At 73.2% G+C, this 115343-nt stretch carries 96 protein-coding genes and 1 pseudogene (2 of these 97 running past the window's edge); 64 read left to right on the forward strand and 33 right to left on the reverse strand.

Going from position 1 to position 115343, the window contains the following annotated elements; translation table 11 throughout:
* Positions 1-628, forward strand: the 3' end of a protein-coding gene (locus ACWPXV_RS07120; RefSeq protein WP_454084689.1) for a PhoH family protein. It extends 749 nt beyond the left edge of the window; 628 of the gene's 1377 nt are visible here — the last part of the coding sequence; its start codon lies beyond the left edge, outside the window; it ends in the stop codon at positions 626-628.
* Positions 629-778: 150 nt separating this feature from the next.
* Here the strand turns inward: ACWPXV_RS07120 and ACWPXV_RS07125 are convergent, their stop codons facing one another.
* Entirely contained in the window at positions 779-1690 is a 912-nt protein-coding gene (locus ACWPXV_RS07125) for a carbohydrate kinase family protein (RefSeq protein WP_454084585.1), read from the reverse strand.
* Complete coding sequence (locus ACWPXV_RS07130; protein ID WP_152191391.1) at positions 1687-1902, reverse strand: exodeoxyribonuclease VII small subunit; 216 nt, start codon at positions 1900-1902, stop codon at positions 1687-1689. The genes ACWPXV_RS07125 and ACWPXV_RS07130 overlap by 4 nt, the downstream gene beginning before the upstream one ends.
* Before the next feature lie 146 nt (positions 1903-2048).
* Between ACWPXV_RS07130 and adhE the strand changes: the two genes are divergently transcribed.
* Complete coding sequence (gene adhE / locus ACWPXV_RS07135; protein ID WP_454084586.1) at positions 2049-4739, forward strand: bifunctional acetaldehyde-CoA/alcohol dehydrogenase; 2691 nt, start codon at positions 2049-2051, stop codon at positions 4737-4739.
* Positions 4740-4760: 21 nt separating this feature from the next.
* On the opposite strand, the gene xseA is transcribed toward adhE, so the two are convergent.
* The gene (gene xseA, locus ACWPXV_RS07140) at positions 4761-5996 is read right to left on the reverse strand and encodes an exodeoxyribonuclease VII large subunit (RefSeq protein WP_454084587.1); all 1236 of its coding nucleotides are present in this window, start codon (positions 5994-5996) and stop codon (positions 4761-4763) included.
* Positions 5993-6628, reverse strand: a complete 636-nt coding sequence (locus ACWPXV_RS07145) for a GNAT family N-acetyltransferase (protein WP_454084588.1) — start codon at positions 6626-6628, stop codon at positions 5993-5995. Before ACWPXV_RS07145 ends, xseA begins: the two co-directional genes overlap by 4 nt.
* A gap of 154 nt (positions 6629-6782) precedes the next feature.
* Between ACWPXV_RS07145 and ACWPXV_RS07150 the strand changes: the two genes are divergently transcribed.
* From ACWPXV_RS07150 to ACWPXV_RS07175, 6 genes are all read left to right on the forward strand, one after another.
* Positions 6783-7820 (forward strand): 4-hydroxy-3-methylbut-2-enyl diphosphate reductase, encoded by a 1038-nt coding sequence (locus tag ACWPXV_RS07150; RefSeq protein WP_454084690.1) that lies wholly within the window; start codon positions 6783-6785, stop codon positions 7818-7820.
* An 86-nt stretch (positions 7821-7906) separates the two neighbouring features.
* Positions 7907-9562, forward strand: a complete 1656-nt coding sequence (locus ACWPXV_RS07155) for an AMP-binding protein (RefSeq protein ID WP_454084589.1) — start codon at positions 7907-7909, stop codon at positions 9560-9562.
* A 95-nt stretch (positions 9563-9657) separates the two neighbouring features.
* The gene (locus ACWPXV_RS07160) at positions 9658-11292 is read left to right on the forward strand and encodes a peptide ABC transporter substrate-binding protein (RefSeq protein ID WP_454084590.1); all 1635 of its coding nucleotides are present in this window, start codon (positions 9658-9660) and stop codon (positions 11290-11292) included.
* A 20-nt stretch (positions 11293-11312) separates the two neighbouring features.
* On the forward strand, positions 11313-12239 hold the full coding sequence (locus tag ACWPXV_RS07165) for an ABC transporter permease (RefSeq protein WP_454084591.1): 927 nt from the start codon (positions 11313-11315) through the stop codon (positions 12237-12239).
* Positions 12232-13206 (forward strand): ABC transporter permease, encoded by a 975-nt coding sequence (locus ACWPXV_RS07170; RefSeq protein WP_454084592.1) that lies wholly within the window; start codon positions 12232-12234, stop codon positions 13204-13206. The genes ACWPXV_RS07165 and ACWPXV_RS07170 overlap by 8 nt, the downstream gene beginning before the upstream one ends.
* Complete coding sequence (locus tag ACWPXV_RS07175; protein ID WP_454084593.1) at positions 13203-14906, forward strand: dipeptide ABC transporter ATP-binding protein; 1704 nt, start codon at positions 13203-13205, stop codon at positions 14904-14906. Before ACWPXV_RS07170 ends, ACWPXV_RS07175 begins: the two co-directional genes overlap by 4 nt.
* A gap of 372 nt (positions 14907-15278) precedes the next feature.
* On the opposite strand, the gene ACWPXV_RS07180 is transcribed toward ACWPXV_RS07175, so the two are convergent.
* The 3 genes from ACWPXV_RS07180 to ACWPXV_RS07190 are packed head-to-tail and all read right to left on the reverse strand — an operon-like array spanning position 15279 to position 17467.
* Positions 15279-16490: a DNA recombination protein RmuC gene (locus ACWPXV_RS07180; RefSeq protein ID WP_454084594.1), complete on the reverse strand. Its 1212-nt coding sequence runs from the start codon at positions 16488-16490 to the stop codon at positions 15279-15281.
* Positions 16491-16530: 40 nt separating this feature from the next.
* On the reverse strand, positions 16531-17091 hold the full coding sequence (locus tag ACWPXV_RS07185) for a PH domain-containing protein (protein WP_454084595.1): 561 nt from the start codon (positions 17089-17091) through the stop codon (positions 16531-16533).
* A 34-nt stretch (positions 17092-17125) separates the two neighbouring features.
* Positions 17126-17467 carry a cupin gene (locus ACWPXV_RS07190; protein WP_454084596.1) on the reverse strand — a complete coding sequence of 114 codons (342 nt, stop codon included), beginning with the start codon at positions 17465-17467 and terminating at the stop codon, positions 17126-17128.
* Positions 17468-17607: 140 nt separating this feature from the next.
* Between ACWPXV_RS07190 and ACWPXV_RS07195 the strand changes: the two genes are divergently transcribed.
* The 8 genes from ACWPXV_RS07195 to ACWPXV_RS07230 all read left to right on the forward strand — a co-directional run bounded on the left by ACWPXV_RS07195 (position 17608) and on the right by ACWPXV_RS07230 (position 24060).
* Positions 17608-18165 (forward strand): hypothetical protein, encoded by a 558-nt coding sequence (locus tag ACWPXV_RS07195; RefSeq protein WP_454084597.1) that lies wholly within the window; start codon positions 17608-17610, stop codon positions 18163-18165.
* A gap of 123 nt (positions 18166-18288) precedes the next feature.
* A complete protein-coding gene (ychF, locus tag ACWPXV_RS07200; protein ID WP_454084598.1) occupies positions 18289-19374 on the forward strand; it encodes a redox-regulated ATPase YchF in 1086 nt (361 codons plus the stop codon).
* Positions 19375-19543: 169 nt separating this feature from the next.
* Positions 19544-20275 carry a hypothetical protein gene (locus ACWPXV_RS07205; protein ID WP_454084599.1) on the forward strand — a complete coding sequence of 244 codons (732 nt, stop codon included), beginning with the start codon at positions 19544-19546 and terminating at the stop codon, positions 20273-20275.
* 50 nt (positions 20276-20325) lie between these two features.
* Complete coding sequence (locus tag ACWPXV_RS07210) at positions 20326-20796, forward strand: PH domain-containing protein (protein ID WP_251839689.1); 471 nt, start codon at positions 20326-20328, stop codon at positions 20794-20796.
* A gap of 34 nt (positions 20797-20830) precedes the next feature.
* Positions 20831-22498, forward strand: a complete 1668-nt coding sequence (locus ACWPXV_RS07215; RefSeq protein WP_454084600.1) for an ABC-F family ATP-binding cassette domain-containing protein — start codon at positions 20831-20833, stop codon at positions 22496-22498.
* 69 nt (positions 22499-22567) lie between these two features.
* Positions 22568-23005: a VOC family protein gene (locus ACWPXV_RS07220; RefSeq protein WP_454084601.1), complete on the forward strand. Its 438-nt coding sequence runs from the start codon at positions 22568-22570 to the stop codon at positions 23003-23005.
* 64 nt (positions 23006-23069) lie between these two features.
* On the forward strand, positions 23070-23618 hold the full coding sequence (locus tag ACWPXV_RS07225) for an SRPBCC family protein (RefSeq protein WP_454084602.1): 549 nt from the start codon (positions 23070-23072) through the stop codon (positions 23616-23618).
* 70 nt (positions 23619-23688) lie between these two features.
* Positions 23689-24060, forward strand: coding sequence for a YciI family protein (locus ACWPXV_RS07230; protein ID WP_454084603.1), 372 nt, complete (start codon positions 23689-23691; stop codon positions 24058-24060).
* An 18-nt stretch (positions 24061-24078) separates the two neighbouring features.
* On the opposite strand, the gene ACWPXV_RS07235 is transcribed toward ACWPXV_RS07230, so the two are convergent.
* Genes ACWPXV_RS07235 through ACWPXV_RS07245 form a run of 3 tightly spaced genes read right to left on the reverse strand, consistent with a single transcriptional unit; the run spans position 24079 to position 25727 of the window.
* Positions 24079-24582: an SRPBCC family protein gene (locus tag ACWPXV_RS07235; protein ID WP_454084604.1), complete on the reverse strand. Its 504-nt coding sequence runs from the start codon at positions 24580-24582 to the stop codon at positions 24079-24081.
* Complete coding sequence (locus ACWPXV_RS07240) at positions 24579-24959, reverse strand: ArsR/SmtB family transcription factor (RefSeq protein ID WP_454084605.1); 381 nt, start codon at positions 24957-24959, stop codon at positions 24579-24581. Before ACWPXV_RS07240 ends, ACWPXV_RS07235 begins: the two co-directional genes overlap by 4 nt.
* A gap of 60 nt (positions 24960-25019) precedes the next feature.
* A complete protein-coding gene (locus tag ACWPXV_RS07245) occupies positions 25020-25727 on the reverse strand; it encodes an MBL fold metallo-hydrolase (RefSeq protein ID WP_454084606.1) in 708 nt (235 codons plus the stop codon).
* A 75-nt stretch (positions 25728-25802) separates the two neighbouring features.
* Between ACWPXV_RS07245 and ACWPXV_RS07250 the strand changes: the two genes are divergently transcribed.
* The gene (locus tag ACWPXV_RS07250) at positions 25803-26336 is read left to right on the forward strand and encodes a TetR/AcrR family transcriptional regulator (RefSeq protein ID WP_454084607.1); all 534 of its coding nucleotides are present in this window, start codon (positions 25803-25805) and stop codon (positions 26334-26336) included.
* A gap of 18 nt (positions 26337-26354) precedes the next feature.
* On the opposite strand, the gene yidD is transcribed toward ACWPXV_RS07250, so the two are convergent.
* Entirely contained in the window at positions 26355-26639 is a 285-nt protein-coding gene (gene yidD, locus ACWPXV_RS07255) for a membrane protein insertion efficiency factor YidD (RefSeq protein WP_454084608.1), read from the reverse strand.
* 101 nt (positions 26640-26740) lie between these two features.
* Between yidD and ACWPXV_RS07260 the strand changes: the two genes are divergently transcribed.
* From ACWPXV_RS07260 to ACWPXV_RS07275, 4 genes are all read left to right on the forward strand, one after another.
* Positions 26741-27244 (forward strand): hypothetical protein, encoded by a 504-nt coding sequence (locus ACWPXV_RS07260; RefSeq protein ID WP_454084609.1) that lies wholly within the window; start codon positions 26741-26743, stop codon positions 27242-27244.
* Between the two features lies 1 nt (position 27245).
* A complete protein-coding gene (locus ACWPXV_RS07265; protein WP_454084610.1) occupies positions 27246-28094 on the forward strand; it encodes a hypothetical protein in 849 nt (282 codons plus the stop codon).
* A gap of 82 nt (positions 28095-28176) precedes the next feature.
* Positions 28177-29040, forward strand: coding sequence for an AraC family transcriptional regulator (locus ACWPXV_RS07270; protein ID WP_454084611.1), 864 nt, complete (start codon positions 28177-28179; stop codon positions 29038-29040).
* A 101-nt stretch (positions 29041-29141) separates the two neighbouring features.
* Positions 29142-29801 carry a hypothetical protein gene (locus ACWPXV_RS07275; RefSeq protein ID WP_454084612.1) on the forward strand — a complete coding sequence of 220 codons (660 nt, stop codon included), beginning with the start codon at positions 29142-29144 and terminating at the stop codon, positions 29799-29801.
* A 14-nt stretch (positions 29802-29815) separates the two neighbouring features.
* Here the strand turns inward: ACWPXV_RS07275 and ACWPXV_RS07280 are convergent, their stop codons facing one another.
* Positions 29816-31627: an alpha/beta fold hydrolase gene (locus ACWPXV_RS07280; protein WP_454084613.1), complete on the reverse strand. Its 1812-nt coding sequence runs from the start codon at positions 31625-31627 to the stop codon at positions 29816-29818.
* A 37-nt stretch (positions 31628-31664) separates the two neighbouring features.
* On the opposite strand from ACWPXV_RS07280, the gene ACWPXV_RS07285 reads away from it, so the two are divergent.
* From ACWPXV_RS07285 to ACWPXV_RS07360, 16 genes are all read left to right on the forward strand, one after another.
* Positions 31665-32234 carry a thymidine kinase gene (locus tag ACWPXV_RS07285; RefSeq protein WP_454084614.1) on the forward strand — a complete coding sequence of 190 codons (570 nt, stop codon included), beginning with the start codon at positions 31665-31667 and terminating at the stop codon, positions 32232-32234.
* A gap of 85 nt (positions 32235-32319) precedes the next feature.
* Positions 32320-33066 carry a DUF1345 domain-containing protein gene (locus ACWPXV_RS07290; protein ID WP_454084615.1) on the forward strand — a complete coding sequence of 249 codons (747 nt, stop codon included), beginning with the start codon at positions 32320-32322 and terminating at the stop codon, positions 33064-33066.
* Positions 33067-33319: 253 nt separating this feature from the next.
* A complete protein-coding gene (locus ACWPXV_RS07295; RefSeq protein WP_454084616.1) occupies positions 33320-36676 on the forward strand; it encodes a bifunctional proline dehydrogenase/L-glutamate gamma-semialdehyde dehydrogenase in 3357 nt (1118 codons plus the stop codon).
* A gap of 406 nt (positions 36677-37082) precedes the next feature.
* Positions 37083-38918, forward strand: a complete 1836-nt coding sequence (locus ACWPXV_RS07300; protein WP_454084617.1) for an ABC transporter family substrate-binding protein — start codon at positions 37083-37085, stop codon at positions 38916-38918.
* 194 nt (positions 38919-39112) lie between these two features.
* The gene (locus ACWPXV_RS07305) at positions 39113-40636 is read left to right on the forward strand and encodes an ABC transporter permease (protein ID WP_454084618.1); all 1524 of its coding nucleotides are present in this window, start codon (positions 39113-39115) and stop codon (positions 40634-40636) included.
* Between the two features lie 52 nt (positions 40637-40688).
* Positions 40689-41717: an ABC transporter permease gene (locus ACWPXV_RS07310; protein WP_454084619.1), complete on the forward strand. Its 1029-nt coding sequence runs from the start codon at positions 40689-40691 to the stop codon at positions 41715-41717.
* Positions 41717-43480: an ABC transporter ATP-binding protein gene (locus ACWPXV_RS07315; RefSeq protein ID WP_454084620.1), complete on the forward strand. Its 1764-nt coding sequence runs from the start codon at positions 41717-41719 to the stop codon at positions 43478-43480. Before ACWPXV_RS07310 ends, ACWPXV_RS07315 begins: the two co-directional genes overlap by 1 nt.
* A 3-nt stretch (positions 43481-43483) precedes the next feature.
* Entirely contained in the window at positions 43484-46630 is a 3147-nt protein-coding gene (locus ACWPXV_RS07320; protein ID WP_454084621.1) for an FtsX-like permease family protein, read from the forward strand.
* Positions 46627-49419 carry an FtsX-like permease family protein gene (locus ACWPXV_RS07325; protein ID WP_454084622.1) on the forward strand — a complete coding sequence of 931 codons (2793 nt, stop codon included), beginning with the start codon at positions 46627-46629 and terminating at the stop codon, positions 49417-49419. The genes ACWPXV_RS07320 and ACWPXV_RS07325 overlap by 4 nt, the downstream gene beginning before the upstream one ends.
* Before the next feature lie 75 nt (positions 49420-49494).
* Positions 49495-51000, forward strand: a complete 1506-nt coding sequence (gene putP / locus ACWPXV_RS07330) for a sodium/proline symporter PutP (protein WP_454084623.1) — start codon at positions 49495-49497, stop codon at positions 50998-51000.
* 84 nt (positions 51001-51084) lie between these two features.
* Positions 51085-52083 (forward strand): ABC transporter ATP-binding protein, encoded by a 999-nt coding sequence (locus ACWPXV_RS07335; protein WP_454084691.1) that lies wholly within the window; start codon positions 51085-51087, stop codon positions 52081-52083.
* Positions 52076-52753 (forward strand): ABC transporter ATP-binding protein, encoded by a 678-nt coding sequence (locus tag ACWPXV_RS07340; RefSeq protein WP_454084624.1) that lies wholly within the window; start codon positions 52076-52078, stop codon positions 52751-52753. Before ACWPXV_RS07335 ends, ACWPXV_RS07340 begins: the two co-directional genes overlap by 8 nt.
* Before the next feature lie 1510 nt (positions 52754-54263).
* The gene (gene typA / locus ACWPXV_RS07345; RefSeq protein ID WP_454084625.1) at positions 54264-56171 is read left to right on the forward strand and encodes a translational GTPase TypA; all 1908 of its coding nucleotides are present in this window, start codon (positions 54264-54266) and stop codon (positions 56169-56171) included.
* Between the two features lie 37 nt (positions 56172-56208).
* Positions 56209-57732, forward strand: a complete 1524-nt coding sequence (locus ACWPXV_RS07350; RefSeq protein ID WP_454084626.1) for a PIG-L family deacetylase — start codon at positions 56209-56211, stop codon at positions 57730-57732.
* Entirely contained in the window at positions 57729-58226 is a 498-nt protein-coding gene (locus ACWPXV_RS07355) for a flavin reductase family protein (RefSeq protein ID WP_454084627.1), read from the forward strand. The genes ACWPXV_RS07350 and ACWPXV_RS07355 overlap by 4 nt, the downstream gene beginning before the upstream one ends.
* Before the next feature lie 42 nt (positions 58227-58268).
* Positions 58269-60002 (forward strand): VanW family protein, encoded by a 1734-nt coding sequence (locus ACWPXV_RS07360; RefSeq protein WP_454084628.1) that lies wholly within the window; start codon positions 58269-58271, stop codon positions 60000-60002.
* Here the strand turns inward: ACWPXV_RS07360 and ACWPXV_RS07365 are convergent.
* Positions 59999-60223: a putative acetyltransferase gene (locus tag ACWPXV_RS07365; protein ID WP_454084629.1), complete on the reverse strand. Its 225-nt coding sequence runs from the start codon at positions 60221-60223 to the stop codon at positions 59999-60001. The genes ACWPXV_RS07360 and ACWPXV_RS07365 overlap by 4 nt on opposite strands.
* 250 nt (positions 60224-60473) lie before the next feature.
* On the opposite strand from ACWPXV_RS07365, the gene fdxA reads away from it, so the two are divergent.
* The 3 genes from fdxA to ACWPXV_RS07380 all read left to right on the forward strand — a co-directional run bounded on the left by fdxA (position 60474) and on the right by ACWPXV_RS07380 (position 63420).
* The gene (gene fdxA, locus ACWPXV_RS07370) at positions 60474-60791 is read left to right on the forward strand and encodes a ferredoxin (protein WP_251839721.1); all 318 of its coding nucleotides are present in this window, start codon (positions 60474-60476) and stop codon (positions 60789-60791) included.
* A 2-nt stretch (positions 60792-60793) separates the two neighbouring features.
* On the forward strand, positions 60794-61930 hold the full coding sequence (gene dapC / locus ACWPXV_RS07375; protein ID WP_454084630.1) for a succinyldiaminopimelate transaminase: 1137 nt from the start codon (positions 60794-60796) through the stop codon (positions 61928-61930).
* A gap of 197 nt (positions 61931-62127) precedes the next feature.
* Positions 62128-63420, forward strand: a complete 1293-nt coding sequence (locus ACWPXV_RS07380; RefSeq protein ID WP_454084631.1) for a citrate synthase — start codon at positions 62128-62130, stop codon at positions 63418-63420.
* A gap of 64 nt (positions 63421-63484) precedes the next feature.
* Here ACWPXV_RS07380 and ACWPXV_RS07385 read toward each other — a convergent pair whose 3' ends face one another.
* The gene (locus ACWPXV_RS07385; RefSeq protein WP_454084632.1) at positions 63485-64150 is read right to left on the reverse strand and encodes a response regulator; all 666 of its coding nucleotides are present in this window, start codon (positions 64148-64150) and stop codon (positions 63485-63487) included.
* A 138-nt stretch (positions 64151-64288) separates the two neighbouring features.
* Between ACWPXV_RS07385 and ACWPXV_RS07390 the strand changes: the two genes are divergently transcribed.
* The 10 genes from ACWPXV_RS07390 (at position 64289) to ACWPXV_RS07435 (ending at position 71512) form a co-directional block, all read left to right on the forward strand.
* Complete coding sequence (locus ACWPXV_RS07390; protein WP_454084633.1) at positions 64289-64465, forward strand: hypothetical protein; 177 nt, start codon at positions 64289-64291, stop codon at positions 64463-64465.
* Between the two features lie 39 nt (positions 64466-64504).
* Positions 64505-65662 (forward strand): sensor histidine kinase, encoded by a 1158-nt coding sequence (locus ACWPXV_RS07395; RefSeq protein WP_454084634.1) that lies wholly within the window; start codon positions 64505-64507, stop codon positions 65660-65662.
* Between the two features lie 119 nt (positions 65663-65781).
* On the forward strand, positions 65782-66126 hold the full coding sequence (locus tag ACWPXV_RS07400; RefSeq protein ID WP_454084635.1) for a hypothetical protein: 345 nt from the start codon (positions 65782-65784) through the stop codon (positions 66124-66126).
* 9 nt (positions 66127-66135) lie between these two features.
* Complete coding sequence (locus ACWPXV_RS07405; protein ID WP_454084636.1) at positions 66136-67797, forward strand: hypothetical protein; 1662 nt, start codon at positions 66136-66138, stop codon at positions 67795-67797.
* Positions 67757-68452 carry an ABC transporter ATP-binding protein gene (locus ACWPXV_RS07410; protein ID WP_454084637.1) on the forward strand — a complete coding sequence of 232 codons (696 nt, stop codon included), beginning with the start codon at positions 67757-67759 and terminating at the stop codon, positions 68450-68452. Before ACWPXV_RS07405 ends, ACWPXV_RS07410 begins: the two co-directional genes overlap by 41 nt.
* Positions 68453-68454: 2 nt before the next feature.
* Positions 68455-68997, forward strand: a complete 543-nt coding sequence (locus ACWPXV_RS07415) for a hypothetical protein (RefSeq protein ID WP_454084638.1) — start codon at positions 68455-68457, stop codon at positions 68995-68997.
* Positions 68998-69010: 13 nt separating this feature from the next.
* On the forward strand, positions 69011-69295 hold the full coding sequence (locus ACWPXV_RS07420) for a hypothetical protein (protein WP_454084639.1): 285 nt from the start codon (positions 69011-69013) through the stop codon (positions 69293-69295).
* A complete protein-coding gene (locus tag ACWPXV_RS07425) occupies positions 69292-69930 on the forward strand; it encodes a YIP1 family protein (RefSeq protein ID WP_454084640.1) in 639 nt (212 codons plus the stop codon). The genes ACWPXV_RS07420 and ACWPXV_RS07425 overlap by 4 nt, the downstream gene beginning before the upstream one ends.
* On the forward strand, positions 69927-70676 hold the full coding sequence (locus tag ACWPXV_RS07430) for an ABC transporter ATP-binding protein (RefSeq protein WP_454084641.1): 750 nt from the start codon (positions 69927-69929) through the stop codon (positions 70674-70676). Before ACWPXV_RS07425 ends, ACWPXV_RS07430 begins: the two co-directional genes overlap by 4 nt.
* A complete protein-coding gene (locus ACWPXV_RS07435; RefSeq protein WP_454084642.1) occupies positions 70673-71512 on the forward strand; it encodes a hypothetical protein in 840 nt (279 codons plus the stop codon). The genes ACWPXV_RS07430 and ACWPXV_RS07435 overlap by 4 nt, the downstream gene beginning before the upstream one ends.
* On the opposite strand, the gene ACWPXV_RS07440 is transcribed toward ACWPXV_RS07435, so the two are convergent.
* Both ACWPXV_RS07440 and dapD read right to left on the reverse strand, forming a co-directional pair.
* The gene (locus tag ACWPXV_RS07440) at positions 71509-72360 is read right to left on the reverse strand and encodes a hypothetical protein (protein ID WP_454084643.1); all 852 of its coding nucleotides are present in this window, start codon (positions 72358-72360) and stop codon (positions 71509-71511) included. The genes ACWPXV_RS07435 and ACWPXV_RS07440 overlap by 4 nt on opposite strands.
* On the reverse strand, positions 72353-73306 hold the full coding sequence (gene dapD / locus ACWPXV_RS07445) for a 2,3,4,5-tetrahydropyridine-2,6-dicarboxylate N-succinyltransferase (protein WP_454084644.1): 954 nt from the start codon (positions 73304-73306) through the stop codon (positions 72353-72355). Before dapD ends, ACWPXV_RS07440 begins: the two co-directional genes overlap by 8 nt.
* Before the next feature lie 159 nt (positions 73307-73465).
* On the opposite strand from dapD, the gene ACWPXV_RS07450 reads away from it, so the two are divergent.
* Entirely contained in the window at positions 73466-74386 is a 921-nt protein-coding gene (locus ACWPXV_RS07450; RefSeq protein ID WP_454084645.1) for an NUDIX domain-containing protein, read from the forward strand.
* Between the two features lie 3 nt (positions 74387-74389).
* On the opposite strand, the gene ACWPXV_RS07455 is transcribed toward ACWPXV_RS07450, so the two are convergent.
* The 4 genes and pseudogenes from ACWPXV_RS07455 to ACWPXV_RS07470 form a co-directional block, all read right to left on the reverse strand.
* Positions 74390-76204 (reverse strand): acetyl/propionyl/methylcrotonyl-CoA carboxylase subunit alpha, encoded by a 1815-nt coding sequence (locus ACWPXV_RS07455; protein ID WP_454084646.1) that lies wholly within the window; start codon positions 76202-76204, stop codon positions 74390-74392.
* 318 nt (positions 76205-76522) lie between these two features.
* Positions 76523-76894 carry a hypothetical protein gene (locus ACWPXV_RS07460; protein WP_454084647.1) on the reverse strand — a complete coding sequence of 124 codons (372 nt, stop codon included), beginning with the start codon at positions 76892-76894 and terminating at the stop codon, positions 76523-76525.
* Positions 76895-77019: 125 nt separating this feature from the next.
* A pseudogene (locus tag ACWPXV_RS07465) lies at positions 77020-77544 on the reverse strand (Maf family protein); the annotation flags it as partial.
* Between the two features lie 122 nt (positions 77545-77666).
* Positions 77667-79382 (reverse strand): DUF885 domain-containing protein, encoded by a 1716-nt coding sequence (locus ACWPXV_RS07470; RefSeq protein ID WP_454084648.1) that lies wholly within the window; start codon positions 79380-79382, stop codon positions 77667-77669.
* Positions 79383-79710: 328 nt separating this feature from the next.
* On the opposite strand from ACWPXV_RS07470, the gene ACWPXV_RS07475 reads away from it, so the two are divergent.
* The 4 genes from ACWPXV_RS07475 (at position 79711) to focA (ending at position 88479) form a co-directional block, all read left to right on the forward strand.
* The gene (locus ACWPXV_RS07475; protein WP_454084649.1) at positions 79711-85056 is read left to right on the forward strand and encodes a hypothetical protein; all 5346 of its coding nucleotides are present in this window, start codon (positions 79711-79713) and stop codon (positions 85054-85056) included.
* Positions 85049-86488: a SpaH/EbpB family LPXTG-anchored major pilin gene (locus ACWPXV_RS07480; RefSeq protein ID WP_454084650.1), complete on the forward strand. Its 1440-nt coding sequence runs from the start codon at positions 85049-85051 to the stop codon at positions 86486-86488. Before ACWPXV_RS07475 ends, ACWPXV_RS07480 begins: the two co-directional genes overlap by 8 nt.
* Before the next feature lie 22 nt (positions 86489-86510).
* Positions 86511-87386, forward strand: a complete 876-nt coding sequence (locus tag ACWPXV_RS07485; RefSeq protein ID WP_454084651.1) for a class C sortase — start codon at positions 86511-86513, stop codon at positions 87384-87386.
* A 253-nt stretch (positions 87387-87639) separates the two neighbouring features.
* Positions 87640-88479, forward strand: a complete 840-nt coding sequence (gene focA, locus ACWPXV_RS07490) for a formate transporter FocA (protein ID WP_454084652.1) — start codon at positions 87640-87642, stop codon at positions 88477-88479.
* Between the two features lie 10 nt (positions 88480-88489).
* On the opposite strand, the gene ACWPXV_RS07495 is transcribed toward focA, so the two are convergent.
* From ACWPXV_RS07495 to ACWPXV_RS07525, 7 genes are all read right to left on the reverse strand, one after another.
* Positions 88490-89092 (reverse strand): hypothetical protein, encoded by a 603-nt coding sequence (locus tag ACWPXV_RS07495; RefSeq protein ID WP_454084653.1) that lies wholly within the window; start codon positions 89090-89092, stop codon positions 88490-88492.
* Complete coding sequence (locus ACWPXV_RS07500; protein WP_454084654.1) at positions 89082-89999, reverse strand: hypothetical protein; 918 nt, start codon at positions 89997-89999, stop codon at positions 89082-89084. The genes ACWPXV_RS07495 and ACWPXV_RS07500 overlap by 11 nt, the downstream gene beginning before the upstream one ends.
* Positions 89999-90502 carry a hypothetical protein gene (locus ACWPXV_RS07505; protein ID WP_454084655.1) on the reverse strand — a complete coding sequence of 168 codons (504 nt, stop codon included), beginning with the start codon at positions 90500-90502 and terminating at the stop codon, positions 89999-90001. Before ACWPXV_RS07505 ends, ACWPXV_RS07500 begins: the two co-directional genes overlap by 1 nt.
* Positions 90503-90506: 4 nt before the next feature.
* A complete protein-coding gene (locus ACWPXV_RS07510; protein WP_454084656.1) occupies positions 90507-91070 on the reverse strand; it encodes a hypothetical protein in 564 nt (187 codons plus the stop codon).
* 174 nt (positions 91071-91244) lie between these two features.
* The gene (locus tag ACWPXV_RS07515) at positions 91245-91487 is read right to left on the reverse strand and encodes an acyl-CoA carboxylase subunit epsilon (protein WP_110853629.1); all 243 of its coding nucleotides are present in this window, start codon (positions 91485-91487) and stop codon (positions 91245-91247) included.
* A complete protein-coding gene (locus tag ACWPXV_RS07520) occupies positions 91484-93076 on the reverse strand; it encodes an acyl-CoA carboxylase subunit beta (RefSeq protein WP_454084657.1) in 1593 nt (530 codons plus the stop codon). Before ACWPXV_RS07520 ends, ACWPXV_RS07515 begins: the two co-directional genes overlap by 4 nt.
* 96 nt (positions 93077-93172) lie before the next feature.
* Complete coding sequence (locus ACWPXV_RS07525) at positions 93173-93898, reverse strand: DsbA family protein (RefSeq protein WP_454084658.1); 726 nt, start codon at positions 93896-93898, stop codon at positions 93173-93175.
* 70 nt (positions 93899-93968) lie between these two features.
* On the opposite strand from ACWPXV_RS07525, the gene ACWPXV_RS07530 reads away from it, so the two are divergent.
* From ACWPXV_RS07530 to ACWPXV_RS07550, 5 genes are all read left to right on the forward strand, one after another.
* Positions 93969-94829, forward strand: a complete 861-nt coding sequence (locus ACWPXV_RS07530) for a biotin--[acetyl-CoA-carboxylase] ligase (protein ID WP_454084659.1) — start codon at positions 93969-93971, stop codon at positions 94827-94829.
* Positions 94826-95893: an adenylate/guanylate cyclase domain-containing protein gene (locus ACWPXV_RS07535; protein WP_454084660.1), complete on the forward strand. Its 1068-nt coding sequence runs from the start codon at positions 94826-94828 to the stop codon at positions 95891-95893. Before ACWPXV_RS07530 ends, ACWPXV_RS07535 begins: the two co-directional genes overlap by 4 nt.
* A gap of 136 nt (positions 95894-96029) precedes the next feature.
* Positions 96030-101603 carry a family 16 glycoside hydrolase gene (locus ACWPXV_RS07540; protein ID WP_454084661.1) on the forward strand — a complete coding sequence of 1858 codons (5574 nt, stop codon included), beginning with the start codon at positions 96030-96032 and terminating at the stop codon, positions 101601-101603.
* Positions 101604-101741: 138 nt separating this feature from the next.
* Positions 101742-102428, forward strand: coding sequence for a response regulator transcription factor (locus tag ACWPXV_RS07545; RefSeq protein WP_454084662.1), 687 nt, complete (start codon positions 101742-101744; stop codon positions 102426-102428).
* Positions 102429-102455: 27 nt separating this feature from the next.
* Complete coding sequence (locus ACWPXV_RS07550) at positions 102456-103757, forward strand: ATP-binding protein (protein WP_454084663.1); 1302 nt, start codon at positions 102456-102458, stop codon at positions 103755-103757.
* Between the two features lie 269 nt (positions 103758-104026).
* On the opposite strand, the gene ACWPXV_RS07555 is transcribed toward ACWPXV_RS07550, so the two are convergent.
* On the reverse strand, positions 104027-104542 hold the full coding sequence (locus ACWPXV_RS07555) for a GtrA family protein (RefSeq protein ID WP_454084664.1): 516 nt from the start codon (positions 104540-104542) through the stop codon (positions 104027-104029).
* Positions 104543-104584: 42 nt separating this feature from the next.
* Between ACWPXV_RS07555 and ACWPXV_RS07560 the strand changes: the two genes are divergently transcribed.
* Genes ACWPXV_RS07560 through galE form a run of 3 tightly spaced genes read left to right on the forward strand, consistent with a single transcriptional unit; the run spans position 104585 to position 107343 of the window.
* Positions 104585-105736 carry a 5-(carboxyamino)imidazole ribonucleotide synthase gene (locus ACWPXV_RS07560; protein WP_454084692.1) on the forward strand — a complete coding sequence of 384 codons (1152 nt, stop codon included), beginning with the start codon at positions 104585-104587 and terminating at the stop codon, positions 105734-105736.
* Positions 105737-105752: 16 nt separating this feature from the next.
* Positions 105753-106274, forward strand: coding sequence for a 5-(carboxyamino)imidazole ribonucleotide mutase (gene purE, locus ACWPXV_RS07565; RefSeq protein ID WP_454084665.1), 522 nt, complete (start codon positions 105753-105755; stop codon positions 106272-106274).
* 55 nt (positions 106275-106329) lie between these two features.
* Positions 106330-107343: a UDP-glucose 4-epimerase GalE gene (galE, locus tag ACWPXV_RS07570; RefSeq protein ID WP_454084666.1), complete on the forward strand. Its 1014-nt coding sequence runs from the start codon at positions 106330-106332 to the stop codon at positions 107341-107343.
* A 67-nt stretch (positions 107344-107410) separates the two neighbouring features.
* Here the strand turns inward: galE and ACWPXV_RS07575 are convergent, their stop codons facing one another.
* Positions 107411-111517 (reverse strand): phosphodiester glycosidase family protein, encoded by a 4107-nt coding sequence (locus ACWPXV_RS07575; protein WP_454084667.1) that lies wholly within the window; start codon positions 111515-111517, stop codon positions 107411-107413.
* A 222-nt stretch (positions 111518-111739) separates the two neighbouring features.
* Between ACWPXV_RS07575 and ACWPXV_RS07580 the strand changes: the two genes are divergently transcribed.
* Positions 111740-112150 carry a CoA-binding protein gene (locus tag ACWPXV_RS07580; RefSeq protein ID WP_454084668.1) on the forward strand — a complete coding sequence of 137 codons (411 nt, stop codon included), beginning with the start codon at positions 111740-111742 and terminating at the stop codon, positions 112148-112150.
* Between the two features lie 9 nt (positions 112151-112159).
* Here the strand turns inward: ACWPXV_RS07580 and ACWPXV_RS07585 are convergent, their stop codons facing one another.
* The 4 genes from ACWPXV_RS07585 to ACWPXV_RS07600 all read right to left on the reverse strand — a co-directional run.
* Positions 112160-113326, reverse strand: a complete 1167-nt coding sequence (locus tag ACWPXV_RS07585) for an LCP family glycopolymer transferase (RefSeq protein ID WP_454084669.1) — start codon at positions 113324-113326, stop codon at positions 112160-112162.
* A 226-nt stretch (positions 113327-113552) separates the two neighbouring features.
* A complete protein-coding gene (locus ACWPXV_RS07590; RefSeq protein ID WP_454084670.1) occupies positions 113553-114752 on the reverse strand; it encodes an LCP family protein in 1200 nt (399 codons plus the stop codon).
* 21 nt (positions 114753-114773) lie between these two features.
* Positions 114774-115214, reverse strand: coding sequence for a DUF2304 family protein (locus ACWPXV_RS07595; protein ID WP_454084671.1), 441 nt, complete (start codon positions 115212-115214; stop codon positions 114774-114776).
* A gap of 10 nt (positions 115215-115224) precedes the next feature.
* On the reverse strand, positions 115225-115343 hold the 3' end of the coding sequence (locus tag ACWPXV_RS07600) for a glycosyltransferase family 2 protein (RefSeq protein WP_454084672.1). 562 nt of this gene lie beyond the right edge of the window; the window shows 119 of its 681 coding nt (coding positions 563-681); the start codon falls outside the window, past its right edge — the gene reads right to left on this strand; it ends in the stop codon at positions 115225-115227.

Below are 115343 nucleotides of genomic sequence, written 5' to 3' on the forward strand. Positions count from 1 at the left end.
CGCCGAGCAGCGCGTTGCGATCGACCTCCTCACCGACCCGGACATCGGGATCGTCTCCCTCGGCGGTCGCGCCGGCACCGGCAAGTCCGCCCTCGCGCTGTGCGCGGGCCTGGAGGCCGTCCTCGAGCGGCGCGAGCACCGCAGGGTCGTCGTCTTCCGCCCGCTCTACGCCGTCGGCGGCCAGGACCTCGGCTATCTGCCCGGCACCGAGGCCGAGAAGATGGGGCCGTGGGCCGAGGCCGTCTTCGACACCCTCGGGGCGCTCGTGGACCGCAACGTCCTGGACGAGGTGCTCGCCCAGGGGATGCTCGAGGTGCTGCCCCTCACCCACATCCGGGGGCGGTCGCTGCACGACGCCTTCGTCGTCGTCGACGAGGCGCAGTCCCTCGAGCGCAACGTCCTCCTCACGGTGCTCTCCCGCATCGGGCAGAACTCCAAGGTGGTCCTCACCCACGACGTCGCCCAGCGCGACAACCTCCGCGTGGGGCGCCACGACGGCGTCGCGGCCGTCGTCGAGATGCTCAAGGGCAACCCGCTCTTCGCGCACGTCACGCTGACCCGCTCCGAGCGCTCGGCCATCGCCGCCCTCGTCACCGAGGTCCTCGAGGACGGCCCGCCCGTCATCTGACCATCACCCCGCACCCCCTTCGCGCCGAGAGCTGAGTTGTTCCGCCGGAACAACTCAGCTCTCGGCGCGAAGGTGGGGCGGGGCTGGGGTTAGTCGAGCCCGGAACAACTCAGCTCTCGGCCCGAAAAAGGGTGGGGCGGGGCGGGGCGGCTAGTCGAGCTCGGCGGCGGTGGGCGGGTTCGCGCCCGCCCGGGAGACGGTGACGGCGGCGACGGCGGCGGCCCGCTCGAGCACGGCCCGCAGCGTCGCCGGGTCGACGGCGTGCAGGCGCTCGCGACGGTCGGCGCCGACGAGGTCCGCGCGGACGAGGGCGTCGATGAGGCCGCCCATGAAGGAGTCGCCGGCCCCCACCGTGTCGACGACGGTCGTGCGCGGCGCGGGGACGCTCACGGCAAGGCCGTCGGCCGCGTAGGCCTCGGAGCCCTCGCCGCCCCTCGTCACGACGACGACGGCGGGCCCCAGGGCCAGCCACGCGCGCGCGACCTCGGCGACGGGCTCACCGGGCGCGAGCCAGGCGACGTCCTCGTCGGAGACCTTGACGACGTCGGAGCGCGCGACGAGCGCCTCGACCCTCGCCCGGGCCTCGGCGGCGGAGCCCATGATCGCGGGGCGCGCGTTGGGGTCGTAGGTGACGGTGGCCGTGCCCGCGACGACGTCGAGCAGGCGGGCGGTGCGCGCGGCGGCCGGCTCGAGGACGGCGCTGATCGAGCCGGTGTGGACCAGGCGCGGGGCGCGTCCGGCGAGGTCCGGCAGGTCGCAGGTGATGTCGAACTCGTAGTCGGCGGCACCGGTCTCGTCGAGGCGCGCCAGCGCGGTGGAGGTGCGCTCGGCGCCGTCGGACCCCGGGGCGAGGGACACGCCGTCGCGCTCCAGGTGGGCGCGCACCCGGTCCCCGCGCTCGTCGCGCCCGAACCACGTGGCCAGCTCGACCTCGTGGCCGAGCCGGGCCAGGCCGACCGCGACGTTGGCCGGACTGCCGCCCACGTGCTCGACCGGCTCCTCACCGGTGCGGTCGACGATGTCGATGAGGCTCTCGCCGAGGACGAGGAGGGGCGCACTCACTTCTCCTCCTCCGTCGCCTGCTGCGCCTTGGCGAGGCGCTCGCGGGCGCCGTCGAGCCACTGCTGGCAGCGGGCGGCGAGCGCCTCCCCGCGCTCCCACAGGCGCATCGACTCCTCGAGCGTGGCCGCGCCGGTCTCGAGGCGCCGGACGACGTCCTGCAGCTCCTCGCGGGCCTGCTCGTAGCTGAGTGACTCGACGTCGGGTGTGCTCATGCGCCCAAGTTTGGCAGAGCCTGCGCCGTGCCCCGGGCGGCCGTCGGGACCTTGGCCTCTGTGACCGACGCGCACCGGTCCCTAGCGTGGGAACTGGGTCGACGGGGACCCGGTCAGCACGCGAGTCCGAGACCACGGAGCCCACGGTGAGCATCGACACGACCCCCGCAGCACAGACCGACGCGGGCAGCAGCCCGCGCCCGCAGATCGACCGGCTCGTCGCCCGCGCGGCGCGGGCCGCGTCCGACTACGAGTCCTTCACCCAGGAGGACGTCGACCGCATCGTCAAGAAGGCGTCGGTGGCGGCCCTCAACCAGCACGGCGTCCTCGCGCGCCTCGCCGTGACCGAGACCGGCCGCGGCGTGTTCGAGGACAAGGCGGTGAAGAACATCTTCGCCTGCGAGCACGTGACGAACTCGATGTCGGGCATGCGGACGGTGGGCGTCGTCGGCCGCGACGAGCTCAACGGCATCGTCGAGATCGCCGAGCCCGTGGGTGTCGTCGCCGGGATCACGCCGGTGACCAACCCGACCTCGACGGCGATCTTCAAGGCGCTCATCACGCTCAAGACCCGCAACCCCATCATCTTCGCCTTCCACCCCTCCGCCCAGGAGTCCTCGGTGGCCGCCGCACGGGTGGTGCGGGACGCCGCGGTGGCCGCCGGGGCGCCGGAGCACTGCATCCAGTGGGTGGGCGCGCCCTCGGTCGAGGCCACCCGCGAGCTCATGCACCACCCGGGTGTGGCGATGATCCTCGCGACCGGGGGCAACGCGATGGTCAAGGCGGCCTACTCCTGCGGGAAGCCCGCTCTCGGCGTGGGCGCGGGCAACGTCCCGGCGTGGATCGAGGCGAGCGCCAAGCTGCCCCGGGCGGTCAACGACATCGTCCTGTCCAAGGCCTTCGACAACGGCATGGTGTGCGCCTCGGAGCAGGCCGTCATCATCGACGACTCCGTCTACGACGCCGCGCTCGCCGAGTTCGCCCGGCTCCACGCCTACCGCACCACCCCGGCCGAGAAGGCGATGCTCGAACGTTTCATCTTCGGCGAGGAGGCGGGGGACGCGGCCTGCTCCGGGGCGCGGCTCAACGCGGCGGTCGTCGGTCGCAGCCCGCAGTGGATCGCGGAGCAGGCGGGCTTCACCGTTCCCGCCGACACCTCGATCATCCTCGCCGAGGCCTCCGGTGTGGGGCCCCGCGAGCCCCTCACCCGCGAGAAGCTGTGCCCCGTGCTCGCCGTGCTCCGCGCGGCGGACCGGGAGCACGGCATGACTCTCGCCGAGCAGATGGTCGAGCTCGACGGGCTCGGCCACAGCGCCGCCGTGCACACCGAGGACCGCGCCACCGTCGAGGAGTTCGGCTCGCGGGTCAAGGCCGTGCGGGTCATCTGGAACTCCCCGGCGTCCCTCGGCGGGATCGGCAACATCTACAACTCCTTCCTGCCCTCACTCACCCTCGGCTGCGGCAGCTACGGCGCGAACTCCGTCTCGGGCAACGTCTCGGCGGCCAACCTCCTCAACATCAAGCGGATCGGCCGGCGCAACAACAACCTCCAGTGGTTCAAGGTGCCGGCCAAGACATACTTCGAGGCCAACGCGATCCGCTACCTCGAGGACATGCCCGACGTCCACCGCGTCACGGTCGTCACCGACGCGACGATGACCCGCCTCGGCTTCGTCGACCGGGTCCTGGACGTCCTCGGCCGCCGGCCGGGGAAGGTCGCCCTCCAGATCATCGACGACGTCGAGCCTGAGCCGTCCATCACGACCGTCGAGCGGGGGGCGAGCGCGATGCGGGAGTTCCGGCCCGACACGATCATCGCGCTCGGCGGCGGCTCACCGATGGACGCGGCCAAGGTCATGTGGCTGCAGTACGAGCACCCGGACGTCGTCTTCACCGACATCCGCGAGAAGTTCTTCGACGTCCGCAAGCGGGCCTTCAAGTTCCCGGCCCTCGGGGAGAAGGCCAAGCTCGTGTGCATCCCGACGACGTCCGGCACGGGTGCGGAGGTGACGCCCTTCGCCGTCATCACCGACCCGGCGACGGGGGTGAAGTACCCGCTGGCCGACTACGCGCTCACCCCGACCGTCGCGATCATCGACCCGGCCCTCACCGGGGAGATGCCCGCCTCGCTCGCCGCGGACTCCGGCTTCGACGCCCTCACCCACGCGACCGAGGCCTACGTGTCCGTCTACGCCAACGACTTCACCGACGGGATGGCGCTGCACGCGATCCGGCTCATCTTCGCCAACCTCGCCGAGTCCGTGAACGGCGGCCCGCGGGCCGCGGAGGCACGGGAGAAGATGCACAACGCCGGCACGATCGCCGGCATGGCCTTCGGCAACGCCTTCCTCGGCATCGTCCACGCCATGGCGCACACCGTCGGCTCGACCTTCGGCCTCGTACACGGGCGGACCAACGCGACCCTGCTCCCGCACGTCGTCCGCTACAACGGGACGGTCCCCACGAAGCTGACGAGCTGGCCCAAGTACGAGTCCTACGTGGCGCCCGAGCGCTTCCGCCAGATCGCCGAAACCCTGGGACTGCCGGCCCGGACCGCCGAGGAGGGGGTGGAGTCCTACGCCCGGGCGGTGGAGGAGCTGCGGGCCGCGGTCGGGATCCCCGCGTCCTTCGCCGCGCAGGGCGTCGACGAACGCGCCTTCCTCGAGGGGCTGGACGACCTCGCGATGCGGTCCTACGAGGACCAGTGCGCCCCTGCGAACCCGCGCATGCCGATGCTCGAGGACATGAAGGACCTCATGGCGGCCGCGTACCACGGCACCTCCTTCACGCAGGTGCGAGAGGCGCGCCTCGCAGCGGAGGCGCAGGCGCTCGCCTGACGGTCCGCGGGCCGCCCGCACTCACGCGTGCGGGTGGCCCGCCCGGACCTCGAGCTCGAGGCGGCCACCGGCCACCCGCGCGTCGAGCAGGTCGCCCTCCGCCACCCCCGCGGGGTCGTGGACCACCGCGCCGTCGGCCGTGCGCAGGACCGCGTAGCCGCGCTCGAGCGTGGCGAGCGGGGACAGTGCCCGCAGGTGGCCCCGCAGCGACTCGACCGCGGCCGCGTCCCGCTCGAGAAGCGCCGTCGTCGCCTGCCGCACGGACGCGGTGAGGCGGGTGACCTCCTCCGCGCGCACGGTGACCATCGTCGTCGGGTCGGCGAGGACCGGGCGGGAGCGCAGCGCGTCCAGCCGCACCTGCTCGCTGTGCAGCCGCCCCGCGACCGAGGCACGCAGGCGCTGGCAGGCGGCGAGCAGCCCGCGCCGCTCCTCGGCGACGTCGGGCACGATCCGCTTGGCGGCAGCCGTGGGCGTGGAGGCGCGGTAGTCGGCGACGAGGTCGAGCAGCGGGGTGTCGGTCTCGTGGCCGATGGCGGACACGAGCGGGGTGCGGCACGCCGCGGCGGCCCGCACGAGCTGCTCGTTGGAGAAGGGCAGGAGGTCCTCGACCGAGCCGCCGCCGCGGGCGACGACGATGACCTCGACGGACGGGTCGGCGTCGAGCTCGGCGATCGCGCGGCTCACCTGCGCGACGGTGCCCGGCCCCTGGACGGCGACCTCCCGGATCTCGAAGCGCACCCCGGGCCAGCGGGCACGGGCGTTGACGACGACGTCGTGCTCGGCCTTGGACTCGCGGCCGCACACGAGGCCCACGACCCCGGGCAGGAAGGGCAGCGGGACCTTGCGCTCAGCGGCGAACAGCCCCTCCGCCGCGAGCACCCCCTTGAGGTGCTCGATCCGCGCGAGCAGCTCACCGAGCCCGACGGCGCGCACCTCCCGGGCGTGCAGCGAGAGCGAGCCGTTCTTCTGGTAGAAGTCCGGCTTGGCGTGGACGACGACCCGCGAGCCCTCGGCCACCTCCGGCAGGTCACGGGCGAAGATCTTCACCGTCATCGACATGTCGACGTCCGCGTCGCGCAGGGTGAGGAAGGCCATCCCGGCGCCCGGCCGGCGGTTGAGCTGGACGATCTGGCCCTCGACCCACACCGGGGACATCCGCGCGACGTACTCGGCGATCTTCGCCGAGAGCAGCCGCAGCGGCCACGGCTGGTCCGGCGTGGTGAGGGCGGCCCGCTCGGGCAGGGGCGCGGCGCTCACGAGGCCACCTCCGTGGCGGGCGCGAGCCGGCGTGCCATGACGAGGCTGTCGGGGCGCTCCTCGACCACGGCGAAGCCGAGCCGCCGGTAGAACGCGACCGCGCCGTCGTTGGCGCTCGCGACCTCCAGGTGGACCCCGGGCACGCCCCGCTCCTCCAGGGCCGCGAACAGCCGGGTGAGCAGGGCGCGGCCGGCGCCGCCGCCGCGGGCCGGCTCGAGGAGGTCGACGTGGAGGTGCGCGGGGTGGTCGGCGAGCCAGGCGCCGTCGGTGCGGACGCCGTCGTCGATCATCCGCACGAGCCGTGCGTCGGCGCTGCCCGGCCGGGGCGAGTGGGCGCGGTAGTGCGCGCGCAGCGGCGGCCACCACCGCTCCTCGCAGGCGGCCTCGAAGGCGGCGGTGTCCGCCGTCGCGACGACGTAGCCGAGCGGCTCGCGGGATCCCGCGTCGCGCACGACGAGGGCGAGCGAGGGCTCGAGCTCGAGGTAGGGCCCCAGGTAGACGTGCCCGAGGAGGTCGCGGTCCTCGTAGTCCGGGCCGGCGTCCGCGCCGAGGTCGCCGGTGCGCAGGCACACCTCGTAGAGCGCGGCACGGTCGGCCGGGCGGTACTCGTCGATGTCCAGATCGGGTCGCATCGCTCACAGCATGACACCGGGGGCAGACGTTCCCGTCCCCGCGACGTAGCCTGTCAATGTGACTACCGTGCCTTCTGACGCTTCCCTGGGCGCCCAGGCGCCGGACCGCCGCGAGGTCCAGTCCCTCGCCGGCGCGTCCGCCTTCCCCGACGCCGTGCCTGCGCGCACGCCTGGAGCCGCCGCCGTCCCCGGCCGGCGCATCCTCCTCGCCGCGCCACGCGGCTACTGCGCGGGCGTGGACCGCGCCGTCGACGCTGTCGAGAAGGCGCTCGAGCACTACGGCGCGCCGATCTACGTGCGCAAGGAGATCGTCCACAACAAGTACGTCGTCGAGACGCTCACCGACCGCGGCGCGATCTTCGTCGACGAGACCGACGAGGTGCCCGAGGGCGCCCGCGTCGTCTTCTCCGCCCACGGCGTCTCCCCGGCTGTCCACGCCGCCGCGGCCGCCCGCAACCTCGCGACCATCGACGCCACGTGCCCGCTCGTGACGAAGGTCCACAAGGAGGCCGTGCGCTTCGCGCGCGACGACATGGACATCCTCCTCATCGGCCACGACGGCCACGAGGAGGTCGAGGGCACCCAGGGCGAGGCGCCGGACCACATCCAGGTCGTCAACTCCCCGGACGAGGTCGACAAGGTCGTCGTGCGCGACCCCGAGAACGTCGTGTGGCTCTCCCAGACCACGCTGTCGGTCGACGAGACGATGGAGACGGTCCGCCGGCTGCGCGAGCGTTTCCCGGCCCTCCAGGACCCGCCGAGCGACGACATCTGCTACGCCACCCAGAACCGCCAGGTCGCCGTGAAGAAGATGGCGCCGGACTGCGACGTCCTCATCGTCGTCGGCTCGGCGAACTCCTCGAACTCGGTGCGGCTCGTCGAGGTGGCCCTCGAGGCCGGCGCCCGCGCCTCCTACCGGGTGGACCGCGCCCAGGAGATCGACGACTCGTGGTTCGAGGGGGCGACGACGGTCGGCCTCACCTCCGGCGCCTCGGTGCCGGAGATCCTCGTGCGCGACGTCATCACCCACCTCGGGCAGCTCGGCTACGGCGAGGTCGAGGAGGTGCGCACGGCGACGGAGGACATCATCTTCTCCCTGCCGAAGAACCTGCGCGCGGACCTCAAGGCCACCGGCGCCCAGCCGGACCGCCCCCGCCGTGGCGGTCGCCGGTCCCTGCCCGTCCAGCTCTGAGGGACCCCGTCGCGCGAGGTTACGCACCCGTAGGTTACGGTGGCGTAGGGGCTGACCCTTAGCACCGCGCGAACGGAGGAGGACTGATGGCCGCTGACGACTTCACCGTCCCCGAGATGACCGTCCCGGACCTCCTCGCCGACGCCGCCCGGAGGGTCCCCGACAACGTCGCCCTGGACTTCCTCGGTGCGACGACGACGTACGGCGAGCTGGCGGCGCAGGTCGACCGCGCCGCCGCGGTGCTCGCGGCGGCAGGCGTGCGCGCCGGGGACCGGGTGGCCCTCGTGCTGCCCAACTGTCCCCAGCACGTCGTCGCCTTCTACGCCGCGCTGCGGCTGGGCGCGGTCGTCGCCGAGCACAACCCGCTCGCGTCCCCGGCCGAGATCCGGGCCCAGCTCGACGCGCACGGCGCCCGCGTCGTCGTCGCGTGGGAGAAGTCCCTGGCCAAGGTGTGCCCCGGCGGCGACCTGCAGGGCCGCACCGTGCTCGCCGTCGACCTCACCGCCGCGCTGCCGCGCCGCTCGCGCCTCCTCCTCCGTCTGCCCGTGCCCGCGGCCCGGGCACAGCGGGCGGAGATGCGCGGACCCGTCCCGGAAGGGGTGCTCGGCTGGGAGCGCGCGCTGCGCCGGGCCAGCCCGCTGCCCGCCGGCGCCCCGGGGCCCGAGCCGCTCGACACCGCCGTCCTCCTCCACACGGGCGGCACGACCGGCACGCCCAAGGCCGTCGTCCTCACCCACCGCAACCTCATCGCCAACGTCACCCAGAACGCGACGTGGGTCTCCGAGCTGCGCTACGGCAGCGAGGTGTTCTCCGCCGTCCTGCCCTTCTTCCACGCCTTCGGGATGACGCTCTCGCTCACCACCGCGGTCCGCCTGGGGGCCACGCAGCTGGTCTTCCCGCGCTTCGACCCGGACATGGTCCTCGCCGCGGTGCGCCGCCGGCCGGTCACCTTCTTCGGCGGGGTGCCGCCGATGTTCGCCCGGCTCGCCGAGGCCGCCGAGGAGAAGGGCGTGGACCTCAGCGCGGTGCGCTTCGCGATCTCCGGTGCGATGTCCCTCGACCCCGAGGTGGCCGCCCACTGGGAGCGCGTCACCGGCGGCCTCATCATCGAGGGCTACGGGATGACCGAGACCTCGCCCGTGGCGCTGGGCAACCCGCTGAGCTCGCAGCGGCGCCCCGGCGCGCTCGGCCTGCCCTTCCCCGGCACGGAGATCCGGGTCGTGGACCCGGAGGAGCCGGCCGTCGAGGTGCCCACCGGTGAGGTCGGGGAGCTCCTCATCCGCGGGCCGCAGGTCTTCGCGGGGTACTGGGACAACCCGGAGGCCACCGCCGAGGTCATGCTCGACGGCGGGTGGCTGCGTACCGGCGACCTCGTCCGGCGGGGCGAGGACGGCTTCGTCACGCTCGCCGACCGCCGCAAGGAGCTCATCATCACCGGTGGCTTCAACGTCTACCCCTCGCAGGTGGAGGACGCGGTCCGCTCGATGCCGGGGGTGCGGGACGTCGCCGTCGTCGGCGTCCCCGACGGTCCGCGCGGTGAGCGCGTCGTCGCCGCTCTCGTGCTCGAGCCGGGGGCGAGCGTCGACCTCGCGGCGGTGCGCCGCTGGGCCGAGGACCGCGTCTCGGCCTACGCGATGCCGCGCGCCGTCACCGTGCTCGAGGACCTGCCGCGCTCGCAGCTCGGCAAGGTGCTGCGCCGGGTGGTCCGCGAGCAGCTGCTCGGCTCCCGCCAGCCCTCCTGAGGCCCAAAGCCTTCACACCGGAAGCCTCCCCGGCATATCGTGCGACGAACGTGACCCGCGTCACGTGTCAGCGACTACGACCCCGGGGGCTCTTCATGACCAGGATCCGCGCCAGCCGTACCGCCGCGGCGGCACTCGCCGCCTCACTGCTCCTCGCCGCCTGCTCAGGTTCGGGCGACGGTGGCGACGGCGACGGCGATGCCACCTCCGCAGACCCGGCCGCCGGCGCCGGGGTCGTGTCGATCAACGGCACCGAGCCGCAGAACCCGCTGGTCCCCACCGCCACCAACGAGGTGGGCGGCGGCGACATCCTCGACCTGCTCTTCGCCGGACTGGTCCGCTACGAGACCGACGGCACCGTCGTCAACGAGGTCGCCGAGTCGATCGAGACCGAGGACAACCAGACCTTCACGATCACCCTCGCCGAGGGCTGGACCTTCTCCGACGGCACCCCCGTCACGTCCAGCAGCTTCGTCGACGCGTGGAACTACGGCGCCCTGCTGAGCAACGCCCAGAACAGCAGCTACTTCTTCGAGAGCATCGAGGGCTACTCCGCGGAGGAGGACTCCGAGCTCACCGGCCTGGAGGTCGTCGACGAGCGCACCTTCACCGTGCGCCTGTCCCAGCCGGAGTTCGACTTCCCGCAGCGCCTGGGCTACTCCGCCTTCTACCCGCTGCCCGAGTCGGCCTTCGAGGACATGGAGGCCTTCGGGGAGAACCCGGTCGGCAACGGTCCCTACCAGCTGGCCGAGGAGGGGGCCTGGGAGCACAACGTCCAGATCGGCCTCGTCCCCAACGAGTCCTACACCGGCGGCACCCCCGCGCAGAACGACGGCGTGCGCGTCGTCTTCTACGACAACCTCGACACCGCCTACAACGACCTCATCGCCGGCAACCTCGACATCATGGACGAGATGCCGTCCTCCGCCCTGGGGAGCTTCGAGGAGGAGCTGGGCGACCGCGCCGTCAACCAGCCCGCCGCGCTCAACCAGACCCTGTCCGTCCCGTCCTACCTGCCCCAGTTCGAGGGCGAGGCCGGCCTCCTGCGCCGGCAGGCCATCTCGCTGGCCATCGACCGGGAGCAGATCGCCGAGACGATCTTCTCCGGCGCGGTGACGCCGGCGGTCGACTTCACCGTCCCCTCGATCGAGGGCTTCACCCCGGACGTGCCGGGCAACGACCTCGCCCAGTACGACCCCGAGCGCGCGGCCGAGCTGTGGGCCGAGGCGGAGGCGATCGAGCCGTGGGAGGGCACCCTCACCATCAGCTCCAACGCCGACGGCGACCACCAGGCCTGGATCGACGCGGTGGCCAACTCCATCCGCAACACCCTGGGCATCGAGGCCGAGTTCGAGGCCTACCCGCAGTTCTCCGAGTTCCTCGACGCCCGCGACAACCAGGAGATCTCCGGGGTGTTCCGCGCGGGCTGGCAGGCCGACTACCCCTCGCTCGTCAACTTCCTCGCCCCGATCTACTCGACCGGCGCGGGCTCGAACGACGCCTTCTACTCCAACCCCGAGTTCGACGACCTCATGCGGCAGATCAACGCGGCCGAGTCCGTCGAGCAGGCCAACGAGCTCGTCACCCAGGCGCAGGCGATCCTCTTCGAGGACCTGCCCGGCATCCCGCTGTGGGTGGAGAACGCGGTCGGTGGCCACTCCGAGGCCGTGGACAACGTCGAGTTCGCCTGGAACCGGCAGGTCGAGCTGCCCCAGGTCACCAAGGGCTGACGCCCGGAAGCGACGACGGGATGGTCAGGTACGTCGGGCGGCGGCTGCTCCAGCTCGTCCCCGTGTTCCTCGGCGCCACGCTGCTCATCTACGCGATGGTCTTCGCGCTGCCGGGGGACCCGGTGGCGGCGCTGGGCGGGGAGCGGGGGCTGCCGGAGGCCGTGCAGCAGCAGATCCGGGAGCAGTACAACCTCGACGAGCCCTTCATCGTCCAGTACCTGCTGTTCCTACGCGGCATCCTCACCCTCGACCTCGGCGTCACCTTCTCCGGGCGGGAGGTGCTCGACGTCATCCGTGACGCCCTGCCGGTGACCTTCCGGCTGGCGCTCATGGCACTGGCCTTCGAGGCGCTGTTCGGCGTGGTGCTCGGCCTGGTGGCGGGCCTGCGCCGCGGCGGGATCTTCGACTCGACGGTGCTCGTCCTCAGCCTGCTCGTCATCGCGGTGCCGACCTTCGTCATCGGCTTCGTGCTGCAGTTCGTCGTGGGGGTCCAGCTCGGGTGGCTGCCGGTGACGGCCGGCAGCGACCCTGGCTTCCGGTCCCTGCTCATGCCCGCCGCCGTGCTCGGTGCCGTGTCCCTCGCCTACGTGCTGCGACTGACACGGACCTCGGTCGCGGAGAACCTCAGCGCCGACTACGTCCGCACCGCCCGGGCCAAGGGCCTGGGCCGCAACCGCGTGATCTCGGTCCACGTCCTGCGCAACTCGCTCATCCCGGTCGTCACCTTCCTCGGTGCCGACCTCGGCTCGCTCATGGGAGGGGCCATCGTCACCGAGGGCATCTTCAACATCAACGGGGTGGGCGGCACCCTGTTCCGGGCGATCATCCAGGGGGAGAACGTCACCGTCGTCTCCCTCACGACCGTCCTCGTCGTCGTCTACATCCTCGCCAACCTGCTCGTCGACCTCCTGTACGCCGCCCTGGACCCGAGGATCCGCTATGGCTGAGCTCCCTCCCACGGGCGGTCCCTCCGCGCGCGCCGGCCGGCGCGGGCAGGAGCACTTCTTCGCCGAGCTCGACGAGGCCGGGCTCGGTGCCGTCGACGCCGTCGCCGACTCCGGTGCGCCGTCGACGATGTGGGGCGAGGCGTGGTCCAAGCTGCGCCGTCGCCCGCTGTTCTGGGTCTCCGCGTCCCTCATCCTCCTCGTGTGCACGGTGGCGCTGTTCCCCTCGCTGTTCACCTCCCAGGACCCGCGGTACTGCGAGCTCGCCCGCTCCCTCGAGGGCCCGTCGGCCGGCCACCCCTTCGGCTTCGACCGCCAGGGCTGCGACCTGTACTCCCGCGTCATCTACGGCGCGCGGTCCTCGGTGACGGTGGGCGTCGTGACGACGGCGATCGTCTTCGTCGTCGGCACCACCATCGGGGCGCTCGCGGGCTTCCTCGGCGGCTGGTTCGACACGCTGCTCTCCCGCCTCACCGACATCTTCTTCGCCATCCCGCTCGTCCTGGCCGCGATCGTCTTCATGCAGGTGACGGCGAGCCGGACGATCTGGACCGTGGCGCTCGTCCTCGCCGTCTTCGGCTGGCCACCGGTCGCCCGCATCGCGCGCGGGGCGGTGATGAACGTCAAGAACAACGACTACGTCACCGCCTCGCGGGCCCTGGGGGCGGGGCGGTTCACCGTCCTGCTGCGCCACATCCTGCCGAACGCGGCGGCGCCGATCATCGTCTACGTGACGGTCGCGCTGGGCACCTTCATCGTCGCGGAGGCGACGCTGAGCTTCCTCGGCGTCGGCCTGCCGCCCTCGGTCGTGTCGTGGGGCGGGGACATCTCCCAGGCGCAGGCGTCCCTGCGCAGCCGGCCGGGGGTGCTGTTCTACCCGTCCGGCGCGCTCGCGCTCACGGTGCTCGGCTTCATCATGATGGGCGACGCCGTGCGCGACGCCCTCGACCCGAGGGTGCGTGGCCGATGAGCGAGAACCAGCGACCCGACGAGCCGCTGCTCGAGGTCCGTGACCTCGAGGTGAGCTTCCGGTCGACCACGGGCACCGTGTCCGCCGTGCGCGGCGCCAACCTCACCGTCTACCCCGGCCAGAGCGTGGCGATCGTCGGGGAGTCCGGCTCGGGCAAGTCGACGCTCGCCAACGCCGTCATCGACCTCCTGCCCGGCACGGGCAAGGTGACCGGCGGGTCCATCCTGTTCGGGGGCCGCGACATCACCCGGGCGAGCCGCAAGGACATGGAGCGGCTGCGCGGCCGGGAGATCGGCCTGGTCCCGCAGGACCCGATGACCAACCTCAACCCGGTGTGGAAGATCGGCTTCCAGGTCCGCGAGGCGCTCGCCGCGAACGGTGTCGCCACGGGGAAGGCGGCCAGGGCCCGCGCCAACGAGGTGCTCGCCGAGGCGGGGCTGGACGACGCCGAGCGGCGCTCGCGGCAGTACCCCCACGAGTTCTCCGGCGGCATGCGTCAGCGCGCCCTCATCGGGGTGGCGCTCGCGGGCAACCCACGGCTCCTCATCGCCGACGAGCTCACCTCCGCCCTCGACGTCACCGTCCAGCGGCGGATCCTCGACCACCTCGGCCGCCTCACCCGGGAGCGGAACGTCGCGGTCCTCTTCATCACCCACGACCTCGGGCTCGCGGCCGAGCGGGCCGAGCACCTCGTCGTCATGCGCCGCGGGCTCGTCGTCGAGTCGGGGCCGGCGGCGCAGATCCTCACCGAGCCGCGCCACCCCTACACGCGCCGGCTCGTGGACTCCGCGCCGTCGCTGACCTCCCGGCGGATCCAGAGCGCCCACGAGCGCGGCGAGGAGAGCGGGGAGGAGCTCACGCACGGGGACGTCAGCCGCCGGCCGGACATCCTCGTCGCGGAGAACCTCGTCCAGGAGTTCTCGCTGCGCGGCTCGCTTCCCGGCGGGGGGAGCACCTTCCGGGCGGTCGACGACGTCTCCTTCACCGTCCCGCGCGGCGCCACGATGGCGCTCGTGGGGGAGTCGGGCTCGGGCAAGTCGACGGTCGCCAACATCATGCTCAACCTCCTCGAGCCCACCTCGGGGCGGGTGACCTTCGAGGGGACCGGCCTCTCGACGCTGTCCAGGCGTGAGCTCTTCGCCTTCCGCCGCAAGGTCCAGCCGATCTTCCAGAACCCCTACGGCTCCCTCGACCCGATGTACTCGATCTTCCGGACGATCGAGGAGCCGCTGCGCCTGCACGGCGTGGGCAGCCGCAAGGAACGCGCTGCCCGGGTCGCGGAGATGCTCGACCTCGTCGCGCTGCCGCGCTCGACGATGCGCCGCTACCCGGGGGAGCTCTCCGGAGGGCAGCGGCAGCGGATCGCGATCGCCCGGGCGCTGGCGCTGGAGCCCTCGCTCGTCGTCTGCGACGAGGCGGTCTCGGCGCTGGACGTGCTCGTCCAGGCGCAGATCCTCGCCCTGCTCGGCGACCTGCAGACCGAGCTCGGCCTCACCTACCTCTTCATCACGCACGACCTCGCGGTGGTCCGGCAGATCGCCGACACGGTCGCGGTCATGGAGAAGGGCAGGATCGTCGAGATGGCGACGACGGACGAGGTCTTCGAGCGGCCGCAGCAGCCCTACACCCGCGAGCTGCTCGGGGCGATCCCCGGCGTCCACCTCGACCTCGGCACAGGCCCAGCCGCACCCCGCGGCTGAAACGGATCCGCGCGCCTGATATATCTGCAGCGCCACGCAGTTTCAGCAGCGCGGTGTGCTGGCCCGGGGCGGGGGCCGGCGGGAAGGGACCGCGGCGCCGCGAGCGCGGGGCGCGGGCGCCGGGCGAGCGGCGGCGCGGCCCCGGGCTGAGCGCTGCCCGCCGCACCCAGCTGCTGAAACCGATCCGCGCTGCTGATATATCCGCAGCGCCACGCAGTTTCAGCAGCTGGGTGCGACCCGGGGCCGGGGCCGGGGGCCGGGCGCGGCGGAGCCGCGGCGCGAGCGCCGGGCGCGGGCGCGGCAGGGGCAGGGCCGCGGGCGCCGGGCGAGCGGCGGCGCGGGCCCGGTGGCGGCGGGCGGGGCCGCCCGCCCTCAGCGGCCGAGCGGGAGCTGCTCGGGGAGCTCGCCGGCGAGCGGGTCGGTGAGCTCGCTCGCGGTGAAGCGCCGCACCTGGGCGCGGTCCGCGTCCACCTCGCGCACCTCCAGGCCGCCCGGGTCCAGGCCCTCGAAGGCGCGGGCGGTGACGAGTAGACGAGACTCCACCGAGCCGACCAGCCTGTTGTAGTGCTGCACGGCGCTCTCCAGCGTCCGGCCCAGCTGCGCGGTGTGCCCCGCCACGGTGCCGAGCCGCTCGTACAGGGTGCGGCCGAGCTCGAGGAGGCGTTTGGCGTCCTCGGTGACCGAGGCGGAGGACCAGATCGTCGCCGTCGTGCGGAGCAACGCCATGAGGGAGGAGGGTGCCGTCGGCGCCACACCCTGGCGCAGGGCGTGCTCGAGCAGCACGGGGTCCGCCTCGAGGGCAGCGGCGAGCAGGCCCTCGGAGGGCACGAACATGACGACGAGCTCGGGGCTGCCCGCGAGTTGCTCGTGGTAGCGGCGCGAGGCGAGGGCGTCGACGTGCCCGCGCAGCGCCCGGGCGTGGGCGGCGAGGAGGCGCTCGCGACGGTCGGAGGCCTCGGGGTCGTCGACCGCGGTGATGGCGCTGGCCTCGAGATAGGCGTCGAAGGGCACCTTCGCGTCGATGACGAGGTACTTCTCCTCGGGCAGCCGCACGACGACGTCCGGACGGCCCGCCCCGGCGCCCGCGCGCGCCCCGGGCAGCGAGACGACGGTGGACTGCTCGAGGAAGTCGACGTGCCGGAGCATGCCGGAGGCCTCGAGGACGCGGCGCAGCTGGACCTCGCCCCACTGGCCGCGGATCGTGCCCGAACGCAGCGCGCCGGCCAGGCTCGCGGTGGTGGCGCGCAGCTCGGCATCGCTGCGCTGGGCGGCGTGGAGACGCTCCGCGAGCACCGTGTACTGCTCGGTGCGCTCCCGCTCGAGCTCGGCCACGTGCTCCCCGACCTGCGCGAGGGTCGCCCGCACCGGGGCGAGGGCGCGCAGGACGTCGTGGTCGCGGCTGGCCCGCTCACGCAGGTCCGCGCACTCCTCGGCCAGCGCTTCCGCCCGTGCCCGTGCGGCGGCAGCCTCCTGCCGGGCGCGGGAGGTGGCGGCCTCGGCGCGCACCCGGCCCAGGAGCAGACCGAGCACGAGGCCGGTGGCAAGGGTGGCTACGGCCAGGAGGATCGCCGTCGTCGTGTCCATGCCCCCAGGGTGGCAGGGGCCACTGACATCGGCGGGGAGGTCAGAGCAGGAGCGAGACGAGCGCCAGCCCGGCGGTGGCGAGCAGGAGACCAGCGGGGACGATCTCGAGGCGCTTCTCGGGACGTGCCGAGCCCGACCGGATGTGCTCCTCGATCACGCGGGCCGCGACGAGCGGGTCGCTGCCGCCGGGCACGTCGACCTCGACGGTGCGCAGCGGCGGCGGCACGGGGGACTCGCGGCGGCCGGTGGTCCAGCGGCTCAGCGCACTCCGTGCGGGAAGCGCCCACGCACTGACCGGGCGCCCGTGGGTAGAGAGCTCCAGGCCCCAGCGGGTGCCGGCGCCGGTGATGGCGGCCCAGGGCAGCCACGTGGTGCTCATGACGTTGACCACCTGCACGCCGTCGCGCTCCACGCGCACGACGGGCCGCCAGAACCCGGCCCAGCCGAGGACGGCGAGCAGGAGCGGCAGGGCGCCGTAGCGGAGCACCTCGGCCGCGCCCCCGTTGGCGGCGAAGGCGGCGAGCACGGCTGCGGCGACCACCCAGGTGGCGACGGCGTAGCCGCGGCTCGCTGCGGCGCGGAAGACGATGGCGGGCTGCACCGGCCCATCATCCCAGGCGCCCGCCGGTACCCGGTCACTGGTCCTGCGGGGGCTCCCCGGGCTGGCTGGTGACGGTGGTGAGGAGGAAGACGGAGTCCTCGAGGGCGACGACGGCGTGCCGCTGGTGGGTGAGGGCGTGCAGCTCACCCGCGCTGAGGACCGGCTCGTCCTCGCCAGTGACCCGGACCCGGCCCACGAGCACCTGGAGGCTGGCGGCGTGCGGGGCGTTGTGCTCCGCCAGCTCGGTGCCCTCGCGCAGCGCGAGGATCGACTGGCGCAGCACGCCGTCGCGCAGGACGAGCTCGGCGCTGCGGCCGTGCTCATCGGCACGGGCGGCCTGCATGTGGGAGCTGACGAGCGGCATGAGGTCAGGCATCGGTCCTCCTCGGAGCGGACAGGTGGCCCCACCGTGGCACAGGCGGCGCCGATGCGGTACCCGGGACCCTTGTCGCCGCCGCCGCGCGCTGCCATGATCCTCGGACCGTCATTGGGGACGGTCGAACAGGGGAGACCACCGTGAGGATCGTCGAGTCAGAGCTGGCGACAGTCGACCGGGCGCGTGCCTACCAGCTCGGGGACGTGCTCGTGCTGCAGGTCGCGGGCACGCGGCCCACGGCGTGCCACCTGGTGAGCCTGGAACGCGCGCTCGCCGACGTCGAGCCGCCGAGCTTCGTCGCACGCATGAGCATCGACCCGCTGGCGAAGTGCGCCGCCGTCGTGGCCGACTTCGAGGTGGCGCAGGCTTTCCGCACCGGCGGGTACCGCGAGGCCGTCGTCGTGCATCACGCGGGCGGTGAGTTCTCCGTGGAGGTGACGGCCCTGGACGCGGGCGAACGACTCGGCGTCGTGCAGGAGGGCCGCCCGCCGATAGAGCTGCCGCAGACCGAGCCGAGCGAGGCGGTGGGCTACTCAAGCAGCTGGGACCTGCAGGAGGCGATGCGCGACGCGATCGCCCAGCTGCCGCGGCGCGATGACATCTCCGACTGGCTCTACCACTACGAGGTCGTCGAGGTCGGGGCGGAGATCGGTGGCATCGCCGGCTTCAACCGGATGCGCGTCACCGTGCGCGGGTAGCACCGTCTCCAGCGGCGGCCGTGCGCCCGGTCGGCTCACGGTGCGCCCCGTCGACGGGGCACACCGTGGCTTGCGAGGTGCGCACGGTGGACCGGCCGCAAGTCCCACGTAGACTCGGTGCCCGTGGCCCTCACCATCGGAATCGCGGGACTGCCCAACGTCGGCAAGTCGACCCTCTTCAACGCCCTGACTCGCGCGACGGTGCTCGCCGCGAACTACCCGTTCGCGACGATCGAGCCGAACGTCGGCGTCGTGCCGTTGCCCGACCCGCGGCTCGACCAGCTCGCCGAGATCTTCGGCTCGCAGAAGATCCTCCCCGCGACGGTCTCCTTCGTCGACATCGCCGGCATCGTCCGCGGCGCCTCCGAGGGTGAGGGGCTGGGCAACCAGTTCCTCGCCAACATCCGCGAGGCGGACGCGATCTGCCTGGTGACGCGGGCCTTCAGCGACCCGGACGTCGTCCACGTCGAGGGCAAGGTCGCCCCCGCAGATGACATCGAGACCATCATCACCGAGCTCGTCCTCGCCGACCTGCAGACCGTGGAGAAGGCCATCCCGCGGCTGGAGAAGGAGGTCCGCGGCAAGAAGACCGACGCCGCCGTCCTCGACACCGCGCGCGCGGTCCTCGCCCTCCTCGAGGAGGGCACGGCGATCTCCACCGGCGCGCCGAAGGCGGGGCTCGACATGGAACACGTCGCCTCCTTCCAGCTGCTCTCCGCCAAGCCCTTCATCTACGTCTTCAACACCGACGACGAGGGCCTGGCCGACAGCGCCATGCAGGCCGAGCTGCGCGCGCTCGCGGCCCCGGCGGAGGCGATCTTCCTCGACGCGAAGTTCGAGTCCGAGCTCGTCGAGCTCGAGCCCGAGGAGGCGGCCGAGATGCTCGCCGACGCCGGGCAGGAGGAGGCGGGCCTGGACAAGCTGGCCCGCGTCGGCTTCGAGACGCTGGGCCTGCAGACCTACCTCACCGCCGGCCCCAAGGAGACCCGCGCCTGGACGATCCCCAAGGGTGCGACCGCCCCTGAGGCCGCCGGCGTCATCCATACCGACTTCCAGCGCGGCTTCATCAAGGCCGAGATCGTCTCCTTCGACGACCTCGTCGCCGCGGGGTCGATGGCCGAGGCCAAGGCCAAGGGGCAGGTGCGCATCGAGGGCAAGGACTACGTCATGCAGGACGGCGACGTCGTGGAGTTCCGCTTCAACGTGTAGCGGGCTGCGTCGTGCGGCAGGGTACGTACCTTGGACGGCAGTGACATGACGACGCACGAGGGCGGGACATGACGACGGACGCACGCGCCCAAATGACCGGGCCGGACGATGACGACGACCGCCGCGCGGTCACCAGGCTGGACGACCGAGGTCACCGGGTGGTGCAGCGGTGAGCGTGCGTTCCGAGGCCCGGCGCCACCGTGACGAGCTCGGCGGTGTCGTCGCCGAGTACTGGGACAAGCCCACGCCGCTGGTGATCGGCATCTTCGTGGCGGTGTGGCTGCTGTTCTCGGGACTCACCTTCATCAATCCCGGGGAGACCCTCCTGCTGGCCGTGGCGCCGACAGTGGCCTTCGCGATCCTGTTCGCGGTGGCGCTGCTGTACGTCGGCAACGAGCGGCTGCTCGTGTGCGAGCGCGGCCTGGTCATCGGGTCCTTCGCCCCCGGCTTGCGACCCTACGTGCTTCGCTACGACCAGATCGTCCCCGGCAGCGTGGTCCCGGTGACCGGCGCTCGCCGCTATGCCAGGGAGACCGGTCCCGGCGGTCCCGCGCAGTCGACTGTGCGGCGGAACGCCTGGACGCGGCAGGGCGTCCACCTCGTCGGCCCCTCGCCGAAGACCGCGCGTCGCCACCGTGCCAGATTCGCGGCGTTGCAGGACCCGCCGGCGCGCTCCGTCGACGGTCGCTGGGTCTGGTTCGCCGGCGCCGGGTCCACGCCGCCGGAGCAGGTCACCGCTCAGATCGCCCGGGCAGCTGCGGCGGCAGGAGCTGTCCAGCTGGCCCAAGCCACCGCCGCCGCGCCGGTGCGCGAGCTGACCGGGAACCCCGCCGATGCCTCACGGCAGCTCCCCGGCTTCCCTGCCGTTCCCGATCTGCGGGGCCGCGAGGTCAGGCAGTGATGGTGCCACGGCGAGAGAGGCTGCGGGCTGCAGCCAAGCTGCAGCGCGAGATGCAGGAGCAGCACGGCGAGAGCGTCGAGGGGGCGATGGCGCAGGCCTGGGCCGCGAGCGGACGCACCCACGCGGAGAGGACCTACCGTGCCGCGATGGCGCGCAACAGCGGCCAGCGCTTCTCGGTGAGCGACGTGATCCTGCCCGAGAGGCTCCTGCATCCGGAGGAGACGGTGCTCGACGTCGCGGTGGGCGGGCTGTCCGCGGACACGTTCCCGCTGCTGCTAGTCACTGATCGACGTGTCATCCTCACCATCGACCAGCCGTGGCGGCGTTGGCCAGCCAAGCGCGAGGCACCCTTGGCCGAGGTCGTCGGCGCGGAGGTCGTGCCCTTCTTCCTCCTCGGTCGGCTGCGGGTGCGCCTGAGGCAGGACAAGGACATCAAGCTGAAGCTCGGGGCGCAGGAGCGGCCCAAGGAGGTCGCCGCGCTGATCAATCGCCTGGTGAGCGGCGGCACCGCGCCGCGGTGAGGGCCGAGTGCCTCCCCGATGACAGGATTGGCCGATGACCGCGACCCTCGTGACCCACGGCCTGGCCGGCGGGCACGGCCATCGCACCCTCTTCGACTCGCTCGACCTCACCGTCGCGCCCGGCGACATCCTCGGGGTGGTCGGTGCAAACGGCGCCGGGAAGTCCACGCTGCTCAGGCTGCTCGCCGGCAGGGACGAACCTCAGGCGGGTGCCGTCACGCTGTCGCCGGCGGACGCCTTCGTCGGCTGGCTGCCCCAGGAGCACGAGCGCGTCGACGGCGAGACCGTCGCCGAGTACATCGCCCGCCGCACGGGGTGCGCGGAGGCGACGCGAGCCATGGACGCTGCGGCGGCGGCACTCGGCGACCCCTCACCCCTCGACGGCAGCGGGGTCGACCCGGCCGACGCGTACTCCGCGGCGCTGGACCGCTGGCTGGCCAGCGGTGCCGCCGACCTCGACGAGCGACTCCCGGTCGTGCTCGCCGATCTTGGGCTGGACCTCGGCGGGGCTCGACCCGAGCAGGCCCTGATGACCTCACTGTCCGGAGGGCAGGCCGCGCGCGTCGGGCTGGCGGCGCTCCTCCTGTCCCGGTTCGACATCGTGCTGCTCGACGAGCCGACGAACGACCTCGACCTCGACGGTCTCGAACGGCTCGAAAGCGTCGTCCGCGGACTCCGTGGCGGCGTCGTCGTCATCAGTCACGACCGCGAGTTCCTCGCGCGCTGCGTGACGCGAGTCTTGGAGCTCGACCTGGCCCAGGGCACGAACCGGGTGTTCGGTGGCGGCTACAACTCGTACCTGGAGGAGCGGGAGACCGTCCGTCGTCACCAGCGGGAGAAGTACGACGAGTTCGCCGACAAGAAGGCCGACCTCGTCTCGCGGGCCAGGACCCAGCGGGAGTGGTCGAGCCAGGGCGTGCGCAACGCGATGAGGAAGGCGCCGGACAACGACAAGATCAGGCGCCGCGCCTCGAGCGAGTCGAGCGAGAAGCAGGCACAGAAGGTCCGTCAGATGGAGAGCCGCATCGCTCGCCTCGAGGAGGTCGAGGAGCCTCGCAAGGAGTGGCAGCTCCAGTTCACCATCGGATCGGCGCCGCGCTCCGGGTCAGTGGTCTCCACGCTCAGCTCGGCGGTGTTCCGGCAGGGCTCCTTCGCGCTCGGTCCGGTGTCCTTGCAGGTGAACGCGGGTGAGCGGATCGGCATCACCGGGCCGAACGGCGCCGGCAAGTCGACACTGCTGCGCGCTCTGCTCGGCCACCAGCGGCCGGACGAGGGGACCGCGAGCCTGGGCGCGAGCGTCCACATCGGCGAGATCGACCAGGCGCGGGGCGTGCTCGCTGGGTCCCACCTCCTCGCGGCAGCCTTCGAGGAGCTCGTCCCGGACCTGGCGTCCGGGGAGGTGCGGACGCTGCTGGCGAAGTTCGGGCTCAAGGCCGATCACGTCAACCGCCCCGTCGACGAGCTGTCACCGGGTGAGCGCACGCGTGCCGGCCTGGCGCTGCTCCAGGCCCGCGGCATCAACCTCCTGGTCCTCGACGAGCCGACGAACCATCTCGACCTGCCAGCCATCGAACAGCTCGAGCAGGCGCTCGAGTCCTACGACGGCACTCTCCTGCTGGTGACCCACGACCGGCGGATGCTCGCCACCGTGCGGACCGACCGGCGGTGGCACGTCGACGCCGGGCAGGTCACGGAGCTGTAGGGGGCGCTGCTTCCCGGATCTCGCCCACGCCCTTGTCCGCCGGACCCGGCCCTCGCTAGCGTGCAGCGCATGGCCATCAGGCTCGACAACGTCGGCATCGCGGTCCAGGACCTCGACGCGGCCATCGCCTTCTTCACCGACCTCGGTCTCACCGTGCTCGGCCGTGACACCGTCAGCGGTGAGTGGGCGGACATCGCCGTCGGGCTGGACGGCAACCACGCGAGGATCGCGATGCTGCAGACGCCCGACGGCGCGGCGCGGCTCGAGCTCTTCGAGTACCTCCACCCCGAGCCGATCGCGACGGAGCCCACCCGGCCCAACGAGATCGGCATGCACCGGGTGGCCTTCGCGGTCGACGACCTCGACGCCGCCCTCGAGGTGGCGGGGCGGCACGGCTGCCACCCGCTCCGCGGCGTGGCGACCTACGAGGACCTCTACCGGCTCACCTACGTGCGCGGCCCGAGCGGCATCATCATCATGCTCGCCGAGGAGCTGAAGCGGACGTGACGGTGGGCTGGGCCGCGCGTGCCGGGAATGCGTATGGCGAGGTCGGTGGAACCGGGAGCGGGCCGTGATCCGCAACGTGCACGAGCGCGAGATCGCCGCGGACGCGGAGTGGGTGGGTGAGCTCATCAACTCCCTGGCGAGCAGCTCGGACCGCCTGTGGCCGCGCGACCAGTGGCCCGCGATGAGACTCGACCGGCCCCTCGGGATCGGTGCCGCGGGTGGGCACGGGCCGGTGCGGTACGTGGTGGAGGCGTTCCGGCCCGGTCGCTCCGTCACCTTCCGGTTCATCAGGCCGGTGGGCTTCCACGGCTCGCACGGGTTCTCGGTGACGGCGGTGGGAGAACGGTCCAGCGTGCTGCGGCACGAGCTGGTGATGAGGGTCAGTGGTGGGGCCGCGGTGACGTGGCCGCTGGTCTTCCGTCCGCTGCACGACGCGCTCATCGAGGAGTGTCTCGACCGGGCGGCGTCCGCGGCAGGTCATCCACCGGCGGTCCCCGCGCGGCGCTCGCGGTGGACCAGGCTGCTGCGCGGCCTGCTGTCGGCTCGTCGGCGCCGATCACGCAGCGGTGCTCGGGACGGGCGGCGTGAGAGTACGCGGCGCGGGCACCGATGACATTCCGCTGACGCGGCGGTCACTACGAACTGTGCACCAAGCACCCGACGGACCAGCGAAGGGACGACCGATGGCCCAGTACCTGCTCTCACTCCCGCACGACTCCGCCGAGGAGCCGACGATGGCGACGATGGACCCGGCCGAGCTCGAGGCCGCCATGGCGGCGGCCGGCGCCTTCATCGACGAGCTCATGGCCTCGGGAGCCTTCGTCTTCGCGGGCGGCCTGATGCCGCCGTCGACCGCGACGACGGTCGACAACACCGGTGAGGAACTGAAGACGGTCAGTGGCCCCTTCGTCGAAGCGCCGGAGTACCTCGGCGGCTTCTGGGTCGTCGAGGTCGCTGACGAGGCCACCGCCGTCGAGTGGGCGGCGAAGGCGTCCAGGGCGCTGTCCTCCCGGGTGGAGGTGCGTGCTCTCCAGGAGGCGCCGAGCGAGGGGTAGCGCCGCTGGGCGGCGGCGTCAGCGCTCGAGGGCCTCGTAGTAGCCGCTCATGGCCGGGTAGTAGTCGTCCCAGTCGACGTCCGCGGCGTCCTCGCCCGCCAGGGTTCGCGCGAGTCGCTCGACGTAGTACTCCCACCCCGGGCCCACGCTGCCGAGCGGGTCGTCACCGAGCGCCTGGGCGAACACGAGGGTCGTGACCTCCCCCTCCTGGCTGAGCTCGAAGCGCAGGTGCCAGATCCCCTCCCCGACGCCGGTGTCCGCGGCGAAGCGGTGGGGCGGGGTGCACTCGGTGATGGTGACGTCCTCGGCGTCGACGTCGTCGCCCTCGGCGGTCATGAAGAAGGTGACCTTCCCGGAGCCAGGGTCCCCCTCCCACCGTCCGATCCACCGCTCGAGGCGGTCGGACTCCGTCATCGCCGCCCACACGTCGTCGATGGGGGCGTGGAACTGACGCTCGATCTGCACCTCGCGCCCGCGGGGGCCGGTGCCGAGCCGTCCACGCGGTTCTGGTGTCGTCGTCATGATGAGCTCCTCTGGGATGGATGGTCTGACTCCGCCGTGCGACGTTCGCGCACGGTTCTGCGAACCTCGAGGTCGAGGGCTGCCAACCGTCCCTCGGCGACCGGGGGCGCGAGGGCCGGCTCGCGGACCGTGTCGAGCCGGTCCAGCAGCTCCCGGACCGGCGAGAGCCCGTCCGGGCGCAGCGCGTAGATGCGGTGGCGTCCGTGCTGGCGCACGTCCAGCAGGCCCGCCTGGCGGAGCACCTTGAGGTGCCGGCTGATCGCAGGCCGGGAGGCAGGCTCGGTCGCGGCCAGCGCACCGGCCGATCGTGCGCCGTCGGCCAGCTCCACGAGCAGGCGGCGTCGCGTCTCGTCCGCCAGCGCCTCGAACACGGTCATCCCCGAAGCGTAACGCTGCGGTTACGCAATGGCTATGGGCAGCGGCGAACTGCTGGGTCGTCAGGCGGCGCGGACCGCCGCGGCGGCGCCGGCCGGTGCTCCGCGCCAGGGTGCCCCGTGCCCCGGCAGTACCCACGAGGCGTCGAGGCCCGCGAGCCGGTCGAGGGAGGCCAGCGCCTGCTCGGGCTTGTCCGTGAAGGGAGCGGGCTGTGCACCCTCACGGCCCGTGAGCACGTGGCGCGTGGTGAGTGCGTCGCCGACGAAGACGGCGTCGGCTGCGGGGACGTGGACGGCGATGCTGCCGGGGGAGTGTCCCGGCATCCCGACGACGAGCGGACTGCCGGGCAGGTCGAGGACGTCGCCGTCGGCCACCTCGACGACCTCACGCACGTACCGGGTGCGAAGCCCGTTCTTCCGCAGCCCGTAGGCGAGGAAGCCGAGCATCGGCCCGAGCCGGGACGGTCCCATCGGCGTCTTCTGCTTCTCGCCGGTGCGCGCCCGGTGCGCGTCGGCGGCGTGGACGTAGACCGGCACTCCGGTCTCGACGCGGAGGCGCTCGGCGAAGCCGATGTGGTCGCTGTCCCCGTGGGTGACGACGAGCCCGCGCACGTCCGAGAGTGGCCGGCCGATCGCCGCAAGCTCCCGGAGCAGGTCCTTCCAGTGGCCGGGCAGGCCGGCGTCGACGAGCGTGATCCCCTCGGGGAGGTCGATGAGGTAGGAGGCGACGACGTCGTTGCCGAGACGGTGCAGGTGCGGCGCGATCTTCATGGCAGATCCTTCCGGGATAGGATGGCTACGGTAGTTAGCCATCATGGCTAACGTCAATAGCCAAGGAGAATTCCGATGCCTTCGCCCAACCGGACGACGAACGAGGAGGTCGTCTCCGCCGCGCAGGGGGTCCTCGAGAGCGCTGGCCCCGTGGGCCTCACGATGCAAGCCGTCGCGGCGCGGGTGGGCGTCCGTGCGCCGTCGCTGTACAAGCGCTTCCACGACCGGGACGCGCTGCTCAGCGCCGTCGTCACGGCCACGATCGACGAGCTGGGCGCGCGGCTCGAGGAGGCGGCGCCTGACCTTCGGGGCCTGGCGCACGCCTACCGGTCCTTCGCCCATGAGCGGCCCGAGGCGTTCCGCCTCGTCTTCACGCCCTACGCCGAGGAGGGCGCGCTGCGGCGCTCGTCGGCCCCGGTGATCCGGGCTGCCGGTGACCTCGTCGGGGAGGAGGACGCGCTCGCGGCCGCCCGGCTCTTCACCGCCTGGGCGACCGGTTTCCTCCAGATGGAGCTCGCCGGCGCGTTCCGGCTCGGCGGGAGCGTGGACGAGGCCTTCGACTACGGCCTCGAACGCCTCCGTGCCGGGCTCACCGCGCCCCGCGGCTGAGGTTCCGGCGTCGGCCCGTCAGCGACGGAAGCGGAACGGGATGGGGATGCCGCCGCAGCAGCACACCCCCTGCACCTGGGTGGCCGCCAGCATGCTTGCCGCCTGGTAGCAGGCGACGAAGCGGAGGACGGTCGGCACGACGCTCCGGGCCACGCCACGGCTCACGACGACGTCACGCACCGCGGCCGAGCACGACTGGCCGCCGTGGGCGACGAGGTGGGCGCAGGTCCACCCCTTCCGCGGGGAGAGGCGCTGCTGGTAGAGACGGATCAGGGCATCTGCGGCGCGCGTGGCTGGTCCCATCGCGTCACCGTAACGGCGGCCCCGCGCCGCGGCACGGTGAGCGCGCGACCCGCCCCGCGGGGTGGGTCTCGGCGCTGCTCGACGCCGTTACGCTGCCCGTCATGGAGCCGCCCCGAGAGCAACGCCGCCCGGAGGGTGAGCAGACCGACGTCCGTCGGCTGTCCGCTGCAGGGGTGGCGGTGCGGATCGTCGGGACGGTCGCGGCCCTCGGGGTGCTCGCCTACGGGCAGGTCGCCGACACCAACGACCTCTTCCCGCTCGGCACGCTCTCCCAGTTCGCGACGCCGCGGGACCTCGACGGCACCGTCCGGTCCACCTACCTCCTCGCGGACACCGCCACGGAGGACGGGCGGCGGATCGCGATGAACGACCGGACGATCGGGGTGGCGCGCGCGGAGGTCGAGGGCCAGCTGCAGCGGATCCTCGACTACCCCGAGCTCATGCAGTCGCTCATCGACGGCTACGCGGCGCTCAAGCCGAACCGCGAGCCCATCGAGACGCTCTACCTCATGCGCTCGATCCAGCAGCTGGAGGACGGCTACGTCGTCGGCGAGCCCGAGGAGGTCGAGCTGCTGCGCTGGGACTCGACCGCGGAGGTGAACTGACGTGCGCGCCGTCGTCGGCTGGCTCACCCGCCCGGTCCCGCTGGCCCGGGTCGCCGCGTTCCGCGCGCTCGTCTACGCCTTCGTCATCTGGGACGTCCTGTTCAACTTCGACGACGTCATCCAGCACTCCCACGTCCCCGAGCTCTACCAGCCCACCCTCCTCGCGCGGCTCGTCCACCTGCCGCCGCTGAGCACCGCGGTGTCCTGGGCGCTGCTCGCCGCGCTCCTGCTCTCCTGTGTGCTCGCCATCGCCGGTCGGGCGCAGCGCCTCGCCGGCTGGGGCGCCGCGCTGACCTTCTGGGTGTGGGCGCTGAACTCGCAGGGCTTCTCCTACGTCCAGCACGACCACATGGCGCTCATGATCGCCACCCTCGTCCTGCCGACGGTCGGGGTGGCCCACTACCGCGACCACCGGCTCTCCCAGGCCGCGGGCTGGGCTATGCGGACCGTCCAGATCGCCACCGTCCTCACGTACTTCGGCTCGGTGTTCGCCAAGTGGTCCCGCGCCGGCAGCCTCGTCACCTGGGCCAACGGCTCGGTGCTCACCTGGGCGATCGTCCGGCGCGGCTCCCACTTCGTGGAGTGGACGCTGGGCTACCCGATGCTCCTGCGCGCGGCGCAGTGGGGCTCGCTCGCGTTGGAGATCCTCTCCCCGGTGGTCCTGTTCCTCCGAGGCCGGTGGCTCTACCTCGCCATCGGCTGCTTCCTCGCCTTCCACCTGGCCACCTTCATCGCCATGGGGATTCACTTCCTGCCCACGGTGGTGTGCTGGTTCGCCTTCCTCCCGCTGGAGAGGGTCACCGAGCGGGTCGTTGCGCGTCGCGCGCGGGTGAGCAGCGTGGCGGCCTGACGGTCGCCGATCGCATCGGGCCAGGATTGTCGGGTCCGGGCGCAGCGCCGGCGCGCACGCTGGTGTGTGAAAGGAGGACCCCATGATCGGCACGCTCAACGCCCTGGTCGACCTCGTCGAGCAGAGCCACGACGAGACGCTCGATGTCACCCGGTTCGCCCGCGAGCACGGGACCACGGAGTACCACCTGCGCCGGATGTTCTCGGCGCTGGCCGGGATGCCGCTGTCGGAGTACGTGCGGCGTCGGCGGATGACGCTCGCGGCCGCGGACCTCGTGCGCGGCGAGCCGAACCTGCTCGAGGTGGCCGTGCGTTACGGCTACGGCTCGGTCGAGGCCTTCGGGCGAGCGTTCCGGGCGGTGCACGGCACGAGCCCGGCCGAGGTGCGCCGCCATGGTGGTCCGCTCAGCACACAACCCATGCTCCGGTTCCGCCTGAGCGTCGAAGGGAGCGTCCCCATGGACGTCACGATCACCGACCGCCCCGCCTTCACCCTCGCCGGCCACGCGGCGCGGGTGCCGCTCATCCACGAGGGGGTGAACCCGCACATCCAGGCGCACATCGCGTCGATCGCCCCCGAGGAGCACGGACGGCTCAAGTCGCTCGGCGACACCGAGCCCGCCGGCATCCTCGCGGTCACGGCGGGTCTCGAGCCCGACGCTCCGGAGGGCGCCGAGCTCACGTACCTGCACGCCGTCGCCCTGCGCGCCGAGGCAGCGGTCCCAACGGACCTCGACTCCCTGCCCGTGGAGGCCGGCACGTGGGCGGTGTTCCACTCGAGCGGGCCGTTCCCGGACGCCCTGCAGCAGACCTACGCGGCGACGGCGACCGACTGGTTCCCCTCCAACCCGTGGCGGCTGCGTCCCGGCCCCTCGATCCTGCGCTACCTCGAGCTCACTGACACCCACGCCACCTGCGAGATCTGGATGCCGATCGAACGGGGCTGACCCGCGGCCTGGAAAATGTGAAGTTCCCTGGGCTCATTGCGCTCCATTGGCGACGGCGTGTCCATAGGCTTCCGTCATTCCGCCTCTGAAGGGGGCTGCACGTGCGATACGTCGTCTCGTTCCTCCTCGTCACCTCTGGCGTGCTCGCGGTCGTCGCCGACTGGCAGCGGTGGCACCCGGCGTGTGCGAGCGGTTTCGACTCCGACAGCTGTGTCGAGCGGCAGAGCGACTGGTACGACTACGCGCCGCCGGGCGAGTCATGGATCCCTATCGGCACCACTGCCCCGCTCATGGCGACGAGCTACGTGCTCATGGCTCTCGTCGCGCTCGCACTGTTCCGCGCGACGCGGCCCGGCTGGTGGACCTGGGTGGTGGGAGCGGTGTTCGCCGTCCCGTTCGGCGTGGTCGCCGCGGACATCTTCGCGTCGGCGTCCGAGGGGTCCGCGGTCGACGTCCCCGGGACGGTCGCCACCTGGCCCGTCCTTGCGGGCCTGTGGCCGTGTGCCCTCCTGGTCCTCGCCGCAACGGGGCTCGACCGCCCGGGTCGGGCCTGGCCGCTCGTCGTCGTCGCGGCCTGCCTGACCCTGGCGTCGCCGCTCGCGCTCTACTTCACCGCGGCGATCGTCGCGAACTACATGTCGCACGACACCTCGCCGTGGTCACAGGCGATCGGCGGGGTGCTCACCATCATCGCCGGGTTTGCCATGCTCCGGGTGCGGCCGGTCGGTTCAGAGGTGCGCGAACCGGCCCTGGTGGCCTGACCGACCGCCGGCCGTCACCGCGCCAGGTGCCGCCGCAGGAACTCGATCGCGGCCGGGTAGGCGTCCTGCCGGTTCTCCCGCTTCGCCAATCCGTGGCCCTCGTCCTCGTAGACCCGCAGCTCGCAGTCGATGCCGCGGCCGGCGAGGGCGTCGCGGATCTGCTGGGCCTCGCTGAGGGGCACCCGCGGGTCGTTGGCGCCGTGGATGACGAACAGCGGCGCGACGATGTCGTCGAGGTACGTGATCGGCGACGCGGACTCGAGGAAGTCGCGGTCCTCGGCGAGGCTGCCGTACTCGCGCTCCCGGTAGGCCACCCGGTAGGGCGAGGTGTTCTCCAGGGAAGTGACGAGCGAGCTCATCCCGACGATGTCGACGCCGGCCGCCCACCGCCCCGGCTGCATCGCCACACCCGCGAGCACCATGTAACCGCCGTAGGACCCGCCCCACAGTGCGCTCCGCGCCGGGTCCAGCCCCTGCGAGGGCAGCCACTCGTGGATCGCGGCGAGGTCGGCCACCGAGTCGAGGCGCAGACGGACGTCGTCGAGGGAGTACCAGCGCTTGCCGTAGGTCGTCGAGCCGCGGACGTTCGGGACGAGCACGGTGAGCCCGGCCGAGACGAGCGCCTGGACCACCGGGCTGAAGCTCTGCATCGACGCGGACTCCGGCCCGCCGTGGATGAGCAGCACCGACGCGCCCTCGAGCGCGGCGTCAGCGCCAGCGGGGGAGTAGCGGAACAGCGGCACCTCCTCGCCGTCGGGCGTCGGCACGCGGTGCACCGTGGGCGCGGCGAGCTGCCCGCGCAGGTCCCCGGGCACCTCGACGGCGGCGAGCGAGGTCGACGCGCCGGTCGCCACGTCGACGAGGTGGAGGCTCGACGGGTCCGTGGGAGTCGACAGCGTGACGACGACGCGCCGCTCGTCCGCGGCCCACACGACGTCGGGCACTCCCTCGCCGGGCAGCTCGACGTCGCAGCGGAAGGCGCCGTCGCCGTCGTGCACGGCGAGCGTGACGACGCCGTCGTGCACGGTTCCGACGACCATCGCGCGTCCGGACGGGGAGGCCCACAGCCGTAGGTCGTGCGACTCGTCGGTGACGAGCCAGCTCCAGTCCCGCCCGTCGAGGGAGACGCGGGCGACGCCGGTGAACTCGCGCTCGTGGTTGGACTCGACGAGCAGCGCCTCATCGCCAGGAGCCCAGGCGACCTGGGAGTGGCGGGCGTGCTCGTCGGGGTCGGTGACGGCACCGTCGCCGACGGCGCGCGGCCCGGACACACGCACGAGCGTCGAGGCGGGCCGCAGGCTGAGGCCGGTCACCGCGACGGAGCCGTGGTCGTGGGAGACGGCGGCCGCGGCGACGTAACCCCCGCCGTCGTGCACCACCCGCTCCTTCGCGGTCGCGAGGTCGCGGACGACGACGTCCATGTCGACGCCGTTGCGGCGGTTGGTGTGGAAGACGAGCGAGTCGGCGGTGACGTCCTGGAGCACGTGCATGTAGCGGCGGTCGTGGACGAGCGGCGTGAGTCCGTCCAGCGCCACCGGCTCGGTGGGCGGAGCGGTGAGGTCGAGGAGCGAGAGCTGCATGAGCTCGTCCCCGTCGGTGTCGTGCTGGACGACGACGGCGCGGCGGCCCGGGACGTACCGGCCCGAGCAGCGGCTCGGCAGCGCGGTGAGCGGCGTCCGGGTGCCGTCCGGCGCGATCTCGACGAGCTGGACCGTGCCGAGCTCGTCGTGCCCGGCGAGGACGCGGCCGGCGTCGTCGACGTCGAAGGCGACCCACGTCCGCAGGTCGAGGAGGGAACGGACGACGGTCTCGGTGTCGGTGCTCACGCCCTCGAACATAACCCCGGCTCACTAGGGTGTGCCCATGCGCGAGGTTCCGGGACGGCTCCAGGTGGTGTGCGGGCCGATGTTCGCCGGGAAGTCCGAGGAGCTGCTGCGGCGAGTGCGCCGCGCGCAGCTCGCCGGTCTCGACGTGGAGGTCGTCAACCACTCGTGGGACGAGCGGCACGGGGTTGGGCGGGTCGCGTCCCACGCCGGGCTCAGCATCCCTTCCCGCGCGTCGAGCGACGTGCCCTCGCTCGAGGCCGTCCTCGCCGACCGCACGCCGGACCTCCTCGCCATCGACGAGGCCCAGTTCTTCGGGGACGGCCTCGTGCCCGTGGTCGAGGCACTCGTCCTGGCGGGGACGACCGTCGTCGTCGCCGGGCTGTGCGTCACCTTCGACGGCCGCCCCTTCGAGCCGCTGCCCTCGCTCATGGCGCTCGCCGACGACGTCACCAAGCTCACCGCCGTCTGCGCCGTGTGCGGGCGCGACGCCCCCTTCCACGTCCGCACGGCCGCCGGGGAGGTCGGTGACGCAACCGTCCCCGCGACCGAGCACGTCGGCGGCACCGAGGCCTACGAGGCGCGGTGCCGCCTCCACCTGCGCGGCTGAGCGGGACGCCCGCTTTGGGCGGGCCTGCGGGGACGTTCTAGATTCGGGCGCGACGCCGCCCGGCGTCGTCACCCGAGAGGACGCCGTGCCCCACCGGACGCTCGACCTGCCCCGCCGCACCCGGCTGCTCGCGGACGACCTCACCCGCGCCTGGCTCGTCGCCCCCGTCCTCGCCGTCGCCGCGCTGCTCGTCACGCTCACACCGGTGCTCGACGTCCCCGACGACGAGCGGGCGCTCGCCGTCGTCCTCGTCCTGTACGGCGTCCTGCTCCTCGCCTACCCCGCGCTCACCCTCCTCGCCTTCGCCGGCCTGTCGGGGGCCGCGCTCACGGCCGCGCTCGGCGAGGCACGCCGTCGCCAGCTGCGCCGGCCACGGTGGCTGCGGTGGTCGCTGGGGTGGCGGGACGACGCCGTGGGCGGGGACGGCCCGTCGTGGCCGGTCCTCCTCGCGCTCGGCTCCCTCGTCGTCGCGGTCTGGCTCATCGTCTCGGAGTCGATGCGTGACTCCGGCTTCCTCGTCGCCGCGAGCATCCTCATGATCGTCCTCGCGTGGGGCGGCAGCCTCGTCGCCTACGCCGTGCACACGGCCCGGCTCGACGCCGTCGGCGGTGGCCTGCGCTTCCCCGAGGACGGGACAGCGGGGGAGCAGGAGCGTCACTTCTCCGACTACCTCTACCTCGCCCTCGGCGTCCAGGCCGCCTTCGGGCCCGCGGACGTGCAGGCGACGACGGCGCGCATGCGCCGCACGCTGGCCGGCCACATGCTCGTCGGCTGGGTGTTCAACACCGTCGTCCTCGCCGCGCTCGTGTCCTTCCTCGTCGGCCTGGGCTGAGCGGGGCCGGAGGAATCCGGCTGTCGGCGGGAGGGGTGTGGGCGCCTGAGCTGAGCGGGGCCGGAGGAATCCGGCTGTCGGCGGGAGGGGGCGGAGAGATCCCGCTGCCGGGGGTGCTTGGGTGCGTCGGGCGGGCGGAATCCGGCTGTCGGCGGAGGGGGCGGCTGGGGGTGGTGTGCCCCGGGTGGGCGGGTCGTGGGAACCTGGGAGGACCGACTTCTGCTCCCGACCGGGCGACCCCCGAGGAGGCGTCATGACGACCGCGACCCCCACCGACGAGCACCCGGCCACCCCGCCGGACGTGGCCGGCCTCGTGGAGGACGCCGTCGCCCTCGCCGAGTCCTGGCTCGCGGCCACCGAGGAGGGGCAGACCCGCCAGGAGCGCGCCGCCTCCAGCCAGCTCGCCGCCCTCGTCAGCGACCCGGAGGGCCTGGACCTCGCGATCAGCTTCGTCGACCGCGTCGCCCGCCCGGAGGACGAGGAGGTCGCCGCCCGGGAGCTGTCGCGTATCTCCGCCGGCGCCGCCGGCTTCCTCGGCCCGATCGACCGCACGCTCCTCGGGGCAGGCGCGCTCGCCGCCCCGCTCGCCCCCCGGCTCGTCGTCCCGCTCGCGCGCCGCCGCCTGCGCCAGATCGTCGGCCACCTCGTCGTCGACGCCCACGACCCCGCGCTCGCCGAGCACCTCGCCCGCGCCCGCCGCGACGGCTTCCGCCTCAACATCAACCTCCTCGGTGAGGCCGTCCTCGGGGAGGACGAGGCCCGCGCCCGCACCGAGCGCACCCGCAAGCTCCTCGAGCGCGACGACGTCGACTACGTCTCCATCAAGGTCTCCTCCCTCGTCTCCCAGATCTCCACGTGGGACACCGCCGGCACCGTCGAGCGCGTCCTGGACCGCCTGCGCCCGCTGTACCGCGCCGCCGCGGCCCGCAGCCCGCACGCCTTCGTCAACCTCGACATGGAGGAGTACCGCGACCTCGACCTCACCCTCGAGGTCTTCACCCGGCTCCTGTCCGAGCCGGAGTTCGCCGACCTCGAGGCCGGCATCGTCCTGCAGGCCTACTTGCCCGACTCCGTCGCCGCCCTCGAGCGGCTCGTCGCCTTCGCCCAGCAGCGCGCCGCCGCCGGGAAGGCCGGGATCAAGGTGCGCCTCGTCAAGGGCGCCAACCTCTCGATGGAGCACGTCGAGGCCGAGGTCCACGGTTGGGAGCAGGCGCCCTACGCCACGAAGGCCGACGTCGACGCCAACTACCTCCGCCTCGTCGAGCGGTCCCTGCGCCCCGAGCTCACGGGTGCGCTGCGCCTGGGCGTGGCCTCCCACAACCTCTACGACGTCGCCCTCGCCCACCTGCTCGCGGAGCGCCGCGGCGTCACCGCGATGCTCGACGTCGAGATGCTCCAGGGCATGGCCCCGGCCCAGGCCCGCGCCGTCAAGGCGGCGGTCGGCACCGTCCTCCTCTACACGCCCGTCGTCGCCCCCGAGGACTTCGACGTCGCCGTCTCCTACCTCGTGCGCCGCCTGGAGGAGAACGCCCAGCCGCAGAACTTCCTCCGGGCCCTCTTCGACGGCGACGACGGCGCGGGCGAGGCGTCCATGGCCGACCAGGAGGCCCGCTTCCGGGCCTCCGTCACGGCGATGGGCACCGTCTCCGCCGAGCGTCGCCGGACCGCGGACCGGCAGCCGGCGGGCACGTCCTTCGACAACACGACCGACGCCGACCCGGCGCTGCCCGAGGTCCGCGCCTGGGCGCGGGAGCGGGTCCGCGCCCGTCCCGCCCCGCTCACCTCCCCGGTGCTGCGCACGACGGCGGAGGTGGACGCCGTCGTCGCCCGCGGCCGGGCCGCCCAGCCGGACTGGCTCGCGCGCCCCGCCACCGAGCGGGCCGCGCTCCTGCGCCGGGCCGCCGACGAGCTCGAGGCGCGCCGCGGCGAGCTCGTCACGCTCATGGTCGCCGAGGGCGGCAAGACGATCGAGCAGGCCGACCCCGAGGTCTCCGAGGCGGTCGACTTCGCCCGCTACTACGCCGACCGCGCCCTCGAGCTCGAGACCGGCGCCTCCCTCCACACCGACGGCGCGCGCTTCACCCCGCACGTCCTCACGCTCGTGACCCCGCCGTGGAACTTCCCGGTCGCCATCCCCATCGGCGGTGTCCTCGCGGCGCTCGCCGCGGCCAGCGCCGTCGTCATCAAGCCGGCTCCCGCCGTGCCTGGCTGCACGGAGACGGCGGTCGCCGCCCTCCACGCGGCGGGGGTCCCCGACGACGTCGTCCAGGTGGTCCGGGCCGACGAGAACGAGGTGGGCCAGGGGCTCGTCGCCCACGACGACGTCGACGCCGTCGTCCTCACCGGCGCCGCCGAGACCGCCGAGCTCTTCTGCTCCTGGCGCACCGGCCGCCCCGGCGGGCCACGCGTGCTCGGCGAGACGTCCGGCAAGAACGCCCTCGTCATCACGCCCGCCGCCGACTACGACCTCGCCGTCGCCGACCTCGTCAAGAGCGCCTTCGGGCACTCCGGGCAGAAGTGCTCCGCGGCGTCGATCGCGATCCTCGTCGGCTCGGCCGGGCGCTCGGAGCGGCTGCTGCGCCAGCTCGTCGACGCCGTCCGCTCCCTGCGCGTGGGCTGGCCCACCGGCCTCGCGGCGACGATGGGCCCGGTCATCGAGCCGCCCACCGGCAAGCTGCGGCGCGCGCTCACCACGCTGGAGCCGGGGGAGCGGTGGCTCGTGGAACCCCGACAGCTCGACGGCACCGGGCGGCTGTGGTCCCCGGGCCTCAAGGACGGTGTCGCGCCCGGGTCCTTCCTCCACCTCACCGAGTGCTTCGGGCCGGTGCTCGGCATCATGCGCGCCGAGACCCTCGACGAGGCCATCGAGCTGCAGAACGCCACCGCCTACGGGCTCACCGGCGGCCTGCACTCCCTGGACGAGGAGGAGATCGACCACTGGCTCGAGCGCGTCGAAGTGGGCAACGCCTACGTCAACCGGCACATCACCGGCGCCATCGTCCAGCGGCAGTCCTTCGGCGGGTGGAAGTCCTCCGCCGTCGGCCCCGGCGCCAAGGCCGGCGGTCCCAACTACGTCGCCCAGCTGGGGGAGTGGGCGATGGACGGCCTGCCGGCCCGCACCGCGGAGCCGTCCGCAGCCGTGCGCGCGGCGCTCGCCGACTACGCCGCCCTCGTCCCTGACCCCGCCGAGCGGACCTGGCTGGAGAGCGCCGCCGGCTCCGACGCCGCCGCGTGGGAGGCCGACATCCGCCACGCGCAGGACCACACCGGCCTGCGCGCGGAGTCGAACGCCTTCCGCTACCGGCCAGTGCCGCTCACCGTGCGCACGGTGCCCGGCGCCGCTGCGGTCGAGCTGCTGCGCGTCCTCCTCGCCGGTGAGGCGGTGGGCGCGGAGGTGCGCGTGAGCCTGGACCCGGTGACGAGCGCGGCGCTCCGTGCGCTGCGCGGGCGCGAGACCCATGCCGGCCTGCGCCGTCTCGGCGGGCACGTCACCCGGGCCGAGACCGACGCCCAGTTCCTCGCGCGGGTCCGCGAGGAGGGATCGAGCGGGTGCGCGTCGTCGGCCCCGGTGCCGGAGCGCTCCTCGACGCGCTGTGGTCACCCCAGGTGACGGTGCTCGACGGCCCGGTGCTGGCGACGGGCCGCCGCGAGCTGCTCGCGGTGACGCGTGAGCAGGCCGTCTCGCGTACGAGGCACCGCTTCGGCCACCTCCCCGCCGGCGCCTGACCCACCCGCCCTGTCCGCATATGCGCGAATATCACGTCCTCCGGGCGTGGCACGCCGTCGTTATCCCGCATATGCGGTCTGGGAGGGTGGGGGCGTGAGGGAGTCCACATGGTGAGATCTTCCCCACAGGCTGTCTCAAGTCCATAACGAAACGGTTGCCGGGTTGTTTCGTCCGTCGTATATGCCACTCCCCCGTGTGTACCGTGACGGCACCTCGGCGTGCATCGCGGCACGGCCACCGGGTACCCCCGGCGGAGCCCGCAGTCACGTCCCAGCATCCAGGAGGAACATTGAAGATCAGGCGTACGGCCCAGGCGGCCGCCGTTCTGGTGGCAGGCTCGCTCGTCCTTGCGGCGTGCACCAGCCCCAGCGACGACGAGACCACGGGCGACGGCGGCGACAACGCTGCCGAGGAGACCACCGACTCCGGCGAGGCCAGCTCCACGGCCAAGGAGGACCTGGGCGACGTCCAGACCGTCGAGGGCGACATCTTCTACTCGACCGGCCAGGACGAGTTCACCGGCTACAACTCCCTGACGGCGGACACGTACAGCACGTACAACAACGTCATCATGGACCGCATCCGTCCCGAAGGGTTCTTCTACTTCGGCACCGACGGCACCATCTACGAGAACGAGGAGTTCGGCACCGCTGAGGTCGTCTCCGAGGACCCGCTGACGATCGAGTACACGATCGCCGACGACGCCGTGTGGTCCGACGGGAACCCGATCGACTTCGCGGACATCTCCTTCGAGTGGGCGTCGCAGAACCCGGCGTGGCTCTCCCCCGACCCGGAGACCCCGGTCTTCAACCACGTCTCGGGCACCGACTACACCCAGACCAACGTGCCGACCGGCCCGCAGGCCGAGAGCTTCGACGCCAAGACCTTCACGGTCGAGTACGCCGAGCAGTACCCGGACTGGCGTCTCGTCACCGGTGCCTACCTGCTGCCCGCGCACGTCGTGGCCGAGCAGATCGGGATCACCGAGGAGGAGCTCGTCCAGGCCATCGCCGACGAGGACGTCGAGATCCTCACGCAGGCCGCCGAGTTCTGGAACGAGGGCTGGCTCTCCAGCCCCGGTGAGGTCCCCGCCCCGGAGATCGCGCCGTCGGGCGGCCGCTACCAGTTCATGGAGGGTGGCTGGACCGCTGGTCAGTCGATCACCCTCGAGGCCAACCCCAACTACTGGGGCACCCCGGCCGCGACCGACAAGATCACCTTCCGCTTCCTCGACGCCTCCGGCCACAACCAGGCGCTGCAGAACGGTGACCTCAACATCATCGAGCCGCAGGCCACCGTCGACACGCTGCCGCAGCTCGAGGGCCTCGGCGACGCCGTCGAGATCGAGACGGGCGCCGAGCTCACCTGGGAGCACCTCGACTTCAACTTCAACAACGGCGTCTTCTCCGACGACGAGGGCGGTCTGGCGCTGCGCGAGGCCTTCGCCTACTGCGTGCCGCGTCAGCAGATCGTCGACAACCTCATCACGCCGGTCGACCCCGAGGCCGAGCTCATGAACGCCCGCGAGGTCTTCCCCTTCCAGGAGAACTACGCCGAGGTCGTCGAGGCCTCGTACGACGGCCGCTTCGACGAGGTCAACCTCGAGGAGGCCACCCGCCTCGTCGAGGAGTCCGGCATCGCGACGCCGATCGACGTCCGTATCGGCTACTCGGCGCCCAACCCGCGCCGTACGTCCGAGATCGAGCTCATCAAGTCGAGCTGCGACCAGGCCGGCTTCAACGTGACCGACGTCGGCTCGGCGGACTTCTTCGCCAACGCGCTGCCCGCCGGTGACTACGAGGTCGCCCTGTTCGCCTGGGCCGGCTCCGGCCAGATCGCCTCGGGCCAGAACATCTACTCGAGCAACGCGCCGCAGAACTACGGCGGCTACTCCAACGAGACGGTCGACCAGGCGTGGACCGAGCTCGCCGCCTCGCTCGACGAGAGCGTCCACCTCGAGCAGACGAAGATCATCGAGAAGGAGCTGTGGGACACGCTCTTCGGCATCCCGCTCTTCGCCCACCCGGGTGTCATCGCCTACACGGCTGGCATGGAGAACGTCCGTCACACCGCGACCCAGAGCGGTGTGGCCTGGAACGCGGAGCAGTGGCTGCTCGCGGAGTGACCTCAGCTGAGGTGATTCTCACTCCGATCACCTGATACACGCTGGATCGCCGGTGGGGCAGGGGGAGGTCCTCCCTCTGCCCCACCGGCCTGCGTGTACGGTGCCTTGACGTGAATTCTCGGCGCCTGTCCGGGTCCTACAAGGACAAGGACTAGGCTGTCCGGGCTCACCCGGAAGACCCGAAGGGCAAGCTCGTGATCAAGTTCATCCTGCGCAGGCTGGGAATATCCTCCCTCGTCCTGCTCGGTGGGTCCGTCCTCATGTTCGTCCTCACCATCAACTCGGGCGACCCTCTGTCGGACCTGCGGGAGTCGAACGACCCCAACCGTGACAGCCTCATCGCCCAGCGCATCTCCAACATGCGCCTGGACGACCCCTGGTACGAGCGCTACGGCGCGTGGCTCGCGGGGGTGGGCAAGTGCGTCGTCGGATCCTGCGAGCTCGGGGTCAACCGCGCGGGCATCCCGGTCATCGACCTCCTCGGCAACGCTGCCGCGGCCACGCTGCGTCTCGTCATCCTCTCGACGCTGCTCGCCATCGTCATCGGCATCGCGGTCGGCATCCTCACCGCGATCCGTCAGTACTCCGGCTTCGACTACATCGTGACGTTCTTCGCGTTCATGATGTACTCCCTGCCCGTCTTCTGGGCGGCCGTGCTCCTCAAGGAGTACGGTGCGATCCGCTTCAACGACTGGATCATCTCGCCGGACATGGCGCTGTGGCAGATCGCCCTCGTGGCCCTCGTGCTCGCCGTCATCATCGCCGGCGCCCTGGGTGGTGACGCCCGACGGCGGCTGCTCACCGGCGGCGGCACCTTCCTCTTCGTCTTCGCGGCGATGTTCTACTTCGACGCCGTCAACTGGTACCGCCAGCCGGCACTCGGCATCGGCGTCGTCGCCGTCGCCTCCATCGGCGCGGCCCTCCTCATCGTCATGCTGAGCTCGGGGCTGGGGAACAAGAACGTCCTGTACGCCGCCCTCACCACCGTGGGCGCCGGGATCGTCTCCTACTTCGTCTTCGCCGGTCAGCTCGCCGACCCGACCTGGGGCGTGCTCTTCGGGCTCTTCGCCGTCGCGATCGTCATCGCCGTCCTCAGCGGCGCCCTGTGGGGCGGCTACTCCCGCACGATGGCGATCTGGGTGTCGGTCGCCACCGCGACGGTCATGAGTCTCGTCATCGTCGTCGACCAGGCCCTGTCGGCCTGGGCGGGCTACCTCGGCTCGGTCCGCAACGGCCGCCCGATCTCGACGATCGGTGCCGAGACCCCGAACTACGACGGCACCTTCTGGCAGGAGTTCCTCGACAAGGGCACCCAGCTGCTCCTGCCGACGGTCCTTCTCACCCTCGTGTCGGTCGCCAGCTACAGCCGCTACACGCGCTCGTCCATGCTCGAGGTCCTCGAGCAGGACTACGTGCGCACGGCGCGGTCCAAGGGTCTGTCCGAGCGCGTGGTCATCACCAAGCACGCGTTCCGCAACGCCCTCATCCCGATCACGACGATCGTCGCCTTCGACTTCGCCGGCCTCATCGGCGGCGCGGTGCTCACGGAGACGGTCTTCGGCTGGAAGGGCATGGGCGAGCTGTTCCGCACCGGCCTCGTCCAGGTGGACCCCGCACCCGTCATGGCCTTCTTCCTCGTCACCGGCACCGCCGCCGTCGTGATGAACATGCTGGCCGACATCGCCTACGCCTTCCTCGACCCCCGGATCCGACGGTGAGCGCAGTGAGTGACGCAGGCACCCGTACCAGCCCCGCGACCCGGAGGCAGCGATGAGAAGGTTCAGGAAGAGCAACCGGCCGGAGCACATCGTTCCGCAGCCGGGCATGCAGGGTGCCGACCCCGGCACGCTGCAGAACATCGACCAGCTCTCCGTCGAGGAGGACCTCGAGGGGAAGACGGACAAGTCCTACTCCCAGGGGCAGCTCGTGCTGCGCCGGTTCCTCCGCCACCGCGGTGCGATGGTCTCGATGGCCGTGCTCGTCTTCATCACCGTGCTGGCCTACACCTCCATCGGTTTCGGGCCGATCCCCGGCTGGTGGCAGCACAGCTACACGCTGGCCGGCACCGTCACGGACGGCGGCCGCCCCTCGCTGAGCCTGTGGCCCTTCCAGATCGGTGACCAGCCCTTCGGGCAGGACAACGTCGGCAAGGACTACTTCGCGCTCGTCATGCGCGGGACCCAGCGCTCGCTCATCATCGCCTTCGTCGTCGGCATCGTCTCGACGGTCATCGGCACGGCGGTCGGCGCGGCCGCGGGCTACTTCCGCGGCTGGGTCGAGGCTGTCCTCATGCGCCTCACCGACCTCCTCATCGTCATCCCGCTGCTCGTCCTCGCCGCCGTCCTGGGCCAGATCAGCGGCGGCTCGATCTGGGCGCTGGCGTTCATGCTCGGCATCGTCACGTGGACGGGCCTCGCCCGGCTCGTGCGCGGTGAGGTCCTCTCCCTGCGCGAGCGGGAGTTCGTCGCCGCGGCCCGGGCCGTGGGCACCTCGCCGCTGCGGATCATCGTCAAGCACATCCTGCCGAACACGCTCGGCACGATCATCGTCTCGGCCACCCTGTCGATCGCGGCGGCGATCCTCCTCGAGACCTCGCTGTCCTTCCTCGGCTTCGGTGTCGACGCGCCGGACACCTCGCTGGGCGTCCTCATCAGCACCTACCAGGCGTCCTTCACCTCCCGGCCCTGGCTGTTCTGGTGGCCCGGCATCTTCATCCTCGGCATCGCGCTGAGCGTGAACTTCATCGGTGACGGTCTGCGCGACGCGTTCGACCCCCGGCAGAACAGGAACAAGGACTGATGACCACCACCTCCGAGCAGTCCAACGGGCCGGTCCTCTCCTTCACCGACCTCGACGTCCGCTTCAAGACCGAGTTCGGCTCCGTCCACGCCGTCAAGGGCATCTCCCTCGAGGTCCACCCCGGGGAGGTCGTCGCCCTCGTGGGCGAGTCCGGCTCCGGCAAGTCCGTCACCTCGATGACGGCGCTCGGCCTCCTGCCGAAGAACGCCCGCACCGGCGGCGGCATCGTCGTCGGGGAGCGCACGGTCGGTGAGCTCGACGAGCGCGAGCTGCGCCGCATGCGCGGCAACGACGTCGCCATGGTCTTCCAGGAGCCCATGACGGCCCTCAACCCGGTGCTCACCATCGGCACCCAGCTCACCGAGGCGCTCGAGCTGCACGGCATCGCCTTCGGGCGGGCCGCCGACGAGCGCGCGGCCGAGCTGCTGCGGATGGTCGGCATCCCCGAGCCCGAGCGCCGCCTCAAGCAGTACCCGCACGAACTGTCCGGTGGTCAGCGCCAGCGCGTGGTCATCGCCATCGCGATCAGCTGCGACCCGCGCGTCATCATCGCCGACGAGCCGACGACGGCGCTGGACGTCACGGTCCAGGCCGACATCCTCGACCTGCTGCGCTCCCTCAAGGACAAGCTCAACACCGGCATCCTCCTCATCACCCACAACATGGGCGTCGTCGCCGACATGGCCGACCGCGTCGCGGTGATGTTCAAGGGCAACCTCGTCGAGACCGGCAGTGTCGAGCAGGTCCTCAACCACCCGCAGCACGCCTACACCAAGCGCCTCCTCGACGCCGTGCCCCACCTGGGCCGCGGCCGGGACCAGCTGGGCATCGCCCACGTCGAGGCTCCGCCCGTGGAGGAGAACGAGGTCCACGCCCTGCGCATGGAGAACCTCGTCATCGAGTACCAGCGCGCCGGCAAGCCGCCGTTCCGCGCCGTCGACGACGTCTCCTTCGCCGTGCGCCAGGGCGAGATCGTCGGCCTGGTGGGCGAGTCCGGCTCGGGCAAGTCGACGATCGGCCGCTGCGCGCTCGGCCTCATCCCCGCGGCCTCCGGCACGATCCGCCTCTTCGGGGAGGACTTCGGGGCGCTGCGCCGCAAGGAGGCCAAGGCCCTGCGCCGCCGGATCGGCGTGATCTTCCAGGACCCGGCCGCCTCGCTCAACCCGCGCCTGCCGATCGGCGACATCATCGCCGAGCCGATGGTGGTCCACAAGATCGGCGACAAGAAGTCCCGGGAGCGCAAGGTCCACGAGCTCCTCGAGGCCGTCGAGCTGCCCCGCAGCGTGTACAACCGCTACCCGCACGAGCTCTCCGGCGGCCAGCGCCAGCGCGTGTCGGTCGCCCGGGCGCTCGTCCTCGAGCCCGAGCTGCTCGTCGCCGACGAGCCCACCTCGGCCCTGGACGTGTCCGTCCAGGCCAGCGTGCTCGCGATGTTCACCGAGCTCCAGCAGCGCTACCGCTTCGCCTGCCTCTTCGTCTCCCACGACCTCGCCGTCGTCGACCTGCTCGCCCACCGGGTGGTCGTCCTGCAGAACGGCAAGATCGTCGAGAAGGGCACCCGCGAGGACGTCCTGCAGAACCCGCAGGAGGAGTACACGCAGCGCCTGCTCGCCGCCGCTCCGGTGCCCGAGCCCGGGGAGCAGCGTCGCCGCCGCGAGGAGCGCCACGCGCTGCTCGCCTCCTTCGGGGACAGCGTCGCCGAGCTCCAGCTCGACGAGGGCACGATCGGGGCTGGGCCGCTGGACGAGTCCACGCGCGAGTAGGCCGTGAGGGCGCCCCGACTCCTGCTGCGGCGCGGCCGCGCACAGCGGGGCGCCCTCCTCACCCTGCTCGTCCTCACGGCCACCGTCGCCGCGATCCTCGCCGGCAGCACCGGGTACACCCGGGCCGCGGGGGTCGCGACGATCCGCGCGACCCTCACCGAGGCCGCCCCCTACGACGCCGGCGTCCAGGTGCAGACCCGGCTCGCGGACGACCCGGAGGCGCAGGACGCCGCCGTGCGGGAGACGGTCACCGCCCGCCTCGGCCCCGCGACCGAGGTCACGCGCACGCTGTGGACCGAGGCGGTCGGCGCGGAGACCGGCGGGCAGGAGCTGCGCGTCGTCCTCGCGGAGCTGCCGGCCGCGGACGGCGCCGTCGTCACCGACGGCGGGCCGCCCGGCCCCGGGGAGGTCCTCGTCCCCGAGGACGCCGCCGCCGAGGTCGGCCTGACGGCAGGCAGCGAGCTCGTCGTCGACGGCGCGACGCTCACCGTCTCCGGCACGTGGCGCACCGGTGACGAGCGCGCGTGGTTCACCGACCCGCACACCGAGGGCGCGGTCGGTCCGCTCCTCACCGACGCCGCCACCGTCCGTGACGCCGTCAGCGCGCCCTTCGTCCGCTGGACCGTCCACCCGCGCGCCGAGGCGCTCACCGTGGCGGACCTGCCCGCCCTCGCGGACGGCCTCGCGGCGCTCGACTACGCCCTCGGCGACGACGACGCCGTCGCCGTCCGCGGCCTGTCCGTCACCGGGGGCCTCGCCGCCACCGTCGACGGCCTCGCGGACGCGACCGCCACCGCGGCGGCCGTGGGCCTCGTGCCCGTGGCGCTCCTCGGCGTCGTCTCCGTCGTCGCCCTCGTCCAGGTCGTCCGCCTCCTCGGGCAGAGCCGGGCCCGCGAGACCGAGATCCTCGTCGCCCGGGGGGCGGCCGCCCGACAGGTGACGGTGTGGGCGGCCGCCGAGCTCGCCGTCGTCGCGCTCGTCGGTGGCGCGGTGGGCACGGTGCTGGCCGCCGTCGTCGTCGGCCGGCTCGACGGCGGGGAGGCGCAGCGCGGGGTCATCGTCGCGACGGGCGCCGTCGTCGCCGTCCTCACCGTCGTCACCGGGACCGTCGTCGCGGGCCTGCACGCGCGCGGTATCGCCCGCCGGATGGTCGCCGACCGCTCCGGCCGGCTCCGCGGCGCCGCGGCCGCCGGGACGGTCGTGCTCACCGGCGCCGCGGCCGCCCTCTCCGCCTGGCAGCTCTTGCGGCACGGAACCCCGCTCATCGACGACGGCGGCGCGGACGTCCTCGCCGTCGTCTCCCTCGGGGCGGTGCTCGCCTTCCTCGCGGTGCTCGCGCTCGCCCTGCTCGGCCCGCTCACCCGCGCCGCCGCCCGGGCCCGGGAGCCGGGACGCGGCCTGCCCGGCGTCCTCGCCGCCCGCCAGGTCTCCCGCCGCGTGCGCGCCTACGCCGTGCCGCTCGTCCTCGTCGTCCTGGCCGTCGGCACGACGACCGTCGCCGCCTCCTTCGCCGGAGCCACCGCCGTGCAGCGCGAGCACGTCGCGGCCCTCGCCACCGGCACCGACGTGCGCGTCACCGTGCCCGCAGCGGCCGGCGGCCCGTCGCCGCAGGCGCCCTCGGCGGTGCCCTACCGGGACATCGCCGGCGTCCGGGAAGCGGGGGCGGTGCTGCGGGGCACGGGCACCTTCGGCGAGCTGCCCCTCGCCGTCACGGCCCTGGACACCACGCGGCTCGAGGAGGTCACGCGCGTCCCCGGGGACGCCGTCGCCGGTCTCGCTCCCACCACCCGGGGAGTGGCGCTGCCGGCCGGCGCGCAGACCCTCGACCTCACGGTCCGGGCGCAGCTGGGGCTGCCGCCGGGGGCGCTCGAGGCGGAGGAGGAGCAGGTCGCCGCGGACCGCGAGTACTACCTCGAGGTCCTGGGCGTCCCCGAGGACGAGGTCGACGCGCTCCTCGCCGCGGACCGGGCCCGGCGGCGGGAGGGCGACCACGGACTCCGGCTCACGCTGTGGGTGGCCGACGCGGACGGTGGCCTCAGCGCTATCGACGCTGGACGGCTCCCGGCGGACCCCTTCGGCGACGACGGGCTGCTCGGACCCGAACCCACCGACCACACGCTGCGCCTGGAGCTGCCCGCCGCGGGGGAGTACCGGCTCGCCGCGCTCGACCTCGCCGCCACCGGCCCGTTCCTCGGCTACGAGCTGTCCGCGGAGGTCGCCGGCCTCACCGCCGACGGCACCGACGTCGACCTCGGCACCGCCCCCTGGGTGCAGGCCCTCGCCACTGCCGACCTCGAGCCGCTTGGCACGGTCGGCGTGCGGGGCGCGTTCGAGGGCACCGAGGACGTCGCGGTCCGTCTCCTGCCCGACGGCGGTGCAGGACCCGTGCCCGCGGCCGTCACCTCCCACCTCGCCGCTGCTGCGGACCTCGGGGTGGGTGACACGGCCACCGTCGCGCTGGGCGGGACCGCCGTCGACCTCGAGGTGGGCGCCGTCGTCGGCGCCGTCCCCGGCGGCCTGGAGGAGGACGCCGTCCTCGTCGACCTTGCCGCGCTCGGCGCCCACGTCCTCAGTCGGGAGGAGCGCCCGCTGCTCCCCGGCCAGGTGTGGCTCACCGTCGAGGAGGACGCCGACCCCACCGAGGTCGCCGCGGAGGCGAGCGCGCTCGCCGGCCGGGAGGCCACCGTCGAGGTCGCCGGGGAGGACCTCACCGACTCCGCCGGCTCGGTGCGCCACACCTTCTGGATCGTCGCCGCGGGCGCCGCGCTCCTCGCCCTCACCGGGGTGGCCGCCGTCGTGCTCGCCCTCGCGAGGGAGCGTCGCAGCGAGGTCGTCGTCCTGCGCGCGCTCGGTGTGCCCCCCGCCGCGCAGGCCCGCACCCGGGTGGCCGAGCTGCTCGGTGTGGGCGGGCTCGGCGTCGTCCTCGGCGTCCTCGCCGGCTGGGCGGCCTCGGCGCTGCTCGTGCCCACCCTCGCCCGGGCCGCCGCCACCCAGCCCTCGCCGCTGCCCCTCGGCGGGCGGCTCGACGTCCTCCCGGGGCTTGCGGTGCTCGCCGTCCTCGTCGGTGGCCTGGGCGTCGTCGCCGCGGTGCTCGGCGCCCGCGTGCGGGCCCAGGCGCTGGACGCCGAGTACCGGGAGGAGGTGCGGTGAGCGGTCTCCTCGGCCTCGCGCGCCGCCAGGCCACCGCCCACCGTGCGGTGCCCGTCGCGCTCGCGCTCCTCGTGCTCCTCGTCGCCGGGGTCGCCACCGCGTGGCCGCGCCTGCTCACCGGCGTCGACGACCGCCAGGTCACCCACGAGATCGCCGCGACGAGCCCACTGTCCCGCGACGTCGTCGGCGTCCTGCCCACGGAGTGGCCCCGGCTGGACCCGCCGCCACCCGGCTCCACGCCCTACCCGCCGGACGTGGAGGCGAACCTCGGGGGCGTCCACGTCGCGCTCGAGGAGCTGCGCGCCGCCCAGCCCGAGCCGCTACGCACCCTGCTCGGCGAGCCCAGCTTCTGGCTGCAGAGCCAGCCCGCGGAGGTCGCGCCCCCGCCCGACCCGGTCATCGGCCGGCAGTGGCTGCGCCTCACCGTCGACCCGCAGCTCGCCGAGCGGGTGACGCTCACCGACGGCCGCTGGCCCGAGGCGCCCGCCCCCGTCGACCCCTTCGCCGGGCTCACCGACGCCGAGCGCTGGGCCCTCACCCTGGACGAGGAGGCCACGCTCGTCGACGCCGCCATCGCGGCCAGCGGGCCGCTGGAGCTCGTCCTGTCCGCGCCCGCGGCCGAGGTGCTCGAGTGGGAGGTCGGCACCGAGCGGCGCTTCGCCGGAAACACCGTGCCGGCGCTGCTCACCGGCACCTACGAGGTCGACGACCCCGGCGCCGACTACTGGGACCACAACCTGTACTCGGCCGAGCCGCACGTCGTCGACGACCTCAACCTCGGCACCGCCGCAACTGCCGCCGCCTACCTCGACCCCTCCTGGAACGGGCGGCTGCCGCCCGGCTTCCCCGTCCACGTCGCCAGCTTCCGCACCCAGATGTGGTTCCCGGTCGCCGTCGGGGCGCTGACCGCCGACGACGTCGACGCCGCGGAGGCCCAGCTCGTCGGGTTCACGACCCCCCAGCCGCTGGGCGAGGGCGGCGAGCTCGGCCCGGCGCCGGAGGTCCGCTTCGCCAGCGGGCTGGGCGAGGTGCTCGACAGGGTCCAGCAGCAGCAGGCGGTGACGTCCACCGTGCTCACCGTCATCGCGGCCGGCCCGCTCGGGGTGACCCTCGCCGTGCTCCTCCTGGCCGCGCGGCTGCTCGTCGCGCGCCGCCGGCCCGGACTGGCGCTCCTGTCCGCGCGCGGCGGCTCGGGGTGGCAGCTGCGCGCCATGCTCGCGCTCGAGGGGCTCGTCCTCGGCGTGCCCGCGGCCGCCGCCGGGGCCCTGCTCGCCGTCCTTCTCCTGCCGGGCCGCACCGCGCCCGCCGACCTCGCCGTCACCGGGGCCGTCGCCCTCGTGCCTGCCGTCATGCTCGCCGCGAGCACCTCCCCGCGCGGCCTGCGGGAGGGGCGCGCGGACCTCGGCGGCCGGTCCGGACGCTGGCGGTGGGTCGCCGAGGCGGTGCTGCTCGCCCTCACCGCCGTCGCCGTCGTCCTCCTCGTCCAGCGCGGCGTCGTTCCCGGGACCGGGGAGACCGACGTCCTCCTCACCGCGGTGCCGCTGCTGCTGTCCGCGGCCACCTGCGTCGTCGTCCTGCGCGTGTACCCGCTGCCGGTCCGGGCGCTGGCGGGGGTGCTGCGCCGCCGCCGGGGTGTCACGGCCTTCCTCGGCTCGGCGCGGGCGGTCCGCGACCCCTCCGGCGGTCTCGTCCCCGCCGTCGCACTCGTCATCGGCGTCTCCGTCGCGATGTTCTCCGCGGTCCTCGGCTCGACGATCAGCACCGGTGTGCAGGCGACGGCGTGGCAGTCGGTGGGCGCCGACCTGCGCCTGTCCGGCCCGGTCATCGACGAGGAGCAGGCGGCCGCGATCGCCGGCGTGCCGGGGGTCGCCGGGGTGGTGACGGTCGGTGACGCCGGCACCGTCAGCGTGTCGGGGGAGCGGCTGGACCTCGCCGTCGCTGACCTCGCCGCCGTGCGCGACGTCCAGGCCGACGGCGTGGGGATCGACCACCTTCCCGCGGACCTGCCCGCCGCCGCGGGTGACGCCGTCCCGGCCGTGCTGTCCGCGGAGGCGGTCGAGGCGCTCGGGGCGGGCGTCGGGGACACCCTGCAGGCCGCCGTCGGGGACGGGGTCGCGCTCGAGGTGGTCGGCACGGTCGAGCGGCTGGCCGGCGCGGGCACCACCGGGGACGTCCTCGTCGACGCCGCCGCCTTCACCGCCGCCACCGAGCGTGCCGTGCTCCCGCGCATCGCCCTCGTCGACGTCGCCGACGGCGAGGACCCGACGGCGGTGCTCGAGCGCGTCCGCGAGGTGGAGCCCGTCGCCCTCGCCCAGAACCCGGCGGGCGACGCGAGCGGCTTCCTCTCCTCCCCGATGGCCGGGGGGATGAACGCGGCGCTGACGGTCGCCGTCGTCCTCAGCCTGGCGCTCGTCGTCGTCGCCGTCATCATGACCCAACTCGTGGGCGCCCCCGCACGCGCCCGGCTGCTCGCGGTGCTGCGCACGCTCGGGCTGGACCGGCGGCGTGCCCGCGGGATCGTCGCCTGGGAGCTCGTGCCGCTGGCTGCCGTGTCGGTGCTCGCCGGCGGGGTCCTCGGGATCCTCGTGCCGTGGGTCGTGCTCGGGAGGATGGACCTGCGGGCGCTCACCGGTGGCGAGGAGCAGCCCGGGCTGGTCGTCGACCCGCTCGTCGTCGGCGGGGTGCTGGGCGGGGTCCTCCTCGTCACGGCGCTGGCGGTGCTCGTCTCGACCGTGGTGAGCAGCCGGGCCGACGTCGCGAGCGAGCTGCGGATGGGCGAGGAGACCTGACCCGGCGGGCCGGGAGAGGCGTGTCTGTGGCGCGTGCCACACTGGGCGGACTGTGCTCTCGGGGAGGAGACGACGATGTCTGACCGCACCTACCAGCTCATCGCGCTCGTCGCGTACTTCGTGGCGATGCTGGCGATCGGCTACTACGCCTACCGCCGCACCAGCGGCCACGAGGACTACATGCTCGGCGGGCGGCGCCTGTCACCCACCACGGCGGCGCTCAGCGCCGGCGCCTCCGACATGTCCGGCTGGCTCATGATGGGCCTGCCGGGCGCCATCTACGTGAGCGGGCTCATCGAGGGGTGGATCGCCGTCGGGCTCACCATCGGCGCCTACCTCAACTGGCGCCTGGTCGCCCCGCGGCTGCGCTCGTACACGGAGACGGCGAAGAACTCGATCACCATCCCGAGCTTCTTCGAGAACCGCCTGCACGACACCTCGCGCTCGCTGCGCGTGGCCTCCGGCGCCATCGTCCTTGTGTTCTTCACCTTCTACGTCTCCTCGATGATGGTCGCCGGCGGGGTGTTCTTCGAGGTCGCCTTCGACACCCCCTACCGCACGGGCATGCTCATCGTCGCCGGGGTCACGCTGGCCTACACGCTCATCGGCGGCTTCCTCGGGGCCTCCCTGACCGACGTCGTCCAGGGCACGATGATGATGATCGCGCTGCTCATCGTGCCGGTCGTGGTGCTCGTCGCACTCGGTGGGTTCGGGGAGGCGCTCGAGGGGATCCGCGAGGTCGATCCCGCCCGCCTGTCGCCGCTGGCGGGCGAGGGGGTCACCGGGGCGTCGGTGGTCGGTGTGGTCTCGGCGCTCGCGTGGGGCCTGGGCTACTTCGGCCAGCCCCACATCATCGTGCGCTTCATGGCGATGCGGGACGCGCTCTCGGCCGGCCGCGCGCGGCGGATAGGGATCGGCTGGATGGTCATCTCGCTGGTCGGCGCGGTGGTGACCGGGCTCCTCGGCATCGCCTACGTCAACCGCATCGGCCTGGACCTGAGTGACGCCGAGCAGATCGTGCTGGCGCTGTCCCAGGCCCTGCTCCACCCGTTGCTCGTCGGGGCGATCTTCGCCGCCGCGCTCGCCGCGATCATGAGTACCGTCTCGAGCCAGCTCATCGTGTGCTCCTCGGCCTTCGTCGAGGACCTCTACCGGATCGTCAGGAAGGACGCCTCGCCGAGGCAGCTCGTCGTCCTCGGGCGCGTGTCCGTGCTCGGGGTGGCGGTCATCGCCACGGTCCTCGCGCTCAACCCCGCCGACACGATCCTCAATCTCGTCGCCTTCGCGTGGGCGGGCTTCGGTGCCTCCTTCGGCCCGGCGATCCTCCTCAGCCTCTTCTGGCGCCGGCTCACCACCTGGGGCGCGCTCGCCGGGATGGTGACCGGCGCGGTGACGGTCATCCTGTGGAAGCAGTTCGGGCCGGAGATCCTCGGCGCGACGCTGTACGAGATCGTGCCGGGCTTCCTCGCCAACCTGCTCGTCGCCGTCGTCGTCAGCAAGCGCACCTACCGGCCGGACGAGGAGATGGAGCGGGAGTTCACGGCGGCGACCCAGGGAGCGAGGCGGGCCCCGGCGGAGTAGCGCTCGGCGCGGACCGGCACGCGTTCGGGCGGGGCGATGAGACGATGGCGCCGCCAGCGGGCCGCAGACAGCGACGAGGTGACGATGACGACGAGCGTGCAGGGCGCCGAGCCCGACATCCTGTGCCACGGGCTCGTGCGGATCTTCTCCACCGAGGGCGTGGAGGTCCAGGCGCTGCAGGGGCTGGACCTGCGGGTGGAGCGCGGCGACGTCGTCGCGATCGTCGGCGCGTCCGGCTCGGGGAAGTCGACCCTCCTCAGCATCCTGTCCGGGCTGGACCGGCCCACGGGCGGCAGCGCCGTCATCGCCGGCACGGACATCGGTGCGATGAGCCGGGCGGACCGGGTGCGCTACCAGCGGCACACGGTCGGCTTCGTGTGGCAGCAGACCTCCCGCAACCTCCTGCCCTACCTCACCGCCGCGGAGAACATCGCCGTGCCGCTCGTACTGTCCGGCGCGAAGGCGCGCGCGGAGCGGGTGGGCGAGCTGCTCGCGCTCCTCGGCATCGAGCACTGCCGTGACCGCCGGCCCGAGCAGATGAGCGGCGGGGAGCAGCAGCGCACCGCGATCGCCGTCGCGCTGGCCAACTCCCCGCGCGTCCTCCTCGCCGACGAGCCCACTGGTGAGCTCGACGACGCGACGAGCGCCGAGGTCCTCGAGGCGCTGCGTGGGGCGTCGGAGCGCCTGGGCGTCACCGTCCTCATCGTCACCCACGACCCCACCGTGTCCGAGCACGTGCGGCGCACCGTGCAGATCCGCGACGGCCGCACCTCCACCGAGGTGCTGCGGCGCACCGAGCGGGACGACTCCGGCGCCGAGGTGCACGTCGCGGAGGAGTTCGCCGTCCTCGACCGCACCGGGCGCCTCCAGCTCCCGGAGGACTTCGTCAGCGCCCTCGACCTGCGCGAGCGGGTGCGGCTCGCGCTGGAGACCGACCACGTGGGCGTGTGGCCCGACGGCCCGGGCCGGACGGCCTCCGACGCGGCCGGGGCGACGGGCGCGGGCGGGTCGAGTGGCTCCACGGCGGCGTCGGCCGGGCGGCCGCGCCGGCGCGACCTGCGCGGGGAGGGCAACGATGGCTGAGGCGCTGCTGACCGCAGAGTCGGTGAGCCGGGTCTTCACCACGGGCGCCGGTGAGGTCCACGCGCTCACGGAGGTGAGCATGGAGGTGGCGCGCGGTCAACTCGTCATCGTGCGGGGGCCGTCCGGCTCGGGCAAGACGACCCTGCTCAACCTGCTCGGCGGGCTGGACCGGCCCACGAGCGGGCGGGTGCTGCTCGGTGACGGCCGCGAGCTGTCGGCCCTGCCCGAGAAGGACGTCCTCGAGGTGCGCCGCACCCGCATCGGCTACGTCTTCCAGTCCTTCGGGCTCATCCCCGTGCTCTCGGCCGCCGAGAACGTCGAGATCCCGCTGCGCCTCCTCGAGGTCGACCCCGCCGAGCGCGAGGAGCGGGTGGCGGACGCCCTCGAGCTCGTCGGGCTCTCCGGCCACGTGCGCCAGCGGCCCTACGAGCTGTCCGGCGGCCAGCAGCAGCGCGTCGGCATCGCCCGCGCGCTCGTCGCAGAGCCGGAGGTCCTCATCGCCGACGAGCCCACCGGCCAGCTCGACTCCCGCACCGCGGCCACGATCATGGAGCTCCTCCAGGACCTCACCCACGCCCGCGGCCTCGCCGCCGTCGTCTCCACCCACGACCCCGTCCTCATGCAGCGCGCAGACCAGGTCGTCACCCTGAGAGACGGCCACCCCACGTAACCCCACCCGCCGGCCCCTCACCCGCCGCCGCGCTGACCTCCCCGGTTGTCCTCCGAGCTCCCCCTTCGAACACGCCGCGGTGAGGTGAAGCGGGTAGCTCACCGGCGGGGAGGTGCCGAGGAGCTCCGGCACGGGTCTCAGGGTGGCGACCCAGCCAGGCGGGAAGGGGCGACACAGCCGCCGGAACACGGCGTCCTCGTCGGAGAAGTCGGTGCGGTCGAAGCGCTCGACCGTTGTGCTGGGGAGGCTCGCCAGCCTGTTCTGACGGCGCCGCTCGGCCATGACGCGCGCCGACAACCGGCGGCGGGCGTCGGCCCCGTCGGGATCGTCGGGCACGAACTTCACCTCGCCGTCGTACTCCCCGAGGAGCGTGATGGTCTCGGTGAGGGCGCCGTGCTCGGTGACCGGCAGCCGCCACCGCACGTCGGGGTAGTAGACGTGCCCCTCGACCTCGTACCGGGGCTGCAGCACGGGCCGCGGCAGGCCCCTGGAGACGCCGACCCACCGGAGGACCGTCTCGTACGGGGATTCCGCGAGCGGGTCGGCCCAGGTGACGACCGCCCGGGCGCGGCGCAGGTGGCGCCGGTCGCCCTGCTCCACCATCGCGAGGAGCCGTGCCCTGAGCGCCGCCGTCCTCTTGGCGTTCGTCCTGGGAGAGTCCCGCCGAGGGGTGACGAGCGCCCGCATGCCGCTGTCGGCGAGAACGAGTGCATGCTTCGGGTGCATCGTCTTGGCGCAGTCGACGATCGTGCGCTCGATCGTGGTCGTCCGCAGGCCGCTGACCTCGGTGACGTCGTCAGCCGGCAGGTCCCGCACGTGGCGCACCCGCCCGGCAACGGACCGGCTCGGAAGGCGCTTCTGCGAGGTGTGCACCAGCGTGTCATCATCGACGAGCCAGAGCCCGTGCAGCAGCGCGGCCGTCCGGTGACTGAACACCGGCCGCGCGGCCGTGCGGCGGGCGACGCCCGCGATACGGGCAAGCGCGAGGTGCTCCGTCTGGCGCCACGGGGGTTCGTCCTCGTCGAGAGGATCGACGAAGACCCCGCGGGCCACCTGCACGAGCCCGGTGCTCACGGCATGCCGGACGGCGTTCTTCCCGAGCTCACGGCTGAGCAGCACGGGCGGGAGGTCCTTCGGGCTGATCGTCACGGCCATGACCACGAGCGTGCCGACAGCGGGAGGACGGTGCGGGTGGCTCGCAGCCCTGCGGTAGACCGGACAGACGGGAGTGCAAGCTGTGGAGCAGCGAGTCGGTGCGTGACCTCCCCGGTTCACCTCAGCCGGACGTGTTCGGAGGGAGGTGAGGACAACCGGGGAGGTCAGCGCGGCGAGGGGCGGGGTGGTATGGGGCTGGTCACACACGGTGCCCTTCGCGGCCGGGCGGTTGTAGAATTCATCGGCGGCACTCGGGCCTCGGGTGCCAATCCCGCCCGTCACTCGGCGCACCGTTCCCGCTCCTCGAGCGATGCCGGCGCCGCCCGGGCACCCCTTCACCGGAGGAGCTCCGCGTATGCCCGTTCGTTCCGACCTGCGTAACGTCGCGATCGTCGCCCACGTCGACCACGGCAAGACCACGATGGTCGACGCCATGCTCTGGCAGTCGGGTGCCTTCGGAGACCACCAGCACGTCGACGAGCGGGCGATGGACTCCGGTGACCTCGAGCGCGAGAAGGGCATCACCATTCTCGCGAAGAACACCACCGTGCGGTACACCGGCCCCGCGGCCGCGGCGCACGGCGCCCCCGACGGCGTGACCATCAACGTCATCGACACCCCCGGCCACGCCGACTTCGGTGGCGAGGTCGAGCGCGGCCTGTCGATGGTCGACGGCGTCGTCCTCCTCGTCGACGCGTCCGAGGGCCCGCTGCCCCAGACCCGCTTCGTCCTGCGCAAGGCGCTCGCCGCCAAGCTCCCGGTCATCATCGTCGTCAACAAGGTCGACCGGCCCGACGCCCGGATCACCGAGGTCGTCGCCGAGGCCACCGACCTGCTCCTGGGCCTGGCCAGCGACCTCGCCGACGAGGTCCCCGACCTCGACCTCGACTCGGTCCTCGACGTCCCCGTCGTCTACGCCTCGGCCAAGGCCCGCCGCGCCTCCCTCGACCAGCCTGTCGACGGCGAGCTGCCCGACAGCCCCGACCTCGAGCCGTTCTTCGCCACCATCCTGCAGAACATCCCCGCCCCGACGTACGAGGAGGGCGCGCCCCTCCAGGCGCACGTCACCAACCTCGACGCCTCCCCGTTCCTCGGCCGCCTCGCGCTGCTGCGCGTCTTCAACGGCGAGCTCCGCAAGGGCCAGAGCGTGGGCTGGGCGCGCCGCGACGGCACCCTCAAGCCGGTGCGCATCTCCGAGCTCCTGCGGACCGTGGCGCTGGACCGCGTCCCGACCGACGTCGCGCACGCCGGTGAGATCGTCGCCGTCGCCGGCATCGAGGACATCACGATCGGTGAGTCGCTCGTCGACCTCGAGGACCCGCGCCCGCTGCCGCTCATCACGGTCGACGACCCCGCGATCTCGATGACCATCGGCATCAACACCTCCCCGCTGGCCGGCAAGGTCAAGGGCGCCAAGGTCACCGCCCGCCAGGTCAAGGACCGCCTCGACCGCGAGCTCATCGGCAACGTGTCCCTCAAGGTCCTGCCGACCGACCGTCCCGACGCCTGGGAGGTCCAGGGCCGTGGCGAGCTCGCGCTGGCGATCCTCGTCGAGCAGATGCGCCGCGAGGGCTTCGAGCTCACCGTCGGCAAGCCGCAGGTGGTCACCAAGACCATCGACGGCAAGGTCCACGAGCCGATGGAGCGCATGACGATCGACGTCCCCGAGGAGTTCCTCGGCGCCGTCACCCAGCTCCTCGCCCTGCGCAAGGGCCGCATGGAGACGATGACGAACCACGGCACCGGCTGGGTGCGCATGGAGTTCGTCGTCCCCGCCCGTGGCCTCATCGGCTTCCGCACGCGCTTCCTCACCGACACCCGCGGCACCGGCATCGCCTCCTCGATCGCCGAGGGCTACGAGCCGTGGCACGGCCCGATCGAGCTGCGGACCAACGGCTCGATGGTCGCCGACCGCGCCGGCTCGGTCACCCCCTTCGCGATGATCAACCTCCAGGAGCGCGGCTCCTTCTTCGTCGAGCCCACCTCGATCGTCTACGAGGGCCAGGTCGTCGGTGAGAACTCCCGTGTCGACGACATGGACGTGAACATCACCAAGGAGAAGAAGCTGACGAACATGCGCGCGGCGTCCTCGGACACCTTCGAGAACCTCGTGCCGCCGCGCAAGCTCACCCTCGAGGAGTCGCTCGAGTTCGCCGGCAACGACGAGTGCGTCGAGGTGACGCCGGAGTCCATCCGGATCCGCAAGGTCGTCCTCGACGCGACCGAGCGCGCCAAGGCGGCAGCCCGCCTGCGCCGCGCCTGACACCGGGCCGCACGGCGGCCTGGGCAAGAATGGGGTGATGATGACGACGCAACCCGAGCACCGGCTGCTCGCCGTCTTCGCGCACCCCGACGACGAGACGATCGGTGCGGGTGGCCTGCTTGCGCTCGCCGCCCGCGCCGGTGTCGACGTCTCCGTCGTCACCTGTACCCGCGGTGAGCGCGGCGAGGTGATTCCTCCGGACCTCACCCACCTCGCCGACGACCCCGAGCAGCTGGCCCGTCGCCGTGAGGCCGAGCTGTCCGCCGCCCTCGCCGAGCTCGGCGCGCACCGCCACCTCTTCCTCGACCAGGTCCCCGCCCTCGAGGGCCAGCGGCCCTCCCGCTTCCGCGACTCCGGCATGCGGTGGATCCGTCCGGGCCTCGCGGGGCCGGCCGAGGACGCCGGACCGGACGCCTTCAGCACCCTCGACGTCGACGTCGCCGCCGGGCTCCTCGCCGTCGTCGTCCGCCACGTGCGCCCGACGGCGGTGCTCACCGAGGAGCCAGGCGGCGGGTACGGGCACCCCGACCACGTCCAGGCGCACCGGGTCACCACTCGCGCGATCGAGATCGCCGCCGACGCCGCCGAGCCGCTCGGTGGCCTGGCGCCGTGGCAGGTGCCCACCGTCCTGTGGACCGCGCAGGAGGAGTCCCACCTGCGGGCGGCACTCACCGAGCTCGCCGACGTCCTGGGCCACCATGCGCCGCTCCACGCGCCGGACGGCACCGTCCTCACCGTGCTCGACCCCGCGGGAGAGCTGTCCTCGCTCGCCGTGCCCGCCGCGGAGGTCACCGCGTCCTTCGACGTCCGGCCCGTCGCCGAGCAGGTCCTCGCGGCGCTGCGCCAGCACCGCACCCAGGTCCAGGCCGTCGCACCGATCGACGGCCGGCGGCTCGTCGGGTACCTGGGGCTGAGCAACGCGGCGCTCGTCCCGGTTCTCGACCGCGTCCACCTGCGTCCCGCCCCCGGCTCCGACGCCACCGCGCTGGCCGCGGTCCTCGCGCACGACGACGGCGCCACCCCGGTCCCGTCGTCGGCGCCGGTCGCCCCCGCACCCGTCCTCTCCGCACCCCAGGCCGCCCCGGAGGGCTCCGTACCGCAAGCCGCACCGGTGGGCCTTGCAGTGGCAGCCCCGGACGGCGGTGCCCCCACCGCGCCCGCACCGCGCCGCGGCGTCCTCGCCCGGCTCGTCACGAGCGGCGGCACGGTCGGCGTCCTCGTCTCCCTCCTCGCCGGACTCGTCATGGGCGCGCTCGGCACGGTCGTCCACCGCTTCACCCTCGAGGGCTTCCCCGTCGGCATCGTCCTCGGGCTGGCCGGTGTGCTCGCGGCAGCCGTCGCGGCGCGCGCGATCGCGGGCGGTGGCGGGCTCCTGCTCGCCGCGCTCGCCGTCGTCGGGGTCACCCAGGCCATGGCCTTCCTCCGCCCCGGCGGCGACGTCCTCGTCACCGACGAGGCCATCGGCTACGTCTGGCTCTTCGGCGCGCCCGTCGCCTGCGTGCTCGCGGCACTGCTGCCGGCCCGCTGGTTCGGCGACGGCACCCGGGGGAGGCGGGCGTGAACGAGGAGCTCGTCGAGCGGTACCGCACGACCATGCAGCGCCTCGCCGGGGGTGTCGCGGCGGTCTCCGTGCGCCACGGCGCCACCGACCTCGCGATGACGGCCACCGCGCTCACCTCGGTGTCCCTGCGCCCGCCGATGGTCCTCTTCTGCGTCCACACCGATGCCCGGCTGCGCGAGGCGCTGGACGACGTCGACACGTGGGCGGTGAGCATCCTCGACGGCGACGCGAAGGTCGCCGCCGACCGTCTCTCCAGCCCCGGACGCCCCGCGATCGGGCAGCTCGTCGGCGTCGACCACAGCCGCGGGCCGCTCAGCGGCGCCGCTCTCGTCGACCAGGCCCAGGGCTGGCTCGAGTGCCGCACCCACTGGATCCGCACCGCCGGCGACCACGACGTCGTCGTGGGCGAGGTCCTCGACGCCACGCTCGGCCGCACCGCCACCGGTGCCCTCGTCCACTACCTCGGGCGGCTGCGGCCGCTCGGGGACGCCTGATCTGCGCGTCGCACCGTGGCGCGATCCCGGAGGGAAACACGTATGGGAACGGACACGTCGACCGACGACTCGCTGCTCGTCGACTTCGAGGAGGAGAGCCCGCGGCGCCGTCGCCGCGGGTGGATCGTCGCCCTCGTCGTCCTCGTCCTGCTGCTCGCCGCCTACGCCGGCGCGGCCTGGTACCTCGGTGACCGCGTCCCGCGGGGCGCCACGGTCGCGGGCGTCGACATCGGCGGTCTCACCGCGCAGGAGGCGACCGAGCGGCTCGACGAGGAGCTGGCCGACACCGCCACCGAGCCCGTCCCGGTGTCCCTCGCCGAGAACGAGACGACCCTCGACCCGGCCGCCGCCGGCCTGGAGCTGGACGCCGCCGCCACCGTCGACCGTCTGTCGGGCCTGTCCTTCGACCCGCGCAGCGTCGTAGCCCACCTCTTCGGCACCGAGGACCACGACCCGGTCGTCCGGGTGGACGAGGCGGCCCTGCGCGCCGAGGTCGAGCGCGTCGCCGAGACCCTGAACGTCGCGCCCGTCGACGGCGCCATCGCGCTCACCGACGGCGAGGCACAGGTGACCGAGCCGGTGGCCGGCACGTCCGTCGACGTCGACGCCGCCGTCGAGCTCGTCGCCGACACCTGGATCACCGGGGAGCGCCCGCTCGAGCTGCCGGGCGAGGAGGTCACGCCAGCCGTCACCGCCGAGGCCGTCGAGACGGCGACGGACGAGGTCGCGCGCCCGCTCACCCGCTCGCCGGTGGCCGTCGACATCGACGGACGGCTCGTCGAGCTCACCCCTGCGCACCTCACCGCCGTGTCCACCCTCGAGCCCACCACGGACGGCGCCCTCGAGCTCCGGCTCGACGGCGAGGCGCTCGTCGACCTCGTCCTCGAGCTCGACCCCGAGGTGCGCACCGAGGCACGCGACGCCCGCATCGTCCTCGAGGACGGGCGCCCCACCATCGTGCCCGGGGCGACCGGCATGGACGTCGACGAGGAGGTCCTCGTCGAGACCGTCGCCGCGGCCGCCGTCTCCGACTCCGACCGCACCGCCCAGGCGCGCCTCGTCGAGGTCGCCCCGGAGTTCACGGTCGCCGACGCCGAGGCCCTGCGGGTCACCGAGGTGGTCTCGGAGTTCTCCACGCCTTTCCACAACGACGCCCAGCGCACGCGCAACCTCGTCGTCGGAGCGGAGAAGATCTCCAACACCCTCGTCAAGCCCGGGGAGACCTTCAGCCTCATCGACGCGCTCGGGCCGATCACCGCCGAGCGGGGCTTCGTGTCCTCCGGCGTCGTCGTCGACGGCCTCGAGACGAGCGGGATGGGCGGCGGCCTCTCCCAGGTCTCGACCACGGTCTTCAACGCCGCCTTCTTCGCGGGCATGCAGCTCGACCAGTTCCAGACGCACTCCCACCACTACCCGCGCTACCCCGAGGGCCGCGAGGCCACGCTCTTCACCCCGAGCGTCGACCTGCGCTGGACCAACACGACGCCCTACGGCGCACTCGTCCAGTCCTGGGTCTCGGGCGGGGAGTTCCACGTCCGGCTGTGGGGCACCGAGCACTTCGAGGTCACGACGAGCACGAGCGAGCGCTTCAACTTCACCCAGCCCTCGACCGTCTACAACTCCGCGCCCGGCTGCGTGCCGCACAACTCGCCCGAGCGGGGCTTCAGCGTCACGGTGTCGCGCACCGTCTCGCACGACGGCGCCGAGGTCGACAGCAACTCGTGGACCACGCGCTACATCCCGTGGGACCGCGTCGTGTGCGGCTCCGCGCCCTAGTCGCGCCGGGGCGCGCGCCGCGGCGGGGGCGGCGGCACCGGCTTGCCGATGACCGCGTCCGCCGCGGCCACCCGCACCGGGCCGCGGCGCGTGTGGACGACGGCGGCGTCGTCGTCGGCCGCGACGAGGTCACCGAGCGCGTCGGAGAACCCGCCCTCGGCGCGCCGGTAGCGGATGACCACGCGCGTGCCCACCGGCCAGTCCGCCCACAGAGGTCTCACCCGGCCATTGTCCCCTGCCAGTCCAGCGGGCGGGACGCGCGCTGCGAGGCGGCCTCGCCACGACTGTGCGCCCGGTGCGTCCACTGTGCGCCCCGTCGACCGGGCGCACGGTGGACGAGAGGCAGCACAGTGCGGAGTGGGGGTGGGCCCTGCCCGTCCAGCGGGCGGGACACGCTGCGGGGCCGGGCGGATGAGGGATACTGGGAGCGCATCGACAGGCGGCGGCACACGCCGCAGAGGGAGGGAACCCGTGACCTACGTCATCGCGCAGCCCTGCGTGGACGTCAAGGACCTGGCATGTGTCGACGAGTGCCCCGTGGACTGCATCTACGAGGGCAAGCGCATGCTCTACATCCACCCCGACGAGTGCGTCGACTGCGGCGCCTGCGAACCCGTGTGCCCGGTCGAGGCGATCTACTACGAGGACGACACCCCCGAGCAGTGGTCGGCCTTCTACGGCGCCAACGTCAACTTCTTCGACGACATCGGCTCGCCCGGCGGTGCGGCCAAGATGGGCCTCATCGACAGGGACCACCCGCTGGTGGCCGCCCTCCCGCCGCAGGCCTGAGGGTGGCGCTGTTCGGCGACGCGCTGCCGAGCTTCCCCTGGGACAGCCTTGCCGGCGCCCGGGACCGGGCGTGGGCGCACCCCGGCGGGATCGTCGACCTCTCGGTCGGCACGCCCGTGGACCCCACGCCGCAGGTTGTCCGGGACGCGCTCGTCGCCGCGGCGGACTCGCCCGGCTACCCGACGACGCACGGCACCGACCGCCTGCGTGAGTCGGTGGTCGGCTGGTTCGCGCGCCGCCGCGGCGTGCCCGGGCTCAGCCCCGAGCAGGTGCTGCCGACCATCGGCTCCAAGGAGCTCGTCGCCCTGCTGCCCGCCATGCTCGGGCTGGGGGCCGGCGACGTCGTCGTCCACCCGCAGATCGCCTACCCCACGTACGACGTCGGCGCGCGCCTGGCTGGTGCCGAGCCCTTCCCGGCGGACTCGACCACCGCCGTCGGGCCCGGGCCGGTGCGGCTCGTGTGGCTCAACTCCCCGTCCAACCCGACCGGCCGTGTGCTCGGGGTCGAGCACCTGCGCAAGGTGGTCGAGTGGGCGCGGACCCGGGGAGCCGTCGTCGCGAGCGACGAGTGCTACGCCGAGCTGGGCTGGGCGGAGCCGTGGGCGTCCGAGGGCGTGCCGAGCCTCCTTGACCCACGCGTGTGCGGCGACAGCCACGAGGGCCTGCTCGTCCTGTACTCGGCGAGCAAGCAGTCCAACCTCGCGGGCTACCGCGCGGCCTTCGCCGCCGGTGACCCCGCCCTCGTCGGCCGGCTCCTCGAGCTGCGCAAGCACGCCGGCATGATGATGCCGGCCCCCGTCCAGGCCGCCCTCGCCGCCGCGCTGGACGACGACGAGCACGTCGCCGTCCAGCGTGAGCGCTACCGGGCCCGGCGTGAGGTGCTCCTCGCCGCGTGCGCGGCCGCAGGGCTGGTCGTCGCCCCCGAGAGCGAGGCGGGACTCTACCTGTGGGCCACCACCGCAGGGGAGGCCGACTGCCGCGCCATCGTCGCCGCGCTGGCCGAGCGCGGCATCCTCGCCGCGCCCGGGGAGTTCTACGGCCCCGCAGGTGCCCGGCACGTGCGCATCGCGCTCACCGCGAGCGACGAGCGGGTCGCCGCGGCAGCCGAGCGGCTCTCGACGGGGCCGCTGCTGCCCTGAGACGGGGTGTCGCGCGTCACGTCGTGACGGACAAGTCGGGCGGCTCCCCGGTTCCGGTGCGGCGGGTGGCATGGCTTACCCTTCATGGAGGAACCACCCAACACGACCGTGCGGACCGATGAGGCCTCCGCCTCCGACGGTGCGGACGGTGCCGGGGCCACGAGCACCCGGCGTACCGATCCTTGAGGAGGCAGTACATGTCCGAGGCCACCCCCACCCCGGCAACGTTCGAGGTCGACGGAACGCGACTGGAGTTCGACCGGGTTCCGGCGGCCGAGGGCAACGACGGGGTGAAGATCTCCTCGCTGCTCAAGGAGACCGGCCTCGTCACGCTCGACCCCGGCTTCATGAACACCGCGTCCACGACGTCGGCGATCACCTACATCGACGGTGACGCCGGCATCCTGCGCTACCGCGGCTACCCGATCGACCAGCTCGCCAAGGGCTCCTCCTTCCTCGAGGTGGCCTACCTCCTCATCAAGGGCGAGCTGCCGACGGCGGACGAGCTCGAGTCGTTCACGGCGCGCATCCACAAGCACCGTCTCCTCCACGAGGACTTCAAGGCCTTCTTCACCGCCTTCCCGGCCAACGGGCACCCGATGGCGATCCTCCAGTCCGGCGTCTCCGCGCTGGCCACGTACTACCAGCACACCCTCGACCCGCGCGACGAGGAGCAGGTCGAGCTCGCCACCGTGCTGCTCATGGCCAAGGTGCCGACGATGATCGCCTACATCGCCAAGCGCGCCCTGGGCCTGCCGCTGCTCTACCCTGACGCCTCGAAGTCCTACGTCGAGGACTTCTACCGGCTCACCTTCCACCTGCCCTACCAGGACCACGACGTCGACCCGGCGCTCACCAAGGCGCTGGACATGCTCCTCATCCTCCACGCCGACCACGAGCAGAACTGCTCGACGTCGACCGTGCGCATGGTGGGCTCCTCGAACGCCAACATCTACTCCGCGGTCTCGGCCGGTGTCGGCGCCCTGTCCGGCCCGCTCCACGGCGGCGCGAACGAGTCCGTCCTCGAGATGCTCACCACGATCCAGGCCTCCGGCGGCGACGCCTCGGAGTTCATGCGCAAGGTGAAGAACAAGGAGGACGGCGTCCGGCTCATGGGCTTCGGCCACCGGGTCTACAAGAACTACGACCCGCGCGCGGCCATCGTCAAGGACGCCGCCCACGAGGTGCTCGGCAAGCTCGGCAAGTCCGACGAGCTGCTCGACATCGCCATGGGCCTGGAGGAGATCGCCCTCAACGACGACTACTTCATCGAGCGCAAGCTCTACCCGAACGTCGACTTCTACACCGGCCTCATCTACAAGGCCATGGGCTTCCCGACCCAGATGTTCACCCCGCTCTTCGCGATGGGCCGCATGCCCGGGTGGATCGCCCAGTACCGCGAGATGATCGCCGACCCCACGACGAAGATCGGGCGCCCGCGCCAGGTCTACACCGGTGAGACCGAGCGGGAGTACCCCGCCGGCCGCTGACGCCACGCACGACGCCGCCCCGGCGGCCCGGTCCCCTCGCGGACGGGCTGCCGGGGCGCCGTCGTCAGGACTCGAGGGAGAGGTCGACCAGCCCGAGCTGGGACGCCCGGATGAGGGTCTGCACCCGGTCACGCACCCCGAGCTTGCTCATGATCTGGGTCATGTGCGCCTTGACCGAGGCCTCGGAGAAGTGGATGCGCTCGGCGATCTCCGCGTTGTTGAGGCCGCGGGCGAGGAGCTGGAGCACCTCGCGCTCCCGCACGGTGAGGCTCCCGAGCACCGACTCGTCGACGTGGGCGGACGTGCTCTCCCGGACGCTGCGGACGAGCGCCAGCGCGATCGACGGCGCGAGCACCGCCTCCCCGGCGTGGACCTTGCGGATCGCGGCGGTGATGTCCGCCGGGCCCATGTCCTTGACGAGGTAGCCTGCCGCCCCCGCCTTGAGCGCGGCGACGACGTGCTCCTGGCCGCTGAAGGTCGTCATCGCGATGACGGGGACCTCCGGGTGCTCCCGGCTGAGCACCTCCATCGCCTCGACACCGTCGACGACCGGCATCTCCAGGTCCATGAGGACGACGTCGGGGCGGTGCGACTCGACCATGGCGATGCCGACCTTGCCGTTGGGGGCGACCCCCGCGCACACCATGCCCTCGGCGCTGTTGACGAAGACGGCCAACGCCTCGGACATGAGCGGCTGGTCGTCGACGATCAGCACCCGGATGTGCTCCATGTCGGGCAGTCTAGGGCGAGCCGCGCGCCCGCCCGCTAGACGAAGGTCAAGGCGGGCGTAGCGGACCGTCGAGGGCTCTGCGCAGCGCCCCGCTGAGACAGTTGCCGCGACCAACGTCGGTCCACCGAAGGAGCTCTCATGAAGACTGCAGTCTCCGCCCTCGTCGCCGTCCTCCTCGTCGCAGGCCCGTCCGCCGCTGCGGCGGACGCCCCGGCCGACCCCACCGGCAGCTCGATCGCCGTCGCCGGGGAGAGCCGGGGCACCAACGGGTTCTTCCACGACCTCATGTGCGTGGTTCTCAAGAAGCGCTGCTGAGTCGCCCCGTCCCGGCCCGCCGGCCGGTAGCCTCGGGCTGTGGACGGGGGGTACCGGCCGCCGCCGGCCGGCAGCCGGCGCGCGGGCCTGTGGACGAGTGCGCCGCTCGCCTCCTGGGCGCGCGTCCTCGTCGTCGTCGCCGCTGCCGTCGTCGGCACCCTCGACGTCGCCGACGTCCTTGCTGACGGCGAGGGCCCGCTCGACGCGGTCGTCGTCGTCGCCGTCTACCTCGCGCTGGCACTCGTCGCCTACCGCGTCCCGGTCGGTGCGGCCGCCGTCATGGTCGTCATGCTCGTCAGCGCCACGACCGAGCTGTGGCTGCCGACCGGCATCATCGGTCTCGCGCTCAGCGGGGTGGTCGTCGGCAAGGCGACGCCCCGCTTCGCCGCCGGCTACGTCACCGCCTCGCTCCTGTGGCTCGTCCTCGTCCTCCTCGCCCACGAGAACTCCCGGGCCGTCGCCTTCGTCCCGGTGGCCGTCCTCGTCGCCTCGGTGAGCGTCGGGGCGGCGTACGCCGCGCTCTCCCAGCGCAGCGCCGCCGCCGCGGACCGGATCTCGGGCTTCGAGGAGGAGCGCGCCCGCTCGCTCGCGGAGGAGCGGGACCGCATCGCCCGGGAGCTCCACGACATCGTCGCGCACCACGTGACGATGGCGTCGATGCACGCGGACGTCGTCTCGATGTCGGAGGACGCCCAGCAGCGGGACAGGTCCCTGCGCGTCATCGCCGAGTCCACCCGCCAGGCCCTCACCGAGCTGCGGTGGATGCTGCGCGTGCTGCAGACGCCCGAGGAGCTCGCCGGGCCGGGGGAGAAGTCGCTGCGCCTGGAGGCGACGGTGGCGGCGGTGCGCGAGCACCTCCACGCCCTCGGGCTGCGCACGGAGGTCGACTACGACCCCGCCGTCCTCGAGGGCCTGCCGCTGGAGGTCGACGTCGCCCTGGGACGGATCCTCCAGGAGGCGGCGACCAACGTCGTCAAGCACGCCGACCCCCGTCAGCCGGTCGCGCTGCGCGCGACCCGGGAGGCCGGCCGGCTGTGCCTGGAGCTGCGCAACGCGGTCGGTGCCGCGTCGGACCTGCCCTCCTCCGGGCTCGGGCTGGGCAACATGAGCGCGCGCGCAGGGGAGCACGGCGGGACGGTCACCGGGTCCCGCGAGGGCGACACGTGGGTGCTGCGCTGCGTCGTCCCCGTCGCCTGACTCTCTCGACGAAGGTCGGGGTCGGAAGTCGCCGATCCGGTATCGCGCCGGGTAGGGCGCCCTCCCTAGCGTCGGTTCCACGGACAACACCGTCCGGAACCACACGAAGGAGTGCGCACATGAAGACTTCAGCGATCGGCACGGACGCCGTCCGTGCCGCCGGCGTCGCGGGGGCGGTCACGCTGCTCGCCGTCGCGATCCTCCTGCTGACCCCGGCCCTGGGCACCAGCAGCCTCCTCGGGGCGGCGGAGCTCGCCCCTGACCTCAAGGTCCACCTCGGCATCAGCGGCGCCGCCGCCGTCGGCATCTGGAACGCCTTCAACAGCCCGTGGGCCATGGCGCTGTCGCTGGCGCTGGTCCCCCTCGGCTTCGGGGCGTGGGCCGTGACCATCCGTCTCACCTTCGCCGCGCTCGTCCGGCAGCTCGGCAAGACGGCGGCCCGCAAGGCCGCCCTGACCTTCTGAGGCGCTGACATGAGGAACGCGTGGGTGCTGTGGCGGATGGACGTCCTCCGTCGTCAGCGTGCCTGGACCGTCCGGGTCCCCGGGCTGCTGCCCACGCGCAGGCACGTCGTCGCGCTGGTGGTCACGCTCGCCGTGGCCGTCACCGTGGCGACGTGCCTGGTCCTCGTGGGCCTCCTGCCCGCAGCGGGGGAGGGCCGGGACCGGCTGCTCGAGGGCGGTGCCGCCCTCCTGCTCGTGCTCGCGCTGCTCCGGGTGCTCACCGGCCTGAGCCCGGCCGGCGCGGTGACCGCCTACGAGCAGGCCGACCTCCGGCTGGTCTCCCGGACCCCGCTGCGCGGCGCCGACCTCTACCTCGGCAGGGTCTGGCTCACCCAGCTCGTCCCGCAGACCGTCGGTCTCCTCCTCCTCGGGCTCGCCGTCGCCATCGCCGCTCTCGTCACCGGCACGCCGGGACAGGCCCTCGTGCCCCTCGCGGGCGCCGGGCTGCTGTACGTCGCGGCGTCCGGCCTCGCCATGACGCTGTCCTGCCTTCTGTTCACCCTCGTCCTGCGGCTCCCGCCCGTCCTCGTCGGGCCGGGACTCTTCGGGCTGGGGCTGCTCGTGCCGGTGGTGCTCACCGCGCTCGCCGTCACCGTCGCGCCGGTGCTCCTCACGGCGGGGCGGGAGGGCGGGGACCTCACGTCCTGGCCCGGTGCCCTCCTCTCCGACCCGCGCGTCGAGTCGGTCCTGGCCGTGCTCCGCACCTCCGAGGGGCTCGCGCTGTGCGGCGGCGCGACCGCGCTGGCGCTCGCCGCGGGCCTCGCTGCCGCCCACCTCGCGCTGCCCACGAACCTTCACCGGGTACGCAGCCGGCTGTCCGGTGGGCACCGGTGGCGCACCACCCGACCCTTCCCGCTCACGCCGGCGCGGGCGACGGCGGACAAGGACCTGCGTCTCCTGCTGCGCCGTGGCCTGCCCGCCTGGCAGCTCCTCGACGACGTCCTCACCCTCCTGCCCGTGCTCGTCGGGGTCGGCCTCGCCGGGCAGGTCGTGGCCGCCACCTCCGCGGACCCCTTCCTCGGCCATCTCGCCACCCTCGCCAACGCCGGGCTCGTCGTCGTCATCCTCGGCATGGCCTCCGAGGCGCTGACCCCGCTCCTCACCTCCGACGCCGACGGCCCCACGCTGCGCCTGCTGCGCTGGCACCCGGCCGCCTACCGCGGCTACCTCGCCGCGAAGTCCGCCGTCGCCGCCACCATCCTCGCCGTCGTCGGCCTCGCCTGCGCCGGGCTCGTCCACGTCGTCGCGCCATGGCCCGGGGCGGCGCTCGGTGCCATGGCGGTGGTCGCCATCGTCGCGGCCGTGGGGGAGGCCGTCTGCGTCGTCGTCGGCTCCGCGCACCGTCCGGCACTCTTCCGCAAGGACCTGGGCATCGCCGACCTGGAGCCCTCCGTGCGGCTGGCGAGCGGGGTCGTCACCGCGGTCGTCGTCGCCACCACCACCCCGCTCGTCGTGCTCGCCTCGGTGTGGACCGGGGCGGTGCCCGTCGCCGTCACGGTGCTCGCGGTGCTCGCCGCGGTCCCCGCCGCCCACGCCACCGCCGGCCGACTGGCCCCGGCGGTCCACCGCAACCTCGTGAAGGGAGACACCCGTGCGACTGCAGCACGCCGACGCGCCGCCACCGGGGTCTGACCCGGTGCTCGCCCACCTCGCCGGAGCGGGGGTCGAGATCGGCGACTCCCGCATCCTCCAGGACGTCGACCTCACCGTCGTGACCGGGGACGTCGTCCTCGTCAGCGGCCCCAACGGTGCCGGGAAGTCCACCCTGCTCCGGCTCCTCGCCGGTGAGGTGACGGCGTCCCACGGCACCGTCACCACCCGCGAGGGGCTGCGCGCCGCGCTGCTCGGTGACGCGCCGGTGCTCTACGACGTCCTCACGGTCGCCGAGCACGTCGAGTTCTTCGCCCGCTTCTGGCAGCGCCGCGTCGACGCCGCCGCGCTGCTCGCGCAGCTGCGGCTGGACCACGTGGCCCGCTCCTTCGGCCGTGACCTCTCCCTCGGGGAGCGTCAGCGGCTCTCCCTCGCCCTGCTCACCGTCGGTGAGCCCGAGCTCGTCCTCATGGACGAGCCGTTCAACGGGCTCGACGGCGACACCGCCGAGCTGCTGCGCGGGCTCATCACCACCTGGGCCGAGAGTGGCGGGGCCGTCGTCGTCGTCGCCCACACGGTGGGGGACATGCGCGGGGTGGCGCGCCGCCGCGTCGTCGTCGAGCGGGGCACCGTCACCGCCGACGGGCCCGCCGAGCTGCCCGACGCCGTCGGGCCGGCCGGGCGGGTGAGGTGGTGAGCGTGCTGGCGCCGACGCGAGCGGCCACCGGGCTGCGCGAGACGGCTCCCCGGCGGCGCGAGACCGCGCTGGGCGTGACGGCCGCCGTCGTCGTCCTCCTCCCGCTCCTCGTCGCCGGGGCGGTCGGGCACCAGGTCGAGCAGGTCGCCCCCGGCGGGACCGACCTCGGCGGCCTCGACGTCCTGCGCCACAACCTGCGCCTCGGGCTGGCGATCGGCGTCCTCGGCTGGCTGACGCTCGGGGTCGGCGCCGCCGGCGTCGCGGCCGTCGGCTCGGTGGCCTCCGGCTACGTCCTCGGCGCCCACGTCGCCGACCTCGGCTGGGGCGGCACCCTCGCCCTCGTCCCGCACCTCCTGCCGGAGCTGCTCGCCTTCGTCGCCTTCACCGGCGCCGGCCTCCACGGCGCGGTGTGGGTGTGGTCCTACGTCCGCGGGACCGCCCCTGCCCGCGCCCTCACCCGCGCCGTCCTCGCCGCCACGGCGTGGACCGCCGCCGGAACCGTCCTGCTCGTCGCCGCCGCGGCGCTCGAGTCGACCGTCATCTGACCAAGGAGACCCCATGGACACGCTCTTCGACCGGTCCGCCAGCACGGGAGCACAGCCGCCGGGCAACGTGCTCCTGCGACTCCTGCCGGTGGGAGCCGCACCGTTCCTCGCGCTCGTCGCGATCCTCCTCGTCCCCGGCGTCCTCGGGATCACGGTCGGCCTCGGCATCCTCGCCGTGAGCCTGCTGTTCCTCCTGCCCTTCGTCCGCTCGACGGCCATGCGGGTGGCGCTGTGCGCCGTCGTCGTCGGCTACGTCGCGGTCGCCACGGGGGTCATGGTGCTGGAGCACACGTCATGACCGCCGCGCCCGCGCCCACGGCGTCTGCGCCGGCCGCGGTCCGGGCACCGCTGCTCGTGGTGCTCGGCTCCCCGTCCCGGCTCTTCGCCTCCCTCGACCGCGACGGCGCCGCCCGCCCGGTCGTGCTGCTCCTCCTCGCCGTCCTGCCGCTGGCCCCGCTCCTCACCGGCGTCGTCGCCAGCGACGCGCTCGCGCGGGAGTTCGCGGGCAACCCGGAGACGGTCGAGCTCGTCCCCAACGCCCCCTTCATCGCCGTGGCCCTGGGGGTCGCCGCCCTCGTGCTCCAGCTGGTGCTCCTCCTCATGCACCTGCTCGTCTTCAGCCTCTCCGTACGGGTCGCCGGCACCGACGCGACCGTGCGCCGCATCACCACGGCCTGGCTCTTCGCGATCCTGCCCCTCGTGCTGCGGCAGGTCGTCATCTCCGGTGTCACCCTCGTGGCCGGCGCCGAGTGGTACGCCGAGCGGTCCTGGCTCGTCCAGATGGCCGACCCCTTCCTCGTGTGGACGGCCGTCCTCCTGTTCCTCGCCTGCCGCCGGGCCCTGGGCCTGGGCCGCACCGCGAGCGTCGTCGTCACCTTCCTGTCGAGCTTCGTCGGGCTGCTCAGCCCGCTCGCCGAGGCGGTGCTGGGATGAGCGGGGTCGTGCTCGACGGCCTCGTCGCGGCGCGCGGCACGCGCCGGGTGCTCGACGGCGTCAGCGCCTCCTTCCCGCAGGGGCGCGTCACCGGCCTGGTCGGGACCAACGGGGAGGGCAAGTCGACCCTCCTCCGGGTGCTGTGCGGTCTCCTGCGCCCGACGGCGGGAGGCGGGACCGTCCTCGGCCACCCGCTGGACGCGCCGCACCGCTACGTCCACCGGGTCGGTGCCGTCATCGACGGGCCCGCCCTGCTCGACGGGCACAGCGTCCGGCGCAACGCCGAGGTCGTCGCCGCCTCGGCCGGGGTGCCGGCCCGACGGGTGGGCGAGGCCCTGGAGCAGGTGGGCCTCGGCGGGGCGTCGGGCGTGCGCGCGGGCCAGCTGTCGATGGGCATGCGCCAGCGCCTGTCCCTCGCCACCGTGCTCCTGCGCGACCCCGACGTCGTCCTCCTCGACGAGCCCACCAACGGCCTGGACCCCGTCGCCGTGCTCGGCCTCGCCACGATCATCCGCGCGGCCGCGGCGGAGGGGCGCTGCGTCGTCGTCACCAGCCACGACGTCCACCTGCTCGAGCGGGTGTGCGACCGGGTGGTCGTGCTCCGCGGGGGCCGCGCCGTCCACGAGGGCGAGCTCGCCGACCTCCTCGGCGCGACGCCCGCACCGCCGGCGGTCCCCGGCCTGGCGGACCGTCTCGGCGCGCTCATGGCGCCGGCGGGCACGTCCGGCATGGGGGTCGTCGCATGAGCGCCGTCGCCGTCGCTGTCGCCACCGCACCTGCCGGTGGGCTGCGCCGGGCGTGGGCGGCCGAGTCGCTCAAGCGGGAGGCGCGCGGCGTGCGCCCGGCGGTGGCGGGTGCCTTCGTGCTCGGGCTCCTCGTGGCCGTCCTCGTCACCGGGCTGGCCGCCGTCACGGGCGGCACCGTGCCCTCGGAGGGCGCGGGCCTGCCCTACACGGTGGGCGGCTTCGGTGAACCCGCCGGGGCGAGCGCCGTCGCCCGCTTCCTCGCGCCCCAGGTCGCGGTGCTGGCGGTCTTCCTCATCGCCCCGTCGGTCGGCCGCGACCTGCGCAGCCGGCTCGCCCAGGTGCAGCTGTCCACCGGCCTGGCACCGCGCCAGCTCGTCCTCGCCGCGTGGCTGCACGCCACCCGCCGGTGGGCGGCCCTGGCGAGCGCGGCCACCGCGGGGACGGTGGCCGGGACCGCGGTGATCCTCGTCGCGCGAGGCCGCGGGCTCGGCGGCTGGCTGCACGGGGAGACGGTCCTGCTCGTCGCCTCCGTGCTCGCCGGGACGGTCGTGCTCGGGGCGCTCGTCCTCGCCGTCTCCCTCCTCCTCGTCCTGGCGACGGGCTCGCCCATGGCAGCAGCGGCGCTGGTGCTCGGCTGGTCCGCGCTCGTCGAGCCGGTCCTGCTCATCGTCGCGACCGAGCCCCGGCTGCTGCCGGGGACGCACCTCAAGGCGCTCGCGTGGGGCTCCCAGCACGTCGACGGCGGGTGGGTGCTCACCGTGCTCGGCGCGCTCGCCGTCACCGCCGCCTGCTTGGCGCTCGCGCCGGCGGCCCTGCGCGCCCGGGTGTGCCGCTAGGAGATCCGGACGCCGTCGCCCGGGCCGCCGCCGTCGGCCGGCTCCCAGCCTGCCTCGTTGCCGCCGGACCGCTGCCACACCTGCCCGGCGACCTCGACCGTCGTCGCACCCGTCTCGACCGCCGTCGCCACCGCCCAGTGCGCCACCGCCCACGCCATCCGCTGCGGGTCCTCCCCGGGCAGCGCGGCGGCCGCGACGACGACGGCGCCGTCGGCCACCGTCGTCGTGATTCCGAAGTCCTGCTCCAGCCGCGCGGTGACGGCGGCGGCCGGGTCCGCGCCGTCGTCGGGCGCGGGCAGGTGGCAGGTGAGGGAGGCGGGGGAGTGCCCGGTGAGGGCGGAGGCGAAGGCGCGGCCCTCCGGCTCGTGGTCGGCGTAGGCCTCGGGGTAGCCGGAGCGCTGGACGGTCTGGGCGGCCTCGGTGACGGGCAGCTCGGTGTACCCGGGCACCTGGACGAGGCCGTCGAGGAAGGCGTTGGTCGCGTAGACCGGGTCGGTCACCTGCTCCGGCGTGCCCCAGCCCTGGGAGGGGCGCTGCTGGAAGAGCCCGAGCGAGTCACGGTCGCCGTAGTCGATGTTCCGCAGCTTCGACTCCTGGACCGCCGTCGCGAGCGCGATGGTCGCGGCGCGGGCGGGCAGCCCCCGGCGGACGGTGACGGCGGTGATGAGGGCGGCGTTGTCCGCCTGGTCCGCGTCCAGGACGTGGCGGGTGCCGTCGTCGAGGACGACGGCGCAGGTCTCGCTCACGCGGTCCGGCACCAGCCGCGTGAGGAGGAGCGCCACCCCGCCGACGGCGAGCACGACCAGCGCGAGCACCCCGACGGTGCCGCGCAGCATCCTGCTACGCATGGAGGGCGTCGTTGAGCGTGATGCCCGTCCCCGTCCGGGTCAGTGCCTCGACGGCGCCGGTCACGGAGTGGCGCCGCAGGAGCAGGTTGGGCAGGCCCGACAGCTCGCGGGCGGCGACGACCGTGGGGGAGGCGGCGGAGTCCCCGGGGGCCGTCAGGACGGTCACCTTCGTACCGGCGGTGACGTAGAGGCCGGCCTCGACGACGCAGTCGTCACCGAGGGAGATCCCGATCCCGCTGTTGGCGCCGAGCAGGCAGCGCTGGCCGATGGTGATGCGCTCCTCGCCGCCGCCCGAGAGCGTGCCCATGATCGAGGCGCCGCCACCGACGTCCGTGCCGTCCCCGACGACGACGCCCTGGGAGATGCGGCCCTCGACCATCGAGCGGCCCATCGTTCCGGCGTTGAAGTTGACGAAGCCCTCGTGCATGACGGTGGTGCCCGGCGCGAGGTGGGCGCCCAGGCGCACCCGGGAGGAGTCGGCGACGCGCACGCCGCTGGGGACGACGTAGTCGGTCATCCGCGGGAACTTGTCGACGCCGTGGACGGTGAGGTGGCCGTCGCGGGCGCGCAGCCGCACCCGGGTCTGGTCGAAGCCCTCGACCGCGCACGGTCCGGCCGAGGTCCACACGACGTTGGGCAGCACCCCGAAGATGCCGTCGAGGTTGAGGGAGCTCGGCGACACGACGCGGTGGGAGAGCAGGTGCAGGCGCAGGTAGGCGTCCACGGTGCTCGTGGGAGGGGCGTCGAGGTCGATCTCCGCGGTGACGACCCGGCTGTGGACGCCGCGGGCCTCATCACGGCGCTCGGCGACCGGCAGGGCGGTGGTGGCCGTGGAGCCGGTCCCCTCGGCGCCGTCGACCGTGGGGTCGGGGTACCAGACGTCGAGGACCATGCCCTCCTCCGTGACCGTGGCCAGACCGGTTCCGCGTGCGAGACGTGCCGTCATGGGGGACAGCCTACGAGGGCCCGGGGACACCCCGGACGCCGTCCGTGTGCGCCGCCTCACGCCGTCCTCCCGGGACGTCGACGCTGGTGGGCCGGCCGCCGGGCCGGCGCAGGGGGCCACCGATTGCGGAGGTCGGGGGTGGCGGGACAGGGTGGGGCGGTGGCCGACTCGCTGACCCCGCCGGACCCGCGCTCGCCGCACCGGCCCGGTGACGGCTGGGTCGAGTGCCGCTGCGGGCACCGGCACTGGGGCCGCCACGGCGCCGCGGGACTGCTGCTGTGGCGCCCGCTGCACCACCCGGCCACCGGCCCGCACGACTACGCCGTCGTCCTGCAGCACCGGGCGCTGTGGAGCCACCACGGCGGCACCTGGGGTCTGCCCGGCGGGGCGGTCGACCCGGGCGAGACGGACGTCGAGGGGGCGCTGCGCGAGGCACGGGAGGAGGCCGCTCTCCCGCCGTCGGGCATGGCGGTGCGCGCGAGCCACCGCCTCGAGCACCCGGACTGGTCCTACACGACCGTCGTCGCCGAGGCGGTGGAAAACGTCGAACCGCGGGTCAGCGACCCGGAGAGCCTGGGGGTGGCATGGGTCGAGGGCGCCGACGTGCGGGACCGCCCGCTGCTCCCGGCCTTCGCGGACGCGCTCCCGGCGCTGCGCGCGCTGCTCGGGCGCCGGCTCGTGCTCGTCGTCGACGGCGCCAACACGATGGGCTCGCGGCCCGACGGCTGGTGGCGTGACCGCGCCGCCGCGACCACCCGGCTGCGCGACGAGCTCGTCACGCTCGCCACGACCGGCCTGCCCGCCGAGCGCGTCGGCCTGCCCGGGCACACCTGGTACCCGCACGTCGTCCTCGTCGCCGAGGGGCGGAGGGGCGCCGCCGGGGTCCCGGCGGCCGACGGCGTGGGCCGGGTCGACGTCGTCGACGCGCCGGGGGAGGGCGACGACGAGATCGCCGCCCAGGCCGAGCGGCACGTGCGGGAGGGGGCCGACGTCGTCGTCGTCACCGCCGACCGTGAGCTGCGTGGGCGCGTCGAGGCGAGCGGCGCCCGGGCCGCGGGACCGTCCCTCGTGCTCGGGTAGCCGCTACTCGTCGATGTCGCAGATGACGGTGCCGGCCGAGACGGTCTGGCCGACGGCCGCCTGCAGGCCGCGCACCGTGCCCGCCCGGTGGGCGACGAGCGGCTGCTCCATCTTCATCGCCTCGAGGACGACGACGAGCTCACCGGCCGCGACCGTCGCGCCGTCCTCGACGGCGACCTTGACGATCGTGCCCTGCATGGGGGAGGTGAGGGAGCCGTTGCTCGAGGCGGCGGCGGCGCGTGCGCCGCTGCGGCGGGCGGGACGGCGGACCGCACCACGGCCCCCGCGGCCGGCCCCGATGCCCAGGCCGGCAGGCAGCACGACCTCCAGCCGCTTGCCCCCGACCTCGACGACGACCCGCTCGGTCGCGTCGTCGGGGTCGTCGGGCGTGACCGCGGTCGGGGCCTCCGGCGCGCCGAGCTGGGAGAGGCGCTCGGCGAAGTCGGTCTCGATCCACGTCGTGTGGACGGTGAAGGAGGAGGGGTCCGCGGCGGCAAACTCCGGCGCGTCCAGGACGGCGCGCGCGAAGGGCAGGACCGTGGGGATGCCGGTGATCTCGAGCTCGCGCAGCGCCCGGCGGGCGCGCTGCAGCGCCTGCTGCCGGTCGGCGCCGGTGACGATGAGCTTGGCGAGCATGGAGTCGAAGGCCCCGGAGACGGTGTCGCCGGCGGAGACGCCGGTGTCGACGCGCACGCCCGGGCCACCGGGCCAGGTGAGGGAGGAGATCGTGCCGGGCGCGGGCAGGAAGCCGGCGGCCGGGTTCTCCCCGTTGATGCGGAACTCGATGCTGTGGCCGCGGGTGGGCACCTCGGTGTAGCCGAGCGGCTCACCGGCCGCGACACGCAGCTGCTCGCGGACGAGGTCGATGCCGGTGACCTCCTCGGTCACCGGGTGCTCGACCTGCAGGCGGGTGTTGACCTCGAGGAACGAGACGGTGCCGTCGGCGCCGATGAGGAACTCGCAGGTGCCGGCCCCGACGTAGCCCGCCTCGCGCATGATCGCGGTCGACGCTTCGCGGAGCAGGGCGTCCTGCTCGGGGGTGAGGAAGGGCGCGGGCGCCTCCTCGACGAGCTTCTGGTGACGGCGCTGGAGGGAGCAGTCGCGGGTGGAGACGACGACGACGGCGCCGTGCTCGTCGGCCAGGCACTGGGTCTCGACGTGGCGGGGACGGTCGAGGAAGCGCTCGACGAAGCACTCCCCGCGACCGAAGGCGGCCTTGGCCTCGCGCACCGCGGAGTCGAAGAGCTCGGGGATCTCCTCGCGGGTGCGGGCGACCTTGAGGCCGCGCCCGCCACCACCGTGGGCGGCCTTGATGGCGACCGGCAGGCCGTGCTCGTCGGCGAAGGTGAGGACCTCGTCCGCGGACTCGACGGGGTCGGGCGTGCCCGCGACGAGGGGCGCACCGGCGGCGCTGGCGATGTGCCGGGCGCTCACCTTGTCGCCGAGGGCGCGGATGGCCGCGGGCGGCGGGCCGATCCACACGAGGCCGGCGTCGATGACCTGCTGGGCGAACTCGGCGTTCTCGGAGAGGAAGCCGTAGCCGGGGTGGACGGCGTCCGCGCCGCTGCGGCGGGCGACGTCGAGGAGCTTGCCGGCGTCGAGGTAGGTCTCGGCCGCACGGGAGCCGCCGAGGCCGAAGGCCTCGTCGCTCAGCCGCACGTGGAGGGCGTCACGGTCGGAGTCGGCGTAGACGGCCACGGAGGCGATCCCGGCGTCCATGCAGGCGCGCGCGACCCGCACCGCGATCTCGCCGCGGTTGGCGATGAGCACCTTCGTCAGCGGGCGCCGGGTGGACGACGCTCCAGAGGTGCTCGTCATGAATGCTCCGATCTGTTCGCCAGGGCCCCGGGGCCAGCGCCCGGACCGACCCACGGTAGCCGCCCGGCGGCGACACTCCTATCCAGGTACCGTCGCGCCGGGCAAGTCTGTCGGCAGGCGCAAGTCCCTCGCGGGTGAGTTGTGCCGACCCTACAAGTGCAGCGGGGGCAGGGGTGCCGCGCCGGCGCGCCGCTTGTCGTGCCCGCACAGCCCGCGCCTCGTCCGCCGCTCAACCCTCCCCGTCGACAGCAGGATCCCGCCCCGGTCCCCTGTCCCGCCGAGAGCCCACCTACCCGCGACAGCCGGCTTTCTCCGGGTTCACCTGCCACCGGCAGCCCAGGGTCCCCACCGGTGACCGTCCCCGTCGATCTCGACGACGAGGGCGCCGCGTCCGCCAGGGAGCACGAGCCCGGCCAGAGCGGCGAGCGCTTCCGGCGTGACGACGACGGCGACGCACTCCCCGCGGTACTCGTCGGCGAGGTCGTCGATGGCGCGGACGAGGGTCTCGGGCGAGGTGGCGTCCTCCGGCAGGTCCCGGCGGGCGACCTCGAGCAGCTGGGCGAGGTCGGCGGCGGTGTCGTACGCGCCGGGCGTCGAGACGACGGCTGCCGCGCGCCGGGCGCGGAGTGCCTCGCCGCCAGCGGCCGTGTCCACGACGACGAGCGTCGCCGCACACTGCAGGTCGCTCACCCCATCACCCCGTCCCTCGCCCTCCCGCCGAGAGTACAAGTCCCCTCCCCGGGGGAGCGGGCTGTGGCGGCCTCCGCGCACCGGGCCGTGCGGAATCCCGCTGTCGGCGGAGGGGAGGAGGTGTGTCAGCGGGCCCAGAGGTCGGTGATCGCGACGCCGAGCTCCGCGAGCAGCGTGCGCAGGAGCGGCAGGCTGATGCCGACGACGCCGTGGTGGTCGCCCTCGATCCGGGTGACGAAGGGGCCGCCGAGCCCGTCGACGGTGAACGCGCCGGCGACGACGAGCGGCTCGCCCGTCGCGACGTAGGCGTCGATCTCCGTGTCGCTGAGGTCGGCGAAGTGGACGGTGGTCGACGAGACGGCGCCGGCCTCCGGCGCGGAGGCCTCGCGGGTGTCGACGAGCCAGTGGCCGGTGTGGAGGACGCCAAAGCGGCCGCGCATGCGTCGCCAGCGGGCGACCGCCTCGGCCGCGTCGACGGGCTTGCCGTGCACCTCGCCGTCGAGCTCGAGCATCGAGTCGCACCCGACGACGACGGCGTCCCGCTCGGTCGGCGCGACGTCCCGCGCCTTGGCGCGGGCGAGGAGCAGCACCTGGTCGGCCGGGGTGGCGTCCTCGCCCGCCGCGCGCAGGAGGGCCGGCTCGTCGACGGCGGAGACGTGGACCTCCGGGTCGAGGCCGGCGGCGCGGAGGGTGGCGAGGCGGGCGGGGGGCCGAGCCGAGGACGAGTCTCACGGGCAGTGAGCCTACGTGAGCCTCGTCCTCGCCCCCGTGGTCAGGTGCGGACGGTGGCCTCGGGGCGGCCGAGGACGGCGGAGCGCAGGACGTCCAGACCCACCGAGCCGACGTCGAGCGCCCGCCGGTGGAAGGCCTTGAGGTCGAAGGCCTCCCCGCGCGAGACGGCCTGGTCCCGGGCGGAGTCGCGCAGCTGCTCCCACAGCCGCTGGCCCACCTTGTAGGACGGCGCCTGGGCGGGCCAGCCGAGGTAGCGGTCGAGCTCGAAGGCGAGGAAGCCCTCGGCCATGTTCGCGTTCTCCTTGAGGAACTCCCACGCCTTGGTGGCGTCCCAGGTGCCGCCGCCCCACTGGGCAGGGGCGGGCTTGCCGAGGTGGACACCGATGTCGAGCACCACGCGTGCCGCGCGCAGCCGCTGGCCGTCGAGCATGCCGAGGTAGTCCGCGGGGTCGTCGAGGTAGCCGAGGTCGGCCATGAGGCGCTCGGCGTACAGGGCCCACCCCTCGCCGTGGCCGCTCACCCAGCACGCGAGGCGGCGCCAGGTGTTGAGCAGCTCCGAGCGGTAGGCGGTCTGGCCGATCTGGAGGTGGTGCCCGGGGACCCCCTCGTGGAAGACGGTCGTGAGCTCGCGCCACGTGCTGAACTCCGTGACGCCCGCGGGCACGGACCACCACATCCGTCCGGGCCGGGAGAAGTCGGCGCTCGGACCGGTGTAGTAGATCCCGCCACTCTGCGTCGGTGCGATGCGGCACTCGAGGCGGCGGACCGGCTCCGGGATGTCGAACTGCGTACCGGTCAGCTCGCTCACCGCGCGGTCCGAGGTCTCCTGCATCCAGGCCCGCAGCGCCTCGGTGCCGTGGAGCTGGCGGCTCGGGTCGGCGTCGAGGCGGGCCATCGCCTCGGCCGGGCTCGTGCCCGGCCCGTAGAGCCGGGCGGCGACGGCCTCCTGCTCCGCCGTGACGCGGGCGAGCTCCTCAAGGCCCCACTCGTAGGTCTCGTCGAGGTCGACGACGGCGCCGAGGAAGTGGCGCGACCACAGCGAGTAGCGCTCGCGGCCGACGGCGTCCTGCGTGCCGGCGCGCGGCGCGAGCTCCTCGCGCAGCATCTGGGCGAGCTCGCCGTAGGCGCGGCGCGCGGCGGTGGCGCCGCCGGCCAGTGCCTCGGCGAGAGCGCCGGTGGGCTCGGCGCCGTCCGGCCGGGCGCCGTCGACGAAGCTGTCGAAGAACGAGGTGCCCTCCGCCGCCAGCTCCTCGGCCTGGACGATGCACGCCTCGACCTGGCGCAGGGCGGCGACCTTGCCGTCGGCGGCCGAGGCGCGCAGCGCCTCCTGGTAGCCGGACATCGCCTCGGGCAGGGCGGCCAGCCGGCGTGCCACGCACTCCCAGTCACCGGCGGTGTCGGTGGGCATGAGGTCGAAGACGTCCCGCAGGTCCTGGACGGGGGAGGCGATGACGTTGAGCTCGCGGCCGAGCTCGCCGGCCATGTACAGCTCGACCTCCAGCCCCAGGCGCTCGGCCATGGCGGCCTTCGTCGTCGCGTCGACCTCGTCGACGGCGTCGGTGGCGGCCACCCGGGCGACCGCCTCCATGGCGGCCTCGGCCCGCGCCAGCTGGCCGTCGGGCGAGAGGTCGGGGAGCTCGTCGTCGTGGCCGGGGATTCCCAGGGAGGTGGCTGCGACGGGGTCGAGCTCGGCGAGACGGACGACGTACTGCTCGGCAATGGTGTCGAGGGCGGTGCTGCCACGGGAATTGGTCACACGGTCGAGCGTATGCCTTTACACGGTCCCCCCGAGGGACGCGACACGAGGGCCCCGGAGGAGAGCCAGGTCACGTCCCGCGGCGAACGAGGGTGAGAGCGAGGGTGAAGGACGGGGGTCTCTTCGAGCGGCTCTCCCCCTCCTCCGGCAGTGGGCGCGACCTGGGACCGCGGCCTCGCCCGTCGACTCCGGGCGGGACCTCCACACACATCGGCGTGTCGCAGGAGGACTCTCACAACAACTCACGACCCGGGGCGAATGGGCGATAAAGAAGACAAGGCCGACTCGGTCGTTCGTCTGACTGCCCTCCTCCTTTGGAATGACTCTTATGTCCGTACCCGGTCTGTCTCCCGGCAGGCGGCGCCAGCTCGTCGCGCTCCTGACCGCGCTGCTGGTTCTCCTCGTGGCGAGTGCCGGCACGTTGCCGACGTATGCGCGGAGCGCGGCAGCGCTCACCCTCGAGAAGAGCGTCGACCGCGGCACCCTGTCACCCGGGGAGAGGGTGACCTACAGGCTCGGTGTCGGCTGCTCGAGCGGCACGGCGATGTGCGAGGGGGCGACACTGACGGACCAGGTGCCCGCGCCCCTGGTTGTGGAGAGCGTGGAGCCCGCGACGAGCGCGACCGTCGAGCAGGACGGCAACCGCGTGACGGTCTACTTCACCGAGACCCGGGCCGACGGGGCCACCGGCGTGATGGCCGGCAGTACCGCGGACGTCCTCATCACCGTCCGTCTTCCGGAGGACACTCCTCCGGAGCTCAATGGCCAGAGTGTCCTCAACACCGCCGAGCTCAGTGCCCGCAACGCCGAGGCGGTGCGCGCGGAGGCGCGGCTGACGCTCGACGTCCCGGTGAGCCTGGGAGCTGTGGTCACCAAGCGGTGGGGCGTCACCTCGGTCGGCACCGGCTCGACCGAGACGGTCCCGCTGCACCTCACCGGCATCGCCAACACGTCCAACATCGGCGCCAGCTCCCTGGAGCTGCGTGAGCCGAGCGGCGGGACGAACCCGTTCGATCTCGTGGAGATCACCGGGTTGGCGAGCGTCACCCTGCCGCAGGGTGCCGACGAGGCGCAGGTCGTCGCTCTCACCGCCGGCGGTGAGGTGCCCGGTCCGTGGTCGGCGACCCCGCAGCTGCCCGCCGGCGTCGATCCGGCCACGATCACCGGGTTGCGGGTGATCTTCTCGGACGCCAGCGGGAGCGGCGGGATCGTCGCAGGCGGAGCCGGCGGCTCGGTCGAGCTCCGCACCCGGTTGCGCAGCGGTGTGGGTGAGGGACGGGTCGACAACGAGGTCTCCGTCGTCGCGCACACGCCGCAGGGTGAGTCCGCTCCGGTGACCGCCGCGGCCTCGTTCACCGTCGATCCACCGGGCTATGCCGTCGAGGCCACCAAGAGCGTCCAGCCGGGCTGGGTCATCCAGGGGGACGAGGCCGTCGTGTCCATCGGTGCCCGGAACGTATCCAACCAGTGGTTCGACACCATGAGCCTGACCGAGACAGCCGCGAACTCCTTCGGTCCGGGTGTCGACTTCACCGGCTTCCGGCAGACGTCCTGGCCCACCGGCGCGGACACCGCCACCCTCACCGTGGGCGGCACGACGTACCCCTTGATGAACGACGGGGGCACGGTGAGATGGCCCGCCGCGGTGCCAGAGGATGTCAGTGGCTTCGTCCTGGAGTTCTCCGGTGCCTTCCCACCCGGCGCGACGATCGGCGCGCGCTTCGCCGTCACCGGGGCCGCTCCGGGCGGGTACTGGAACACCGTGGAGGCCAGCGGCGCGGGCGGTGGAAACGACGCCGTCCACCACCAGGCGACCGCGTACCTCGGTGTCGGCGAGAGGCGCGTCGTCTTCGGCGCCAACAAGTACTTCGGCGACGACCCGGGCGCCACGCCGACCATCGAGGGTGTCCCGGGCGAGACTGTCACGGCGATCCTCCAGGGCTGGGTCGGGGAACGCCACGGCCCCGTCCACCAGATCGTCCAGGAGGACGTCTTCAACACCGAGCTGTCGGCCGCGCTCACGGCGACGGCCGTACGGGTCCTCGATGCGCGCGAGGCACAGACCGTCGTCGTCGAACGGCTCGCCGAGGGCATCTGGTCCACCATCCCCGGGGACGCCGGCACCTACCCCCTCGGTGCCGGTACCGAGGGGATCCGAATCAGGTACCTCGCCGATCCCGCGGGCAGCGGCTTCGGCTACGAACACGTCCGGGCCGCGGTCGACTTCAAGGTCACCGCGGAGCTCGAGAACGGCCTGACCCTCTCCAACGACCTCGTCGTCGGTCCGGGTGCCGACGACGCAGGGGTCAGCGACGAGAGCCGGGGGGAGCTCACGGTGGACAAGGATCCCCGGCTGCACGTGACCAAGCTCTGGTACCCCGCCCACGTGACGGTCTCGCCGGACGAGCCGAACCCGCGAAGCATGCTCCAGCTGGTCGCGAGGAACACCTCGGCCTTCGCCGTGGACCGCCTGGAGGTCAGTGAGCCGGGCGGCGACACGAACGCCTTCGAGCTCGTCGACATCACCCGCCTCTCCGTCCGGCTGCACGGCAACGCCGCCGGCCAGCCGAGGCCCGAGGACGCCGCCCTCACGCTGTACCTCGCCGATGGCCGCACGTCACGCTTCGCCGGTGCCGGCGCGCTCAACCCCTCGCGTGAGAGCTGGGCCGACGTCGTCGGCTTCGACTTCGCGCTGGTGAGCCCGAGCGGGCAGGCGACCATCCCCCGCGGTGCGGTCGTCGAGGTCGCCGTGGACACCGAGCTGCGCGGGCAGGTCCGCAGCGACGGCACCGACATCGAGCAGGCCCTTGCCGCGCTCGAGCCGCCCTCGGTCATCAGGAACTCGGCGGACGCCGTGATCGGGCGAGGCGCCGACACGGCCAGCGGCTCGGCCTCGGCCACGCTGACTGTCGACACGGCCGAGCCCGCGGACATCACGGTGGACGCGGTCAAGACCCTCACCCCGAGCTCCGGGACGATCCTCCAGCCGGGCGCGCGACCGACCGAGGTCGCTGTGCAGCTCGCGCTCGCACCCGGGCAGGCCGCGCCGGACCGGCTCGTCCTCGAGGACGTGGACCCGACGTTCTGGAACGCCTTCGACCTTCACGGGTGGACTGACGCGAACCTTCTCTACTGGGCGCCGTCGGGCGCGGTCGAGCTCGTGCCCGAGTACCTCGTCGGCGCTGCGTTCACCGCCGTCGAGGGCGAGGTGGCGGTGTCGGGCGGGGAGTGGGTCTCCAGCGGCCCGTTCGACGTGACCGGGGACCACCTGCCTCAGGGCTTCGGCGACGGGCTGCCCGAGGGAGTGGAGCCCGGCGACGTCCAGGGAGTGCGCATCACCATCGCGACGACCACCGGTGAGCCGCTGCCCGGAGGAGTCTGGAACGGCGTCACGGGCCGCAGCGACTACTCGCTCGGCCTCGCCGTCACCTCGCGCCCCGTGCTGCGCAGCGGCGAGCTGAACGGGCGCCGCGGCGTCCCGAACCCGGGGGAGAGCGCAGCGGCCGTCGTCGTCAACACCATGACGGGAACCGCGGCACGACTGAGCAGCCAGGCCGTCGACACCGATGACGCCAGCTTCACCGTTCTCCCCGGGCAGACGGCCGCCGAGGTCTCCAAGACCGCCGGCGGCCAGGACACGACGACGACGACGGCCGGCGGGCTCGTCAGCTACGCCCTCGAGGTCACCAACACCGGGACGGCCCCGATCATCGACCCGGTCATCACCGACCTGCTCCCGGCCGACGCGGACGGCGCGCAGCTGCTCTTCTTCGAGGAGGGCACGGTCGCCTACTCCGTGTCACCGGAGGCCGCCTCCATCACGACCGACCCCCAGAAGGTCACACTCGCCGTCGACGACGCGGCCTCTCAGCCAGCGGTGACCGTCACCTTCCCGGACGGGTCGGCGCTGATGCCCGGTGAGACCTACACCGTCACGCTGCCGCTCATCGTGCGTCCCGGCCACCCTGCGGCCAGTGGTCTCGTCAACACCCTCGAGGTGACGTCAGCCGCCCCCGGGTCTCGGTGGACGGACACCGCGGTCGTCAACGTGGTCACCGGCCAGGCGTACCAGAGCCGCAAGCTCGTGCGAGAGGTGACGCCCGAGGGGTCCGGTCCTACCGGCACCGTGACCGCGCATGGGGCTGCGGACGGCGCGACCTGCACCGACGACGGCGACGGCTTCCACCGCTACCCGTGCGTGGTGCAGACGCGGCCCGGCGGGCACGCCGAGTGGCAGCTCTCGGTGACCAACACCGGGAACGTCGACACCCAGCGGATCGAGATCCTCGACATCCTGCCGTGGGTGGGCGACGCGTACGTGGCGCCCAGTCTCGGCTCGGTGCAGCGCGGCACCCAGTGGGAGCCGACCGTGGTGAGCGTCGCCGACCCGGTGGCACCCGCCGGGACCGAGGTCACGACCGAGTACCTCCTCGGGGACCCGGCCGAGTGCGTGCCCGGCGGACCGAGCAGCGACCCGTGGCGAGGGTGCGACGCCCCTGGACAGTGGACCGACCAGCAGCCGGCCGACCTCGCCGCCGTCCGGGCCATGAGGTGGGTGTTCGAGTTCGACGGCGGACTCCGGCCGACCGAGGGGGTCACCGTCTCCTTCGTCACCGAGTCGGGCGACGCCTGGCCGGAGGGCGCGGTGCATCCGCCGGAGGCCTGGAACTCCTTCGCCTACCAGACGACGGCGGTGGTCGACGGCCGCGCCGACCACCGGGTGCAGGAGCCGAACAAGGCCGGGATCAGCTTCCCGAAGGTCGAGCCCGCCTCGGTGGTCGTGGCCAAGGAGTGGGTCATCGACGGCGAACCACCCGTTGCCGACGGCGCCCAGCCCGACGGCTGGGACGCGCACCTGACGCTCAGCGGGCCTGACGGCGCCTCCGCCACGGACCAGGACTGGTCGGTCCCGCGGGAGGGTTACCTCGCGGGGGACGGCGTGACGATCGACGAGACCGTCAGTGGTCTGCCACCGCTGTGCGAGCTGGAGTCGGTGGACCACTCACTCGACGGCGGGGTGCCCGTCCCGCTCCCGGACGCTCGCTTCACGGTCACGCTCGAACCCGGGGAGAACGGTTACACGATCACCAACACGGTGTCGTGCCGTGCGGAGCTGACGCTGCTCAAGCACGTGGACGGCGCCGATCCGAAGAGTGGCTTCGTCCCGGCCGCCTGGGACCTCACCGCCACGCCAGCCGGGACCTCGACAGGGCTCGCGCCGGTCACTGTCGCGGGCGACGCGGCCGTGTCACCCGCGAACACCTTCGCAGTGCGGCCAGATCACACCTACACGCTCACCGAGGTGCTCGCCGACGGCTCGGCCGCGCTGGCCTACCGGCACGTCGCCGTCGAGCGCTACGTGGGTGAGGACCCACAACGTCCCGACCACGCCGCCGCAGGTGACTGGGTGGGCGTCGCGGACTCCTCGGCAGTCGCCGTCAGCAGGGGCGAGCACGCGATCGTCCGCTTCGTCAACGCGCCGGTCCAGGCCGTTGTGCTCCCGCTGACCGGTGGGCTCGGGCCCGCAGCGTACGTCGCCCTGGGGAGCCTCGTGCTGGCCGTCGCACTCTGCGCCGGCGTGGCCCACCACCTGCACTCCCGGCGCACTCAACCTCAGCACCACCTCAGACCTCGGCCGACCGGCGGAGAACGAAATGGAGACACCAATGAGTAGGACGACGAGGCGGCTGGGCCGCTTGACCGTCATGGCGGCCGGCGCCCTGACCATGGGCATGCTCGGCGCCGCACCTGCCGGCGCCACAACGACCGGACCGAACCTCGACCCGGACCAGCTCGGCTCGCTCACCATCCACAAGTTCGAGGAGCCGGACGGCGGCGGCATCGCGGGTCATGACGGTTCGGAGCTGACGGGGGCCGCTCGTCCGGACAGCCCGCTCGCCGGGGTCCAGTTCACCGTCAGCCGGGTCAGCAGCATCGACCTCGCCACGAACGAGGGATGGCAGGCAGTCGAGGACCTCACTGCGGCCGAGGTGACTGCCGCCCCGACGACGTACCCGCTCTCGACCCCGGACGCCGACAGGACGGACGCCAGTGGCACGGTGTCCTTCCACGACCTCTCCGTGGGTGTCTACCTCGTGGAGGAGACCGACACCGGCGGTCACCCGATCGCAGTCCGCGCCGAGCCGTTCCTCGTCTCCGTCCCGCTGCCGACGCAGGACAGCACGTGGAACTACGACGTGCACGTGTACCCGAAGAACTCGGTGACGGCCATCAGGAAGACGGTCGACGACGACGCCGCCTGGGGCCTCGGGGACGCCGTCACCTGGAGCGTGGACGTGACCGTGCCCCGCCTGCCGGCGGGTGAGGTGTTCACGACCTTCGCGATCACCGACGAGCTCGACGACCGCCTCGCCTACACGCGGGCAGAGGTCACCCTCGACGGCAGCGGCCTGGATGCCACCGCCGTCACGCTGACCCATGCGGCGGGCACGCTGTCGGCCACCTTCACCTCCGCCGGCCTCGCGGCGCTGGACGGCGCCCAGGGTGGCACGGTCCAGCTCATGATCGACACGACGGTGACGTCTGTCGGTGACGGCATCATCCCGAACGACGCCACGGTGACCATCAACGAGTTCACCGCCACCACGAGCAGGGTCCAGACCGAGTGGGGGGCGCTCGCGCTGCTCAAGTACGCCGAGACCGCAGCCGGTGACCGGGCGGGCCTCGAAGGCGCCCGGTTCCAGATCTTCCGCACCCCTGAGGACGCCGCCGCGGGCACCCACCCCGTCGCGGTCCTCGTCGGCGGCGAGCGGACCGATACCTTCACGAGCGCGGCAGACGGCTCCGTGCTGGTCCCGGGTCTGTTCGCGGGCGAGGTGGGCACCACCTACTGGGTCGTGGAGACCGAGGCGCCGGTCGGTTACACGGGCGCCTCCGACCCGATCGAGGTGACCGTCCACGCAGGGTCCACGACCGAGGCCGAAGGCAGCCCGGTCGGGGTCCTCAACCACCAGCGTCCGCTCATCGAGCTCCCGCTGACCGGTGCTGCGGGCACGGTGCTGTTCACCCTGCTCGGCATGGGTCTCGTCACCGTGGCAGTCGGTGCCGCACTGCGGCACCGACGTCGCGCTGGACAGGCGGGCTGACCGAGATGGCCGGGCGGGCGTGATGGCCGCCGATCACGCCCGCCCGCGGTGGCAGCTGCTGCGGACTCCGCTGGCGATCGCCCTGGTCTTCCTCCTCGGCGTCCTCGTCCTGCTGTACCCGACGATGTCCAGCTGGTTCGCCCAGTACCAGCAGTCGCAGCAGGTCGTGGGCTACGCGCAGGACGTCCAGGACCTCGGCCTGGAGGGCCGCGAGGCCGCGTTGGCCGCCGCGCGCCGCTACAACGAGGCCCTCACCGGCGGTGCCGTCGTCAACGCCTTCACCCGGCTGCCGGTAGCGGACGACCACCAGCGGCCCTTCGTCTACGACTCGCTCCTCGCCGCTGACGACAACGGCCTCATGGCTCGCGTGCGCATCCCGACGATCGACGTCGACCTGCCGGTCTTCCACGGCACCAGCGAGCAGGTCCTCTTGGAGGGCATCGGCCACCTGCAGGGCACTGCCCTGCCTGTCGGCGGCCCCGGTACGCACTCGGTGCTCACCGGTCACCGGGGTCTTGCGGAGGCCACGATCCTCACCCACCTGGACGAGGTGGAGCTCGCCGACCGCTTCACCATCGAGACCTTCGGCGAGGTGCTGACCTACGAGGTCATCGCGACCGCCGTCGTCGAGCCCGACGAGACCCACGCGCTGCGGCCGCAGCCGGGACAGGACCTCGTCACCCTCGTCACCTGCACTCCCATCGGTGTCAACAGCCACCGGATCCTGGTGACCGCTGAACGGATCATCCCCACGCCGGTCGAGGACGTCGACACCGCAGGGGAACCTCCCCACGTGCCCCGCTTCCCCTGGTGGGTGCTCGCTGTCGGCGGCACCGTCATCGCACTGAGCGCCTACGTCTGGTCGTCCGGGCGGGACGCCACGACCCCGCGACCGTGACGCCCCCGCCCCCGCCCCTCGTCGGTCCAGCTGTCGGCGGAGGGCGCGGCGGCGTGAGCGCGGCCTGGTGGGTCAGGGGTGCAAGGACCGGCGCCACGCGCCGGGGCCCGTCACCGGGGGCGCCCCAGACGGAGGGGCACCCGGGTAAGGGGCGGGGTGACCAGCGGGTCCGGGCCCAAGGGCCCGCTCGCGTGCCCGCCCGCCGCGCGACGATGACACGGTGGCCGGTCGGTCCGGCTCGGACGGGAGAGCCATGACCGGCACGGTGTCGGAGTCCGCGGGTATCCCCTCCGCCGCGCAGCTGGCGCGCGCGGCGGAGGACGCCGCCTGCGCCAAGGCCACCGCCCGCCCGCTCACCTCCTTCCTCCTCGGCATCACCGCCGGTGGCTACATCGCCCTGGCCTTCGTCTTCTGGACCACCAGCCAGGTCGGCGCGCAGGCGCTGCCGTGGGGCGTGGCGAAGGTGCTCGGCGGCGTCGTCTTCTCCACCGGCATCGTGCTCGTCGTCCTCACCGGCGCCGAGCTGTTCACCTCCTCCACGCTCACCCTCACCGCGCGGGCGAGCGGACGGATCAGCTGGGCCCAGCTGCTGCGCAACTGGGCGGTCGTCTACGCCGGCAACCTCCTCGGTGCCCTGACCGTCGTCGTCCTCGTGTACGCCGGGGGCACCTGGCACGCCGCGGACGGCGCCTGGGGCCGAGTGGTCCTCGACGCCGCCGCGGGCAAGGTCGGGCACTCCTTCGCCGAGGCCTTCGTCCTGGGGGTCCTGTGCAACCTCATGGTGTGCGTGGCCGTGTGGGCGGCCTACTCCGGGCGCACGACCACGGACAAGGTCCTCGCCCTCACCCTGCCCATCGCGCTGTTCGTCTCCGCGGGGTTCGAGCACTCCGTGGCCAACATGTTCCTCCTGCCGCTCGCGCTGCTCCTGCAGGGGCCCGGGGGCGTGGAGGTCGCCGGTGAGGACGCCACGCTGACGTGGGACTCCGTCGTCGTCGGGAACCTGCTGCCCGTCACCCTCGGCAACGTCGTCGGCGGCGGCGTCATGATCGGCCTCATGTACTGGACGATCTTCCGCCGTCCCGGCCGGCTCTGACCGCGCGTCCTCACCCTCCGTCCGACAGCCGCTGCACCCCCATCGCGACGGTGTCGAAGAGCTTCAGCAGGCCGTCGCGCAGGGCGAGCGCCGGGCTGGCGAAGGCGAGGACGACGACGCCGTGGCCGTCACCCGGGTCGAGGTAGTAGGTGGCCGTGAGCTGTGGTGTCTGCGTGCTGTCGGAGCTGGCGTCGGCGGGCTCGACCACCCGTCGCACGACAGTGCTCCAGGGGCCGCGGGCCGCGTCGACCGTGGCCGTGGGGCCGCCCTCGCGGCTGAGGTCGTCGAAGATCTCCTCGAGGGTGCGGCCCGGCAGTCCCGCCCCACCCTCCCGTGCGCACACGAGCGAGGCCGGGACCGGCGCACCGCGGACGCGCATGAGGGAGATCGCCATGAGCCAGCCACCGGCGTGACGTGCCGCGGCGGTCTGGCTCTTCAGCCGGTCGTGGAGGTCGCGACGCAGCGCCGGTCCGGCGTGGGTGCCGTCGAGCTGCCGCTCGACCAGGGCCGCGACCGCGCGGGTGCGGGCGGTGTCGTCCGTCAGCGGGATGGCGAACCAGTCCTCGGGGAGGATGACGCCCACGGCACCGGACCGGGTGGACTCAGGAGCCATGCCGTCCTCGGACCGACAGGCGGTGGGGGCGGTGCACAGCGGCGATCGCCAGGGCGGAGAGCAGCGTCGTGACGACCCCGAGGCCGAGGCTCAGCGGCGCCCAAGAGGCGTCGGCGAGCCTGAGGGAGGCGACGAGGGCGAGGAAGACGCCGGAGACGAGGTCGAGCATCGCCGTGGACTGCCAGAGCATGACCGGCGTCGAGTACGGTCCGAGGTGGTGGTCCAGCGTCACTGCCGGGTAGGAGGACGAGCGGTACGGCACCCCCTGCACGGGCAGGCCGGCGGATGCGGCGAGCTCATGGAGCGGCCCACCGGCGGACGCGTCGACACCGGCCGGCCACCACTGTGCCGACAGCAGGTGGCCACGCACCCGCCCGTCAGCACCGCGCAGGCGGACCAGGTGGTCGGTGCCGCCGGGCAGCGGCATGGTCTCGACGGCGGCCAGTCCGTCGGCCCCGTGGAGGGGCCAGCGATGGTCCTCCCGCTCCGCCCCGATGAACCCGAGGACGCGTCCGTCGGTCCACAGGCGCGCCCGCCGGCGGAACATGACGCTGACGCGCCCGCGCTCCGGATCGGGCTCGACGACGACGAGGGCGTCGGTGGGGGGATGTGGTCCGCCGTACAGCTCTCCGGCGACGAGGGCGAGGACTGCGAGCGCACCGAGGAGGCCGACAGCCCCGGCGCCGGTCGAGATGAGCAGGCCGGGGACGACGTCGCCGCCCCGACGCGCCGTCTCGGTGCCGATGACGGTGAGCACGAACGCGACGGCAGCCACCGCCATCGCCACGCGGTGAAGGACGGGCCGGCGTGCCGGTGCGAGCAGCGCGCTGCGCCGCCACGCTGCCACCGGGGCGGCACCGTGGAGGATCGTCGGACGCCCGGGTCCGTTGCGTGTCCCGCTCGGCATCAGCCCGCGTCCTGCTCGATGGTCAGCCCTGCCGCCAGGGCCCAGGCGTGGTCGGCGAGCGGGTCGGCGAGGTGCGGGTCCGGCGTGCTCACCGACAGGACGAGAGCCGACTCGCTCCTCGGCGGCAGGACGGTGACGTCGATGGTGAAGGTGACGAGCCCGTCGGGCTCGCCGACCAGCCGTGCGTCGCCCACCGCCGGGCCCGCCGGGAGGGCGATCTCCCGCACGTCGCGCTCGAGGAGGACACCGCCGACCGGTGAGCGGCGGGTCAGCCGGACCAGCTTGCGGGGGCTGACGCCGTCGACCTCCGCGTCGAACACCTGCAGCTGGCCGCGCAGCGTGCCCGGGGAGGTGACCCAGAAGGCCGTGAGGAGGGAGTCGGTCCCCGCCAGCCCGTCGAGCTCCCATGCCTCCTCGAGCGCCGGGCGCAGCTCGTCGGGGACTGCGGAGTCCTGCCCATACCAGTCGGCGGGCAGGTCGATGGCGAAGCTCGTGATCCTCACGGCGTCACCGGGGCGGGGTGCGTCGCGTCGTGGTAGAAGCCGTACCCCTGGACGGCGACGTCGGCGCCGAACGCGCCTCCCATGGTGACCTGGGCCAGCTGGGTGTCGCGCAGGTGCGTGGTGAAGTCCGCGAACTGGGCAGGCCCGCGTTGCGCGTGCCGATGCCACGGAGCTCGGCCAGCGCCTGCAGGTCGTCGTGCTGGCCGGTCATCCGGGGCGCGACCGTCTGCCACTGACCGCCCCGGACCGCGTCGCTGACGTCGTCCAGCCGCCTGGTGAGGTCCGACCACCGCGGCGCGACGACCTGCCGGGCGTCGTCGAGGATCGAGCGGCCCGCGCTCGCCAGGTCCCTGCGGACGTCCGCGACTGCCCCGAGCTCGCCGTCGAGCTGCTCGAACGTCTCGGCGATCACGGCGCACCGCTCGGAGAGCGTGTTGATGTCCTCGAGGATCTCCTCGCGCCGCCCGTCCCAGCTGTCCGCGAAGCTCCGCAGCCGGTCGCCGAGACCGTCGTGGCCGACGGCGTCGGCGGCTTCCCGGCTGTGGTCCTTGGCGCCGTCGAACTCCACGGCGACCGTGCGGAGTGACGCGCCGGCCTCTCACATGGTCTCGGTGTTGATCTCGAGGTCCATCGTCGGTGGTGTCTTCCTCTCGACCGGCCTGGCGGCTGCCCGTCCTAGTAGTACCGCAACCGGCGCTGCGCTGTCAGCGTTGTGCACCGGCGGGCGCGACGGTGCGCCCGCTCAGGGGTGCAGCGACCAGCGCCAGGCGCCGGGGCCCGCCACCGGCGGGCGACCCAGACGGCGCCCGTGGTCGGACCAGGGCGCGGGGGCGGGCCGGGAGGGTGCGTCGTCGTCGGCCGCCGCGACCCGCGCCGCGACGATCCCCGCGACGAGGGCCGCGAGCTCGACGTCGTCCGGCTCCCCCCGCACGACGCGCAGCTGCGCGGCGGTGAGGTCCCCGGACTCGCCCGTCGCGCTGCTCACAGCGGGATGTTCCCGTGCTTCTTCGCCGGCAGTGTCGCGCGCTTGGTGGCCAGCGCCCGGAGCGCCCGGACCACCTGGACGCGCGTCTCGGACGGGGCGATGACGGCGTCGACGTAGCCGCGTGCGGCCGCGTCCCACGGGTTGACGATCGCGTCCTCGTACTCCGCGGTGAGTCGCGCCCGCTCCGCCTCGACGTCCCCTCCCTCGTCGGCCACCTTCTTCAGCGCACCGCGCTGGAGGATGTTGACGGCGCCCCCGGAGCCCATGACGGCGATCTGCGCCGTCGGCCACGCGAGGTTGACGTCCGCGCCGAGCTGCTTGGAGCCCATGACGATGTACGCCCCGCCGTAGGCCTTGCGGGTGATGACGGTGACGAGCGGGACGGTCGCCTCGCCGTAGGCGTAGATGAGCTTGGCGCCGCGGCGGATGATGCCGTTCCACTCCTGGTCGGTGCCCGGCAGGAAACCCGGCACGTCGACGAAGGTGAGGACGGGGATGTTGAAGGCGTCGCAGGTGCGCACGAAGCGCGCGGCCTTCTCCGCGGCGTTGATGTCGAGCGTCCCGGCCATCTGCAGCGGCTGGTTGGCGATGATCCCGACCGGACGGCCCTCGACGTGCCCGAACGCCGTGATGATGTTCTGCGCGTAGAGCTGCTGCACCTCGAGCAGCTCGCCGTCGTCGACGACGTGCTCGACGACGGTGCGCATGTCGTAGGGCTGGTTGTCGGAGTCCGGGACGAGCGTGTCGAGCTCGACGTCGGCGGCTGTCACCTCGAGCGCCTCGTTCTCCGCGGGCCAGGTGGGCGGCTCGCTGAGGTTGTTGGCGGGGAGGAAGGCGAGCAGCGCGCGGACGAAGTCGAGCGCGTCCTCCTCGTCCTCGGCGAGGTAGTGGGCGACGCCGGAGCGCTCGTTGTGGGTGGCCGCGCCGCCGAGCTCCTCGAAGCTGACCTCCTCACCGGTGACCGCCTTGATGACGTCGGGGCCGGTGATGAACATGTTCGACGTCTTGTCGGCCATGACGATGAAGTCGGTGAGCGCGGGGGAGTAGACGGCGCCGCCGGCGCTGGGGCCGAGGATGAGGGAGATCTGCGGGATGACCCCGGAGGCCGCGACGTTGCGGCGGAAGATCTCGGCGAACTGGGTGAGCGCGGCCACGCCCTCCTGGATTCGGGCCCCACCGCCGTCGGAGATCCCGATGAGCGGCACCCCGGTGCGCAGCGCGAGGTCCATGACCTTGGTGATCTTCTGCCCGTGGACCTCACCGAGGCTGCCGCCGAAGACGGAGAAGTCCTGGGAGTAGATGCACACCTGGCGGCCGTCGACCGTCCCGTAGCCGACGACGACGCCGTCACCGGCAACCTTGCGCTTGTCCAGCCCGAAGTTCGTCGAGCGGTGGGTGGCGAAGGCGTCGAGCTCGACGAAGCTGCCCTCGTCGAGCAGCCCCTCGATGCGCTCGCGAGCGCTCTTCTTGCCGCGCCCGTGCTGCTTGTCCTGCGCGACGGCCTCGGCGCGCGCGAGCTCGGTGTTCCGGGCGGTGAGGTCGGCGAGCCGGGCGGCGGTGCCGGTGAGGTCTGTGGGTTGGGAGGTCACCCGGCGAGCGTACGTGTGGCGGGCCACCACCCTCGCTGCCTGGACGCGGCGTTTCGGCGAGGCGGTGTTGTGGGGCCTCCACAAAGGGGGGCCCGGCTACGGGGCGAGGGCCGCCTCGATGAGCTCGACGAAGACCTCCGCCGGCTGGGCACCCACCACGGGTGTCCCGGCGACGACGAAGCTCGGCGTGGACTGCAGGCCCAGGCTCTGGGCCTCGTCGACGTTGCGCTGCACGGTGCCGAGGACGGCGGGGTCGGTGAGATCGGCGCCGAACTGCTCGAGGTCCAAGTCCAGCTGCTCGGCCATGGCGGTGAGCTGCTCGGGGGAGCGGGCGTCCATGTCGGCGAAGAGCAGCTCGTGGAACTCCCGGTAGCGGTCCTGCTCAGCGGCGGCCGCGGCCGCCACGGCGGCGCGGGTGGAGTCCTCGCCGAGGATGCTGATGTCGCGCCACTCGAGGCGCACCGTGCCCTCCTCGGCGTACTCGAGGACCGTCGGCTGCGTCTCCACGACCCAGCTCTGGCAGTACGGGCAGCTGTAGTCGGAGTAGACGACCACGCCCACCGGCGCGTCGACCGGTCCCGCGGCCATCGGGTCGCCCTCGACGCGGCGCGTGAGGTCGGGTGCCGCGGCGGCGGCGTCGTCGGTCGGGGTCACGGCGGGGGCCGTCGCCGCCGGCTCCTCGACCTCGACCGAGGCGCTGCCGCTCGGTGCGGGCGTCGCGCCGTCGTCGCCGCTGCTGCCGATGAGGAGCCCGCCGACCACCGCCACGACGACGAGGAGGAGCAGGACGGGCACGAGGATGCGGGCGCGGGACGCGGGCATGGACGGGCTCCAGAGGTAGGCGGTCCGGCCATGCTAAGCCCGGCCCGCGGCGCTGTGGTTGGGTGGGCCCGTGACCGAGCAGCCCTTCGCGCGTGTCGTCCGGCTGGCCGAGGTGGGCTCGACGAGCACCGCCCTGCGCGAGGCCGTCGCCGCCGACCCGGCCGCCTGGCCGCACCTGTCCGCGCTCGTCGCCGAGCACCAGACCGCCGGCCGCGGCCGCACCGGCCGCAGCTGGCTCACCCCGCCGGGTGCCGCGCTCACCGCCTCGCTGCTGCTGCGCCCGCGGGTGCCGCCGGAGCGCGCCCCCTGGCTCACCCTCCTCGCCGGCCTTGCCGTCGTCCGGGCGGTCCGCGCCGGGGGCGGGGACAGGGCCGGCGCCGTCGGGCTCAAGTGGCCCAACGACGTCCTCGTCGACGACGGCGGGCCGGCGCTCGCGGGCTGGGGCACCGCCCGCAAGCTCGGGGGGATCCTCACCGAGCTCCTCCCGCCGGCACCCGACGGCAGGCCGGTCGCCGTCGTCGGGATCGGCGTCAACCTCGCCCAGGACGCGGGTGCGCTGCCGGTGGCCTCGGCGACGTCGATGGCCCTCGCCGGCCTGCCGGTGCCCGCACCCACGGCGCTGCTCGACGCCGTCGGGCGCGAGCTCGCGCCGCTCGTGCGCCGCTGGGAGGAGCACGACGGCGACGCGCGCGCGGCCGGGCTCCTCGCCGAGGTGGCCGCCGACTGCCTCACCCTGGGCCGTGACGTGCGCGTCGAGCAGCCCGGTGGCGGGCTTCTCCACGGGCGGGCCGAGGCGCTCGACCCCGACGGCTGCCTCGTGGTGCGTGACGCCGCCGGGGTGCTGCACAGGGTGCTCGCGGGGGACGTCCTGCACGTGCGGGCGGACATCGGGTCGGCGGACGCCGGGGTGGACGTTAATCTGGAACTGTGACGGATGCCGCAGACCTCGGGGAGACGACCGCGCCGGCGGAGCGACCCTCCGAGCAGGCACACCCGGGACGCTCCACCGTCGAGGAGCGCGTGGCCGAGCTCGTCGGCGGCGCGCCGAGCCTCACGATGGTGCAGCTCGCCGAGCGCGCGGGGGTCGACCTCCAGTCCGCCCGCCTCTTCTGGCGCGCCATGGGCTTCCAGAACGTCGCGGACGACGCCGTCACCTTCACCGAGCGGGACGTCGAGGCGCTGAGGTCGATCGGCGCCCTCGTCGGCGGCGTGCACGTCGACCGCGCCACCGCCGTCTCCCTGCTTCGCGCCCAGAGCTACCTCGCCGACCGGCTCGCCCTGTGGCAGGTGGAGGCTCTCGTTGAGGACGCCAGCCGCCGCCACCGGCTGGACGACACCGGGGCGCGCCTCGTCGTCCTCGACCACATCGCCGACGTCGCCGGCATGCTCGAGGGCCAGCTCGTCTACGCGTGGCGGCGGCAGCTCGCCGCGCTCGCCATGCGGATGGACACGGAGGTCGCGAGCCGCTCCGTGGAGGAGACGACCAACGACTCCCTGCCGCTGCCCCGGGCGCTCGGCTTCATCGACATGGTGTCCTTCACCTCCAGCTCCGCCCGGCTCGGCTCCCGGGAGCTGGCGGAGCTCGTCCAGGGCTTCGAGTTCACGGCCCGGGACGTCATCACCTCCCGCGGCGGGCGCGTGGTCAAGACCATCGGCGACGCCGTGCTCTTCATCGCCGACGACCTCCCCACGGCCGCCCGCGTGGCCGTCGACCTCGTCACCGAGATCCGCTCGCGGCCGGGGCTGCTCCCCGTGCGTGGCTCGGTCGTGTGGGGCCGGGTCATCTCCCGCTCGGGCGACGTCTTCGGGCCGGTCGTCAACCTCGCCTCCCGGCTGGCCGACGTCGCGGAGCCGGACTCCGTCATCACCGACCCGGCCACGAGCGAGCGGCTGTCGACCTCGTCGGCAGCGGCGGAGTTCTCCTTCGTCCCGCTCCCGCCGGTCGACATGGCCGGGATCGGCCAGATGAGCCCCGTCGAGCTCCGCCGCGCCTGACCGGCTGCCGCCTTTTGCTGCGCGATGGTCTGAAGTTGGTTGACACGTGCCATAACGGCGGATAGCGTCCGAGGTCCCCGCATCGCGGCAGGGACGTCGCGTCGCGGGCCTCCACGGACGACAATGAGGAGTAACGATGCTCAGATCCGTTGCCCTGCGAGCTGCAGGGCACGCGCCGGGAACCGCCTTCAGGCGCCGCGCCGTCGCGACGCTCGCCGCCGGCGCCGTCATCGGTGCAGGCATGGCCGTACCGGCCACCGCCGCGCCACCCTCCGGCGAGGTGCCCGGCGTCACCCTCCGCACCTTCGCGTTCGGCCAGGCGCCGAGTGAGATCTGCACCCTCAAGGAAGGCACCACCCCGAACGTCGACCGGCTCATGCCGACGATCAGCTGGACCGAGGCAGACGAGTTCGGCATGGAGGACAACTTCCTCACGCACGTGCTCGCGACCCTCGAGGTCCCGGCCGACGGCGAGTACACCTTCCGCCTCACGAGCGACGACGGCTCCAAGCTCCACATCGACGACGAGCTCGTCATCGACCACGACGGCCTGCACGGCGCGGAGCCCAAGGACGGCAGTGTCACGCTGACGGCCGGCTACCACTCGCTGTTCATCGAGCACATCGAGGCCGGCGGCGGCCAGGAGCTGCACCTCGAGTGGCAGGCGCCGGGCGCTTCCGGCTTCACGCTCGTGCCGACCTCCGCGCTCAGCACCCCGGACCCTGTGCGCGTCACGGCCCCCGGTACCAAGTACTGCGAGGGCGCGACCGACACCGCCGGTGACGGTCTGCGGCTCGACGCGGTCAACCCGAACTATGTCCTCACGGACCTGCGTCCTGAGGGCTTCGAGCCCAAGGTCTCGGGTCTGGCGTTCACGCCCGACGGACGGCTCGCCGTCTCCACCACGGGCGAGGTGAGCTCCGGGGGCTGGCAGCCCGACCCGACGTCGGGTGAGGTCTTCTTCCTCGACGGCGTCACCGAGGCCGACGGCCCCGAGGACGTCACGGTGACCAAGGTCGCGGACGAGCTGCTCAACCCCATGGGCATCGAGGTGATCGAGGACTCGATCTTCGTCTCGGAGCGCCACCAGCTCACGCAGCTCACCGACCCGGACGGCGACGGCTTCTACGACCTCCACACGACGGTCGCGGAGTACCCCGACGGCGGCAACTTCCACGAGTTCGCGTTCGGCCTCGTCCACGACGAGGACTACTTCTACGTGAACCTCTCGGTCGCCATCAACAACGGCGGCGCGACGACGGATCCCCAGCTTGTCGAGAACCGCGGCACGTCCATCAAGATCGACCGCGAGACCGGCGAGGTCACCCACGTCGCCGGCGGTCTGCGCACCCCGAACGGCATCGCCTTCGGCCCGAACGGCGACCTGTTCGCCACGGACAACCAGGGCGCGTGGCTTCCCTCGAACAAGCTCGTGCACATCGAGGAGGGCAAGTTCTTCAACCACTACACGAACCCGGACGGTCCGTTCGACGACCAGCCTGTCAGCCCGCCCGCGGTGTGGATCCCCCAGAACGAGATCGGCAACTCCCCGAGCCAGCCGGCGCTGCTCGAGGACGGTCCGTTCGCCGGGCAGATGCTCATCGGTGACGTGACCTACGGCGGTCTGCAGCGCGCGTTCCTCGAGGAGGTCGACGGCGAGTACCAGGGTGCGGTCTTCCGCCACTCCGCCGGCTTCGAGAGCGGCATCAACCGCACCATCGTCGGGCCCGACGGCGCCATCTACATCGGCGGCACCGGTGAGGGCGGCAACTGGGGTGAGGCCGGCAAGCTCCGGTACGGCCTGCAGAAGCTCACCCCGGTCAGCGAGGACACCTTCGACATGAAGGAGGTTCGCGTCGTCGAGGGCGGCTTCGAGATCGAGTACACGCAGCCGCTCTCCGAGGAGACGGCGGCGACCATCGCCGAGGCCTACCAGGTCCAGCAGTGGCGCTACCAGCCCACGCAGCAGTACGGCGGCCCGAAGATCGACGAGCACCCGCTCGACGTCACGGCTGCCGAGGTCTCCGAGGACCGTACGACGGTCACGCTCGCGATCGACGGGCTCACGCCCGGCTACGTCGTGCACCTGCGCTCGCCGCGTCCGTTCACGGACGACGGCGGCCAGGAGCTGTGGAACACCGAGGCGTGGTACACGCTCAACTCCCTCCCGGGCTACGTCGCTCCGCCGGAGGACCAGTACTACGAGGGTGAGGACGCGATCCCGCTCGGCGCCTCGAGCGTCGCCGCGGACCACAGCAACTACTCCGGCACCGGGTTCGCCGCGAACATCCAGGCGGTGGGTTCGGGTCGTCTGTTCCACGTGAACGTCGACGAGGCGGGCACCTACCCCGTCAACCTGCGCTACGCGAACGGCATCCACCCCTACCCGGAGCTGCGGTCGAAGAACGTCTCGCTGTACGTGAACGGTGAGGACCTGGGGCAGTGGACGCTGCCGACCACGGGCGACTGGAAGACGTGGGCCTGGGCGACGCAGGAGCTCGAGCTCGAGGCCGGTGCGAACACCATCACGCTGCAGTACGACGAGGGCGACGAGGGCAACGTCAACCTCGACGTGCTGAGCATCGGCGAGAACCCCGACATCTGCACCCCCGTCGAGCCCGAGGTCGGCTACACCGCGATCTTCGACGGCACGCTCGCCAGCCTGAACGACGGCTGGCGGATGGCCGGCCCGGGTGGCTTCGGGCGTCAGGACGACTGCTCGCTGCGCGGCGAGGGCGGCATGGGTCTGCTCTGGTACACCGAGCAGCAGTTCGAGGAGTACAGCCTCACGCTGGACTGGAAGCTCGTGAAGGACGACAACGGCGGCGTGTTCGTCGGTTTCCCCGACCCGGGCAACGACCCGTGGGTCGCTGTCGACCAGGGTTATGAGATCCAGATCGACGCGACGGACGAGGTCGACCGCACGACCGGCGCGGTCTACACCTTCCAGGGCGCTGACCTCGAGGCCCGCGACGAGGCACTCAACCCGGTGGGCTCGTGGAACAGCTACGACATCCGCGTCCAGGGCGACAACATCAAGATCTACCTCAACGGTGTCCTCGTCAACGACTTCACGAGCACCGACCCCGCTCGTGACCTCAGCTCCGGGTTCATCGGCTTCCAGAACCACGGCGGCGGAGAGACGGTCTACTACCGCAACGTCCAGGTCAAGGACCTCGCCGTCGTCGAGGTGACGCCCGCGCCGGTGACCTTCACCGACGAGGACGGCACCGAGAGTGACGTCTACACGGTCCCCACGGTCGAGGGCGTCGAGTACGTCGTCGACGGTGAGGTCGTGGAGGCCGGCGAGTACGACGGTGCCGGCACGGTCACCGTCACGGCTCGCCCGCTCGACGGTTTCGCCTTCCCCGAGGGCGCCACGGCCGAGTGGACCCACACCTTCTCCACCGAGGGCGGTGAGCCGGTCCTCGTGCCGGTGGACCAGGTCTCCATCGGCCTGTACTCCCTCATCCCGTGGGTCAACGCCGAGGGCCAGCAGACGGTCCTGGCGCGACTGGCCGAGATCGGGCTCAAGAACATCGAGCCCTACAGCGGCAACCTCAACCCCTACACCGCGGAGCAGGTGCGGGCGATGGCCGACGAGACCGGCCTGCGGATCCCGTCCTCGCACCACAACGTGGGGGAGGGGAACTTCGACGAGACGCTCGCGTACGTCGATGCGCTCGGCCAGGAGTACGTCGGGTCCGGTGGCTTCGCGGCCCCGGGCATCGGCTCCTACGAGGACACGCTGGCCACGGCCGCGACGATGAACCGCCTCGGCGAGCGCTCGGTCGAGGCCGAGATCGGCAAGTTCTTCGGCCACAACCACGACCGCGAGTTCACCACCGTGTACGAGCACGATGGTGAGCAGATGTCCGCCTGGGAGATCCTCGTCGAGGAGACCAACCCGGAGTACGTCACCTTCCAGCTCGACGTCGCCTGGGCCGTGGACGCGGGTATCGACGTCCCGGCACTCCTCGCCGAGCACGGTGAGCGCATCGAGCTGCTCCACATCAAGGACGCGACCAACCTCAACAGCCCGGGGAGCCCCGCGTTCACCAACCTCGGTGACGGTGACGTGCCGCTGCAGGACATCCTCGCCGCGGCACAGGAGCACGCGGACATCGCGTACTACGTCATGGAGTACGACGTCGCGCCGCAGGGCGAGGAGTTCGTCGAGACGGGCTTCGAGTACCTCACCGGCCAGGAGGCCGGCGCGGAGGGCTCGCGTCCGGTCGAGGTGACGCCGGCGTCGGTGACCTTCACCGACGAGGACGGCACCGAGGCGGACATGTACACGGTCCCGTGGAGCGTGGGCGTGGAGTACGTCGTCGACGGCGAGGTCGTGGCGGCCGGTGAGCGTGCCGGTACCGGCGCGGTCACGGTGACGGCACGGGCCCTGGAGGGCTTCGTCCTCGCCGACGGGACCACCGAGTGGACCCACACCTTCTCCGAGGACGGCGGCGAGCCCGAGCTCGTCGAGGTGACGCCCACGCCGGTGACCTTCACCGACGAGGACGGCACCGAGGACGACGTCTACACGGTGCCCGCGGTCGAGGGCGTCGAGTACGTCGTCGACGGTGAGGTCGTGGAGGCCGGCGAGTACGACGGCACCGGCACGGTGACCGTCACGGCCCGCCCGGCCGTGGGCTTCGTCTTCCCCGAGGGCACTGTCGCCTCGTGGACGCACACCTTCTCCGAGGACGGCGGCGAGCCGGAGCTCGTCGAGGTCACCCCCGCGACGGTCGTCTTCGCGGACGGCCCGGGAGCCGACAACGACACGGTGATGATCCCCTCCGTGGTCGGGGTCGAGTACCTCGTCAACGGTGAGGTCACCGCCGCCGGGACGCACCCGGCGTCGGGCACCGTCACGGTCGTCGCCCGCGCCCTGGACGGCTACGTCCTGGCCGAGGGCGCCACGGCGGAGTGGGTGCTCACCTTCACCACCGACGGCGGGCTGCCGCCGGCGCCGGACCGTCGCTCCGCCGAGTTCCACCTGTCGAACTCGTGGCGCGGGTCCACCGACGTGCACTTCATGTACGGCCGCTGGGCCGACGAGGTGCTCATCGGTGACTGGGACGGGGACGGCAAGGACACCATCGCGGTCCGCCGCGGGAACGTGTTCCACGTGTCCAACGCCCAGCGCGGCGGGGACGCCGACTCGGTCATTACCTACGGCCGTCCCGGGGACACCATCCTCGTCGGCGACTGGAACGGCGACGGCACGGATACCTTCGCTGTGCGCCGCGGCAACGCCTACCACGTGAAGAACTCCATGCGGGGTGGGGACGCGGACGCGGTCTTCCACTACGGCCGGGAGAACGACGCGGTCATGGTCGGTGACTGGGACGGCAACGGGACGGACACCTTCGCGGTGCGCCGCGCCGCGACGTACCACGTGAAGAACTCGCTCCGCGGTGGGGACGCCGACACGGTGTTCACCTATGGCCGCGCCGCCGACGTCACCCTCGCGGGTGACTGGGACGGTGACGGTCGGGACACCTTCACGGTGCGCCGCGGCGCCACCTACCACGTGAGCAACTCGCTGCGTGGCGGGGCCCCCGACACCGTGGTGACCTTCGGTCGCGCCGGTGACGAGGTCCACGTGGGCGACTGGGACGGCAACGGCACCGACACCCTCGGTGTCCGTCGCCCGGTCGGCCCGGCGCCCGTCGCCAAGGAGGTGGGGAGCGCCGCCAAGCTCGGCTGATCCTCCTCGCTGAACGTCGACAGCCGGGTCCCCGCCACGCGGGGATCCGGCTGTCGGCACGTCCGGGCAGGCATCGGTTGAGTCAAACGTCGGTGTGCACTCGGCCCGCCGCCGCGGAGAACCCTTTACGATGGCGGCGTGACCAACGTACTTCTTGTCGAGGACGATCCGGCGATCGCCGAGCCGCTGGCCCGCGCACTCACGCGTGAGGGCTATGACGTGCGGGCCTTCAGCACGGGTCAGGGGGCGATCGACAACTCCTCCGGCATGGACCTCATTGTGCTGGATCTCGGTCTGCCCGACATGGACGGCCTGGACGTCGCGCGGTGGGTGCGCAGCCAGGGGATGACCACCCCGATCCTCGTGCTCACCGCACGCGCGGACGAGGTGGACCTCGTCGTCGGCCTGGACGCCGGTGCCGACGACTACGTGACCAAGCCCTTCCGGCTGGCCGAGCTGCTCGCCCGGGTGCGGGCGTTGCTGCGCCGCGCCGGGGGCGAGCTCACCGACGAGGACGAGCTCGACGCCCAGGACGTGCGCGTCGACGTCGCCGCCCACCGCGCCTTCCAGGGCAACCGTGAGCTGCAGCTGACCGCCAAGGAGTTCGAGCTCCTGCGCGTGCTCGTGCGCGAGGCCGGTTCCGTCGTCGCCCGCGACGCGCTCATGCGCGAGGTGTGGGGCTCGGACCCGACCGGCTCGACCAAGACCCTGGACATGCACGTGTCCTGGCTGCGCCGCAAGCTCGGCGACGACGCGAACGACCCCCGCTACATCACCACGGTGCGCGGGATGGGCTTCCGCTTCGAGACCTCCGGCGAGGGCTGAGGCAGCGTGCGTCGTCGTGCAGTGACGATGACGCTCGTGGCGGTCACCGTCGCGGTCCTGCTCCTCGGGGTGCCGCTCGCCGTCTTCGGCGGGCTCATGATCTGGGACTCCGAGCGCGCCACGCTCGACCTCCGGGCGTCGTCGCTGGCGCGCTCCGTCGAGCGTCGCGTCTCCAACGGCGAGGAGCTCGACGACGCGATGCTCTCCCCGTGGGTGGGGGGTGACAGCAACCTCGAGGCGCGGATCGTCGTCCAGGACGCCCTCGGTCGGCACTTCGTCGCCGGCCCGCCCATCGAGGGCCGGGTCATCCGCTCCCTCGAGACCACCCCCAGCGGCGCGACCGTCCGGATGGAGGTCCGCGCCGCCGAGGTGCAGTGGATGGTCGTGCGCGTCGTCGCCCTCGTCGTCGTCGCGGCGATGGTCGCGCTCGGCGTCAGCGTCCTCGTCGCCCGGCGGCAGGCCCGCAAGCTCGCGGCGCCCCTCATCTACCTCGCCGCCAGCGCCGAGCAGATCGGCTCCGGCCAGGTCCGTCCGCACCTGCGGAAGTCCGGCATCGAGGAGATCGACCTCGTCGCCGCCGAGCTCACGCGCACCGGCGACCGCCTCGCCGGGCGGCTCGCGGCCGAGCGGCAGTTCGCCGCCGACGCCTCCCACCAGCTGCGCACGCCCCTGACGGCGCTGTCGATGCGGCTGGAGGAGATCCAGGCGATCGCCTCGGACGAGGACGTCGCCGAGGAGGCCCGCATCAGCCTCGAGCTCGTCGAGCGCCTCACCGGCGTCGTCGACGACCTCCTCCGCAACTCCCGGCAGGCGGGCGGCGGCACGACCGAGGCGCTGCGCCTCGAGGACGTCTTCGCCCAGCAGGCCGAGGAGTGGGCGCCCACCTTCGCCGCGGCCGGCCGGGAGCTCGTGCTCCCCGACACCACCGACCTCGCGGTCCTCGCGACACCCGGCGCGCTCGCCCAGGTCCTGTCGACGCTGCTGGAGAACTCCCTCAAGTACGGCGAGGGGCGGACGACGGTCAGCGCGCGGTTCTCGGCCTCCGAGCACGGCGTGGTCATCGAGGTGGGCGACGAGGGACCCGGTGTGTCCGACGACCTCGCCCCCGACATTTTCGAGCGCTACGTCACCGCGGGGAAGGGCACCGGCCGCGGCCTCGCCCTGGCCCGTGACCTCGTCGCCGCCGACGGCGGACGGCTGGAGCTGGCGCAGCGGCGCCCGCCGGTCTTCGCGATCTTCCTCTCGGCCGTGCCGAAGACCTTCGACCCCGCCGTCGTCCTCCCGCAGGGCTCCCTCGTGAGCATGGGCCGCCGCCGCCGCCGCTGGTAGTCAGGCTCCGACCCGCCCTCCCCGTCGCCGCCCCCTTCCGCGCCGATAGCCGGATTCTCCCCGCTCCGGTCCCGGCCTCCCTATCGCTGACAGCTGAGTTGTTCCGGGCGCCCGTCACGCCGGGGCTGAGCTGTTCCCGCCCGGCCAGTGCGCGCCCGCCGCCCGTCGCCGTGCCCGCAGCAGGCCGAGTAACAACTCAGCGCTCGGCGAGGGTGGGGGTGGGGTGCGGGCCGGGTAACAACTCAGCGCTCGGCGAGGGTGGGGGTGGGTCAGCGGGCGGTGAAGACGACGTGGCGGTAGCAGAAGTACCGGAACAGGGTCCCGAGCACGAGGCCGACGCCGTTCGCCGCGATGTTGTCCGCCAGCGGTGACGTGAAGCCCAGGACGTAGTGCGAGACGCCCAGCGTCCCGACGGCGAGGAGCATCCCGCCCGCGTTGACGAGGAGGAACCACACGAGCTCGCGCCCGCGCTCCTCCCGCCGCGAGGTGGCGAAGGCCCAGTACCGGTTGCCCAGCCACGACACGAGCGTCGCGACGACGACCGACAGCACCTTCGCCGTCAGCGGCTTGTCGCCCAGCACCTCACCGGGACCGAAGCGCAGGAGGTTCATCAGCCCGACGTCGACGACGAAGGCCACCCCGCCGACGGCGCCGAACTTGAGCATCTCGATCGCCCGCTGCCGCCAGCGCAGCCACCGGGTACCCGCCACCACCCGGGCACCGACCGCCTCGCGGTCCTCCCGGCTGCCGGTGGGCAGCTCCGCCGCGGTGTGGGACGAGGTCACCTTGTCAGCGTACCGGCAGTAGGCTCACCAACCGTGGCAGCAGTGGTGGCAGTCGTGGGAGGCGGGCAGCTGGCCCGCATGATGCAGCAGGCAGCGATCGGGCTCGACGTGCACCTGCGCGTCCTGGTCGAGGCCGCGGACGGCTCGACAGGTCAGGTGGTTCCGGACGCCCCGGTCGGTCGCGCCGACGACGAGGCCGCCGTGCGCGGCATCCTCCCCGGCGCCCGCGTGCTCACCTTCGAGCACGAGCACGTGCCCGGCGAGCTGCTGCGGCAGCTCGAGGCGGAGGGCGTCGCCGTCCGTCCCGGCGCGCACGCCCTGCGTCACGCCCAGGACAAGATCGTCATGCGCACCGCCCTCACCGAGCTCGGCATCCCGTGCCCGCGCTGGGCCGCGGTCCGCACCCGCGAGGAGCTCACCGCCTTCGGCGACGCCACCGGCTGGCCGGTCGTCGTCAAGACCGCCCGTGGCGGGTACGACGGCAAGGGCGTGCGCGTCGTCGCCACCGCCGACGACGCCGGGGACTGGCTCGACGCCCTCACCGGTGAGGACGCCCTCCTCGCCGAGGAGCGCGTCCCCTTCACCCGCGAGCTCGCCGTCCTCGTCGCGCGCCGCCCGAGCGGCGAGATGCGCGCGTGGCCCGTCGTCGAGACGATCCAGCGCGACGGCGTGTGCGCGGAGGTGCTCGCCCCCGCACCGGGGCTCGACCCCGCTCTCGCGGCCTCCGCCGTCGACGTCGCCACCCGGATCGCCGAGGGGCTCGGCGTCACGGGGGTGCTCGCCGTCGAGATGTTCGAGTACCCCGACGACGACGGCGGCACCCGGATCGCCGTCAACGAGCTGGCGATGCGCCCGCACAACTCCGGCCACTGGACCATCGACGGCGCCGTGACGAGCCAGTTCGAGCAGCACCTGCGCGCGGTGCTCGACCTGCCGCTGGGCCCGACCGACCTGCGCGCGCCGGTCAGCGTCATGGTCAACCTCCTCGGCAGCGCCCTGCCCGACCCGGGCGCCGCGCTGGGCGAGGTGCTCGCCCGCTGCCCGGGCGCGCGGGTGGAGCTGTACGGCAAGGAGGTGCGGCCCGGGCGCAAGCTCGGCCACGTCACCGTCTACGGTGAGGACCTCGAGTCCGTCCGGGCCGAGGCACGTACCGCGGTCGCGCTGCTGCGCGGCGAGGACGAGCACGCGGGCTAGCGAGAGGGAGATCGGGATGGACGTCGGGATCGTCATGGGGTCGGACTCGGACTGGCCCGTCATGGAGGCCGCCGGTGACGCGCTGGAGGAGCTGGGCGTGACGTTCGAGGTCGACGTCGTCTCGGCCCACCGGATGCCCGACGCGATGCTCGCCTACGGCCGTGAGGCCGCAGAGCGCGGCCTGCGCGTCGTCATCGCCGGGGCGGGCGGCGCCGCCCACCTGCCCGGCATGCTCGCGGCCGTCACCCCGCTGCCGGTGATCGGCGTGCCCGTGCCGCTGCGCCACCTGGACGGCATGGACTCCCTGCTGTCGATCGTCCAGATGCCGGCCGGGGTTCCCGTCGCGACCGTCTCGATCGGCGGGGCGCGCAACGCCGGCCTGCTCGCCGCGCGGATCCTCGCCGCGGGGACGACGGACGCCGACCTCCGGCTCCGGGCGCGAATGGTCGACTTCCAGGAGAACCTGCGCCAGCAGGCGCAGGACAAGGGCGCGCGCTTGCGCTCCAGCCGCAACCACACGCCGGGCTTCTCCGCCTGATCGAGCCTGTTCGGATTTGGTGGACTCCGGGCGCCCGCTCCGGTAGCCTGGACCCATGAGCATCATGGTCACCGGCGGAGCCGGGTACATCGGCGCGCACGTCGTCCGGCTCCTGCTGGAGCGGGGTGAGGACGTCGTCGTCGTCGACGACCTGTCGACCGGGCGGGAGGACCGCATCGGCGAGGCGACGCTCGTCGAGCTCGACGTCGCCGCCGGCGACGCCCAGCAGCGCCTCGAGCTCGTCATGCGCGAGCGCGAGGTCGACGGCGTCATCCACTTCGCCGCCCGCAAGCAGGTGGGCGAGTCGGTCCAGCGCCCGGCCTGGTACTACCAGCAGAACGTCACCGGCCTGGCCAACGTCCTCGCCGCGATGGAGGCCGTCGGGGCGGACCGGCTCATCTTCTCCTCCTCCGCGGCCGTCTACGGCATGCCGGACGTCGAGGTCGTCACCGAGGGCACGACCCCGCAGCCGATCAACCCCTACGGCGAGACGAAGCTCGTGGGGGAGTGGCTCATCGCCGACGCCGAGCGAGCCTGGGGGCTGCGCTCGGCCAGCCTGCGGTACTTCAACGTCGCGGGTGCCGGGTGGGCCGACCTCGGGGACCCCGCCGTCCTCAACCTCGTCCCCATGGTGCTGGACCGTCTTGCGCGTGGGCAGCGGCCGACGATCTTCGGTGACGACTACCCGACGCCGGACGGCACCTGCGTGCGCGACTACATCCACGTCCTCGACCTCGCCCACGCGCACCTCGCCGCCCTCGATCAGCTCGGGCAGGGGGAGGAGCGGGTCTTCAACGTCGGCACCGGCCAGGGGGCATCGGTGGCCGAGGTCATCGCCGCGATCGGCCGGGTCTCCGGGCTCGACGTCACGGCCGACGTCGCCGAGCGCCGGGCGGGCGACCCGCCGCGGCTCGTCGCCTCCGCCGACCGGATCGGTGCGGTCCTCGGGTGGCAGGCGGAGCACGGGCTGGCCGACATCATCGCCAGCGCCTGGGAGGCCTGGCAGGCCGGCCCCGCCGCATCAGCTGACCCGCCACCCACCCCGACCCCCACCCCGCCCCCACCCTGACGCCGACAGCCGGATTCCTCCCGAGGAATCCGGCTGTCGGCGCTGCTGGGCGGGGGTGCAGGGCCTCCTAGGCCGGGCGGCGGACGCCGATGGTGTCGGTGCCGTTGCCGTCCCAGTCGCCCACGTAAACCTCGTCGCCCGCACGTCCGAAGGTCACCTCGTGGTCGGCGTCGCCGCCGCGCAGCGAGTTCTTCACGTGGTAGGTCCGCCCGCGCTGGACGGCGAAGGTGTCGGTGCCGTCCCCGTCCCAGTCGCCCGCGAGGGTGACGTCGCCCGCGCGGCCGTAGCGGATGACGCGGTCCGCGTCGCCCGCGGTGACCGAGTTCTTCACGTGGTAGTCGGCCCCGCGACGCACCGCGAGCGTGTCGCGCCCGTCGCCGTCCCAGTCACCGACCATGACCGCGTCGTTCTCCCGGCCGTAGTGGAAGGTGACGTCGGCCTGGCCGCCGCGCAGGGAGTTCTTCACGTGGTACTCGTTGTCACGGCGGACCGCGAAGGTGTCGGTGCCGTTCCCGTCCCAGTCGCCGACGAGGATCGTGTCGCCGGGGCGGCCGTAGGTGATGACGGCGTCGGCGTCCCCGCCGCGCTGGGCGTTGGACACGTGGAACACGTTGCCGCGGCGGACCGCGATCGTGTCCTTGTCGTTTCCGTCCCAGTCACCGATGAGGACCTCGTCGGCCCAGCGGCCGTACATGAAGTGCACGTCGGTGGAGCCGCGCCACGAGTTCGACAGGTGGAACTCCGCGGAGCGCGGCCCGGGTACCGGCTCGACCGGCTCCTCGCCGTCGTCGCCGACGACCTCGACCGGGACCGTCCACGTCACGTCGTTGACGGCGAGGGTGACCTCGACGGTGCCGGTGCGCAGGCCGGTGAGCTCACCGGTCCGCGGGTCGAGGGCGGCGACGGCGTCCTCGGGGGCGTCCGCGGCGGCACCGACGTGCACGCCGTCGGAGCCGCTCCACGCCCAGCTCATCGGCCAGGTGAGCCCGAAGGTGCGGGTGTCGTCCTGGGTGACCTGCGCGTCGAGGGTGAGGGACTCACCCGCCGCCAGCGGGGTGGACGGCGCGGTGAGCGTGAGCTCGTCCACGCGGGTCTGCACCTCGACGGACAGCCACGGGTTCTCGCTGTCCTGCCAGTGGCCGGCGTCGGGGTCGACGCCGAGCATCGTCCACCCGGTGAAGCCGCCGTTCGCAGGCGTCGAGGACGGGCCCTTGCCCGCGTTGCCGTTGATGACGTACGGGACGCCGTCCACACGGGAGACGTCGAAGACGCCGACGTGCGCCCCGACGTGCGCGACCGACTTGCCGGTGTCCGCCCGCCAGTCCGCGAGCCACCGGTCGATCATCTCCGCCTCGTGGCGGTCGGTGAGCTGGCTGTTCTTCGTCGGCAGCGGGTCGTTCGTGGGGTGGTGGCTGACGACGAGGACGCCGGTGATGGCGTCGTCGCTGGCGGCGTCGTCGAGCTGCTCGCGGAGCATCCGCACCTGCTCGAAGTCGGCCGCCAGCCGCCCGGTGGCCGAGCTCAGCGTGATGACGCGTGTGCCCTCGAGGTCGCGGACGCCCGACGTCTCGCCGAACTCGGCGACGAAGTTGTCGATGGAGGCGCCCATGACCTCGTGGTTGCCGGGCACGTAGGTCCAGGGGAAGTCGGCGTCGCCGAGCTCCTCCTCGAGGATCGCCCGGGCGAGGTCGAAGTCCTCGGGCGCCGCCTCGTCGACGAGGTCACCGTTGATGACGAGCAGGTCCGGGTCCTCGGCGACGATCTCGCGGAAGGCGTCGCGCGCCCCCTCGACCGCGCCGCTGTCCGGGTTGGCCGCGACAAACTGCGCGTCCGACATGACGGCGACACGCAGGTCGTCGTCGTCCGTCGCGCCCGTGGGCACGACGAGCGGGTCGGTGACGCGCTGCGTCGTCGGCGCGGGGACGCCCTCGGGCGGGAGGTAGGCGTAGATGTCGGAGAAGCCGACCTCGCCGGTGTACTGCTTGGCGGCGACCGTCTCGAGGAGGCGGATCCGCTCGAGGGTGAGCGGTGTCTCGAAGGACGGTGGGACGACGAAGTCGACGCGCTGCCAGCCCTCCCACGTGACGTGGAGGGACTGGGAGCCGCCCGGGCCGTCGATCCAGCCGACGACGCCGTTGGCCTGGCGCACCTGCAGCCGCAGGAGGGAGCCGTTGCCGTCACCGTTCACCCACAGGGACAGCTTCTGCGGGCGGCCGGGGATCTCGATCGCGCCGCCGGGCGCCACGGCGTACTGGCCGCGCGTGCCGGTCGACTGGGTGAAGTCGTAGGTCATCCGCAGGCCGCTGCCGCCGTCGTGGCCCTCGCCGGCGGTCACGGTGCCACCGGGGGCGCGGTCGTGCGCGGAGGTCCACGCCTCCGCCTCGGTGAGGTCGTCGATGACCCGCAGCTCGAGCGGGACGGCGACGACGACCTCCACCTCGGCCTCGCCGACGGCGAAGGTGAGGGCGGTGGAGCCCTCCGCGCCGGTGGCGGTGACGAGGAAGGTCCTCGTCCCGGTCGGCTCGACGTCGAAGGTCTCCGGCGCGGGGTTGGTCACGGTGACGTCCTGCGCCTCGACGGGCGCGGTGAAGCCCTCGGCGTCGTGGCCGGTGAGGGTGAGCTCGGCGGTGGAGCCCTCGGTCTCGAGGTTGACCACGGTCTCCGAGGCGCTGAGCCGGACGAGCGGTCCGAGCACCTCGACGTCGAGCTCCCCGGTGGCCTCGCCGGTGGCGGCGGTGATCGTCGCGTGGCCGGGCTCCTCGCCGCGGACGACGCCGTCGCTCACGGTGGCGGCACCGGAGCCGGCGCTCCACGCCTGCGGGGCGCCGTCGACGGGGGAGAGGGTCTCGTCGTGGCCGAAGGCCGTGAGGGTGCGGTGCAGGCCGGGGAAGAGGCGGGTGGCGTCGTCGTCGGCGGTGAGGGTCTCGAGGCGGTAGCCGGTGAGCTCGCCGGACCCGGGGGTGGCGAGGAAGAGGCCCAGGCCGTTGGCGTCGTCGCGCTCGTAGCCGTCCGAGGGGCTGTTGCGGACGCTGGTGCCCTGGCTGCCCGGCTCGCGGGTGTTCATCTGGGAGGAGCCGCCGCCGTCGAGGTTGAGCGCATCGTGGGCGCCGAGGTCGAGCATGAGCTGGCCGAGCTCGCTGAGGGACAGGCCCCGGGAGGTGGCCTGCCGCCCGTCGACGACGGCGAGGTAGGCGGTGGCGCCGTCCTCGCTGAAGCCGACGGCGGTGCGGGGGTGGCGGGTCGTGCTGTACTCCCCGCCGGCACTCCCGACGACGCCGTCGGCCAGGACCGGCGGCTCGCCCTCGGGCTGGCCTCCGACGGCGACGCGGACGTCGTCCTGGTCCAGGGCGTAGCTCACGGTGACCTCGTCGCCGGCCTCGAGCGCCGCGAGGGCGTCGGCCGCGGCGCCGGGACGGGCGACGACGGCCTGGACGCCGTCGGGCAGTTGCCCCTCGCCGGGCTCGCCGACGGCGGTGACCCGGCCCTCGGCGTCGAGGAGCACCTCGACGCCCGTCTCGCCGGCCGCGAGGGTGCGGGCGCGCGTGTAGTCACCCCACTGGCTGGTGTAGACGGTGACGCCGCCCGCGGGGGCGGCGAAGAGGTTGACGCCGGCGAGCGGGAGGCTCGTGCCCGGCAGCTCGACGGTGCCCTCGAGCAGGAGGCGCGTCACCCGGCCCAGGCCGTCCTCGTCGAAGGCGACCGACTGGCCGCGGCCGGGGTTGGCCGACTTGAGGATGCCCTCCTCGGCGTCGACCGCGAAGCCGGCCGGCGCCCAGGAGTTGTTGATGTCGAAGAAGTCGCCGTTGACGGCCGCGACCGCACCGGCGCGCTCGGCCATGTCCGTGACCGTGCCACCCTCGGTGAGGGTGGGCGGGGCGATGTGGTCGGCGCGGATCGAGTCGCCGAGCTCGGCCTTGAGGACGTTGACCTGCAGCCAGCCGGCGCCGTCGAGACGCTCGAAGCGGACGTGGTCGAGCCCGGGCGCGACGACGGTGTGCTCGACGTCGGTGACGATCGCGGCGCCGCCGTCGTCGAGCCGCATGCCGGCGACGACGACGGGTTCCGGTGCGGTCTGCGCGGCGGCGGGTGCCGCGGTGATGACGCCCCCGGCCAGCAGCACTGCTGCGGTCGCGGAGGCTGCGAGCCTCCGGGGGACGGACGTGAGTGGTGACACGCTTCCTCCTGGTCTGCGATGACGGCCGGCGGCAGCGCGCCCCCCGGCGTGACGGCCCTCACCATATTGGGCAACGCTTGACGCGGGCAACGGTTTGCAGAAAGAAGTTTCCACGCCGCTGACCCGTGGCGGGGACGCTACGGACCGGCCATGAACCGCCGGTGAACCGCGGATGACCGCCCGGCCCCGGAATGCGGGCGGCGGCCGGGGCGTTGCCCGGGCATGAGCCACCGCAACGACCCTGCCGTCATCGAGCGACTCCTCCGGACCCCGGGCCGGTGGGCGGTCGTCGGCCTGTCCGGCAACCGGGCCCGCACCGCCTACGGCGTGGCGGCCTACGTCCAGGACCTCGGCATGGAGATCGTGCCGGTCCACCCGCGCGCCGAGTCGGTCCACGGGGCGCAGGGCTACGCGCGGCTCGCCGACGTGCCCGGCGAGATCGACGTCGTCGACGTCTTCGTCAACTCCTCCCTCGCCGGCGGGGTGGTGGACGAGGCGATCGAGGCCGGGGCCAGGGCGGTGTGGCTGCAGCTCGGCGTCGTCGACGAGGCAGCCGCCGCGCGCGCCAGCGCCGCCGGGCTCGACGTCGTCATGGACACCTGCCCGGCGATCGAGTACCCCCGCCTCGCCTGACGGGGGCGGCTACTCGAAGTCGGCCCCGGTGAGCTCGCCGTCTGCGAGGCGCTCGAAGAAGTCCGGGGCGAGGTTCGGGTCGAGGAGGACCGTGGAGCCGACGCCGCCGGGCTGGTAGTTGAGATCGGCGATCGGCGGCGGGCCGATGAGACCGTCCGCCCCCGTCGCGGACCGGAAGGCGAGCGCCATCCGGCCGAGGTCGATGATGCCGGTGTCGTCGTCGACGACGATGGCGCCGAGCGCGGAGTCGATGAGCCCGACGTGCCCGCGCGGGTCGAGGACGGTGCTCGGCGTCGCGACCTCGGAGATGATCGAGGAGACGAGCTGGCGTTGCCGATCGGTGCGTCCGATGTCGCCCTCGGGGTCGGAGTAGCGCATCCGCGCGAAGGCGAGCGCGGTCTCGCCGTCGGCCGGGTGGCAGCCGGCCTCCCACACGAGGTCGCTGCGCCAGTCGTTGACGTCGTAGTCGAGGCACAGCTCCACCCCGCCGACGGCGTCGACGACGTCGCGCACGCCGGCCATGCCGATCTCGACGTAGTGGTCGACGGTGAGGCCGGTCAGGCTCTCGACCGTCTCGACGAGCAGCTCCGGGCCGCCGTAGGAGTAGGCGGCGTTGAGCTTGGCGGCGCCGTACCCGGGGATCTCGGTGTAGGTGTCACGTGGCAGAGAGACGAGCGCGGCCGGCCCGGACTCGGGCTTGTGGAGCACCATGATCGTGTCCGAGCGCTGCCCCTCGGTCGCGTCGTCCGCGGCGCCGTCGGCCCGCGAGTCCGAGCCCGCGAGCAGGTAGGTGGTGCCGGGGGTGTTCGCCGCTCCCGACAGCGCGGAGACGTGGGAGATGCGCCCGTTGGCCCACCACAGCAGCCCCACCGGCCAGGCGAGGACCAGCACGAGCAGGACGACGACGACGGCGGCCACCCAGCGGCCGCGGCGGCGGCGCTTGCGCGGGGCGGGGGTGGCGCCGGGCTGGCGCTGCGGCTCCGCCAGGCGCGTGGGCGTGGCGGCCTCCGGCGGCGTGGCCGTGCGCGGGGCGTAGGCGGCGGGCCGCTGCGGGGACGCACCGCGCTGGGCCTCGGCAGTGCGGGGTGCCTGGGCCGGTCGCTGCGGCGGCGACGTGGGGTCGGCCTGGCCGCGCACGGACCGGCGCTCGGGCCCGGCGGGGCGGGAGGTCGGCATCGCGCGGGGGGCGTCGGCCGTGCTGCTGGGCGGAGGGCCGACCGGCCGGGCGCCTCGGGCGGCGGGTCGGGGGGCTGAGCCTCCGGGCGCGAAGCTCGGGGGCATAGCAGGCTCTTCCGGCCGTGGCCGGCGTCCGCGCGCCCGAGGTCCGTCCTGACTCATCTCACTCCCGCCTGTCCGTGCTGGGCCAATGTAGTGCTGCCGCGGCCGTGCGTGTGGGAGGCGCTCAGGGGCAGATCGGCGTCTCGGTGGCCTCGGGCTCCGCCGTCACCGGCGGCTCCTCGGTGGTGGGCTCCTCGGTGTCGCCGGTCCCGTCGTCCGACGGCTCCTCGGTGGGCTCCTCGCCGGCGGCGTTGAGCGCGCCCTGGATGGGCTCGTCGTCGCGCAGGGCCTCCCACAGCTCCTCGGACTCGGCTGCGGGGACGACGCGGTTGCCGGCCGGCAGGTGGGGCATCGTCTCGAAGACGATGTTCTCGAGGTCGATGCCGCGCAGGGAGTAGGCCAGGCCCGCCATCGTGGGGATGGAGCCGAGCTCGGTCCCCGTGGTGAGCGTGGAGGTGGCCGCGTCGAGGAAGCGGTAGAGCTTGGGCAGGTCGGTGAGGAGGTTCTTCGACAGCGCCTCGCGGGCGATGGCGGCGACGAGCTCCTGCTGACGGCCGATCCGGTCGATGTCCGAGCCGTTGCCCAAGGAGTAGCGGGCGCGGGCGAAGCCGAGGGCGTCGCGGCCGTCGAGGACCTGCTCGCCCGCCTCGAGCTCGAGCTTCGCCTTGGGGTCGCTGATCGGCTCGGGGATGCACATGGGCACCCCGCCGAGCGCGTCGATGACGTTGATGAAGCCCGCGAAGTCGACGATGACGAAGTCGTCGATGAGGACGCCGGACAGCTCCTCGATGGTGCGGATGGTGCAGGCCGCGGCGGTGCCGAGGCCGCCGCCGTCGGCGCCCATGGCGAAGGCCCGGTTGAACATCGTCTCGTAGCTCGGCTCGGTCCATGTGCCGTCGCCCATGCCGCACGAGGGGATCGTGACGAGCGTGTCGCGGGGGATGGAGACGACCTCCACCCGGTCCCGCTCGGCGGAGATGTGGACGATCATCGTCGTGTCCGAGCGCTGCCCGGCCTCCGGCGTCGTGCCGTACTCGTCGTTGACCTCACCGGCCCGCGTGTCCGAGCCGAGGACGACGACGTTGATCGCCTCTCCGGACGCGGGGTCCAGCGGCGCGGGCTCCTCCTGGCCGGCCTGCGTGGGCCGGTCACCGAGGAGGTCGTCGATGTCGTGACGGTCGATGTTCGTCTGGATGTCGTTGTACGCGATCGCGAAGGTGCTCGTCCCGAAGAGGACGAGGCTCAGCGCAGCGAGGCCGGCGCCGCGCGCCCAGCGGGAGGGGCGGCGTTGGGAGGCGGCGTGGCGCGGGGTACGGACAGACACAAGTGTCGATCTTACGGCTGGTCAGCCGCCCGCTGGCGGCAACGCGGTGGGGCGATCGTGGAGGGTTTGTGCAGGAGCCTCTCCGCACGGCTCGTGCGGGGCCTGCGGCTCCGCCTCGGCGGCCTCCAGCCGGGACCGGGTGAGGGCCAGCTCGCGGGTGAGGACGGTGATCCGGCGCTCGAGCTCTCCCAGGCGCCGGTAGCTCGTGGCGATGAAGGAGAGGAAGGCGATGACGAGCGCGTAGAGGAGCAGGTCGGCGCCGCGCCCGACCCCCACGCGCCTGGCCAGCCAGGTGAGCCAGTCGGGGAAGACGACGGACGCCGCGGCCACGGCGACGAAACCGACGAGCAGGATCCGCCGGATCGCCTGGTGCCGGGCGTTCGCCGTCGTCCGCGTGAGCAGTGCCGCGACGACGCCGACGCCGACGAGCAGGATGACCTGGATGACGATCTGGTCGGACATGGGGCTCCGGTCAGCGGAAGACGAGGTCGACGAGGATGTTCACCGAGTTGAGCAGCGACTGCCCCTTGGCGCGGGAGTAGTCGGTGTAGAGCAGGTGCACGGGGTGCTCGGCCCACGGTAGCCCGGTGC

The sequence above is a fragment of the Georgenia sp. Marseille-Q6866 genome, from assembly GCF_965111665.1.

Bases quoted from the DNA above. Each gene is read 5' to 3' on its own strand.
- ACWPXV_RS07130 (WP_152191391.1), bottom strand. From the start codon at position 1,902: ATGAGCACACCCGACGTCGAGTCACTCAGCTACGAGCAGGCCCGCGAG.
- ACWPXV_RS07145 (WP_454084588.1), bottom strand. From the start codon at position 6,628: ATGCGACCCGATCTGGACATCGACGAGTACCGCCCGGCCGACCGTGCC.
- ACWPXV_RS07155 (WP_454084589.1), top strand. From the start codon at position 7,907: ATGGCCGCTGACGACTTCACCGTCCCCGAGATGACCGTCCCGGACCTC.
- ACWPXV_RS07160 (WP_454084590.1), top strand. From the start codon at position 9,658: ATGACCAGGATCCGCGCCAGCCGTACCGCCGCGGCGGCACTCGCCGCC.
- ACWPXV_RS07165 (WP_454084591.1), top strand. From the start codon at position 11,313: ATGGTCAGGTACGTCGGGCGGCGGCTGCTCCAGCTCGTCCCCGTGTTC.
- ACWPXV_RS07170 (WP_454084592.1), top strand. From the start codon at position 12,232: ATGGCTGAGCTCCCTCCCACGGGCGGTCCCTCCGCGCGCGCCGGCCGG.
- ACWPXV_RS07175 (WP_454084593.1), top strand. From the start codon at position 13,203: ATGAGCGAGAACCAGCGACCCGACGAGCCGCTGCTCGAGGTCCGTGAC.
- ACWPXV_RS07180 (WP_454084594.1), bottom strand. From the start codon at position 16,490: ATGGACACGACGACGGCGATCCTCCTGGCCGTAGCCACCCTTGCCACC.
- ACWPXV_RS07190 (WP_454084596.1), bottom strand. From the start codon at position 17,467: ATGCCTGACCTCATGCCGCTCGTCAGCTCCCACATGCAGGCCGCCCGT.
- ACWPXV_RS07210 (WP_251839689.1), top strand. From the start codon at position 20,326: ATGCAGGAGCAGCACGGCGAGAGCGTCGAGGGGGCGATGGCGCAGGCC.
- ACWPXV_RS07215 (WP_454084600.1), top strand. From the start codon at position 20,831: ATGACCGCGACCCTCGTGACCCACGGCCTGGCCGGCGGGCACGGCCAT.
- ACWPXV_RS07220 (WP_454084601.1), top strand. From the start codon at position 22,568: ATGGCCATCAGGCTCGACAACGTCGGCATCGCGGTCCAGGACCTCGAC.
- ACWPXV_RS07230 (WP_454084603.1), top strand. From the start codon at position 23,689: ATGGCCCAGTACCTGCTCTCACTCCCGCACGACTCCGCCGAGGAGCCG.
- ACWPXV_RS07235 (WP_454084604.1), bottom strand. From the start codon at position 24,582: ATGACGACGACACCAGAACCGCGTGGACGGCTCGGCACCGGCCCCCGC.
- ACWPXV_RS07240 (WP_454084605.1), bottom strand. From the start codon at position 24,959: ATGACCGTGTTCGAGGCGCTGGCGGACGAGACGCGACGCCGCCTGCTC.
- ACWPXV_RS07245 (WP_454084606.1), bottom strand. From the start codon at position 25,727: ATGAAGATCGCGCCGCACCTGCACCGTCTCGGCAACGACGTCGTCGCC.
- ACWPXV_RS07250 (WP_454084607.1), top strand. From the start codon at position 25,803: ATGCCTTCGCCCAACCGGACGACGAACGAGGAGGTCGTCTCCGCCGCG.
- yidD (WP_454084608.1), bottom strand. From the start codon at position 26,639: ATGGGACCAGCCACGCGCGCCGCAGATGCCCTGATCCGTCTCTACCAG.
- ACWPXV_RS07260 (WP_454084609.1), top strand. From the start codon at position 26,741: ATGGAGCCGCCCCGAGAGCAACGCCGCCCGGAGGGTGAGCAGACCGAC.
- ACWPXV_RS07270 (WP_454084611.1), top strand. From the start codon at position 28,177: ATGATCGGCACGCTCAACGCCCTGGTCGACCTCGTCGAGCAGAGCCAC.
- ACWPXV_RS07285 (WP_454084614.1), top strand. From the start codon at position 31,665: ATGCGCGAGGTTCCGGGACGGCTCCAGGTGGTGTGCGGGCCGATGTTC.
- ACWPXV_RS07295 (WP_454084616.1), top strand. From the start codon at position 33,320: ATGACGACCGCGACCCCCACCGACGAGCACCCGGCCACCCCGCCGGAC.
- ACWPXV_RS07310 (WP_454084619.1), top strand. From the start codon at position 40,689: ATGAGAAGGTTCAGGAAGAGCAACCGGCCGGAGCACATCGTTCCGCAG.
- ACWPXV_RS07315 (WP_454084620.1), top strand. From the start codon at position 41,717: ATGACCACCACCTCCGAGCAGTCCAACGGGCCGGTCCTCTCCTTCACC.
- putP (WP_454084623.1), top strand. From the start codon at position 49,495: ATGTCTGACCGCACCTACCAGCTCATCGCGCTCGTCGCGTACTTCGTG.
- ACWPXV_RS07335 (WP_454084691.1), top strand. From the start codon at position 51,085: ATGACGACGAGCGTGCAGGGCGCCGAGCCCGACATCCTGTGCCACGGG.
- ACWPXV_RS07340 (WP_454084624.1), top strand. From the start codon at position 52,076: ATGGCTGAGGCGCTGCTGACCGCAGAGTCGGTGAGCCGGGTCTTCACC.
- typA (WP_454084625.1), top strand. From the start codon at position 54,264: ATGCCCGTTCGTTCCGACCTGCGTAACGTCGCGATCGTCGCCCACGTC.
- ACWPXV_RS07350 (WP_454084626.1), top strand. From the start codon at position 56,209: ATGATGACGACGCAACCCGAGCACCGGCTGCTCGCCGTCTTCGCGCAC.
- ACWPXV_RS07360 (WP_454084628.1), top strand. From the start codon at position 58,269: ATGGGAACGGACACGTCGACCGACGACTCGCTGCTCGTCGACTTCGAG.
- ACWPXV_RS07380 (WP_454084631.1), top strand. From the start codon at position 62,128: ATGTCCGAGGCCACCCCCACCCCGGCAACGTTCGAGGTCGACGGAACG.
- ACWPXV_RS07385 (WP_454084632.1), bottom strand. From the start codon at position 64,150: ATGGAGCACATCCGGGTGCTGATCGTCGACGACCAGCCGCTCATGTCC.
- ACWPXV_RS07390 (WP_454084633.1), top strand. From the start codon at position 64,289: ATGAAGACTGCAGTCTCCGCCCTCGTCGCCGTCCTCCTCGTCGCAGGC.
- ACWPXV_RS07400 (WP_454084635.1), top strand. From the start codon at position 65,782: ATGAAGACTTCAGCGATCGGCACGGACGCCGTCCGTGCCGCCGGCGTC.
- ACWPXV_RS07405 (WP_454084636.1), top strand. From the start codon at position 66,136: ATGAGGAACGCGTGGGTGCTGTGGCGGATGGACGTCCTCCGTCGTCAG.
- ACWPXV_RS07420 (WP_454084639.1), top strand. From the start codon at position 69,011: ATGGACACGCTCTTCGACCGGTCCGCCAGCACGGGAGCACAGCCGCCG.
- ACWPXV_RS07425 (WP_454084640.1), top strand. From the start codon at position 69,292: ATGACCGCCGCGCCCGCGCCCACGGCGTCTGCGCCGGCCGCGGTCCGG.
- ACWPXV_RS07430 (WP_454084641.1), top strand. From the start codon at position 69,927: ATGAGCGGGGTCGTGCTCGACGGCCTCGTCGCGGCGCGCGGCACGCGC.
- ACWPXV_RS07435 (WP_454084642.1), top strand. From the start codon at position 70,673: ATGAGCGCCGTCGCCGTCGCTGTCGCCACCGCACCTGCCGGTGGGCTG.
- ACWPXV_RS07440 (WP_454084643.1), bottom strand. From the start codon at position 72,360: ATGCGTAGCAGGATGCTGCGCGGCACCGTCGGGGTGCTCGCGCTGGTC.
- dapD (WP_454084644.1), bottom strand. From the start codon at position 73,306: ATGACGGCACGTCTCGCACGCGGAACCGGTCTGGCCACGGTCACGGAG.
- ACWPXV_RS07455 (WP_454084646.1), bottom strand. From the start codon at position 76,204: ATGACGAGCACCTCTGGAGCGTCGTCCACCCGGCGCCCGCTGACGAAG.
- ACWPXV_RS07475 (WP_454084649.1), top strand. From the start codon at position 79,711: ATGTCCGTACCCGGTCTGTCTCCCGGCAGGCGGCGCCAGCTCGTCGCG.
- ACWPXV_RS07480 (WP_454084650.1), top strand. From the start codon at position 85,049: ATGAGTAGGACGACGAGGCGGCTGGGCCGCTTGACCGTCATGGCGGCC.
- ACWPXV_RS07485 (WP_454084651.1), top strand. From the start codon at position 86,511: ATGGCCGCCGATCACGCCCGCCCGCGGTGGCAGCTGCTGCGGACTCCG.
- focA (WP_454084652.1), top strand. From the start codon at position 87,640: ATGACCGGCACGGTGTCGGAGTCCGCGGGTATCCCCTCCGCCGCGCAG.
- ACWPXV_RS07495 (WP_454084653.1), bottom strand. From the start codon at position 89,092: ATGGCTCCTGAGTCCACCCGGTCCGGTGCCGTGGGCGTCATCCTCCCC.
- ACWPXV_RS07500 (WP_454084654.1), bottom strand. From the start codon at position 89,999: ATGCCGAGCGGGACACGCAACGGACCCGGGCGTCCGACGATCCTCCAC.
- ACWPXV_RS07525 (WP_454084658.1), bottom strand. From the start codon at position 93,898: ATGCCCGCGTCCCGCGCCCGCATCCTCGTGCCCGTCCTGCTCCTCCTC.
- ACWPXV_RS07540 (WP_454084661.1), top strand. From the start codon at position 96,030: ATGCTCAGATCCGTTGCCCTGCGAGCTGCAGGGCACGCGCCGGGAACC.
- ACWPXV_RS07550 (WP_454084663.1), top strand. From the start codon at position 102,456: ATGACGCTCGTGGCGGTCACCGTCGCGGTCCTGCTCCTCGGGGTGCCG.
- purE (WP_454084665.1), top strand. From the start codon at position 105,753: ATGGACGTCGGGATCGTCATGGGGTCGGACTCGGACTGGCCCGTCATG.
- galE (WP_454084666.1), top strand. From the start codon at position 106,330: ATGAGCATCATGGTCACCGGCGGAGCCGGGTACATCGGCGCGCACGTC.
- ACWPXV_RS07580 (WP_454084668.1), top strand. From the start codon at position 111,740: ATGAGCCACCGCAACGACCCTGCCGTCATCGAGCGACTCCTCCGGACC.
- ACWPXV_RS07585 (WP_454084669.1), bottom strand. From the start codon at position 113,326: ATGCCGACCTCCCGCCCCGCCGGGCCCGAGCGCCGGTCCGTGCGCGGC.
- ACWPXV_RS07595 (WP_454084671.1), bottom strand. From the start codon at position 115,214: ATGTCCGACCAGATCGTCATCCAGGTCATCCTGCTCGTCGGCGTCGGC.